Origin of the sequence: Marinobacter sp. (assembly GCF_965229985.1) — a bacterium.
In the GTDB taxonomy this organism is placed as follows: domain Bacteria; phylum Pseudomonadota; class Gammaproteobacteria; order Pseudomonadales; family Oleiphilaceae; genus Marinobacter.
In genome coordinates, this window is sequence record NZ_OZ245935.1 from 3,727,734 (window position 1) to 3,841,661 (window position 113,928).

Annotated in this window: 103 protein-coding genes and 1 tRNA gene (2 of these 104 running past the window's edge); 44 read left to right on the forward strand and 60 right to left on the reverse strand. The window is 58.6% G+C overall.

Translation table 11 applies throughout. The features are described from left to right. Positions 1–1,023, reverse strand: partial view of an exopolyphosphatase gene (gene ppx / locus ACO06L_RS17055; RefSeq protein ID WP_202347994.1) — the 5' portion only. It extends 504 nt beyond the left edge of the window; only the first 1,023 of its 1,527 coding nucleotides appear in the window; the start codon lies at positions 1,021–1,023; the stop codon falls past the left edge of the window. A gap of 303 nt (positions 1,024–1,326) precedes the next feature. Here ppx and trxA point away from each other — a divergent pair, with 303 nt between their 5' ends. Beyond that, positions 1,327–1,653 (forward strand): thioredoxin TrxA, encoded by a 327-nt coding sequence (trxA, locus tag ACO06L_RS17060; RefSeq protein WP_008169901.1) that lies wholly within the window; start codon positions 1,327–1,329, stop codon positions 1,651–1,653. A 64-nt stretch (positions 1,654–1,717) separates the two neighbouring features. Here trxA and ACO06L_RS17065 read toward each other — a convergent pair whose 3' ends face one another. Genes ACO06L_RS17065 through moaB form a run of 4 tightly spaced genes read right to left on the reverse strand, consistent with a single transcriptional unit; the run spans position 1,718 to position 4,250 of the window. Next, positions 1,718–2,164: a molybdenum cofactor biosynthesis protein MoaE gene (locus ACO06L_RS17065; RefSeq protein ID WP_202347993.1), complete on the reverse strand. Its 447-nt coding sequence runs from the start codon at positions 2,162–2,164 to the stop codon at positions 1,718–1,720. Between the two features lies 1 nt (position 2,165). Then, positions 2,166–2,426, reverse strand: coding sequence for a MoaD/ThiS family protein (locus tag ACO06L_RS17070; protein ID WP_202347992.1), 261 nt, complete (start codon positions 2,424–2,426; stop codon positions 2,166–2,168). Between the two features lie 2 nt (positions 2,427–2,428). Next, on the reverse strand, positions 2,429–3,643 hold the full coding sequence (gene glp, locus ACO06L_RS17075) for a gephyrin-like molybdotransferase Glp (RefSeq protein ID WP_202347991.1): 1,215 nt from the start codon (positions 3,641–3,643) through the stop codon (positions 2,429–2,431). A gap of 34 nt (positions 3,644–3,677) precedes the next feature. Next, on the reverse strand, positions 3,678–4,250 hold the full coding sequence (moaB, locus tag ACO06L_RS17080; RefSeq protein WP_202347990.1) for a molybdenum cofactor biosynthesis protein B: 573 nt from the start codon (positions 4,248–4,250) through the stop codon (positions 3,678–3,680). 365 nt (positions 4,251–4,615) lie between these two features. On the opposite strand from moaB, the gene rho reads away from it, so the two are divergent. The 3 genes from rho (at position 4,616) to ACO06L_RS17095 (ending at position 8,617) form a co-directional block, all read left to right on the forward strand. After that, the gene (gene rho / locus ACO06L_RS17085; protein WP_008169890.1) at positions 4,616–5,878 is read left to right on the forward strand and encodes a transcription termination factor Rho; all 1,263 of its coding nucleotides are present in this window, start codon (positions 4,616–4,618) and stop codon (positions 5,876–5,878) included. A 245-nt stretch (positions 5,879–6,123) separates the two neighbouring features. Beyond that, complete coding sequence (gene ubiD, locus ACO06L_RS17090) at positions 6,124–7,611, forward strand: 4-hydroxy-3-polyprenylbenzoate decarboxylase (RefSeq protein WP_202347989.1); 1,488 nt, start codon at positions 6,124–6,126, stop codon at positions 7,609–7,611. A 1-nt stretch (position 7,612) separates the two neighbouring features. Further along, a complete protein-coding gene (locus tag ACO06L_RS17095) occupies positions 7,613–8,617 on the forward strand; it encodes a 2Fe-2S iron-sulfur cluster-binding protein (protein WP_202347988.1) in 1,005 nt (334 codons plus the stop codon). A gap of 1 nt (position 8,618) precedes the next feature. On the opposite strand, the gene ACO06L_RS17100 is transcribed toward ACO06L_RS17095, so the two are convergent. From ACO06L_RS17100 to ACO06L_RS17125, 6 genes are all read right to left on the reverse strand, one after another. Further along, positions 8,619–9,860 (reverse strand): heme biosynthesis HemY N-terminal domain-containing protein, encoded by a 1,242-nt coding sequence (locus ACO06L_RS17100; RefSeq protein ID WP_202347987.1) that lies wholly within the window; start codon positions 9,858–9,860, stop codon positions 8,619–8,621. Then, the gene (locus ACO06L_RS17105; protein WP_202347986.1) at positions 9,857–10,981 is read right to left on the reverse strand and encodes a uroporphyrinogen-III C-methyltransferase; all 1,125 of its coding nucleotides are present in this window, start codon (positions 10,979–10,981) and stop codon (positions 9,857–9,859) included. Before ACO06L_RS17105 ends, ACO06L_RS17100 begins: the two co-directional genes overlap by 4 nt. Positions 10,982–10,989: 8 nt before the next feature. Continuing rightward, entirely contained in the window at positions 10,990–11,799 is an 810-nt protein-coding gene (locus ACO06L_RS17110; protein WP_202347985.1) for a uroporphyrinogen-III synthase, read from the reverse strand. Beyond that, on the reverse strand, positions 11,780–12,721 hold the full coding sequence (hemC, locus tag ACO06L_RS17115) for a hydroxymethylbilane synthase (RefSeq protein WP_064228444.1): 942 nt from the start codon (positions 12,719–12,721) through the stop codon (positions 11,780–11,782). The genes ACO06L_RS17110 and hemC overlap by 20 nt, the downstream gene beginning before the upstream one ends. 92 nt (positions 12,722–12,813) lie before the next feature. After that, positions 12,814–13,563: a LytR/AlgR family response regulator transcription factor gene (locus ACO06L_RS17120; RefSeq protein WP_202347984.1), complete on the reverse strand. Its 750-nt coding sequence runs from the start codon at positions 13,561–13,563 to the stop codon at positions 12,814–12,816. 28 nt (positions 13,564–13,591) lie between these two features. After that, positions 13,592–14,632, reverse strand: a complete 1,041-nt coding sequence (locus tag ACO06L_RS17125; protein ID WP_202347983.1) for a sensor histidine kinase — start codon at positions 14,630–14,632, stop codon at positions 13,592–13,594. Between the two features lie 119 nt (positions 14,633–14,751). On the opposite strand from ACO06L_RS17125, the gene argH reads away from it, so the two are divergent. Beyond that, complete coding sequence (gene argH, locus ACO06L_RS17130; RefSeq protein WP_202347982.1) at positions 14,752–16,161, forward strand: argininosuccinate lyase; 1,410 nt, start codon at positions 14,752–14,754, stop codon at positions 16,159–16,161. A 22-nt stretch (positions 16,162–16,183) separates the two neighbouring features. Here the strand turns inward: argH and ACO06L_RS17135 are convergent, their stop codons facing one another. After that, on the reverse strand, positions 16,184–18,628 hold the full coding sequence (locus ACO06L_RS17135) for an EAL domain-containing protein (RefSeq protein WP_202347981.1): 2,445 nt from the start codon (positions 18,626–18,628) through the stop codon (positions 16,184–16,186). 109 nt (positions 18,629–18,737) lie between these two features. On the opposite strand from ACO06L_RS17135, the gene ACO06L_RS17140 reads away from it, so the two are divergent. The 7 genes from ACO06L_RS17140 to ACO06L_RS17170 all read left to right on the forward strand — a co-directional run bounded on the left by ACO06L_RS17140 (position 18,738) and on the right by ACO06L_RS17170 (position 27,313). Further along, positions 18,738–21,596 (forward strand): class I adenylate cyclase, encoded by a 2,859-nt coding sequence (locus tag ACO06L_RS17140; RefSeq protein WP_202347980.1) that lies wholly within the window; start codon positions 18,738–18,740, stop codon positions 21,594–21,596. Between the two features lie 66 nt (positions 21,597–21,662). Next, on the forward strand, positions 21,663–21,824 hold the full coding sequence (gene lptM / locus ACO06L_RS17145; RefSeq protein WP_227512737.1) for an LPS translocon maturation chaperone LptM: 162 nt from the start codon (positions 21,663–21,665) through the stop codon (positions 21,822–21,824). 41 nt (positions 21,825–21,865) lie between these two features. Then, positions 21,866–23,116, forward strand: a complete 1,251-nt coding sequence (gene lysA / locus ACO06L_RS17150) for a diaminopimelate decarboxylase (RefSeq protein WP_202347979.1) — start codon at positions 21,866–21,868, stop codon at positions 23,114–23,116. A gap of 14 nt (positions 23,117–23,130) precedes the next feature. Further along, positions 23,131–24,045 carry a diaminopimelate epimerase gene (gene dapF, locus ACO06L_RS17155; protein WP_202347978.1) on the forward strand — a complete coding sequence of 305 codons (915 nt, stop codon included), beginning with the start codon at positions 23,131–23,133 and terminating at the stop codon, positions 24,043–24,045. A 16-nt stretch (positions 24,046–24,061) separates the two neighbouring features. Continuing rightward, positions 24,062–24,808: a DUF484 family protein gene (locus tag ACO06L_RS17160; protein WP_421846033.1), complete on the forward strand. Its 747-nt coding sequence runs from the start codon at positions 24,062–24,064 to the stop codon at positions 24,806–24,808. Positions 24,809–24,827: 19 nt separating this feature from the next. After that, positions 24,828–25,760: a tyrosine recombinase XerC gene (gene xerC / locus ACO06L_RS17165; RefSeq protein ID WP_202348041.1), complete on the forward strand. Its 933-nt coding sequence runs from the start codon at positions 24,828–24,830 to the stop codon at positions 25,758–25,760. 68 nt (positions 25,761–25,828) lie between these two features. Next, positions 25,829–27,313 carry a GGDEF domain-containing protein gene (locus ACO06L_RS17170; protein WP_202347976.1) on the forward strand — a complete coding sequence of 495 codons (1,485 nt, stop codon included), beginning with the start codon at positions 25,829–25,831 and terminating at the stop codon, positions 27,311–27,313. Here ACO06L_RS17170 and ACO06L_RS17175 read toward each other — a convergent pair. Further along, positions 27,307–27,540: a DUF2789 domain-containing protein gene (locus ACO06L_RS17175; RefSeq protein WP_064228490.1), complete on the reverse strand. Its 234-nt coding sequence runs from the start codon at positions 27,538–27,540 to the stop codon at positions 27,307–27,309. The two genes, ACO06L_RS17170 and ACO06L_RS17175, sit on opposite strands and share 7 nt — an antisense overlap. A 96-nt stretch (positions 27,541–27,636) precedes the next feature. On the opposite strand from ACO06L_RS17175, the gene ACO06L_RS17180 reads away from it, so the two are divergent. Further along, positions 27,637–30,438 carry an ATP-binding protein gene (locus ACO06L_RS17180; protein ID WP_202347975.1) on the forward strand — a complete coding sequence of 934 codons (2,802 nt, stop codon included), beginning with the start codon at positions 27,637–27,639 and terminating at the stop codon, positions 30,436–30,438. Positions 30,439–30,451: 13 nt separating this feature from the next. Here ACO06L_RS17180 and ACO06L_RS17185 read toward each other — a convergent pair whose 3' ends face one another. Continuing rightward, entirely contained in the window at positions 30,452–30,817 is a 366-nt protein-coding gene (locus tag ACO06L_RS17185; protein ID WP_202347974.1) for a hypothetical protein, read from the reverse strand. A gap of 218 nt (positions 30,818–31,035) precedes the next feature. Between ACO06L_RS17185 and ACO06L_RS17190 the strand changes: the two genes are divergently transcribed. After that, positions 31,036–31,641 carry a hypothetical protein gene (locus ACO06L_RS17190; RefSeq protein ID WP_202347973.1) on the forward strand — a complete coding sequence of 202 codons (606 nt, stop codon included), beginning with the start codon at positions 31,036–31,038 and terminating at the stop codon, positions 31,639–31,641. A gap of 142 nt (positions 31,642–31,783) precedes the next feature. Then, positions 31,784–33,865 (forward strand): patatin-like phospholipase family protein, encoded by a 2,082-nt coding sequence (locus ACO06L_RS17195; protein WP_413816179.1) that lies wholly within the window; start codon positions 31,784–31,786, stop codon positions 33,863–33,865. 6 nt (positions 33,866–33,871) lie between these two features. On the opposite strand, the gene ACO06L_RS17200 is transcribed toward ACO06L_RS17195, so the two are convergent. The 3 genes from ACO06L_RS17200 to ACO06L_RS17210 all read right to left on the reverse strand — a co-directional run bounded on the left by ACO06L_RS17200 (position 33,872) and on the right by ACO06L_RS17210 (position 37,145). Then, on the reverse strand, positions 33,872–34,549 hold the full coding sequence (locus tag ACO06L_RS17200; RefSeq protein ID WP_064228432.1) for a GntR family transcriptional regulator: 678 nt from the start codon (positions 34,547–34,549) through the stop codon (positions 33,872–33,874). An 83-nt stretch (positions 34,550–34,632) separates the two neighbouring features. Beyond that, the gene (gene cls / locus ACO06L_RS17205; RefSeq protein ID WP_202348040.1) at positions 34,633–36,063 is read right to left on the reverse strand and encodes a cardiolipin synthase; all 1,431 of its coding nucleotides are present in this window, start codon (positions 36,061–36,063) and stop codon (positions 34,633–34,635) included. Further along, positions 36,063–37,145, reverse strand: coding sequence for an AraC family transcriptional regulator (locus ACO06L_RS17210; RefSeq protein ID WP_202347971.1), 1,083 nt, complete (start codon positions 37,143–37,145; stop codon positions 36,063–36,065). The genes cls and ACO06L_RS17210 overlap by 1 nt, the downstream gene beginning before the upstream one ends. 388 nt (positions 37,146–37,533) lie before the next feature. Between ACO06L_RS17210 and ACO06L_RS17215 the strand changes: the two genes are divergently transcribed. The 4 genes from ACO06L_RS17215 to ACO06L_RS17230 all read left to right on the forward strand — a co-directional run bounded on the left by ACO06L_RS17215 (position 37,534) and on the right by ACO06L_RS17230 (position 41,041). Continuing rightward, entirely contained in the window at positions 37,534–38,331 is a 798-nt protein-coding gene (locus tag ACO06L_RS17215; RefSeq protein ID WP_202347970.1) for an alpha/beta fold hydrolase, read from the forward strand. A 101-nt stretch (positions 38,332–38,432) separates the two neighbouring features. Continuing rightward, a complete protein-coding gene (locus ACO06L_RS17220; RefSeq protein WP_202347969.1) occupies positions 38,433–39,515 on the forward strand; it encodes an SMP-30/gluconolactonase/LRE family protein in 1,083 nt (360 codons plus the stop codon). Continuing rightward, the gene (locus ACO06L_RS17225) at positions 39,515–39,976 is read left to right on the forward strand and encodes an acyl-CoA thioesterase (RefSeq protein WP_064228427.1); all 462 of its coding nucleotides are present in this window, start codon (positions 39,515–39,517) and stop codon (positions 39,974–39,976) included. The genes ACO06L_RS17220 and ACO06L_RS17225 overlap by 1 nt, the downstream gene beginning before the upstream one ends. An 81-nt stretch (positions 39,977–40,057) precedes the next feature. Further along, complete coding sequence (locus ACO06L_RS17230) at positions 40,058–41,041, forward strand: NADP-dependent oxidoreductase (RefSeq protein WP_202347968.1); 984 nt, start codon at positions 40,058–40,060, stop codon at positions 41,039–41,041. Here the strand turns inward: ACO06L_RS17230 and ACO06L_RS17235 are convergent. The 3 genes from ACO06L_RS17235 to ACO06L_RS17245 all read right to left on the reverse strand — a co-directional run bounded on the left by ACO06L_RS17235 (position 41,027) and on the right by ACO06L_RS17245 (position 45,788). After that, on the reverse strand, positions 41,027–42,925 hold the full coding sequence (locus ACO06L_RS17235) for a cation:proton antiporter (protein WP_202347967.1): 1,899 nt from the start codon (positions 42,923–42,925) through the stop codon (positions 41,027–41,029). The genes ACO06L_RS17230 and ACO06L_RS17235 overlap by 15 nt on opposite strands. Positions 42,926–42,946: 21 nt before the next feature. Continuing rightward, positions 42,947–43,738, reverse strand: a complete 792-nt coding sequence (gene tcdA / locus ACO06L_RS17240) for a tRNA cyclic N6-threonylcarbamoyladenosine(37) synthase TcdA (protein WP_202347966.1) — start codon at positions 43,736–43,738, stop codon at positions 42,947–42,949. A 274-nt stretch (positions 43,739–44,012) separates the two neighbouring features. Continuing rightward, positions 44,013–45,788, reverse strand: a complete 1,776-nt coding sequence (locus tag ACO06L_RS17245) for an acyl-CoA dehydrogenase C-terminal domain-containing protein (protein ID WP_202347965.1) — start codon at positions 45,786–45,788, stop codon at positions 44,013–44,015. 169 nt (positions 45,789–45,957) lie between these two features. Here ACO06L_RS17245 and ACO06L_RS17250 point away from each other — a divergent pair, with 169 nt between their 5' ends. After that, positions 45,958–46,701: an SDR family oxidoreductase gene (locus ACO06L_RS17250; protein WP_202347964.1), complete on the forward strand. Its 744-nt coding sequence runs from the start codon at positions 45,958–45,960 to the stop codon at positions 46,699–46,701. Positions 46,702–46,781: 80 nt separating this feature from the next. On the opposite strand, the gene ACO06L_RS17255 is transcribed toward ACO06L_RS17250, so the two are convergent. Then, a complete protein-coding gene (locus tag ACO06L_RS17255) occupies positions 46,782–47,420 on the reverse strand; it encodes a ChrR family anti-sigma-E factor (RefSeq protein WP_202347963.1) in 639 nt (212 codons plus the stop codon). Beyond that, a complete protein-coding gene (locus tag ACO06L_RS17260) occupies positions 47,417–48,016 on the reverse strand; it encodes a sigma-70 family RNA polymerase sigma factor (protein WP_064228420.1) in 600 nt (199 codons plus the stop codon). The genes ACO06L_RS17255 and ACO06L_RS17260 overlap by 4 nt, the downstream gene beginning before the upstream one ends. 239 nt (positions 48,017–48,255) lie before the next feature. On the opposite strand from ACO06L_RS17260, the gene ACO06L_RS17265 reads away from it, so the two are divergent. Beyond that, a complete protein-coding gene (locus ACO06L_RS17265) occupies positions 48,256–49,293 on the forward strand; it encodes an AraC family transcriptional regulator (RefSeq protein WP_202347962.1) in 1,038 nt (345 codons plus the stop codon). A 6-nt stretch (positions 49,294–49,299) separates the two neighbouring features. On the opposite strand, the gene speA is transcribed toward ACO06L_RS17265, so the two are convergent. After that, a complete protein-coding gene (gene speA, locus ACO06L_RS17270) occupies positions 49,300–51,210 on the reverse strand; it encodes a biosynthetic arginine decarboxylase (protein WP_202347961.1) in 1,911 nt (636 codons plus the stop codon). Between the two features lie 178 nt (positions 51,211–51,388). Here speA and speE point away from each other — a divergent pair, with 178 nt between their 5' ends. Next, positions 51,389–52,270 carry a polyamine aminopropyltransferase gene (gene speE / locus ACO06L_RS17275; RefSeq protein ID WP_202347960.1) on the forward strand — a complete coding sequence of 294 codons (882 nt, stop codon included), beginning with the start codon at positions 51,389–51,391 and terminating at the stop codon, positions 52,268–52,270. A 67-nt stretch (positions 52,271–52,337) separates the two neighbouring features. Here the strand turns inward: speE and ACO06L_RS17280 are convergent, their stop codons facing one another. Together ACO06L_RS17280 and glnK are read right to left on the reverse strand one after the other, a co-directional pair. Beyond that, positions 52,338–53,621: an ammonium transporter gene (locus tag ACO06L_RS17280; RefSeq protein ID WP_202347959.1), complete on the reverse strand. Its 1,284-nt coding sequence runs from the start codon at positions 53,619–53,621 to the stop codon at positions 52,338–52,340. Between the two features lie 73 nt (positions 53,622–53,694). Further along, a complete protein-coding gene (gene glnK / locus ACO06L_RS17285) occupies positions 53,695–54,033 on the reverse strand; it encodes a P-II family nitrogen regulator (RefSeq protein WP_008173268.1) in 339 nt (112 codons plus the stop codon). Between the two features lie 381 nt (positions 54,034–54,414). On the opposite strand from glnK, the gene ACO06L_RS17290 reads away from it, so the two are divergent. The 3 genes from ACO06L_RS17290 to trmB all read left to right on the forward strand — a co-directional run bounded on the left by ACO06L_RS17290 (position 54,415) and on the right by trmB (position 57,071). Then, entirely contained in the window at positions 54,415–54,669 is a 255-nt protein-coding gene (locus tag ACO06L_RS17290; protein ID WP_202347958.1) for an accessory factor UbiK family protein, read from the forward strand. 63 nt (positions 54,670–54,732) lie between these two features. Beyond that, positions 54,733–56,265 carry a YifB family Mg chelatase-like AAA ATPase gene (locus tag ACO06L_RS17295; protein WP_202347957.1) on the forward strand — a complete coding sequence of 511 codons (1,533 nt, stop codon included), beginning with the start codon at positions 54,733–54,735 and terminating at the stop codon, positions 56,263–56,265. A gap of 71 nt (positions 56,266–56,336) precedes the next feature. Further along, positions 56,337–57,071, forward strand: coding sequence for a tRNA (guanosine(46)-N7)-methyltransferase TrmB (gene trmB / locus ACO06L_RS17300; RefSeq protein WP_202347956.1), 735 nt, complete (start codon positions 56,337–56,339; stop codon positions 57,069–57,071). Positions 57,072–57,088: 17 nt separating this feature from the next. On the opposite strand, the gene ACO06L_RS17305 is transcribed toward trmB, so the two are convergent. From ACO06L_RS17305 to ACO06L_RS17350, 10 genes are all read right to left on the reverse strand, one after another. Further along, positions 57,089–57,622 carry a hypothetical protein gene (locus ACO06L_RS17305; RefSeq protein WP_202347955.1) on the reverse strand — a complete coding sequence of 178 codons (534 nt, stop codon included), beginning with the start codon at positions 57,620–57,622 and terminating at the stop codon, positions 57,089–57,091. Further along, entirely contained in the window at positions 57,622–58,788 is a 1,167-nt protein-coding gene (gene hemW, locus ACO06L_RS17310; RefSeq protein ID WP_227716041.1) for a radical SAM family heme chaperone HemW, read from the reverse strand. Before hemW ends, ACO06L_RS17305 begins: the two co-directional genes overlap by 1 nt. 5 nt (positions 58,789–58,793) lie before the next feature. After that, a complete protein-coding gene (gene rdgB, locus ACO06L_RS17315) occupies positions 58,794–59,393 on the reverse strand; it encodes an RdgB/HAM1 family non-canonical purine NTP pyrophosphatase (RefSeq protein ID WP_202347954.1) in 600 nt (199 codons plus the stop codon). Between the two features lie 6 nt (positions 59,394–59,399). Further along, the gene (locus ACO06L_RS17320; protein ID WP_202347953.1) at positions 59,400–59,855 is read right to left on the reverse strand and encodes a DUF4426 domain-containing protein; all 456 of its coding nucleotides are present in this window, start codon (positions 59,853–59,855) and stop codon (positions 59,400–59,402) included. Between the two features lie 2 nt (positions 59,856–59,857). Beyond that, positions 59,858–60,457, reverse strand: a complete 600-nt coding sequence (metW, locus tag ACO06L_RS17325) for a methionine biosynthesis protein MetW (RefSeq protein WP_064228408.1) — start codon at positions 60,455–60,457, stop codon at positions 59,858–59,860. Beyond that, positions 60,454–61,602 (reverse strand): homoserine O-succinyltransferase MetX, encoded by a 1,149-nt coding sequence (metX, locus tag ACO06L_RS17330; protein WP_064228407.1) that lies wholly within the window; start codon positions 61,600–61,602, stop codon positions 60,454–60,456. Before metX ends, metW begins: the two co-directional genes overlap by 4 nt. Positions 61,603–61,729: 127 nt before the next feature. Further along, positions 61,730–63,694, reverse strand: coding sequence for a dynamin family protein (locus ACO06L_RS17335; protein WP_202347952.1), 1,965 nt, complete (start codon positions 63,692–63,694; stop codon positions 61,730–61,732). A gap of 243 nt (positions 63,695–63,937) precedes the next feature. Continuing rightward, positions 63,938–64,522, reverse strand: coding sequence for a YggT family protein (locus tag ACO06L_RS17340; protein WP_202347951.1), 585 nt, complete (start codon positions 64,520–64,522; stop codon positions 63,938–63,940). A gap of 22 nt (positions 64,523–64,544) precedes the next feature. Next, on the reverse strand, positions 64,545–65,378 hold the full coding sequence (proC, locus tag ACO06L_RS17345; protein ID WP_064228404.1) for a pyrroline-5-carboxylate reductase: 834 nt from the start codon (positions 65,376–65,378) through the stop codon (positions 64,545–64,547). 61 nt (positions 65,379–65,439) lie between these two features. After that, the gene (locus ACO06L_RS17350) at positions 65,440–66,144 is read right to left on the reverse strand and encodes a YggS family pyridoxal phosphate-dependent enzyme (RefSeq protein WP_202347950.1); all 705 of its coding nucleotides are present in this window, start codon (positions 66,142–66,144) and stop codon (positions 65,440–65,442) included. 139 nt (positions 66,145–66,283) lie between these two features. Between ACO06L_RS17350 and ACO06L_RS17355 the strand changes: the two genes are divergently transcribed. The 3 genes from ACO06L_RS17355 to ACO06L_RS17365 all read left to right on the forward strand — a co-directional run bounded on the left by ACO06L_RS17355 (position 66,284) and on the right by ACO06L_RS17365 (position 70,244). Next, the gene (locus tag ACO06L_RS17355; RefSeq protein WP_008174189.1) at positions 66,284–67,318 is read left to right on the forward strand and encodes a type IV pilus twitching motility protein PilT; all 1,035 of its coding nucleotides are present in this window, start codon (positions 66,284–66,286) and stop codon (positions 67,316–67,318) included. Between the two features lie 218 nt (positions 67,319–67,536). Next, complete coding sequence (locus ACO06L_RS17360; RefSeq protein WP_064228402.1) at positions 67,537–68,658, forward strand: PilT/PilU family type 4a pilus ATPase; 1,122 nt, start codon at positions 67,537–67,539, stop codon at positions 68,656–68,658. A gap of 119 nt (positions 68,659–68,777) precedes the next feature. After that, a complete protein-coding gene (locus ACO06L_RS17365) occupies positions 68,778–70,244 on the forward strand; it encodes an OmpP1/FadL family transporter (RefSeq protein WP_202347949.1) in 1,467 nt (488 codons plus the stop codon). 36 nt (positions 70,245–70,280) lie between these two features. Here the strand turns inward: ACO06L_RS17365 and ACO06L_RS17370 are convergent, their stop codons facing one another. Beyond that, complete coding sequence (locus ACO06L_RS17370) at positions 70,281–70,655, reverse strand: hypothetical protein (RefSeq protein ID WP_064228487.1); 375 nt, start codon at positions 70,653–70,655, stop codon at positions 70,281–70,283. A gap of 232 nt (positions 70,656–70,887) precedes the next feature. Then, entirely contained in the window at positions 70,888–73,620 is a 2,733-nt protein-coding gene (polA, locus tag ACO06L_RS17375) for a DNA polymerase I (RefSeq protein WP_202347948.1), read from the reverse strand. An 87-nt stretch (positions 73,621–73,707) separates the two neighbouring features. On the opposite strand from polA, the gene ACO06L_RS17380 reads away from it, so the two are divergent. Further along, positions 73,708–74,046 (forward strand): DUF2782 domain-containing protein, encoded by a 339-nt coding sequence (locus ACO06L_RS17380; RefSeq protein ID WP_064228486.1) that lies wholly within the window; start codon positions 73,708–73,710, stop codon positions 74,044–74,046. Positions 74,047–74,053: 7 nt separating this feature from the next. Here ACO06L_RS17380 and ACO06L_RS17385 read toward each other — a convergent pair whose 3' ends face one another. Next, a complete protein-coding gene (locus ACO06L_RS17385) occupies positions 74,054–74,533 on the reverse strand; it encodes a fibronectin type III domain-containing protein (protein WP_227716040.1) in 480 nt (159 codons plus the stop codon). Between the two features lie 280 nt (positions 74,534–74,813). Between ACO06L_RS17385 and ACO06L_RS17390 the strand changes: the two genes are divergently transcribed. Beyond that, positions 74,814–75,236 carry a hypothetical protein gene (locus ACO06L_RS17390; RefSeq protein WP_064228399.1) on the forward strand — a complete coding sequence of 141 codons (423 nt, stop codon included), beginning with the start codon at positions 74,814–74,816 and terminating at the stop codon, positions 75,234–75,236. Between the two features lie 97 nt (positions 75,237–75,333). Here the strand turns inward: ACO06L_RS17390 and ACO06L_RS17395 are convergent, their stop codons facing one another. Further along, entirely contained in the window at positions 75,334–75,987 is a 654-nt protein-coding gene (locus tag ACO06L_RS17395; RefSeq protein WP_064228398.1) for a DUF4124 domain-containing protein, read from the reverse strand. Between the two features lie 3 nt (positions 75,988–75,990). Beyond that, on the reverse strand, positions 75,991–76,629 hold the full coding sequence (gene pyrE / locus ACO06L_RS17400; protein WP_008174208.1) for an orotate phosphoribosyltransferase: 639 nt from the start codon (positions 76,627–76,629) through the stop codon (positions 75,991–75,993). 81 nt (positions 76,630–76,710) lie between these two features. On the opposite strand from pyrE, the gene ACO06L_RS17405 reads away from it, so the two are divergent. Then, a complete protein-coding gene (locus ACO06L_RS17405; protein WP_064228397.1) occupies positions 76,711–77,517 on the forward strand; it encodes an exodeoxyribonuclease III in 807 nt (268 codons plus the stop codon). 237 nt (positions 77,518–77,754) lie between these two features. On the opposite strand, the gene rph is transcribed toward ACO06L_RS17405, so the two are convergent. Further along, positions 77,755–78,471, reverse strand: a complete 717-nt coding sequence (rph, locus tag ACO06L_RS17410) for a ribonuclease PH (RefSeq protein ID WP_064228396.1) — start codon at positions 78,469–78,471, stop codon at positions 77,755–77,757. A gap of 169 nt (positions 78,472–78,640) precedes the next feature. On the opposite strand from rph, the gene ACO06L_RS17415 reads away from it, so the two are divergent. Continuing rightward, the gene (locus tag ACO06L_RS17415; RefSeq protein ID WP_202347946.1) at positions 78,641–79,507 is read left to right on the forward strand and encodes a YicC/YloC family endoribonuclease; all 867 of its coding nucleotides are present in this window, start codon (positions 78,641–78,643) and stop codon (positions 79,505–79,507) included. A 21-nt stretch (positions 79,508–79,528) separates the two neighbouring features. Here ACO06L_RS17415 and ACO06L_RS17420 read toward each other — a convergent pair whose 3' ends face one another. Next, positions 79,529–80,350 (reverse strand): RluA family pseudouridine synthase, encoded by an 822-nt coding sequence (locus ACO06L_RS17420; protein WP_202347945.1) that lies wholly within the window; start codon positions 80,348–80,350, stop codon positions 79,529–79,531. A gap of 149 nt (positions 80,351–80,499) precedes the next feature. On the opposite strand from ACO06L_RS17420, the gene gmk reads away from it, so the two are divergent. The 4 genes from gmk to ACO06L_RS17440 all read left to right on the forward strand — a co-directional run bounded on the left by gmk (position 80,500) and on the right by ACO06L_RS17440 (position 84,212). Further along, positions 80,500–81,132: a guanylate kinase gene (gene gmk / locus ACO06L_RS17425; RefSeq protein WP_064228393.1), complete on the forward strand. Its 633-nt coding sequence runs from the start codon at positions 80,500–80,502 to the stop codon at positions 81,130–81,132. A gap of 86 nt (positions 81,133–81,218) precedes the next feature. Continuing rightward, complete coding sequence (gene rpoZ, locus ACO06L_RS17430; protein WP_008169593.1) at positions 81,219–81,431, forward strand: DNA-directed RNA polymerase subunit omega; 213 nt, start codon at positions 81,219–81,221, stop codon at positions 81,429–81,431. A 174-nt stretch (positions 81,432–81,605) separates the two neighbouring features. Then, positions 81,606–83,747: a RelA/SpoT family protein gene (locus ACO06L_RS17435; protein WP_064228392.1), complete on the forward strand. Its 2,142-nt coding sequence runs from the start codon at positions 81,606–81,608 to the stop codon at positions 83,745–83,747. Positions 83,748–83,825: 78 nt separating this feature from the next. Then, positions 83,826–84,212, forward strand: a complete 387-nt coding sequence (locus tag ACO06L_RS17440) for a RidA family protein (RefSeq protein WP_064228391.1) — start codon at positions 83,826–83,828, stop codon at positions 84,210–84,212. A 62-nt stretch (positions 84,213–84,274) separates the two neighbouring features. On the opposite strand, the gene ACO06L_RS17445 is transcribed toward ACO06L_RS17440, so the two are convergent. Further along, entirely contained in the window at positions 84,275–85,141 is an 867-nt protein-coding gene (locus ACO06L_RS17445; RefSeq protein ID WP_064228390.1) for an NAD-dependent epimerase/dehydratase family protein, read from the reverse strand. A gap of 76 nt (positions 85,142–85,217) precedes the next feature. Here ACO06L_RS17445 and ACO06L_RS17450 point away from each other — a divergent pair, with 76 nt between their 5' ends. The 3 genes from ACO06L_RS17450 to ACO06L_RS17460 all read left to right on the forward strand — a co-directional run bounded on the left by ACO06L_RS17450 (position 85,218) and on the right by ACO06L_RS17460 (position 89,777). Beyond that, complete coding sequence (locus tag ACO06L_RS17450; RefSeq protein WP_053114223.1) at positions 85,218–86,177, forward strand: hydrogen peroxide-inducible genes activator; 960 nt, start codon at positions 85,218–85,220, stop codon at positions 86,175–86,177. A gap of 8 nt (positions 86,178–86,185) precedes the next feature. Then, the gene (gene recG, locus ACO06L_RS17455; RefSeq protein ID WP_104323346.1) at positions 86,186–88,261 is read left to right on the forward strand and encodes an ATP-dependent DNA helicase RecG; all 2,076 of its coding nucleotides are present in this window, start codon (positions 86,186–86,188) and stop codon (positions 88,259–88,261) included. A gap of 151 nt (positions 88,262–88,412) precedes the next feature. Further along, positions 88,413–89,777 carry an aminoacyl-tRNA deacylase and HDOD domain-containing protein gene (locus ACO06L_RS17460; protein WP_202347944.1) on the forward strand — a complete coding sequence of 455 codons (1,365 nt, stop codon included), beginning with the start codon at positions 88,413–88,415 and terminating at the stop codon, positions 89,775–89,777. A gap of 344 nt (positions 89,778–90,121) precedes the next feature. Here ACO06L_RS17460 and ACO06L_RS17465 read toward each other — a convergent pair whose 3' ends face one another. The 4 genes from ACO06L_RS17465 to aupA all read right to left on the reverse strand — a co-directional run bounded on the left by ACO06L_RS17465 (position 90,122) and on the right by aupA (position 97,630). Then, complete coding sequence (locus ACO06L_RS17465; RefSeq protein ID WP_202347943.1) at positions 90,122–90,577, reverse strand: DUF2489 domain-containing protein; 456 nt, start codon at positions 90,575–90,577, stop codon at positions 90,122–90,124. Positions 90,578–90,597: 20 nt separating this feature from the next. Continuing rightward, on the reverse strand, positions 90,598–92,892 hold the full coding sequence (locus ACO06L_RS17470; RefSeq protein ID WP_202347942.1) for a molybdopterin-dependent oxidoreductase: 2,295 nt from the start codon (positions 92,890–92,892) through the stop codon (positions 90,598–90,600). A 157-nt stretch (positions 92,893–93,049) separates the two neighbouring features. After that, complete coding sequence (locus tag ACO06L_RS17475) at positions 93,050–96,277, reverse strand: Ig-like domain-containing protein (RefSeq protein ID WP_202347941.1); 3,228 nt, start codon at positions 96,275–96,277, stop codon at positions 93,050–93,052. A gap of 12 nt (positions 96,278–96,289) precedes the next feature. After that, positions 96,290–97,630, reverse strand: coding sequence for an alkane uptake protein AupA (gene aupA, locus ACO06L_RS17480; RefSeq protein ID WP_202347940.1), 1,341 nt, complete (start codon positions 97,628–97,630; stop codon positions 96,290–96,292). Between the two features lie 571 nt (positions 97,631–98,201). Between aupA and ACO06L_RS17485 the strand changes: the two genes are divergently transcribed. Next, positions 98,202–98,843: a PEP-CTERM sorting domain-containing protein gene (locus ACO06L_RS17485; RefSeq protein ID WP_138103111.1), complete on the forward strand. Its 642-nt coding sequence runs from the start codon at positions 98,202–98,204 to the stop codon at positions 98,841–98,843. Between the two features lie 208 nt (positions 98,844–99,051). Continuing rightward, entirely contained in the window at positions 99,052–99,441 is a 390-nt protein-coding gene (locus ACO06L_RS17490) for a phage integrase (RefSeq protein WP_064228382.1), read from the forward strand. A gap of 359 nt (positions 99,442–99,800) precedes the next feature. Here the strand turns inward: ACO06L_RS17490 and ACO06L_RS17495 are convergent, their stop codons facing one another. The 5 genes from ACO06L_RS17495 to rpsU all read right to left on the reverse strand — a co-directional run bounded on the left by ACO06L_RS17495 (position 99,801) and on the right by rpsU (position 105,085). Then, positions 99,801–100,448, reverse strand: a complete 648-nt coding sequence (locus ACO06L_RS17495; protein ID WP_421846202.1) for a DUF3800 domain-containing protein — start codon at positions 100,446–100,448, stop codon at positions 99,801–99,803. A gap of 407 nt (positions 100,449–100,855) precedes the next feature. Further along, positions 100,856–100,932: transfer RNA gene (locus tag ACO06L_RS17500), tRNA-Ile, on the reverse strand. Positions 100,933–101,028: 96 nt separating this feature from the next. After that, on the reverse strand, positions 101,029–102,873 hold the full coding sequence (rpoD, locus tag ACO06L_RS17505; protein WP_064228536.1) for an RNA polymerase sigma factor RpoD: 1,845 nt from the start codon (positions 102,871–102,873) through the stop codon (positions 101,029–101,031). A gap of 119 nt (positions 102,874–102,992) precedes the next feature. Further along, positions 102,993–104,720, reverse strand: coding sequence for a DNA primase (dnaG, locus tag ACO06L_RS17510; RefSeq protein ID WP_202347938.1), 1,728 nt, complete (start codon positions 104,718–104,720; stop codon positions 102,993–102,995). A 149-nt stretch (positions 104,721–104,869) separates the two neighbouring features. Beyond that, a complete protein-coding gene (gene rpsU, locus ACO06L_RS17515; protein ID WP_007153483.1) occupies positions 104,870–105,085 on the reverse strand; it encodes a 30S ribosomal protein S21 in 216 nt (71 codons plus the stop codon). 238 nt (positions 105,086–105,323) lie between these two features. Between rpsU and tsaD the strand changes: the two genes are divergently transcribed. Next, positions 105,324–106,379 (forward strand): tRNA (adenosine(37)-N6)-threonylcarbamoyltransferase complex transferase subunit TsaD, encoded by a 1,056-nt coding sequence (tsaD, locus tag ACO06L_RS17520; protein ID WP_202347937.1) that lies wholly within the window; start codon positions 105,324–105,326, stop codon positions 106,377–106,379. Between the two features lie 3 nt (positions 106,380–106,382). Here the strand turns inward: tsaD and plsY are convergent, their stop codons facing one another. Beyond that, the gene (plsY, locus tag ACO06L_RS17525; RefSeq protein WP_104323378.1) at positions 106,383–106,973 is read right to left on the reverse strand and encodes a glycerol-3-phosphate 1-O-acyltransferase PlsY; all 591 of its coding nucleotides are present in this window, start codon (positions 106,971–106,973) and stop codon (positions 106,383–106,385) included. A gap of 140 nt (positions 106,974–107,113) precedes the next feature. Between plsY and folB the strand changes: the two genes are divergently transcribed. Next, positions 107,114–107,488: a dihydroneopterin aldolase gene (folB, locus tag ACO06L_RS17530; protein ID WP_064228538.1), complete on the forward strand. Its 375-nt coding sequence runs from the start codon at positions 107,114–107,116 to the stop codon at positions 107,486–107,488. Continuing rightward, positions 107,488–108,012, forward strand: a complete 525-nt coding sequence (folK, locus tag ACO06L_RS17535) for a 2-amino-4-hydroxy-6-hydroxymethyldihydropteridine diphosphokinase (protein WP_064228539.1) — start codon at positions 107,488–107,490, stop codon at positions 108,010–108,012. The genes folB and folK (ACO06L_RS17535) overlap by 1 nt, the downstream gene beginning before the upstream one ends. Here folK (ACO06L_RS17535) and pgi read toward each other — a convergent pair. The 7 genes from pgi to ACO06L_RS17570 all read right to left on the reverse strand — a co-directional run. Beyond that, positions 107,995–109,656: a glucose-6-phosphate isomerase gene (pgi, locus tag ACO06L_RS17540; protein ID WP_064228540.1), complete on the reverse strand. Its 1,662-nt coding sequence runs from the start codon at positions 109,654–109,656 to the stop codon at positions 107,995–107,997. The genes folK (ACO06L_RS17535) and pgi overlap by 18 nt on opposite strands. Positions 109,657–109,678: 22 nt before the next feature. Further along, entirely contained in the window at positions 109,679–110,527 is an 849-nt protein-coding gene (panC, locus tag ACO06L_RS17545) for a pantoate--beta-alanine ligase (protein ID WP_064228541.1), read from the reverse strand. After that, positions 110,524–111,318: a 3-methyl-2-oxobutanoate hydroxymethyltransferase gene (panB, locus tag ACO06L_RS17550; protein ID WP_202347936.1), complete on the reverse strand. Its 795-nt coding sequence runs from the start codon at positions 111,316–111,318 to the stop codon at positions 110,524–110,526. The genes panC and panB overlap by 4 nt, the downstream gene beginning before the upstream one ends. 59 nt (positions 111,319–111,377) lie before the next feature. Further along, on the reverse strand, positions 111,378–111,875 hold the full coding sequence (folK, locus tag ACO06L_RS17555; protein WP_202347935.1) for a 2-amino-4-hydroxy-6-hydroxymethyldihydropteridine diphosphokinase: 498 nt from the start codon (positions 111,873–111,875) through the stop codon (positions 111,378–111,380). Further along, positions 111,875–113,239, reverse strand: coding sequence for a polynucleotide adenylyltransferase PcnB (gene pcnB / locus ACO06L_RS17560; RefSeq protein WP_202347934.1), 1,365 nt, complete (start codon positions 113,237–113,239; stop codon positions 111,875–111,877). The genes folK (ACO06L_RS17555) and pcnB overlap by 1 nt, the downstream gene beginning before the upstream one ends. Next, a complete protein-coding gene (locus ACO06L_RS17565; RefSeq protein WP_227512749.1) occupies positions 113,232–113,576 on the reverse strand; it encodes a hypothetical protein in 345 nt (114 codons plus the stop codon). Before ACO06L_RS17565 ends, pcnB begins: the two co-directional genes overlap by 8 nt. A gap of 333 nt (positions 113,577–113,909) precedes the next feature. Beyond that, positions 113,910–113,928 carry the 3' end of a sigma-54-dependent transcriptional regulator gene (locus ACO06L_RS17570; protein WP_064228546.1) on the reverse strand. 1,385 nt of this gene lie beyond the right edge of the window, so 19 of the gene's 1,404 nt are visible here — the last part of the coding sequence; its start codon lies off the right edge, out of view; it ends in the stop codon at positions 113,910–113,912.

The following is a 113,928-nucleotide window of genomic DNA, read 5'->3' on the forward strand; positions in this document are numbered from 1 at the left end:
TACCGCTGTGCCATGTTCCTGGTCAACATGGTAACGCTCCTGCAGCGCGGATATGGTCCGCTCCCGGACGTCCTCGTGCTGGATGCGCCCGACAATGTCGTAGAGCAGGCCCTCCCGCAATGCGCCGTCGGCGAAAGCCATGTCCCGGATGCCAAGAGACTGGAATGCCCCCATCAGAATGGCAAAGCCCGCCGGAAAGATGCTCTGGCGATCCGAACGTACGCCCAGGTCCCCCAGCTTTTCAGTTTTGCCCATATCCACCAGACGCTTGCGAAGCTCCTGCATGGCGGCAAGGGTAATGGTGCCGTCGGTGATTTTCAGGGTCGCCAGTATGCTGGCAATGGCCTTGATCGAGCCGGATGAGCCGACCGCGCTCTGCCAGCCCACGGAACGGTAGTGCTGACGAATATTGAGCAGTTCCTGCTCGGCATGGGTCACTGCCTTGTCCATCTGCCGCTTGGTGATCTTGCCGTCCGGGAAATACCGGTTCCGGAAGGAGACGCAGCCCATGTGCAGGCTTTCAAGCTCCTGGGGCTCGAACCGCTGGCCGATGATGAACTCGGTGCTGCCACCGCCGATATCGATCACCAGCCGGCGTCCGATGTCGTCAGACAGGGTGTGGGAGACGCCCAGGTAGATCAGGCGTGCTTCCTCGCGGCCGGCAATGATCTCCACCGGATAACCCAGCACCTCTTCCGCCCGGGTCATGAATTGATGGGCATTTCGGGCGACGCGCAGCGCGTTGGTGCCAACAATCTGCACCGCTTCCGGGGGCATCCCCTTGAGCCGCTGTGCGAACCGGCCCAGGCAGGCCAGGGCCCGCTCCTGGGCCTCTTCGGTCAGCCGGTTATACTGATCCAGCCCGGCGCCGAGCTGTACCTTTTCTCCCATCTTCTCGAGGGTCCGGATTTCCCCATGCACTAGTCGGGCAACCACCATGTGGAAGCTGTTCGAGCCCATGTCGATGGCTGCGAGAACCTCGGGTGAGGCGGCAGCGTTTTCGGCGGTGGATGCGGCCGTCACGTGGTCGGAATCCTTTTGATATGAACGTGCCGGGTACTATAAGCGAAATCCCTCAGGCCTGTCAGTAACCGGAAAACCCGGTGTTTGACCGGGGTCAGGCGTAGATCGATCCATGGTAGTGGATCTACCGCTTCACATCCGGCTGATCAATCGCGTAAAGTATGTCGTACCGTGATTTGGGTGAAAGGTTGTCTGCAAACCCGGGCAGCCTTCAGCGACAGTCAACAGCACCTGTGCCCGGTATGGTAATCCCACCAGGGACATGCCGATGTGCAGCAGTAGTGCATGAATCAGGAAAAGGTAATGAGCGGAAATATCGTAAATGTAACCGACGCTTCTTTTGAGCAGGATGTACTGCAGTCCGACGTCCCCGTATTGGTGGACTACTGGGCCGAGTGGTGCGGTCCCTGCAAGATGATTGCGCCGGTGCTTGAAGAGATTGCCGACGAATACGACGGCAAACTGAAAGTCTGCAAGCTCAACATTGACGAAAACGAGCAGACCCCGCCGAAGTTCAACATCCGTGGTATCCCCACCCTGATGCTGTTCAAGAACGGCAATGTGGACGCCACCAAGGTCGGCGCACTCTCCAAATCCCAGCTGGCGGCCTTCCTGGACAGCAATCTCTGATTGCAGTCGGGCCACCAGAAACCGCTCCTGAGTCGAGGCTCAGGGGCGGTTTTTTTATGGCCAGTTACTTCCAGTCCCCAGAGCGCGCCAGATCGGATTCTTTCTGTTCCACCCAGTGTTCTCCGTCTGAGGTGATTTCCTTCTTCCAGAACGGCGCCGATGTCTTCAGGGCGTCCATGATGAATTCGCAGGCCGCGAACGCGTCCCCTCGGTGCGCGCTGCATACTCCCACGAAGACAATCTGGTCGCACAACGCCAGGCGCCCGACCCGGTGAATGACTCGGGCCTTGCGCACATCCCAGCGTTTTGAGGCCTCATCAATAAGCCCCTGGATCACCTGTTCCGTCATCCCGGGGTAGTGCTCCAGGTAAAGTCCCGTGACGCCCTGCAGGTCGCCGCTGTCCCGCACCAGGCCGGTAAACGTTGCAATAGCACCGGTGCCGGCACCGCTGTCACGAAGCGCGGCGTACTCGGTGGCAACATCAAAATCTTCAGACTGGACCGAAATCATCTCAACCTCCGGTGACCGGCGGGAAAAAGGCCAGCTCATCGCCGGCTTTTACCTCGGAACCGGGTTTCGCCATGGTCTGGTTGATCGCAATCATCACTGGCTGGTCGCCCTGCAACTGGCTCCAGGGGCCGCCCTGGCTGGCCAGCTCTGCCAGCACATCGCCAGCGGTCAGGCCGGGCCTGGCGTCTACGGCCAGTTGGTCGGTTTTCAGCTCCTCGCGCAGGCGGGCAAAGAAACGTACCGTAATCGTGTTATCACTCATGGTCAGCTCAACAGTTCCGCAAACGAATAGTAGGTTAGCAGGTCACCGGGGCTTACTGTGGTGTTTTCGGGCACCACGGCCAGTCCATCCGCCCAGCAGGTGGAGCTCAGGATGCCGGAGCTCTGGTTCGGATAGGCAGCAACCACTGGCTCCGAGCCCCGGGTTTCCTTACGGGCCCTGACAAATTCCCGGCGTACTGATGCCGAGGAAATGGAAAAGTCGGCCGGTATCCGCTCTCCGGAGAGGGCTTTGGGATTCCGCCCCTGGCGTTTCCGGATGTAGGGCATGCCCACCATCAGGAAAGTGACCAGCACGGATCCGGGATTGCCGGGCAGTCCCAGCACCGGTGTTCCGCCGATGGCGCCAAAAGCCACGGGTTTTCCGGGTTTGATCGCCATTTTCCAGAGCGACAGGCTGCCGGACTCCTCCAGTACCGCGCGCACGTGGTCTTCCTCACCCACGGATACGCCCCCGCTGGTGATAATCAGATCGGCAGACTCCGCCGCACGCAACAGCGTTTCCCGGGTGGCCTCGCGTTTGTCCTTCAGTGTCTCGCACAGCACGACGTTGCAACCGGCTTCGGTGAGCAGCCCCATTAGGGTGAAGCGGTTACTGTTGTAGATCTGTCCCGGCCCGAGGGGCGTGCCAGGGTCCACCAGCTCATCTCCGGTGGAGAGAATGGCGACTTTCAGCCGCGCCAGAACGGCAACCCGGGCAACGCCCATGGACGCCAGCAGCCCCATCTCGTTCGGGCGCACCTGTGTGCCTTTTGCCAGCGCAAGGTCGCCCCGGGTCAGATCCTGGCCCCGTCGGCGAATATTCTGGCCTCGGTCTACCTCTGCCTGGACAAGAATTCCGCCGTCCGTCACCTCAATCCGCTCTTGCATCACCACCGAGTCGGCACCCTCGGGAATCTCTGAGCCGGTAAAAATGCGCGCGGCAGTGCCGGGCTCCAGGGGCTTCGGCGCTTCACCGGCCGGAATCCGCGCCGAGACCGGTATGGGCTGATCGCCATGAAGATCCTGTTTGCGCAGGGCGTATCCATCCACCGCACTGTTATCGGCCGGCGGCACGTCAGCCGGTACGTAATGGTTTTCGGCTAGTACCCGGCCCAGGGAGTCGGCCAGGGCGACGGTTTCAATCTGCGTAACCACCGGTGCCTCCAACAACAGGTGGTCCAGGGCATCTTCCAGGGGCGTGAGGTTTGGGTTGGCCATCAAATCTGAACTCCGATCAGGATATCTTCTCGCCTCAGCGCTGGGCGCGCTGTCCAATCACTTCATTGAGCCGCTGCATGGGCTTCTCGGGTTTGCGCAGGACCAGGCCCGAGAAATTGCACGGGGTATGACGGCTGTCCAGCTGACTGAGGAGAATGCCTTCCCAGCCGGTGCGGCAGGCACCGGTTGAGCCGGGCAGGCAGAAGATCACCGTATGGTTCGCCATCCCCGCCATCGCCCGTGACTGCACGGTCGAAGATCCGATTTCGGCGGCGGACAGGCGACGGAATTCCTCGCCAAAGCCTTCTACGGTTTTGTCCAGCAGAGGCCTGACTGCCTCCGGCGTGCTGTCCCGCTCAAGCAGACCGGTGCCACCGGTAATAATCACGACATGCACCTGTGAATCGGCGATCCAGTTGGACATCAATGCCCGCACCAGATAGACGTCGTCAGGCAGGATCCGGCGGGCCACCAGGTTGTGGCCGGCCTCGACCACGCTGTCCTCCAGGAACTGCCCGGAGGTGTCCTGTTCAGGCCCCCGTGTATCGGACACGGTCAGCAGGGCAACATTCAGGGGTTTCAGTTCGGTGCTGGGTACACTGCTCATGGATGGTGCTCCAGAATCATTGAAAAGTGGTTATACGCCAGTATCGCCATCACGGGCTTCCAATGGAAGGGAGTAACCCATCAGGGGGAGGCGCCACAGGCCTGTTGTGGCCGGTTTGGCGTGAAATTGCCGTTAATTTGTGCAGTGCACTTGACATTCGCCAGTCAGGTGGCCGATGATCGCTCTTGCCCGGCGAACGGTTGTTCCCACTCTCTGGCTTCAGTACCTTAATTCCGGACTCCATCTACACCGGTTGCTCCAACTGGCCAGCATCAAGTTCAGCGTTTTTTTACGATCAATACGTTCAGGGGCACCCCTGTCATTCCAATACTCGTTTACTTCCATTCCTGAAAATCCAACAAACTATGAATCTTACTGAACTCAAGCAGAAATCCGTGCCCGAATTGCTCGATATTGCGCAAGAGATGGGCCTCGATAACCTGGCTCGTTCGCGCAAACAGGATGTGATCTTCACCATTCTGAAGAAGCACGCAAAAAGCGGCGAAGACATCTACGGCGACGGCGTACTGGAAATTCTGCAGGACGGCTTCGGCTTCCTCCGTTCCGCCGATGCCTCCTACCTGGCGGGACCGGACGACATATACGTCTCTCCCAGTCAGATCCGTCGGTTTAACCTGCGCACGGGTGATACCGTTGCCGGCAAGATCCGCCCTCCCAAAGACGGCGAACGCTACTTTGCCTTGTTGAAGGTCAGCGAGATCAATTTCGACAAGCCGGATAACGCCCGAAACAAGATTCTCTTTGAGAACCTCACGCCCCTGTTCCCGGACGAGCGCCTGATGCTCGAGGCCGGTAACGGCAGCACCGAGGATCTCTCCTCGCGAGTGCTGGATCTGGTGGCGCCTATCGGCAAGGGCCAGCGTGGCCTGATCGTGTCTCCGCCCAAGGCCGGTAAAACACTGCTGATGCAGAGCATTGCCCAGTCCATCACCCGTAACAATCCCGAGTGCCATGTGATGGTACTGCTGATTGACGAGCGGCCAGAGGAAGTGACCGAGATGCAGCGCACCGTGCGCGGCGAAGTCATCGCCTCCACCTTCGACGAGCCGCCGGCCCGTCACGTTCAGGTGGCCGAGATGGTGATTGAAAAGGCCAAGCGTCTGGTCGAGCACAAGAAGGACGTGGTTATCCTGCTGGATTCCATCACCCGTCTGGCTCGCGCCTACAACACGGTTATTCCGTCCTCAGGCAAGGTCCTGACCGGTGGTGTTGACGCCCACGCCCTGGAAAAACCCAAGCGCTTCTTCGGTGCCGCCCGTAACGTGGAAGAAGGCGGAAGCCTGACCATCCTTGCCACGGCGCTGGTCAACACCGGCTCCAAGATGGACGAGGTGATCTACGAGGAGTTCAAGGGCACCGGCAACATGGAGATCCATCTGGATCGCAAGATTGCCGAGAAGCGGACCTATCCGGCCATCAACATCCGCAGCTCGGGCACGCGTCGTGAGGATCTGCTGATGAGCGAGGCGGATATCCAGCGGGTCTGGATCCTGCGCAAGCTCCTGCACTCCATGGACGACGACACCGCCGCCATCGAGTTCCTGCTGGACAAGCTCAAGGACACCAAGACCAACGACGAGTTCTTCCAGTCCATGAAGCGCCGTTGATTTCTCCCTAGCTAGGACTAGCGCCTCTGGTTTTGGGGCGGGCAGAGCCGGGGAGAACCTCCCCGGACACGCCGTGAACCCATCCCTGGGGGCTCGGCATTGCCATCCCTGGCAATGCACGGTCCGGGGAGGTTCTCCCCGGCTCCGCCGTTCATACCAAGTGCGCGCATCTTGTTCCAACTGCCTCAAAGCAGTCCAGCGACCAACGATCTCCGTAGTACTGGCATATCTGAACGGAGTAACCGATGAAATACAACGACCTGCGAGACTTCATCGACCAGCTGGAAAAGCTGGGTGAGCTGAAACGAATCAGCGTTGAAGTCGATCCCCATCTCGAAATGACCGAAATCTGCGACCGCACCCTGCGGGCAGGTGGTCCTGCGTTGTTGTTTGAAAACCCCAGGGGCTATGACATGCCGGTGCTGGCCAACCTGTTCGGGACACCGAAGCGGGTGGCGCTGGGTATGGGTCAGGATAACGTTACGGCGCTTCGGGATATCGGTAAGCTGCTGGCGTTTCTCAAGGAACCGGATCCCCCCAAGGGCTTCCGGGACGCCATCGAGAAACTGCCGCTGTTCAGGCAGGTGATGCGCATGAGTCCCAAGGTACTTCGTTCTGCGCCCTGCCAGGATGTGGTGATCGAGAAGGATCAGGTGGACCTGTACCAGATACCGGTTCAGCACTGCTGGCCCGGCGATGCCGGACCGCTGGTGACCTGGCCCCTGGTGATTACCCGTGGGCCCCATAAAGAACGCCAGAACCTGGGCATCTACCGGCAGCAGGTCATCGGTCGCAACCGTCTGATCATGCGTTGGCTCAGTCACCGCGGTGGCGCCCTGGACTTTCAGGAATTCCAGAAGGCCAATCCGGGCCAACCCTATCCGGTTGCCGTGGCTCTCGGTGCCGATCCGGCGACTATTCTGGGGGCGGTGACGCCGGTGCCGGATACGCTGTCGGAATACGCCTTTGCCGGGTTGCTTCGCGGCAGCCGGACCGAGCTGGTCAAGGCGGGGCTGAGCGATCTGCAGGTGCCGGCGAGCGCCGAAATCGTGCTGGAAGGTTTCATCTACCCGGATGATATGGCGCCGGAAGGACCGTTCGGTGATCACACCGGTTACTACAACGAAGTGGACCACTTCCCGGTATTCACCGTAGAACGGGTCACTCATCGTCGGGATCCGATCTATCACAGTACCTATACCGGTCGACCGCCTGATGAGCCGGCGATTCTCGGGGTGGCCCTGAACGAGGTCTTTATTCCGATTCTGCAGAAGCAGTTCCCGGAGATCGTGGATTTCTACCTGCCGCCGGAGGGCTGTTCCTATCGGCTTGCAGTGGTGACCATGAAGAAACAGTACCCCGGCCATGCCAAACGGGTGATGATGGGGGTATGGTCGTTTCTTCGGCAGTTCATGTACACCAAGTTTGTGATTGTCACGGATGACGACGTGAATGCCCGTAACTGGGAAGACGTGATCTGGGCGATCACTACCCGAATGGATCCAACCAGGGATACCACGCTGGTGGAGAATACGCCCATCGATTACCTGGACTTCGCCTCACCGGTCTCCGGCCTGGGTTCCAAAATGGGGATGGATGCCACCAACAAGTGGCCGGGTGAGACCACCCGGGAGTGGGGTGAGCCGATCGCCATGACCGAAGAGGTGAAAAAGCGCGTCGATGAGTTGTGGGATACCCTGGGCATTGAAAGTCCGGCATCGCGCCCCGACTGATATGGGCAGTGAACACAAGGCGGTGCGGCTTTTGCCCTCTGGTATCGCCTTCACTGTGGCGCCGGGCGCAGATTTGCTTGGCGCTGCCGCGCAGGCTGGCATTGATGTGCCGGCGGCCTGTCGTAATGGGGTATGTGAAATCTGCGAGGCCCAACTGCTGGCCGGCAGCGCGCTGAATACCCGAAACCAAAAGACTATAGAGGTCGGCGAGCGTTTGATGATGTGCCGAAGCATCCCGCTCACGGACCTGGAACTGGAGATATCCGCCGTTATGGCAGCTGGAAACAATCAGCCTGGCAAGTTTCAGGCAAAGGTCGTGGACGTACGTTCCATCAGTCACGATGTCTATCGCGTTGAGCTGCAGCTTCCGCGGCGTCGGGAACTGTCGTTTCACGCCGGGCAGTACCTGTCGGTTAATCTGCCTGACGCAGACCCCTGTTACTTCTCCATCGCCAGCAGCCCATCGGCCCAGAACATCGAGCTGCATATCCAGGCGACCCCGGAATGGGTGTCCGCGCAGAAGGTTATTGATGCCCTGACGTCTGGTGGCGAAGTGACCGTGGAGTTGCCCCATGGCAAGGCATGCCTGGCATCCGCACCAACGAAACCCTTGTTGCTGGTGGCCGCTGGCACCGGTTTTGCCCAGATGAAAAGCCTCGTGGATTACCTCCGGGAAACGTCCTACGACCAGCCGCTGAAACTGTATTGGGGAGTGCGTCGGCATGAAGACATGTACCTTCGCGCCCTGGCACAGCAGTGGCAGGACGAGTGGCCGTGTTTCACGTTCCTGCCGGTGGTGGGGGATGATGAGGATAATGACTGGGCCGGCCATCACGACCAGCTGGTTCGCGCGGTGCTTGCTTCCGGAATGGACTGGAACAACGTGGAAGTCCATGCCAGCGGTTCGCCCACCATGGTGTACACCCTGATGGATGCCCTGGTAGATGCGGGCCTGCCCGAAGAGGCGTTCTTCTCTGACGTGCTGGAGTACGCACCAAGGACCTGAATCAGGCCCTTGGCATTGGCAGTTCCGGCAGCCCGTTATCCTTGGCCAGTCCCTGCATAAGCAGTTTCACGCTGGCTTCTTCCTCGCCCATGTGGGCATTCAGGCGACTCAGCTCCGCCAGTGCCTCCCGGCTGCGCTTCAGCCGGAGGCTGGTTTCGAAATATTCCCGGGCCTTGCCCCAGAGTTCGTTGCGCAGGCTCAGCCGCCCGAGGGCCAGCAAGAGCTCGGGGTTATTCGGCCGGTCCTTCAGCCATTGTTCGGCCAGTAACAGCTGCTCATCCGGTTTCTGACCCTTCACCCGCCCGTAGAGGTTGATCAGCTCATCGCTCCAGTGGTTGCGCAGCACCTTGCGTAACAGGGTTTCGGTCTGGACCTCGTCGCCAAGGCTGGCAAGCAGGCGGGCGTAATCCCGGATGGTGTATTCGTCGCGGCGCAGAAAGCCGGGGAGTTCGTCCCAGAGCCTGGTCAGCGGTTCCAGCGATGCGTCAGGATCCTGTTTCTGCTGGCGCCGGCAATCCTCCGCGGCACGCTCCAGCAGGTTGTGCCAGACCTGACGTTCAAGATCATTGAGTTCGTCTTCCGAAAGCACGCTGCGTTTGCGAAGTTCCGGCAATAATCTGGACAGTTCGCGCCAGTCTTCCAGGCGCAGGTAGGTGTTTTTCAGCAGCTTCAGTACAAAGGGATGATGGGGCGACTGCTTGCGCAGGCGAATCAGGGTCGCCAGGGCCTGCTCCAGCCGGTTTCCCGCCAGTTGCAGTTGGGCCTGGGTGATACCCACTGCCATGTCTGAGCCCGGCGTACTGTCGAAGGCCTTGCGTAGCAGTTCATCCACCGCCTCGTGATCGCCTGATTCGAACGATGCCTGGGCAGCCGCCAGGTAATTGATCAGGGGTGTGTCGGCATGGCTGGCGGAGGATGTCAGCAGTTTCCGGGCTCTGGGCCAGTTGCCCTCGGCCAGCGCCAGAAGACCCTGAGTGGTCCGCCGCCGGGCCCGGCGCTCATTGCCCCGGGCAATCCAGCCAGCCACCAGGCCGGTGCTGGTTCTGAGCCTGCGTATTACGTTGATGGTCAGGACTGTCAGGACGATCAGGGCAATGATCACGCCCAATCCCACCCAGAAGTTGGTCTCGATCAGGTAATGCCCCAGACTGATCCGGATGTAGCCCAGATCATATTGCAAACCGAGGGACAGGCCGGTGCCTATCAGCAGCGCCAGCAGAATAATCAGTAACAGGCGAATCATGAATCGTCGCCTCCATTACCGCCACCGGCGTTACCCTCGCCATTGCCGTTGTTGGCATTAAGGCGCCCTGCCAGACGTTCCTTGAGCAGGTCCAGGGACTGACTGATATCCGGCAGTTCCGGGTCCACGTTCTTACCAGCCAGCTCAGCCAGGGTGTCGCTCAGGGCGGCGACCCGGGGGTTGCTGGCGTTGTACCAGTCCTCAATGGTGGTCCTGGCTTTGGTCAGCGCCCGCTCATACAGCGGCTGATTGCCCCGCAGTACTGCCATTTCGGCCTCTTCCAGCATGAGCTGGAGATTGAGTCGGGCATAGGCGCTCTGGTCCGGGGACAGCAGGGGCTTTACCGGCTCGTCCATGCGGCGCACAACGACCACCTGCATCAGGGTTGATTTCACCTTGTTCCAGGCCCGTGCAACGGCGCCGGGTTCCCCGCCGGTTTCAGCGCTTTCTTCCGTACCGGCGTTGACGACAAAGCCGGGGGCATTCTCGCTGATCAGGGCCTGGTCGGTGAGTTGGTGAATGCTGTCGATGGCGGCTTCCAGTTTCAGGTAGAGACCGGTCCGGTCCACGCCGGTAAGACCCTTGAGCGCCAGGATTTCCCGGGCCAGCTGCTGGCGAACCGGGTAAACACCGATGTCGTCGGATTCGGCCAGCACTTCATCGGCCGCTTCCAGGGCCGACATGGCACCGCGAATGTCTTTTTCGATCATCAACCGCTGATTGGCAATACGCAGCAGGTATTCCGCCTCTGCCAGCAGCCAGTCGGTGCGTGTGCGATTTCCGGCTTCCAGCAGTTCACGGGCATTGTGGTCGATCTGGCGCTGCTGGGTGGCGATCAGTTCCCGCTGGTTTGCCAGTTTCTCTTCCAGGGACTGCAGGCGCTGGCTTTGCTGGCTGCCTCGGTCGCCGTAAAGATCCTCAAGCTGGGCGGTATCCTGTTGCAGGCTCTGGAGTGTCTGCATCACGGCCTGATGGTTGTTCCACTGTTGCCAGCTCCAGAGGGCCAGGGCGACAGCGATGATCAGCGCAATGATGGCAACTAGCCATACTGGCCAGAGCTTCTGGCGGGCTGGTGGTTCCTTGGAAACGGTTGCGGGCAGTTGATTCGTTGTCTCTGTCACGGGCGTCCTTACTTGGCTTTTCCGGAGCCACCGTCTCGGCCGGCAAGTTGCGCTGCAACCGTGGCCACGATGTCGTTATCGGCAAGGCTTCCTGGTATACACGGATTTCGGAATCCCGCTGCCCGGGCCTGTTCGGCAACCCGATCTGCGGGAACAATCAATAACCTATCGTATAGATTATGGCCGCTATTCGCACATAGTGCGATGAGATTGTTCAAGGTTTCTCCGGACAGGGCAACGATGGCCTCCGGAGCAAAGGTGTCAAGGGTGGCCCGGATCTGCTCCGGAGAGTGGTCCGGGCGGAAGCGGCGATACAGGGGCAGGAGGGTGACCCGGGCGCCACGGGATTCGAGGGTTTCCCGGATCAGTTCGCGCCCGGTTTCACCACGGGCGAGCAGAACCCTTTCTCCTTGCAGGTTTTGCAATGACGGCAGCGCCAGGAGCGCCTCGCTGGTCCAGCCTTCGGGCGGCCTGCGTGGGCTCAGGCCGTGTTCGGCAAGCACTGCCGCCGTGCCGGCGCCAACCCCATACCAGCGGATACCCATGGGAATCTGGGGCCACCAGGTGTCCACCTCTTCCAGCAAAAGGCGGGCGGCAAACGGGCTGACCGCGATCACATGGGAAAATTCATCCAGGCTCAGGATAAGAGTCCGCCGCTCGGGTGTTTCCGGCAGAGGTTCCCGGTCAATCAGTGACAGGATACGTACATCGGCGCCGGCTGAGCGAAACCGGCTGGCGAGCCGGGAGGCCTCGGGTTCGGGCCGGCAGATCAGAATCCGCCGGCCGTTCAGATCGGGCTCAGGTGGGTGTGTGGCCATAGATTTCAGCCAGCACCTTGTCGGCTCCGAGAGCCAGCAGATCCTCGGCCAGTTCCCGGCCCAGGCGTTCGCCTTCGGCCCTTGGCGCACGGCCTTCCACCCGGAAGATCTGGGTGCCATCCACGGCGCCCACAAGGCCCCGAAGCCAGATTGTATCGTCGTCCTCAAGAAGCGCGTACGCCGCGATTGGCACCTGACAACCGCCCTCCAGGCGACGGTTTAGAGCCCGTTCGGCGGTGACGCGATCCCAGGTGTCTTTGTGCTTCAGGGGTTCAAGCATGGCTAGCAGATCCTGGTCATCGACCCGGCATTCAATGCCCAGGGCGCCCTGGCCGACAGCCGGCAGCGAGACGGTGTCTGGCAGGCAGTAGCGGATGCGCTCGTGAAAGCCCAGACGCTTCAGGCCCGAACTGGCCAGTACGATGGCGTCATATTCGCCGGCATCAAGCTTGGCCAGCCGGGTGTTGACGTTGCCACGTAGCACGCGAATCTCCAGGTCCGGGCGATAGGCCCGAAGCTGGGCCTCCCGGCGCAGGCTGGCAGTGCCGACTACGGCACCGTGGGGCAGGGCGTCAACGTTGTCGTAGTGATTGCTGACGAAGGCGTCGGTCGGGTCTTCCCGCTCGCAGATAGCCACCAGCCCCAACCCTTCCGGAAACTCCATGGGCACGTCTTTCATGGAGTGCACTGCCAGGTCGGCCCGGCCGTCCAGCATGGCTTCTTCCAGTTCCTTGACGAACAGGCCCTTGCCGCCGATTTTGGCCAGGGGCACGTCCAGGATCTTGTCACCCTGGGTCTTGATCTTGACCAGTTCCACGGTGATGTTGTCGTGCAGCCTTTCCAGTTCGGCCTTGATGAATTCCGCCTGCCACAGCGCCAGTGCGCTGCTGCGGGTTGCAATGCGAAGGGTACGTTTGGACATGACACTCACTGTCGGTTCGAAAAATGTCCGCCAAGGTTACCTTGTAGCGGCAGAAAAGTCCCGCGGCTACCACCTTTGGGAGCGCTATGGATTCAGCCTGGCTGATGCTCCTGAAGCCACTGCCGCACGTTGCTGGCATGGCGGCGGCTGACCGGGAGCTCGCCCTGACCATCCCGTAGCAATACCAGATTGTGACCATCCGGCGTCCGTTTCAGTGCCTGGATAAAGCGTACACCTACCAGCGTGTTTCGATGGATTCGCAGCAGGATGCTCGGGTAACTGTTTTCCAGCTCCTTGAGGGTATAGTCACACACGGTCTCACCCCGGGCATGGTGGATGGTGACGTATTTCTGATCCGCCTCGCAGTAGAGGATTTCCGACAGATCGATCAGCTCGGTGCCCCGGTGGGTGCGCACCGCCAGCTGCTCCTGGCTCTGGCCGGCCTGGCCATTCAGCGCCTGCAACTGCACCCGGTTGACCCTGCCGGCCCGGGCCAGGGCATCTGCCAATGCCTCTTTGCGAACCGGTTTGAGCAGATAGGCGATGGCCTGAACGTCGAACGCCTGGATGGCGTAATGGTCGTAGGCGGTGCAGAAAATCAGGGCGGGCGGATTGGCCAGCTGGCTCAGGCGGCTGGCAGCCTCCATCCCGTCCATGCCCGGCATCCGTATGTCCAGCAGCAGAATGTCCGGCTCAAGGTTCGCCACCTGTTTCAGCGTGCTGTCGCCGTCCACGGCCTCACCACAGGCCTGGTACCCCGGTAACGCCTCCACCAGTCGACGGATACGTTCCCGGGCAAGGGGTTCGTCATCGGCGATCAGGACGCTGCGGGTATCAGTCATGGTTTGTCTCGATTCTCTTTTTCGGGATTCACTTCTTACGGGGTTTCTGTTCGCCAGCCTTTTGCCGCGGCAACCTCAGGGTAACGGTATACACATCGTTCTGATGGCTGTGTTTCAACACCGCCGGTTCGCCGAACAGCGCCCGAAGCCGGGACTGTATGTTGGCCAGCGCCATACGGTTGCCCTCGTGTTGCTGGTTATTCTGGTCCGGCTTCGGGTTCTGTACCAGCAGGTAGACAAACTCGCCTTTGGCCTGGGCCTCGATCCGCACGGTGCCGCCGTCCGGGCGGGGCTGAATGCCGTGGTAGATGGCATTCTCCACCAGGGGCTGCAACGTGAGCGGTGGGATAGCCTGTTGCTCAAGGCCCTCCTCAATCTGCCACTCCAGCTTCAGACGGTCGCCCAGACGCAGTGCCTCGATGGCAAGGTAGCGTTGGCAAAGTGCCAGTTCCCTGGACAGCGGGATCAGCTGATCGCCGGTGCGAAGGCTGGCGCGAAACAGTTCCGACAGATCCAGCACGGCCTCTTCCGCCCGTTCCGGGTTGACCGCAATCAGGCTGGCGATGGTGTTCATGCTGTTGAACAGGAAGTGGGGCTGTATGCGAGCCTGAAGCGATGCCAGGTGCGCCTGCATTTCCGCCTCCCGCTGCTGTTGCCACTGGTGTTGCAGGTAAAAATAGCGCAGCACCATGAGCACGATCAGTAACGCCAGCAGCATTTTCTTGGCCACGCCCTGCCAGACGGCCACGCCGTCCTGGGGGTGCAGTACGCTGTCGGCAAACAGGCTGAACGCCAGCACATCCAGCAGCACAATGGCGACAATGGTGGTCGTTGCACCGGAGACGGACATCCGTGCAAGCCTGGCTCGCAAAAGGCAGATCAGGGCGGCACTGGTCAGGGTGGTCCACTGCACGAACAGCGACAGCAGTCCGAAGTAATTCCAGTCGATCCAGCCCCGGTCCGCCTGCACGATGGCGAGCACCAGAACCAGCAGTTCACTGGTGACCAGCAACAGGAACACGGCCCTCACCCGGCACAGGTCCGGAATGAAGAACTCGCTCTCTGTCACACCTTTGTCCCCGTTACGGGGTGTCTCCTTTACCCGGGTCAGAATGGTATACTCCCGCCACGTTCAATGTACCCAGTTCCCGCCAGATGATGCCGGGCTGTCAGCAGGAAAGATAGACCATGACGGATCAGAAAAAGTCTGACCAGACCACAAGCTCTGAAAAACCCTGGGGCGGACGCTTCAGCGAACCTACCGATGCCTTTGTTGAAAAATTTACCGCATCCGTGGGATTTGACCAGCGCCTGTACCATCACGACATCACCGGCTCCATCGCCCATGCCACCATGCTGGCCGAGGTTGGCGTGCTCACCACCGAGGAGCGGGACCAGATCATCGAAGGCCTGAAAGGGGTTAAGGCGGACATCGAGGCCGGCAATTTCCAGTGGTCTGTCAGCCTTGAAGACGTGCACATGAACATTGAGGCGCGCCTGACCGACCGTATCGGGATCACCGGCAAGAAACTGCACACCGGCCGTAGCCGCAATGACCAGGTGGCCACGGATATCCGTCTGTACCTGCGGGACGAAATCGATGTCATTGCCGAGGAACTGAAGCGCCTGCAAGCGGGCCTGCTGGATCTGGCCGAGCGCGAGGCGGATACCATCATGCCCGGCTTCACCCATCTGCAGACCGCCCAGCCGGTCACCTTCGGGCACCACCTGCTGGCCTGGTACGAAATGCTGGTACGGGATGCCGAGCGCCTGCAGGATTGCCGCAAGCGGGTCAACGTGATGCCCCTGGGCGCAGCGGCCCTGGCTGGCACCACCTATCCCATCGATCGGGCGATGACCGCCAGGCTGCTGGGCTTCGACCGGGCCAGCGAGAACAGCCTGGACTCAGTCAGCGACCGGGACTTTGCCATTGAGTTCTGCAGCTTTGGGGCGCTGCTGATGACGCATCTGTCACGGTTCAGCGAGGAACTGGTGCTCTGGACCTCTGCCCAGTTCGATTTCATTGATCTGCCGGATCGCTTCTGCACGGGCTCGTCCATCATGCCGCAGAAAAAGAATCCGGATGTGCCGGAGTTGGTGCGGGGCAAGACCGGTCGCGTCAACGGCCACCTGATTAGCCTGCTGACCCTGATGAAAAGCCAGCCGCTGGCCTACAACAAGGACAACCAGGAAGACAAGGAACCACTGTTCGACACGGTCGATACCATCAAGGGCTGTCTGAAGGCCTATGCCGATATGATTCCGGCCATTCGCTCCAAGGCCGACAACATGCGGGTGGCGGCCAAACGCGGTTTCTCCACCGCCACCGATCTGGCGGATTACCTGGTTAAGAAAGGCGTGCCTTTCCGGGATGCCCATGAAATCGTTGGCAAGTCAGTGGCGTTTGGTGTGGCTGAAGGGCGTGACCTGTCTGATATGACCCTGGAAGAGCTTCAGCAGTTCTCCGATCACATTGGCGCTGATGTCTTTGACGTGTTGACTCTGGAAGGCTCGGTGCAGGCGCGGGACCACCTCGGTGGCACAGCGCCGGACCAGGTGCGAGCGGCGGTCGGCCGGGCGCGCGCTCAACTGGGCTGAACCCGGTCCCGGGACGGATGGCTTAGCCGCCGATCCGTCCCGTGGTCAGATCCACCGCCGCAGGAGTCAGTTCGTCCAGCGGTTGCGGACGGAATAGCCGGTAACCCTGGCCGTAATGAATACCCAGAGTCCGGACCTTGCGCAGGGCGTCGTCGCTCTCGATAAACGTGGCCACGGTGATCTTGCCGGCGGCCTCGGCAATCCGGTGCAGGGCTTCAAGCATCACCTGCTGCACCGGGTCCTCCTCCAGTTGCTGAACCATTCTCCGATCCAGTTTGATGATATCCACTGGTAACCTCGCTGCCAGGCTGTAGCTTTCCACCGACGCACCGGCGCCGTCCAGGGCGACGCGGAAGCCCGCCCGATGCAGCGCATCGCACAGCACGGCCACGTCATCGGGATACTGGGTGGCATGGGCTTCGCGAATTTCCAGGCAGAAACAGCCAGGGTCGAAAGCTGATTTACTCAGCACCTCGGCCATAAAATCAGCGAAGGTATCATCCAGAACGCTGGCCAGAGACAGGTTGAAACCGCAGTACTTCAATCGTGGTTCCAGCAACGGCTGGTTGCCGAGCCAGTCCAGGGTTTGTCGGATCACCTGGCGATCCAGCCGTTTGGCCAGATCGAATCGCTCCGCGATGGGCAGGAAGTCGTCGGGCTTCAGTGCCGCTTCATTATCTGCAGTCGTCGGAATTCGGCAGAGGATTTCAATGTGGTCGCCCCATGTAGGGCTGGCCACCGGTCGCATCGCCTGATATTCGAGAATCAGGTTGTGATTGTCCAGCGCTTCGCGGATTTGCTCGACCCGTTTGCTGACGGTTGATTCGTCGGTCTGGTGGGCAATGGCCCTGGCGGCGTGGACCCGGTTTCGGCCAGACGTCTTGGCGGTATGGCACAGGTCGGCCGCCTGGCTCAGAAGCTGTTCCGGATCTCCGGGAGTGTCGCTGTCCAGGATCAGAAGGCCTCCGGAAGCGGTGGTCTGGAGCCTGTGTCCCTGCCAGTCGAAGACAAAGTCGCCGATCAGATTGAGGGTTTCCTGGGCAATCTTGCGGGCCCGAGCTTCCGGGCAGTTCTCTACCAGCAGTGCAAAGGTGTCGCCGGCAAGTCGGGCCAGGGCATCGCGCTGGCGAACCCGCACGCCCAGGTTGCCGGCCAGTTCCCGCAGATAGCGGTCGCAGGTGCCGCTGCCAGCAAGGTCGTTAAAGCGCTCGAATTCATCAAGATCCAGATAGAGCAGGCTGTCACAGGATTCCCGATGGGTTTTCTGTTCCAGGGTTCTGAGTACGCGGGCGATGAATGCCTTGCGGTTCATCAGGCCGGTAACCGGATCGTGACGTATCCGGTATTCCTCGCTTGAGGCGTGGTTCAGCCTTGGTTCAATGCGACGGGCAACGTGCACGGCGCCGGTGACTTCGCCCTGCTCGTTGGACAGGCGCTGGTAGTGGAATTCATGCACGGGAAGTTCCCTGGACTGCTGGGCCATGGGCATTTCAACCACGAAACTGTCTCGTTCAAAGGCCCGGTGCCAGAGACGCTCCATCAATCTGCGTTCGTTCGGGAACTCCTGTAGAAGGTCGCTCAGGTTGTCGCCTGCTTCGGGCTGCCGGCCGAAGGTTTCGGAAAACTGCCTGGCCCAGGCGGCATTGAAATGGAGCAGGTTAAACGAAGCATCGACGGCGACAACCAGGTCAGAAGTGGCGCTGGTGGTGGCTGCGAGCATGGCAAAGGCATGCTGGCGAGCCCTTTCGAGTTGCATGTCGGCAGTCCGGTCTACCAGGGTGCCTCCGAGCCGGGGAATTCTGCCCGCCTGCTTCAGCGCCCGACAACTGAGAGTCACCCGCCGCTGGTTCTGCCGTGAGGTGACGATATCAAGATCGAGGGAAAACGCCTCCCCCGTGCGGAGGCAGCGCCGGAACATGGCACGAACCCTCGCCTGACCAGTCTGGCAGTAGAAAAGCGCTTGCTCGGGGGTGATGTCGGCTCCGGGCCTCAGCTCAAGAAGCTGGAACATTCCTTCGGTCCAGGTCATTTCATTGGTTCGGGTATCCAGTTCCCAGATCCCGAAACCGGCACTGCTCTCGGCTCCCCGCAAAAGCCGCGAATCTCTGGTGGAACTGTCGCAAAGGGTTATCGTGGCGCTGGCGGCCTTGTCGGAATCCCGCATGTCGAGCCTCAGGCTCAGGCAGGCGGTGTAAAAAAAACCCTCCTTGTGCCGGAAGGTCACCAGAACATTCTGGCCCCGTTCAATCCGGTGGCGGTTTGCGGGTGCGAAGGGGTCATCCTGGCGGGATGCCAGGATCCGGTGTACCGGCTGTCCCTCCAGTTCGCTGGCATCGTAGCCGAGCACTGCCTCGGCCTGGTGGTCGGCGAACAGTACCTTGCCTTCATCGTCGATGCGTAAAACGGTCTGGCGCTCGGATGCGGGCGACTGTTCCGAACGGTAGCGGCGGATGATGAATTCTTTCACAGCGGGTGAGCCTCGCGTGTTCTCCAGCTTTTATTTTTCTAAAGGTTTTGCCACGATGCCGACATCATACTCATACTGATGCTGAAAAGAACCTCTCTGCGGAGCTGCCTTGACCGCCCACGTTGCCCCGATTTCCCTCGACTTTGAGGAGGGAATTGATCGTAAGACCCTCCGTCGTCTGAGGGACCGGTTTCTACTGGTCAATCAGCAGCGCTGGGACCGCGCTCATTCGGCGTTGTCCTATCGCCAGCAGATGGTGCTGGAAGTTCTGCCCCTGGTGTTTCATCTCAACCATCCGGCATTGCCCGGTTACCTGGACAGCGATTGCCCCTATGGCCTGAGTAATTACAAGCCGTCACCCGCCACGATCAATGCGGCGCGGCGGCTGGCCCGCACCTTTTCACTGAAGGATGAGGGCAAGCGCAAGCCGGATCTGGACGCCATGTTCCTGATGGGCAGTCCCGGAACTCTCGGTCACTCCGTGGCCAGTGATCTTGATGTCTGGCTTTGCCACCGGCGCGATTTGCCGGAGCGGGGAATCCGCTGTCTCGAGCGCAAGGCTGCCAAGCTGACTCGCTGGGCGGAATCCTTTGGTGTGGAACTTCACGTTTTCGTCTTCTGCGCCTCGGACTGGCGGGCCGGCCGGCAGCGTGCCGAGGTAACAGGCGAGAACTGTGGCAGTGCCCAGCACTTCCTGTTGCTGGATGAGTTCTACCGGACCAGCATCCATCTGGCCGGCGCCTGGCCCATGTGGTGGCTGATTCCCCCAGAGCAGGAGGCAAACTACGACGACTGCATGCGCAAGTTGGTGGATTTCCGGTTTGTGCGTGCCGACGATTACATCGATTTTGGCCCGGTTCCGACGATCCCCGAGGAAGAGTTTCTCGGTGCCGGTGTCTGGCAGTTGTACAAGGGCATTGATGCGCCCTGGAAGTCCATTCTTAAACTGCTTCTGATTGAATGTTATGCGCGGACCACCGGTGAGCCCTTGTTGTCCAGCGAGTTCAAACGGGCCGTGTTCCGGGGAGAGACCGATGCCGACAGCCTCGACCCTTACGTCATGCTTTATGGTCGTCTCGAAGGTTGGCTTGCCGGTCCGGAAGTGGCTTCGAGACTGGATCTGATCCGCCGGAGCCTGTATCTGAAAGCCGGTTTGCCACTCACCCGGTCCGAGGCCTCAGGGGAGCAGTGGCGCGCTCGTCTTCTGCGCCAGATGGTGACGCGCTGGGGCTGGTCCGAGAGCATTCTGGCCGAGCTGGACGAGCGCCAGCGGTGGCGGGCAGAGGATGTCGTCACCCTGCGCCGAACCATTGTCAACGAACTGACACATGGTTACCGGTTGCTGTCAAAAATGGCCAGGGAACATGGCCAGCGGGCGGCCATCAGCGCCAACGATATCAACCTGCTGGGCCGCAAGCTCTATGCGGCTTTTCAACGCAAGGCCGGCAAGATTGAGCAGATCAATCCGGGACTGGCGCCGTCGCTGGCTGAGGAAAATCTGGCATTTCATCATCAGTCAGAGCAGGGCGGCGACTCCGACGGCTGGCTGCTTTACCGGGACCTCGAAGACCCGGCGGACGCTTTCTGGCAGCCGGTTATCCGTCGCTCCGGCAATCTGGCGGAACTGATGGTCTGGTGCTACTGCAATGGCCTGCTGACCCGCTCGACAAGACTGAACGTGCGTTCCGGCACCAGTATTGCCTCGGTCAGCGAATTGCGGGAAATGCTGGACGCCCTGTCCGCGTTCCTGCCATTTCCGGTTCCACCTGCGGAACGGGAAGCGTTGTCCCGGGGTGTCCGGCCACTGAGAAATCTGCTTCTGGTCAACGTGGGCGTCGATCCCCAGGCGCATCTGACGGAAAAGGGGCTTCACAAGCTCAGTTCCCGACACGATTCCCTGGGATTCAGTGGTGGCCGGGAGAACCTGGTGATCAGCATCGACCAGATTACCTTCAACAGCTGGCACGAGGTGAGCCTGCAGCACTACGCCGCCGGCGACACCCTGATCCAATGCCTGAAGAATGTCCTCGCCTCGGTGGCAGCAAACCCTGCTGAACTTCCCGGCGTTCAGGTGCATTGCCACAACCGCGGCCATGGCTCGGCCATTGCCCGCCGGGTTCAGGAGCTGTTTGCCGATGTGCTTCGACCCTTTTTTGCCGGCGGTACTGGCCCGCATCCGCTGCGCTATGTAATCGAGATGGATCGCCGCTACTTCCTGCTCCAGTTCAACGGCCTTGAGCCTGGGTTTGTTGCCCTGGAGAGCTTCGAGGCGCTGATGGAATATCTGGCAATGCCCCAGGAGCGTTACCTGCCGGTGGTATTCGATCGCTACGCGCTGCAGGAGGAGCCGGCCTTGCGGGCGGTTTGCCTGGCCAGCGAGCCGGATAACATCCAGGTTTTCTACCGTATTCTCGGCGACCAGGCCCGGCTCTGGGTGGTTGACGAGCTGGGCTCGGTGTTCAGTTGGGAGCAGGCGGTGACCAGCCGTCGGCACTTGCTGGTGCCGGTACTGCGGTTTCTCGATAACCTGATTGAACGGCGGTTGCTGCGCCATACCGATTCGGCTGGCGTTGTGGCGGGCGTTCAGTGTTACGAGATTGTCCGGCGCGACGGCACCTGGCGCGCCGAATACCGGCCGGAATCGGATTCGGGTGTACCCCTACCCGGGTTTGAGGTGCAGGCCGTGGGCATCCATGAGGGCGACAGCCGTCTGCGCTTCGATATCTTCTGCGGTGACCAGGAATTCAGCGTCCAGGAGTATGGTGACCAGCTGATTCCGGCGGTGGCCCATTACATCCGGTCACTGCGCCAGAGTGACGAGGTTTACCCGGTGTATCTGACCGACGTCCATCTGCCCCACGACCTCGATCCCCGCGTGTATCAGCAGGATATCCAGACCAGTCAATACCTGTATTACCGGTCTGTGCTGGAGGATTCCCTTAACCGGCACCTTGCAAGGACGCGCTGACCTCGCGGCCCGGGGCGGGTGTCAGGTATACTGCGCCCATAGTGAACTCAGGGGTAGGTAGCCAATATGCGAGCGTGGACTCTGTCGATCGTGACGTTGATGCTGGCTCTGGTTGTGAGCGGTTGCGGTCAGAAAGGTCCGTTGTACCGTGACAGTCAGGCCGCTTCGATAACGTCCGGGCCGGATTCGGCCCAGGAACAGCCCGATCGCGAAGAAACCCGCGACTAGCGCCATGGCCTCCCGGCCCCGTTAAACGAATCAGGAAACTCATGGATCATTTCAACTACCGCGACGGTGAGCTGTACGCCGAGGATGTCCCTGTCTCTGCCATCGCTGATCGCTTTGGCACACCGGCCTACGTGTATTCGCGCGCCACGCTTGAGCGGCATTACCGGGCCTACGATGACGCCCTTCGGGATCACCCGCATCTGGTGTGCTACGCCGTAAAAGCCAACAGCAATCTTGCGGTGCTGAACGTTCTTGCGCGGCTTGGTGCCGGCTTTGATATTGTGTCAGCCGGTGAGCTGGAGCGGGTGTTGCGAGCAGGTGGCGATCCGTCGCGGGTGGTCTTCTCCGGCGTTGGCAAGCAGGAGTGGGAAATGAAGCGGGCCCTCGAAGTGGGCGTTCGCTGCTTTAATGTCGAATCCGACACCGAACTGGACAGGCTCAATGCTGTGGCGGGAGCACTCGGCGTAAAGGCGCCGATCTCTCTGCGGGTGAACCCGGATGTTGATGCCGGTACCCATCCCTATATTTCCACGGGTCTGAAAGAGAACAAGTTCGGGATTGATATTGCCGAAGCGCCGCAGGTCTATGCCCGTGCGGCAGGTATGCCGAATCTCGACGTAAAGGGTGTGGATTGTCACATCGGCTCACAGCTGACGAGTGTGGCCCCGTTCCTTGACGCACTGGATCGGGTGCTGGCCCTGATTGATTCCCTGGCGGACCAGGGCATACACATCCATCACCTGGATATGGGCGGTGGCCTGGGTGTCACCTACAACCAGGAACAGCCACCGCAGCCGTCGGATTATGTCAAGGCGCTGGCCGAAAGGCTCGGTGACCGGAAGCTGGAATTGATTCTTGAGCCAGGCCGCTCCATCGCCGCTAATGCCGGCATTCTGCTGACCAGGGTCGAGTTCCTGAAGTGCACCGAACACCGGAATTTTGCCATCATTGATGCCGCGATGAATGATTTGATCCGGCCGGCCCTGTACAGCGCCTGGCAGGCGATTATCCCGGTCAAGCCGCATCAGGATGGTGAGGAAAAGGCCTGGGACCTGGTGGGCCCGGTCTGTGAAACCGGTGACTTCCTGGGCAAGGACCGGCACCTGCGTCTTAAGGCCGGGGATCTGCTGGCGGTTCGCTCCGCCGGTGCCTACGGCTTTGTTATGAGCTCCAATTACAACACGCGGAACCGGCCGCCGGAACTGATGGTCGATGGTGACCAGGTGCATGTGGTTCGCCGCCGTGAAACTCTCGAAGACCAGCTCGCACCCGAGAGCTGCCTTCCGGAATGAGCGGGGGCGAGGAGATGACACAGCAACGCCGGAGTCAGGGCCCCATGCTTCGATTTACCAAGATGCACGGGCTGGGTAACGATTTCATGGTGGTGGATGCCATCAGTCAGCCGTTCCGTCTGCGACCGGAGATGATTCGGGAACTGGCTAATCGGAATTTCGGGATTGGCTTCGACCAGCTGCTGGTGGTGGAGCCGCCCGGGCTGCCGGATGTGGATTTCCGTTACCGCATTTTTAACGCGGATGGCTCCGAGGTGGAGCAGTGCGGCAATGGTGCCCGTTGCTTTGCCCGATTCGTCCGTGACCAGCGTCTGACCAACAAGAAAGTGATCCGGGTTCAGACCGCGAAGGGTGTGATTGAGCTTCGTGTGGCGCGCGAAGGGATGGTCATGGTCAACATGGGCGTGCCCGAGTTCAATCCGCCGGCAATTCCTTTTGCAGCTGACCGGCGCAAGGATGTCTACACCGTGGATGTGGACGGCCAGACAGTGGAACTGAGCGCCCTGTCCATGGGTAACCCCCACGGCGTGTTGCTGGTTGAGGACGTGGACCAGGCGCCGGTGGAAACGCTGGGGCCCAAGCTTGAGCGACACCCGCGATTCCCGTCCCGGGCCAATATCGGGTTTTTGCAGATCCTTGATCGTACCCATGCCCGCCTCCGGGTGTTTGAGCGGGGCTCCGGTGAGACTCTGGCCTGCGGTAGCGGCGCCTGTGCTGCCGTTGTAGTTGGCTGCTTGCGGGGCTTGCTGGATTCCCGCGTGGAGGTCGAGCTGCGAGGTGGCAAGCTGGTCATCGAATGGCAGGGTGAAGGGACCCCTGTTATGATGGAAGGGCCTGCAACCAGCGTATTTGAGGGGCAGTTAAGGCTGCCAGGTGAAGCTGGTGGTCGCCGCCGCAGAAGCGGTCGCCCCCATAAACAAAGATCCTGACAGCCAGGAGTACTCCATGACAGAACAAACGGCCCGCCAGAAGGCCGGTGAGCTCACCCGGGAAGAGGTGGCAGACTACCTGCGAGCCAACCCCGATTTCTTTGTCGACCAGGATGAGCTGCTACGCAGTCTGACCCTGCCCCATGACAGTGGCCGGGCTATTTCCCTTGTGGAGCGCCAGGTACATCTTTTCCGGGAGCAACGTGACACCCTGCGCCGGGAATTGGTAGAGCTGGTGTCCATCGCCCGCCACAACGACCGGTTGTTCGAGAAGAGCAAGCGGCTGTTGATGCAGGTGATTGAAGCCCGGACCCTCAACGACATGGCCGCAGCCATTGATGACAGCATCCGTGGTGATTTCGGGCTCGACGCCGCCTCCGTGCTGTTGTTCACCGATGTCGAGCTGCCCGAAGCCTCCCAGGGCGCGCTGCATGTGGTGAGCCCATCCGTGGCCCGGGATCGGCTCGGTAGTCTGCTGGAAGGCGAGAGGGCTGTGTGTGGCCAGTTCCGTGAAAGCGAGCGTGAGTTCCTGTTCCCGGACCGAGAAGAACCGATTGCCTCCGTGGCGCTGGTGCCGCTGAGGCATGATGAGCTGGTGGGCGTGTTTGCGGTCGGCAGCTGCCAGCCGGGCTATTTTGACCAGAGCATGGGGTCGCTTTTTCTGAGCTACATCAGCGATACCCTCAGCCGCCTGCTGCCCCCGATGGTGCAGCGCCACACCACGGCTGCCCCGGTCACCGATATGGCGACGGAGTCCCGCTAGAGTGTCGGAGGTTCCGGCGGTGCCCCATGAGCTTTCCGGGCCGCTGACGGATTTTATCCGGCACCTGGCCTCCGAAAAACGCCATTCCCCCAGAACCTGCGACAGCTACCAGCGCGACCTGCTGCGTCTGGCGAGCTGGCTTACCCTGTCTGGCTTTACCGCCTGGCAGCGGGTGACCAATCATGATTTGCGCCGCTATGTGGCGACTCTCAGTCGGGAGGGCCTGTCAGGGCGAAGCATTGCCCGGCATCTCTCCGCGACCCGTCGGTTCTACCAGTTCCTGCTCAGGGAGAAGCTGGCCTCGGATAATCCGGCGTTGGATATCCGTGCCCCGAAGAGTGGTCGTCGTTTACCTCGAGTGGCGGACGTGGACCAACTGAATCAACTGCTTGATGGCCAGCCGGATGATCCCCTGGAAGTCCGCGATCTATGCATGTTCGAGCTGATGTACTCCTCGGGGTTGCGCCTGGCGGAGCTGGCGAGTCTGGATCTGGATACCGTCGATCTGCGCGGCGGTGAAGTCCGTGTGGTGGGTAAAGGCGGTAAGGAACGGCTGCTGCCGGTAGGGCGCAAGGCGATTGCGGCCATTGAGGAGTGGCTGCGACACAGGGTCGCGCTGGCCAATGAGGGTGAAACCGCACTGTTTGTCAGCCAGAGGGGCGAGAGGCTCAGCCACCGCAGTATCCAGGCCCGCCTAAGCCGCTGGGGCATCAGCCGCGGTGCCGACCAGAAACTCCATCCACACCTGCTGCGACACTCCTTTGCCAGCCACATGCTTGAATCCAGTGGCGACCTGCGGGCCGTACAAGAGTTATTAGGGCACGCCGACATTGCCACAACCCAGGTCTATACTCATCTTGATTTTCAACATTTAGCTCGTGTTTATGACCAGAGTCACCCCAGGGCGCGTCGCGATAAGTATCATGGTAAGACCGGCGACAAGAACGCCTGATGCCGTCAACGGGCGGGCAAGACATTTGCGATCTTCAACATTACAGCAAGGGTAAGCGGGAGCATTCCATGGCATCGGATCAGTCCTGGAAGGAAAAGTACCTTCAGGAGCTCGAGTCTGCAGATAACAGGGAGAAGCAGTGGAAGGCGGAACGGAACACCCTTGAACGCATGCTGGTGCGCACCAGCCTTGCATCCGAAGGCCAGACCCCGGAACTGGACCGTCTGTTGGCGCGAATCCGCAAGGATCTGAGAAAGAACAGGGTGGATGTAGACGCCTGGAAGGAATTGCAGGACCAGATTGATCGCCAGGTGGCCCTTCTCGACGAACGCCAGTCCTCCAATGACAGGAAACCTTCCTTTTTCTCCCGAAAATCGCGGGAGCCAGAACAGCAGCAACAGCAGCAGACTATTACAGAAGCTCTGCCCGAGCGTACCGAGCAGCCAGAGGCTGTCCCGGGCAATGATCAGGATATCGAGGACAATGCCCAACGGCTGCGTATTGCCCGCCGGGTAGGCCAGCTATTGGGGCAAATGCTTGCCCAGGTTTCCCTGGAGCCCGCAGCCGAGGCCCGTGCACGGTCGCTTCAGCAATCCCTGCTGGCCAGTAATGACTGGGACGAATTGCGGGAAGGGCTGAACCATGTGGCCGAACTGGTTATAGCCGCGGTAACCCGCAGCAAGCGTGAATTCGAAGACTTTCTGAAGCGACTGGATGAACGGCTGGAGCTGTTGCGAGAGCATTTCTCGGCCCAGTCGTCGGCCCAGTCCGGGCGGCTCCACGCATCTGAGGATCTCGACCGGGAAATACGTGAGGAAATTGAACGTGTCGGGCAGCGGCTGCAGGAGAGCGACAATCTGCAGGACCTCAAACAGTCGGTCAGTCGTCACCTTGAATCCATCGGTCAGGCGGTCGGCCGCTTCCGGACCCAGGAATCGGAACGTGAACGTGCGCTCTCCGAGCAGCTTGAGGCGATGCAGGAGAAAGTGGCGGCCATGGAGGCTCATTCCGAACAGATGCAGGAACAGGTCCGCAAGGAACGATTGCGCGCCATGACCGATCTGCTTACCGAGTTGCCCAATCGCGAAGCCTGGCAGGAGCGCCTTTCATTCGAGTACAACCGCTGGCAACGCTACAGCCATCCTCTGACCGTGGGCGTGCTGGATATCGATCTGTTCAAACGGATCAACGACTGCTACGGCCACAAGGCCGGCGACAGGGTACTGCAACTGGTTGCGAAAGAATTCAGGGAACGCTTGCGCACCACCGATTTTGTGGCCCGGTTTGGCGGTGAGGAATTCGTGGTGCTGTTCCCGGAAACCGAGCCTGAAGACGCCCGCACGGTGGTGGATAAATTGCGTGAGCACGTCGGCAAACTGCCCTTCCACTTTCGCGGAGAGCCGGTCACCGTGACCTTTTCTGCCGGGCTGGCAGGCTTTGTTGTCGGCGACACTGAAGAGTCGGTGTTTGATCGGGCAGACCGGGCCCTTTATCAGGCAAAGGACGCGGGCCGCGATCAGGTTGTTATCAGCGACAATGCCACCGCTCAGTGACGCATCATCGCATCCAGCTCATCAATGATTTCCGCCCAGTCGCTGTCTTCCTCCAGGCCTTCTTCCAGGAAGTGAGACTGGCTTTCGGACCAGATGGGAGCATCTTGGATGGCAACCTCGCTTGGCAGGGGCGAGTACCTGGCGACAAAATCCTCAATGCTCTTGGCGTCGGACGCCAGGCCTAGTTGCTCGAACAGAGTACTGAGGGTGTGTTTGCTGGTGTCCATGGACATTCGTCTCCCGTTGGCCGTTTGCCTGAATGAAATCAATGGCGTTTGCAGGTATTGTTCCCTGAAATGTAGCGGAACCCTTAAGGATATCCAGTGAAGGTTACCCTTGCCTTTGTACTATGCTGCCTGTTGGCGCTGTTTCAATCCCCCCTGCGGGCGGAACCGCCGCAAGCATCGCCGGCACCGGTGCTTGGCAAGCAGGAACTGAGCTGGTTGGAAGACCAGGACCGCTTTCGCATCGGACTTCGCAGTGATCAGGTGCCGCTGGTTTTTGATACCGGTAATGGCGTTCTTGCCGGGACTTACATTGACTATCTCGCACGTCTCTCAGACAAGCTGGGAGTGACCATGGAGCCCGTTGTCCTGGAAACAGGACGCGAAAGTGGTCCGGTTCAGAGCGAGCTGGCGACCGATGCAGTTCTCACCACGCGGATGCCCGGCATGCCGGTAGTTCCCGGTAAACGCTTTACTGACCCCCTGATGTCCCTCACCTACGGTCTGTTCGTGAGTGCCGGCGATGCTGCCATTCGTACTCTGGCCGATCTGGAAGGCAACCGGATTGCCGTGATCGCCGGTGATCCCAATCAATACCCCATGCTCGACCCCGTGGAGGAGTTCACGCCGGTGCCGGTGAGCAACGTCAGCGAAGCCGTCGGACAGATACTCTCGGGGCAGGCCGATGCATTTCTGGCGCCGGTTCCGGTTGTTTCCGATTATCTGCAGTCGGCCATGGTGAACGGCATCGGGCTGTCGGTCCTGCTGGACAGCAACCCGGTGGATGTCGTGTTACAGGTGGACTCTGACAACGATCGACTGTTCCAGGTGCTGAACAAGTCCATTGCCGCGATCAGTCACAACGAACATCGCACTATCCGCCAGTCCTGGCTGCAGGCAGACCAGCCAGCCATGGAGCGAAGCGGGCTGGAGCTGTCGGCATCGGACATCGAGTGGCTCAAGCAACACCCGAACCCCAAGGTTGCCTTCCGCTCGGATTGGCCGCCGTTTGAATACACCCAGGATGGTCGGCCTACGGGCCTTATTCCGGACCTGCTTACCCGGCTCGAGGCCCAGTTGAATGTCCGGTTTACCCGGACGGTGGCAGGGAGTCGGATGGATGCTGAAGAGCAGCTCCGATCCGGTGAGGTTGATATATTGCCGGGATTGTCACGGACACCTCGCACGGAAGAGGCCTTTCTGTTCACGCGGGCCTATCTGACCGTTCCCATTGCTCTTGCCATACGGGATGACGGGCGTTTTATTGGCGACCTCCGCGAGCTCCGCAGTGAGCGGGTGGGAGTGGTGAACCGGCACGCTGCACATGATTACCTGCTGATTAATCATCCGAATCTGGACCTGTACCCCATGGAGACCGTGGAGGAGGGGCTCCTGGCGCTATCCAATGGCGATCTGGATGTCATGGTTACCCACATCCCGGCGGTCAGTTACACCGTGGCCCGGCTGGGTCTTTCCAACCTCCGTATTACCAGTATCACCCCGTACCAATACGATCTGCGGCTTGCGGTACGCAAGGACAGTCCGGAGCTGCATCGGGTATTGAACAAGGCATTGGGCAGCCTCGAGGCCAGCGAGACAGAGTCGATCTACAACCGCTGGATCCATCTGGATATCGAGCAGGAAACCGATTACACGGTGGTGCGTAGAGTGGTGTTGATTGCCATTCTGGTGGTGCTGATCTTTCTGTACTGGAACCGGAAACTGTCCCGGGAGGTGGATGAGCGCATTCGTTCCGAGAATGCCCTGCGCCGGAGCGAGGACGAATTGCGCGCCGCCAAACTGGAGGCCGAACGTCTTGCCCGCGAAGCCGAGGCGGCCAGCCTGGCCAAGAGTGAGTTCCTGGCCAACATGTCCCATGAAATCCGGACCCCGATGAATGCGGTGATCGGCTACAGTGATCTGCTCAGCAACAGCGTTACCGATCCACAGCAGCGGAACTATCTGGATGCAATCCGGGCTGGAAGCCGAAGCCTGCTGATGCTGATCAATGACATTCTGGACCTGTCCCGCATCGAAGCCGGAAAGATGAGGCTCGACTATTCTGCAGTGTCTGTACGTCGCCTCCTGGACGATGTTCGCCACATCTTTGACCTGCGGGCCCGTGAGCAGGGCATCACTCTGGAAGTGAGTGTCGACTCACGTATGCCCGCCGCCATGATGCTGGATGAGACCCGGCTTCGGCAGGTCCTGTTCAACCTGGTGGGCAATGCCATCAAATTCACCCATGACGGTGGTGTGACGGTTCGGGCCACCGCTAAGCCGCTCAAGAAACGATTCGATAACGCGGAACAGAGCACAGAGGCGCCGGAGCGCCAGTATTACAAATTGGTTGTCACGGTCAGAGATAGTGGCATCGGAATCCCGCAGGATCAGGTGGAGCGGATCTTTGATGCCTTCGAGCAGCAGGAGGGCCAGAACACCCGCCGTTATGGCGGTACCGGGCTCGGATTGGCCATCAGCCGGAAACTGGCCCGGATGATGGGCGGCGAACTGGAAGTGGAGAGTGAGCCGGGTACAGGTTCGGTGTTTACGGTGACGCTGCCTCGGGTAGAGGCCACGGTGGAGCAGGCGGAAGACGAGGGGGCGCCGAAGGAATCGGAACGTCTGCTGGCCCAGACTCTCAGCATGCAGGAACGGGGCTGGCTGAGGGAGCAGCTGGCGGCGGACTTCGGTGATGAGTGGGAGACCGTAAGAGAGAGCGGCGATCCGGAACAGATGAAAGACTTTGCGCGCCGGGTGCTGGCCTGGGGCCAGCGATTCCGCTCCCGGTCCGTGACACGCTACGGCGAAAAGCTGCTTGCTGATGTCGAGGCGTTCAACCTGGATGCTGTCAACAGCACCCTTGAGGCGTTCCCGAAACTGCTCGGCCGTGAAGAGTGAGGAATCGGGTGCCTCAGAGGCAATCGAACTGCGAGCGGCGGTCGAAAGCGACCGAGACCATGTCGTAGCCGGAATCAGACAGCTGCCGGATCAGTTCGCGGTCTTTCAGCAGGGTCATGCAGACCTTGTGCACGCTTGCCTGAAGCTGTTCCGATTCCATCTGATTCGAGGCCAGGCGGAAATCCACAATCAGGTACTTGCGGTCGACCGCGGCGCTGGCAGGAATATCCTGCCGTTCAACGCTCTCGTAACCGATATAGGTCGCCTGGGCCGCCGGAAACACCTGGCTCATGAGTACGTCGATGTTTTCACCATGGGCAAAAGGCGCCGACAGCAACAGGGCCGCGACCGCGATGTGAAGCGAAGGTTTGATAATCATTGGAGGCCACTCCCTGGTGACAATCCGGTTAATCTGTAACCAAGTGTAAAGTTTGGTTACCGTTGATTATTGCAGAGTCTGTCGCATTTTGCGTGATATGTGACATTAATTTTTCAATTGTTTGCACTCTCGATACAGTGGCGGGTGGGGTTTCGGGCTCCCGGTGCGCGACTCGATCAACTATGATGTAAGAAAGACGGACGTTAAGAGGAAAACGCATGTTTCAGCTTGTCTTTAAAGGGGAATGCGTTCCCGGAACGGATCTGGAAACCGCGCGCAATAACGCCCGCACCCTGTTCAAGGCCTCTCTCGACCAGGTAGACCGTATGTTCAGTGGTCAGCCGGTGGTTATTCGTAACAAGCTGGAAGAGGTTCAGGCCGAAAAATACCGGGCGGTACTGAAAAAGCATGGCATGGTTGCATATGTTCAGCCGATGGCCGATGCCCGGCCTGCTGCCGATGCTGCAGCTCAGCCCAGGCCTTCGGCCCCGGCAAACCAGCCGCGTCAGCAGCCGGAGCCCGCTAGCCGCCCCGCGGAGGAGAAACGGAGTGAGGTTCCCGAGACCGAGCCCGGCGATCGTCTTCCGGTGGCAGGCGACAAGGTGGACACCATTCTCTCAGGTTCTGGTCTTAGTCTGGATCCGGTCGGAGTCACTCTGGCAGAGAAGACCGAAGTGGAACCCCCAATGTTCCAGCATCTGGAGGAGTGGAGCCTGGCTCCGCCCGGCAGTGATCTGGGTGTGGAGCGTGACCTGCCGCCGCCGGTGATACCCGATGTGTCCCACCTCTCGCTGGCGGACGACGACTCCTCCGAGCGGAAATGAGCCAGTTGTGAATCAGCGCAACCGTTGGGCCTGGATTGCGCCCTGGCTGCTGACCCCAATCCTGTTTCTTCTGGCGCCTTTGGCTCCGGCTGAGGAGCGCCCCCGGGTGGGGCTGGTTCTCAGTGGTGGTGGCGCCAAGGGTATGGCCCATGTTGGCGTGCTGAGGGTCCTGGAGGAAATGCGGATTCCCGTAGATCTGGTGGTCGGCACCAGCGCGGGTTCTGCGGTTGGCGCCCTGTACGCCAGCGGTATGCCGGTCAGTGATATCGAGCAGCGTTTTATTGAAATGGACTGGCTTTCCAGCTTTCGCGATGACCCCGGCCGGGTCTACAAGCCGGTTCGGCGAAAGCAGGAAGACTGGCGGTTTCCGGTGGTTCCGGGAATCGGTGTTCGCGCCGATGGCCTGCATGTCGGCGGCGGGCTGATTGCCGGCCAGAATCTTGGTTTCATCCTCAATGAACTGACCCGTAACGCCGCTCTGGTTGAAGACTTCGACCGGCTTCCCATTCCCTTCCGGGCCGTTGCCACGGATCTTGAGACTGGTGAGCAGGTGGTGATCGGTGACGGTAACCTGTCCGAGGCCATTCGGGCCAGCATGAGCATTCCCGGCGTGTATGCGCCGGCAGAACGCGATGGCCAGTTACTGGTGGATGGTGGCGTCGCCAATAACCTGCCAATCAGCGTTGCCCGGGAATTGGGCGCGGAGGTTATTATCGCCATAGATATTACCGACAGCCTGATGCAGACCGACGAACTGCGAGGTGCGTTTTCCGTGGTCGGTCAGCTCACAACCATCATGACCAGAAGAAACACCGATCAACAGCTGGATCTGCTCGCAGAGCGCGATGTCCTGATACGCCCGGATCTGGAAGGCTACACTTCCGCCGATTTCTACGATGCTCCGGTACTGTTTGAGCTGGGCGCCAGTTCCGCCAGGGAACACGGTGTCGAGCTGCGTCCACTCTCGGTGTCCAGAAAGGCGTGGGCGGCCTGGCGGGACCGTGTGGCAACACGGGACGCGGGCGCAGACATCATTTCACGCATCGAGATCGAAGACAGTCGTCGGCTGGCCCGCGACTTCCTCAAAGAGCGAATCCGACAGAGAACTGGCGAGCCTCTGAATACCGAGCAGCTGGAGGCCGATCTTAAACGAATCTATGGCCTCGGCTACTACGAAATCGTGTCGTATTCGACGGCGTCGTCGCCTGAAGGTACGGTCCTCATCATTCGCGTCCAGGAGAAAAGCTGGGGGCCGAACTACCTGTCTTTCGGACTCAATTATGAGGACAACTTCGACGGGGAAACCCGTTTTAATCTGGCGTCAGCTCTTCGCATGACCGAGTTGAACGAGCTGGGTGGGGAGTGGCAGACCGGTGTTCAGCTTGGCACCGAACCCTGGCTGCGGAGCCAGTGGTACCAGCCTCTGGATTACGGGTACGAGCGCTTCCTGGTGCTGGGTGGCGAATATTCCAGGGATACCTTCAGCCAGTTTGATGCCTCGGGCACGCGCATTGCGGAGGTGGACGTGACCTTCCGAAAAGCGGATCTGGCACTGGGTATGGAAATTGGCGGCAATGCGGAGATTCGCCTGGTCTATGCCCGGGGCTATGCCACGGTGGATGAGCAGATCGGCCAGCCAATGGCCCCTGAAGGTTCCGTGCATCAGGGTGGCATAGCCCTGCAACTGGTTCATGACTCGCTGGATGATACGTTTTTCCCTCGCGCGGGTGGTTTTGCCGGTCTCCGGGGGCGCTTCGAGCGTGAGGGGTTGGGGTCAGACCGGGAGTTTGATTCGGTCACCGGCCTGGCGCTGGGTACTGAGAGCTGGAAGGGCCTGACGTTGACCGGGCTGGTGTATGCCCATGCCGTAACGAAGGGCACGCCAGGTATTGAAAATGCGGTCCGCCTGGGCGGTTTTCGCCGGTTGTCGGCTTACGCCCCGGGTGAAATTACCGGAGACAACGCCTTGATGGTCTCAGCCTACGCCAGCCAGAGCTTCGGTGGACCACTGCTGCCCTGGTTTGTGGGCGCCGGGTTCGAGGCGGGTAATGCCTGGCCTTCGCTGGATGCGGCCAGTTGGGACAGCTCGGTGAAATCCTCCAGTGTGTTCGCGGGCGTGGATACCTTCCTGGGCCCGGTTCAACTGGCCGCAGCCTACAACAACGAGGATAACTGGACGGCCTACCTAAATATCGGTTTTTCGTTCACTCAGCTCTTCTACTGAGGGCCCTCAAGCCGTCTTGTTGCCGGTCTTTTCAATGGCTGCAAGAACCTGCTGACATTGTTGCAGGGCATAGCGGTGCAGTATCTCTGCCAGCCGGTCTTCATCCCGATCCTTGATGGCGCTGATGGATTGCTCCATGTGCGACAGGTTGTCTTCGAGCACCTGGTTGCCTCCCTGTTGGAAAGCGACAAACGCACAGCGCTTCGCCGACGGCCAGAGATCATCAATGGCCGAGACAATGAAATAGTTATCGGCATAGGCCAGCGACGCCTTGGTGTACTCGATCCCCAGTTCCAGAAAGGCCATCAGATCGTTCTTCTGGTAGCAGGCCTGCATCTGGTCATAGAGGTTTTCCAGCCTGGCCATATCATCAGGCTGCCAGTTACGCACCAGCTTGCGCCCGGTATGGGTGAGGTAAAGTTCCAGGGTTTCGTAAAGGCTGCGGACGAAGTAGTCATCCAGCGGGGTCACGAACGCACCTTTACGGGGAACGTTACGAACCAGATGCCGCTTCTCCAACAGCAGCAGCCCTTCCCGGATGGATCCGTGGCTGACGTCCATCTGCTTGGCCATGGCCCCCTCATAGATCCGTTCTCCGGACCGGAGCTGGCCAAAGGCAATCAGGTTCTCGATGTGGCGGGCGACCTGTTCGGTCAGTGTTTCTCTGGGTTTGAAGGCATTCATGGTGATCTGTCGCTACTGCATACTGGCTGAATCGTGTAGGCATAGTCGCACATCGGGTATTTCTCGGCCAGTGGCCTTGCATTCTACAGCAACGGTGCCAGCAGCCGGACCGCACGGCAAGCCAGGCGGAACAGGATCGAGCGGTCCTTGTAGTCGCTTTCGGTCATCAGGCGGGAGCCGTCCAGATCCTGTTCCAGCATGGATTCCACACTGCGGATGAAATGCGGTGCTGTAGTAATGGCGGTGATCTCGAAATTCAGTCGCATCGAGCGGTTGTCCATATTGGCCGTTCCTACTGCTGCATACCGATCATCCACCAGGATCACTTTCTGGTGCATGAAGCCTGGCTGGTAGCGATAGATACCAATCCCGGTCTTGCAGGCCTGGACCAGGTAGGAGTAAGCCGCCAGGCCGATCAGGCGGCTGTCTGATTTCTCCGGAATCAGGATCCTCACGTCGATCCCCCGAAGGGCCGCCAGCTGCAGCGCATTCATGATCTGGAAGTCAGGCACGAAGTAGGGCGAGGCGATCCAGAGCCGGGATCGGGCGTTGTTGATGCAGTTCAGGAAGAACAGGGTGCAGGTTTCCCAGGTGTCGGCCGGCCCCGTCGGCAGCATCAGCACCTCGTCGTCCCCGGGCTGGTTGTCGGATGGCTTCCAGTCGAGGCTGGGAAAATCGTTACTGGCCCAGTTCCAGTCCTCCAGCCAGGCCAGCTGCAAGCCGGTTACTGCCGGGCCTTCAATCCGGCAATGGGTGTCGCGCCAGGGTTCCTGGTCCATGGCGGTGCCCAGGTATTCGTCCCCCAGATTGATACCGCCCACAAAGCCGACTTTACCGTCGCAGACCAGCAGCTTGCGGTGGTTCCGGAAATTGATCTGGAACCGCCGCCTGCGGATGTTGCCGTCGCCAAACGAGGCCACGCGGGCGCCGGCGGCGGCTAGCTGCTTCAGGTAGTTCCGCGGCAGCCAGACGCTGCCGATGTCGTCGTACAGGAACCAGACTTCCACACCCTGGGCCAGCTTGCGTTCGAGAATAGACTTTATCCGGCGGCCAACCCGATCGGAACGCACGATGTAGAATTCCAGCAGGATGTAGTGCTCGGCATCTTCCATGGCCTCGAACAAGGCCTCGAACGTGGCCTCACCATCCCTGAGCAAGGTACATCGGTTGCCATCGGTAAACGGCTGGCGTCCCAGCCGGCACAGCACCTGTAGCTCGTCCGTAAAGCGGTCGCTGGTCGGGATCGGTATGGAGGTAGTCTGCTGTTCGAACCGGTTCAGCAGATTGGTCAGGGATTCGTCTCCAAGGCGCCGGGCTTTTACGTAGCCGCCGAAACGATAACGCCCGAACAGGACGAACATGGGCACTGCAATATAGGGCAGCGCGATCAGGCCTATAATCCAGGCGATGGCGCCCTGGGTGGTGCGGTAGGTAAGCAAAATGCGGTAGACGCAGGCGAATGCGCCGAGATAAATAGCGCCAACCGCAATCGCAACCAGAGACAGGTCGTCCATCATTGCTCTCCGTCGCCGGCGCCCGGCCTCTGGTGATCTGCGTCTGAGGTTGCCAGATGCCGCGCGCGGTACTCGGCCGGCGAGGTGCCGGTCCAGCGCTTGAACGCCCGGCTGAAGGCACTCAGCTCTGAAAAGCCAAGCAGGAAGGCTATCTCGCCGAGGGCGTACTGGTCTGCGGCGACATACCTGAGTGCCTTGTCCTGGCGTACCTGCTCCACCAGGCCATGAAAGCTGAGGCCCTCCTTTTTGAGCTTTCGGTAAAGCGTCTGGCGGCTCATGTGGCATTGGCGGGCCAGGGTGTCAGCATCAATTTTCTCGGTTGCCATCTGCTTTGAAATCAATCGGCGAATCTTGCGACCGAAAGAGCGCCGGGTCTGCAGCCTTGCCAGGAGCGAGTTGACCTGCTTCAGCACTGCTGAATAGACATAGGGGTTGCGGCGGGGAATCGGATGTCCCAGATGCCGGCTGCTGAATGCCAGGCGGGTAATGCCACAGTCGAATCGGACCGGGCCACCGAGGAGTTTTTCATACTCGTCCGCATACACGGGGGCGGGGTGCGCAATCTCCACCCATTCCGCCCGGATCCCCGGGTGGATGAAGTGCCGGGTGCGGGTGATGGACGCAGCGAGGGTCCGGTCCATATCCTGCCGGCAGTAGTGTTCGGCCCGGTCCGGCTGCCAGCAAAGGATGGCCTGGTCGGCGGTCTGCTCGAAGCTCAGGAATACCGACTCGTTGATCAGCCGGTGCAGGCGCACATACTGGGTAACCGCCTCGCCCAGCGTATCGCAGTTGAAGAACACGTGCCCGACCAGCCCCATTCGCTCCGGGTCCACGACCTGACCGGCATGCAGCCCGACACCCGGGTCGCCGGTAACAAGCTCGGCGTGCTCCCAGAGCCGGTAATGGGCATCCGCGGGTACGCGACGGTCCGGGTCGGTGAGTTCCGACATTGCCAGCCCGGTCAGCTGCTCAACGCGTGGTGCATTGAGCACGCCCTGGCGCTCAAGGTAGTGGACCAGTGCCAGCGTGCTGGAGGCAGCGACCAGGGGAGCGCTGGTGGATTCTGGTTGGGCAGATGTCACGTTGATAGTTAACGACCTGTCATGATGACTGATACAAAATGTCAAGTGTATGCAACCGCCTGTCAACGGTCACCCGTGGCTTTAACGATAGCATCAGGTTATCAGGTTGAAGCAATGGAAAAGCAATCAGGAGGTGTTTTATGGAACAGGAAATTTTCGTACCCCATACCGAGCTTGAGCGTCAAAACGTTATTGAGCTCGCTGAGTACCTGAACAGCATCTTCTATTGCTGATTTCTCAGGCGTAACGTCTATGACCTTCTGCCGGGCTCTGCCCGGCTTTTTTTCGTCCTCTGAAAATGACCGCCAAAACCGGCACTTGCTCGCAAGACTGGCAGTGGTAATGTATCCGGTTTGAGAACGCAGACCAATCCGGAGACTGACTGCCCATGACTGTTGCGCTGAATCACCGCATTACCGGCGAAGGCCCGCCCCTGATCCTGTTGCACGGGCTGTTCGGATCCCTCGACAACCTCGGTGGCATCGCCCGCCGTCTGGAAGACCAATGGCAGATCCATGCGCTCGACGAGCGTAACCACGGTAGCTCACCGCACATCGACACCATGGATTATCCGGCAATGGCCCGGGATGTGCTCGCCTACATGGATGCACAGGGCCTGGACAAGGTCAGTCTGCTGGGCCACTCCATGGGCGGCAAGGTGGCGATGCAGGTCGCCCTGCAGGCCCCGGAGCGCGTAGATAAACTGATCGTGGCCGATATCGCGCCGGTTTCCTACAAGCCCCGGCACGATGCCATTCTGGAAGGATTGACCAGCATGGATCTGACCGGTGTGCGCTCCCGCCAGGACGCGGACAGACTCATGGCCGATTTTGTCGAAGAGCCGGGTGTGCGCCAGTTTCTTCTGAAGAACCTGGAGCGCATTCCCCGGGAAGAGCAGCAGGAGGGCGGCCCCATGTTTCGCTGGCGGCTCAATCTGCTGGTTATCGATGCCTGCTATGAAAATCTGGCCAAAGCGCCTGAGGGCGATGGCCCGTTTGATGGACCCGTGCTGTTTCTCAAGGGCGCGGATTCGGCCTACATCCAGGAGAAACACCGGGATGATATTCAGCGACTGTTTCCCCGGGCGCAGTTGCGTATCATCCAGGGTACCGGCCACTGGCTGCACGCCGAAAAGGCCGATTCCTTTGCCGCCCTTTGCCGCCGTTTCCTCGGTGCCGGTGACTGACCTGGTTGTGTGTCGGGTATTTTCCTGCCCACCGGCCGGTCTGCTAAGGTAACCCAATCGCTGACACACGGAATTGACATAACAACAGGCGGGCAGAGTGTATGAAATGGATGGTGGGGTTGCTGGTTGTTTTCCTGCTACTTGGCAGCTTCCTGCTGACACCGTCGCCTGTTGACAGCAAAGCCTGGAATCCGCCCTCGCCGCCGCCCCTTACCGGGCCTATTGCGCCGAACGAACGACTGAGACTCGCGGACCTTCTGGCCAGGGGCCAGGTGTATGGTCCCGAGGATACGGCCATCAGCGAGGACGGCGTGCTCTATACCGGCACCCAGGATGGCTACATTGTGCGGGTGTTCCCGGATGGTCGGGTTGAGAACTGGTTGTCTACCGACGGCCGGCCCCTGGGGATGGTTTTTGACAGACAGGGGAACCTGATCGTCGCCGATGCCTGGCGAGGCCTGCTGTCCATAAGCCCCGATGGCAAGATTACCGTGCTGGCCCGGGAAGCTGAGGGTACCCTGTTCCGGTTCACCGATGATGTCGATATTGCCGATGACGGGCGAATTTACTTCACCGATGCCAGCTCGAAATTCCGTCAGCCGGAGTACCTGCTGGATCTTCTGGAAATGCGCCCCCACGGTCGGTTGCTGCGCTACTCCCCGAAAACCGGCAAGGCCGAAGTCCTCCTGGGCAACCTGCATTTTGCCAATGGCGTTGCGGTATCTCCGGAGGGTGACTACGTGCTGGTTAACGAAACCTGGAAATACCGCATCCTCAGATACTGGATTCACGGGCCCAGAGCCGGGCAGGCAGAAGTGTTTGCCGACAACCTTCCCGGTTTTCCAGACAACCTGGCGGTGGATGAGCAGGGCCGCTACTGGGTAGCGTTTCCAACCTTGCGGAACCAGAAAGTTGACGCCATGCACCCGAGGCCCTGGCTCAAGGATCTGGTGGCCAAGCTCCCGGACAGCCTGAAGCCCGCGCCACAGGAATATGGTCTGGTGATCGCCTTCGATCGGGATGGCGACGTTATTACCAGTCTCCACGACACCCGGGGAACCCATCTTCAGGAAATTACCTCGGTCAATCCCCACGGTGGCAACCTGTACTTTGGTTCACTTCACAATGATCGTATTGGTCGGCTACCGTTGCAGGCCATTCCCGGTCTCGGAGAGAGCAACTGATGCAGCACCAAGACATTGCCTGGGATCTTCCGGCGCCCTTCACCATTGATATAACGGTTCAGGCCGAGGATACCGACCGGCTCGGACATGCCAATAATGTTGTCTATGTGCGCTGGCTGGAGGATGTCAGCTGGGCTCACATTGAAAGTCTGGGTATGAGCTGGTCGCTGCACGAGAAAACCGGAAAGGCGATGGCCATTACCCGCACGGAAATTGACTACCTGGCCTCGGCGAACACGGGGGATCAGCTGGTGTTAGGAACCTGGCTGACCGACTACGACGGTCGTTTCCGGTCTGCCCGGCAGTTCCAGCTGGTGCGTCCGTCTGATGGCAAAACCCTGGTCAGGGCGGTCTCCACTCACGCCTGTGTTGATATGAAAAGCCAGCGGCCCGCCCGTGCTCCGAAAGAATTTGCCGAGATTCTCGGTTCTGCTGTTGTGGCCGGAGGTAAGGGGCTCTAGGTCCCCCGAGCTCTTTTGTGCTTTACTTCAGCTAGTCTTGTTCAAAGCCAATCCCGTTTAACCTGTTGTCCGGAGATCCCCATGGAAAAAACTGCTGATCAGAATGCTGAAGCCACGATGCACCATGTGATCTACGATCGATTTGGTGAGCGTGGTGTGCTGCAGGTGGTCGAGGCTGATGTGCCGGTTCCCGGCGATGATCAGGTGCTGGTCAGGGTGCACGGGGCAGGGCTTAACCCCATCGACTGGAAAACCCGCAAGGGGTTGGGGTTCGCGGCCCGGCAGATCGAGAATTCCTTGCCCTGGACGCCAGGTTACGATGTGGCCGGCGAGGTCGTTGGAGTTGGTGCCAACGTTACCGACCTGGCGCCCGGCGACCGGGTTATGGGGATGGTCGGATTTCCGGCCGGCGGGGGCGGTTATGCCCAGTATGCCCTGGCTGCGGCTGATGAGCTGGCCATTGTGCCGGAAGAGCTGGACCTGGTGTCTGCGGGTGCTTTGCCCCTGGCGGCGCTGACCGCCTGGCAGGCACTGTTTGAAATGGCGAAGCTGGAGTCCGGGCAGAAAATCCTGATTCATGCCGGCGCCGGTGGTGTCGGGCATTTCGCGGTTCAATTTGCACTGGAGCGCGGTGCCCATGTCATTGCCACGGCTTCGGCCGGGAACCGGGATTTTCTGGCGGAACTCGGGGTGCACGAAGTGATTGACTACCGCACTACCGATATCGGCGAAGAATGCTATGGCCTGGACGTGGTGCTGGATCTGGTCGGCGGCGATACTGGCAAGCGCTCGCTGCACACCCTTGGCGAGCAGGGTGTCCTTGTCACCATCCCCACCGTTACTGCCGATGAAATCATCAGCGCGGCCGAGGAAATGGGATTACGCGCTCACGGCATGACCGTCCGCCCCGACGTCTTTCACCTGGATGAGATTGCCGAGCTGATTGAGGACGGCGACGTCAAGGTGCACATTGAGAAGGCCTTTCCGCTGGCGGATGTAGCGCAGGCCCACGAACTCCTTGAGGGTGGGCATGTGCGCGGCAAGCTGGTTCTAGATTGTCGATGAAGGGTTTTCGTCGGCTGCCGTATCCTGACCGGCCGAGGGCTCTTCCCCACGGGCTGACGGCTCTTCCCCCTCTTTCTCCTTACGTTCCTTTCTGGCCTGGGGTGGCACCAGGCTGATCAGGATCCAGTCGTCTTCCGGTTTCAGGTCTTTCATGCTGCAAACCGGAGCGACATGCTCTTTGCTGTCGAACGTGAACAGCACCAGAGCCTGGTTCTGGTATTTGTTCAGGAACTCCTCGTAACCAAATTCCTCGCTCAACTGAGTGGTCTTCACCGTATAGCCCTGGCTGACCAGGCTGGCCAGTTTGGCGTAGCTGACGCCGTCGAACAGGCCCCGGGTCATCTGGATTTTTTCGGCCGTCTGGTGCCGGGCCTTCTGGTCCTGGTCACCCTCTGCCAGGCTGAACACGCACTTGTTTCCAAACCAGTCCAGGAAGTGGTACGTGGCGAGGGAATTCATGTGCTTGTATGGAGATATGACCAGCAGCTTGCCGATGCCCGTGAGGTCGAGATGGGTGGACGCATGTTCTGATACGGGGTTGCCAAAGTAGACCTGCAGGTTTTCCATGCGCGCCTGGCGCACGTTTTCCCAGTTGGTATCGGCCAGGGTCACCGGTACCTCATACTTCCTCAGGGCTTTACCGATCATCCGGGCCACCGGGTTGGCGCCCAGGATCAGGAAGCCGTATTCCGCCGGTTCCGCGACCTTCAACAGGCGGGCGACCGGCCGGGCGGTCAGGCTTTGCAGGGTAACGGTGGCGATAATCAGCATGAATACCAGGGGCACCAGGGCGCCGGCACTTTCATAGCCAAGCTTTTGCAACTGGAAGGCGAACAGCGCTGACACTGCCGCAGCAACGATGCCCCGGGGGGCAATCCAGCTCAGGAAGAGCTTTTCCCGCCAGTTCAGGCTTGTACCGATGGCGGACAGGAAAATACTCAGCGGCCGGGCTACCAGCATCAACAGGGCCAACACAGCCACCAGGCCCCAGCCCAGTTCGGCGATCGCCGCAAACTCAACCCGTGCTGCCAGGATGATGAACAGGGCGGAAATCAGCAGAACGCTCAGGGATTCCTTGAACTCCAGAATGCTCTCGATGGGTACCTGCTTCATGTTGGCCATCCAGATACCCATGACGGTCACGGTCAGCAGGCCTGACTCATGGGCCAGTTCGTTGGAGATGGCGTACACGCCAAGCATAAAGGTCAGTGTGCCGGCATTATGCAGGTACTGGGGAATCCAGTGCTTGCGCAATACGATGCCATTGAGATAGCCGGCAACGGCACCGATCACGAAACCCACCGCCAGGGTCTTGCCGAAGATGTAGAGCGAGTGGCCAAACACGTTGCCCTGCCCCCAGGAGACAATCCCCTCGAACACCAGAACCGCCAGCAAGGCTCCGACAGGGTCAATGATGATGCCTTCCCAGCGCAGGATGTTGGCCAGCTTGGAGTCCGGTCGCACGGAGCGCAGCAGCGGTGCAATTACTGTCGGGCCGGTGACGATGGAAATGGCGCCGAACAGCAGGGCGACAGCCCAGGAGACATCCAGAAGCCATCGCGCTGCCAGAGTGCCAATGATGCAGGTGACAATGGAACCGACAGGAATCAGGTTGCGGACCATCTTGCCGTGGCCGCGGATTTCCGCGTAACGCAGGGTCAGGCTGCCTTCAAACAGGATGATGGCGACGGCCAGGGAGATAACCGGGAACAACAGGTCGCCAAATACCACTTCCGGAGCCAAAAAGCCCAGGACAGGTCCGGCAGCAATGCCACCTGCCAGCAGGAACAGGATCGCGGGCATGCGCACACGCCAGGCAAGCCATTGGCAGAACAGCGAGAGGACGCCAATGCTGGCAAGAAGCAGGACAGTACTGACAGGCATAATGGTTTCAGGTCCGTTGATCTATTGGTTGGCGCGCCGGGCAATCCGGTTCAGAAGTCGGGAGGCCGCAAAAAAACCGAAGCTGGCGGTTACCGGGCTGGCGGCGCCAAAGCCGGAGGCGCAATCCAGTCGCACCGGGCCGTCGGTAGCCGGTTTCTGAAGGCAGACTTCGCCGTCTCCGGCAGGATACGTCAGCTGCTCAAGGGAGTATACGGCTTCAATGCCAAAGCGCCGCTTAGGATTCCGGGAAAAGCCGTATTCCCGGCGCAGCAGATTACGTACCTTCGCCAGAAGCGGGTCCTGGGTGGTTTTGCTGAGGTCGGCCACCTGAATCTGGGTGGGATCGATCTGCCCGCCGGCGCCGCCGGCACACACCAACGGAATTTTCCGGCGCTGGCAATGGGCAATCAGGGCGGCCTTGGCCTTGACGTTGTCGATGGCGTCGATCACCCCGGTCATTTCCCCGGTAATCAGCTCGCTGACATTCTTGGTGGTCAGGAAGCCGAAATGCACCCGGATGTCTGCTTCCGGGTTGATCGCCCGCAACCGGTCTGCCATGGCATCGGTTTTGGTGCGTCCGTACTGGCCTTCCAGAGCGTGGAGCTGACGGTTGGTGTTGGACACACAGACATCGTCCATGTCGATCAGGACAATGCTGCCAACGCCGCTTCTGGCCAGTGCTTCAGCGGCCCAGGATCCGACGCCGCCAAGGCCGACAACGGCAATAGTGGCGTGGCGAAAGGCTTCCAGGGCCCGACGCCCGTAGAGTCGTTCGATGCCGCCAAAGCGGAAAGCGTAATCGTCGGCGTTCATGGTATCCCCGTGCTGGTCCGGCCAAAGGCCGGACAGAATCAAAGGTGGCAATTGTAACCCAGTGACCGCACAGACAAAAAAATGGCCATAAAAAAAGCCACGCAGAGCGTGGCTTTAAAAAGTACCCAGTCCGACGGGGAGCTGGGCAGGACTAGTTCAGAGACACTAATCAACGTGATCATTATCAATTTCCAGACCGTCACCCTGAAGGTCACAAGCTGTCATTGTTCGGTCATTTCCGGCCAGAACCAAGAGGCTCCGGCCGGAGTCCGGATCACGCGGCCCAGTGGTCGTCTGAGAACGCCATCAGGCTATCCTTGCCGCTCTGAATGTCGCCCAGCAGCCAGTCGACTTCCGGCAGCAGCTTTTCAAAGAAAAAGCGTGCAGAGACAACCTTGCTCTCCAGCAAGGGCTTGTTGCCTTCGCCGGCGGCAAGCTGCTCGTTGGCAACATTGGCCATGCGGGACCAGAGATAGCCGATCACGGTCAGCGCCATCAGTCGCAGATACGGCGTCGCGGCAGCGCCGGCCTGCTCCGGATCTTTCGGTGCATTGGTGGCCAGCCACATGGTGGCGGTTTCCAGCGCCTTCATGGCGTTCTTGAGTTCCTCCCGGTGCGGCGCCTCCGGATTGTCCTTGAGGTATCCACTCAGGGTGCCGAACAGGGTACGTACCAGCTGGCCGCCTTTCAGGCTCAGCTTGCGGCCCACGAGGTCCATGGCCTGAATGCCGTTGGTGCCCTCGTAGATCCGGGCAATCCGTCCGTCCCGCACCAGCTGCTCCAGCGGCCAGTCGGTGGTGAAGCCGGAACCACCCAGTACCTGCAGCCCGGTGTTGGCGTTGTTGAAGCCCTCGTCGGTCAGGAAGGATTTCACGACGGGCGTGAGCAGTTGAACCAAATCATCGGCGGATTCCCGTACGGTTTCGTCCGGATGGGCAACCGAGAGATCCAGCTGGTGTCCGGCAAACAGGGCCAGGGCACGCATGCCTTCGTTAAGGACTTTCTGGCGCATCAGCATCCGGCGCACATCCGGGTGCACGATGATCGGATCAGCGGGACCATCTGGGTTCTTCGGGCCGCTCAGTGAACGGCTCTGCAGACGCTCACGGGCAAAGCCGAGACTTTCCTGGTAAGCCATTTCCGCCAGGCCGAGGCCTTGCATGCCCACCATCAGGCGGGCCTCGTTCATCATGGTGAACATTGCCCGCATACCGTCGTTTGGCTCGCCGACAAGCCAGCCCTTGGCACCCTCGAAGTTCATGACGCAGGTGGCAGAGCCCTTGATACCCATCTTGTGCTCAAGACCGCCACAGAAGGCAGGATTGCGTTCTCCGGAATCCGGCAGGAACTTGGGAACCACGAACAGCGAAATGCCTTTGGTGGTATCTGGCGCACCCGGCAGCTTGGCGAGGACCAGGTGCACGATGTTATCCACCAGATCGTGCTCGCCACCGGTAATCCAGATTTTGGTGCCCTCGATGGCGTAGCTGCCATCTTCATTCGGAGTGGCGCGGGTGCGAATCAGGCCGAGATCCGTGCCGCACTGGGGTTCGGTCAGGCACATGGTGCCTGTCCACTCGCCGGAGATCAGCTTTTCCAGGTAGATCTTTTTCAGTTCGTCCGACCCGTGGGCATGCAGGGCGCTGATGGCGCCGTGGGTAAGCCCGGGGTACATGCCCAGGGAGAGGTTGGTGGAGCAGACCATTTCATCCACCACGAATTTCAGGGTGTGGGGCAGGCCCTGACCGCCGTATTCCAGTGGCGCGTCCAGTGCGGTCCAGCCGCCTTCGACAAACTTCTTGTAGGCCTCCTTGAAACAGTCCGGTGTTTTCACCGAGCGAGATTCAGGGTCGTAGGTGCAGCCTTCCCGGTCGCCTGCTTGGTTGGTCGGCTGGATGACTTCCGCAGCCAGCTTGCCGGCCTCATCAATGACCGCAGAAATCAGATCCGGGGTGGCATCGGCGTATTTTTCCAGCTCATGCAGCCGGTCTGCGCCCAATACATCAAACAACAGAAAGCGAAGGTCGTTCGCCGGAGCCTGGTATTGCATGGATACTCTCCTAGGTGCGCTTTTTTACTGGAGTGCTGCCCGGAACGGCAGAACACCGAAGGTGATTTGAACATTGGTTTCATACGCCCGTTTTAATGTGCTGGTTCACCGTTTTGGCAGTCCGGACGATAGAATTTTCGTATGTTCTCCGGAACAAAGGAGGCTTCTCATGAAACAGGTGGTGATTGCCGGGGTTTCCGGCGCAATTGGCGGCGCTTTGGCGGCCCGTTTTATTGAACGGGATGCGCCGACCCGAGTGATCGGGTTGTGTCGTGACCCGGAGAAGGCGCCGGAAGTCTTGCGGGCCCATGAGGGAAGTACGGTGCTGGCATGGGATGCCGAGGACAGTGCGTCACCAGCGGCCGTTGCAGAGGCGCTTGGATCGTTGCTGGCCAGAGAGGAAGGCATCGACGGCTTCATTTTTGCCGCCGGCTTGCTCCATGGGCCGGATATGTTTCCGGAGAAGCGGCTTGAAGATCTGGATTCGCAGAGTATGGCGCGAGCGTTCGCAGTCAATGCAACCGGTTTCGGGTTGCTGACCCAGGCGTTATTGCCATGGCTGCGGCATAGGGAATTCAAAAGGGTGGTGGCTATTTCTGCCAAAGTCGGATCGATAACCGACAACGGGTTTGGCGGCTGGTATGCCTATCGCAGCTCAAAGGCGGCACTGAATATGCTAGTTCGGAACCTGTCCATTGAGTTGCCACGCCGATGCAAACCAATTGCCTGCGTATCCCTGCATCCGGGCACAACCGAATCGGCGTTGAGCGAACCATTCAGCCAGTCTCTCGCCAAGCTTAAGGTGCATACTCCGGAGGAAACTGCCTCCAACCTCTTGGACGTGATCGATGGGCTGGGGGAGGATGACAATGGACGGTTCCTGAGCTGGAATGGCTCGGAACTGCCTTGGTAGTTCTGACAATTCCAGAATTGGGTATAAAAAAAGGGCGACCTTTGTCGCCCCTTCCTTTACCCGTTAATCCGGTGAATTGATTACCGAATAAAGGGATTGAGCATCCGCGTAAATGTGCCTGTCAGCTTGACCGGGGCGCTAAGCACAGACAGAGTGATGCAGTCTTCACAGCCAACCGCTACCGGCTTGTGCTCATCTTCGTCGGTCAGCACTACGAAATCCCACTGATTGAACACCCCTTTCTGATCGGCAAAGGCTCCCTGCAGCACGATGGTTGTTTCCTCACCCCGGTGGGTGTGGGCCGGCGCTTTTCCGCCCGCGGCCAGTTTCTGTAAAACTACCTGTTCTTTCTGGCCGGGAAACCGGTCAGTAATGTCCAGGACACTCACGTCACCGAGCTGGCGCTTCCACGGCAGGCTGTTGAGGTCTTCGCCCAGCAGTTTCTGCAGAGCACTGACCCGCGGGATCGCTGGAGAAGCAGGCTCACCAGCAGGTTCACTGTCAATCCGTGAAAGAATGCTGTCAAACATGCTTTCGGAAACAGTCACCTTTGGCTGCTGCTCCATCATCACAGCGCCCAGACTGTCCAGTGTGTCCACACGGCTGCGGCAGTGGGAACACTTGTCCAGGTGGAGCTTGATGCACAGAGCATGAGGCTCGCTCAGATTACCTGCGCTGTACTCCATCAGGCTCAGGCTGTCGGGATGGTGCCGTGTCATACGTTCTGGTCCTGCAAAATCACTTTCAGTTTGTTCAATGCCAGGCGAACCCGGCTTTTAACGGTGCCAAGCGGGATGTCCAACTCGTCTGCGACCATCTGGTGCGACTTGTTTTCCATGTAAACCTTGGCAATAACCGTGATCTGTTCTTCCGGCAGGTGGCTCAGGGACTCCCTGATCCGCCGCTCGGACATGAGGCGGTGCAAAGACGTGACCGGCTCGTTCTCGTTTTCACCCGGAATCTGCCAGAGGTCTTCTGTCTCCACCGGCATTTCAGCACTGGTACGCTGCATTTTCCGGAGCATATCAATGCGCTGGTTACGGGCGATGGTAAAAATCCAGGTAGAAGCGGCAGCCTTGCGCCAGTCGTACAGGCAGGACCGCCTCCAGATAGACACAAAGACTTCCTGCACGAGCTCTTCCGCGTGGCTCGCCAGGCCGTTGGCCATGGCGTAGTACTTGATTTGAGGGCCAAAATGCTCGAACAGCGCGTGATATGCTTCGCGGTCCTGGTTCTTACCCACTTTCTGCAGCATCTGGCTCCAGGGATCCTTCCGGCCCTCGGAACTGGCTGGCTTCTGATCCAGTGTGGTCACCGGACGCTCCTTGACAGTCGCATGATTTGAGCTTGTTCTGGTCATCATTCTATGCACTCGTCCCGGGTTTGTCAGTGTCTAGTTTTACGGGTCGGTCTATCCGGTGGATCAGCCCGTTCGGAAAAAAATGCAGAATTCTGGCATCAGCGACGGTTGCCGGTCGTCTCGCCGGTGATTGCCGGAACCTGCATAGCGGTCTAGTCTGAGCAATACACCGATACCGGAAGACAACCATCCCCATGAATGCACCCGGCATTACCGGAAACCTGCCCGTTATCCGGGCGCACTATGCGGATATTCTCTGCCAGTTGGCGGAGGATCGTGGCCTGCAACGGTCCCGGTTACTGTCGGCCTCCGGGATTCGGCCTTCCATGCTTGGTCACCCGGAGAACTTCATCACGGTTGATCAGTTCAGCGCTCTCTGCCGCGAAAGCCTGTTGCAAAGCGGTGATCCGGCCCTCGGGCTTGAATACGGCAAGCGACTGAAATTTACCACCCACGGTTCCCTGGCCCAGGCCGCCATCAGTTGCGACACCCTCGAGCAGGCGCTCACGGTGTTGATTAAGTATTTCCAGATCCGTTTCGTCTATATGAAGCTGTCTTTTTTCGTGGACGGCCGTGAGGCAGTGATCCAGCTGGATCTGGCTCACAGTATCGAGGACCTGTACCGGTTCAACGTGGATGTGGTGATGGCGTCGTTGATGGATGTGAATCTTTTGCTGTTCGGTCAAAGGCTCCTGGACGGCGGCCGCTGCCTTCTGGATTTTCCGGAGCCTGAGGATGCAACGGCCTATCGCCAGCTGTTTGGCAGCCAGATCACATTTGGCAGCGGTGTGAACCAGCTGCGGTTCAAGCGGGTTTTTCTGGATTCGCCCATGTCCCTGTCGAACCCGGTGACCCGTCGGATTGCCGAAGCACAGTGCCAGGAGGAAATGCGATTTATCGAGGGCGCTACGTCGGTCTCGGACCGGGTGATGCGCCTGCTTGAAACCGGGCGAAGCCAGCGGTTACCTGCGCTCGAGGAGGTGGCTGAACACCTGCAGATATCCGCAAGGACACTACGCAGGCAACTGGCAGCAGAGGGCGTCCGGTTCCAGCAGTTGCAGGATTCCCTGCGTCACCGCAGAGCGTTGGAACTGCTGCGGCGCAATGAGCTGACCATCGACGAGATTGCCGATGCCCTCGGTTACAGTGATCCTTCAAACTTTGGCCGAGCCTTCCGCAAGTGGGAGGGCATTGCCCCCAGCGCCTGGCGTCGGGAGCGCCGGAAACCCTGAGCCTGGCTATTCTTCCAGGTAGGTATAGCCATCCAGACCAGCGGCCAGCTCCGCCAGCAGCGATGACTGGCTCTCCGGTGCCAGGGAGGAGGCGGCGAACTTGCGTCGATAGGCATCCATCAAGGCATCCGGTTCAAAGTTCACATAGCGCAACACCTTGGCCACCGTATCGCCGGTGATGGGGTCGCCGATCTCATAGCCACCTTCTGTGGTCAGGCGGACGTCCACAGAATGGGTGTCGCCGAACAGGTTGTGCATGTCCCCCAGGATCTCCTGATAGGCACCGGTCATGAAAAAGCCCATCAACAACGGTTCGCCGGGTTTCTCTTCGGGCAGGGGCAAGGTGGTCTCGGTGCCCTGGCCATCCACGTAAAGGTCGATGCGCCCGTCAGAATCGCAGGTGATGTCCTGGATGACTGCGCGTCGGTTCAGCGGCCGGTCCAGGCCATTTATCGGCATCACCGGGAAGATCTGGTCGATGCCCCAGACATCGGGCAGTGACTGGAACAGGGAGAAATTCACGAACAGCTTTTCTGCCAGTTTCTCGTTGAGCTCGTCGATGATTTCCCGGTGGGCCCGGTTACTGCTGTCCAGTTGATCCCGGAGCAGTCGGCAACAGCGGGTGTACAGGGTTTCGGCGTCTGCCCGTTCCTGAAGGGAGAGTACGCCGTGGGCGAACTGGGCGTGAACATCGGCCATGGCGTGCAGCACGTCATGGTAGATCTCCGCCAGTGAGCGCGGCGTGTTGGCGTCCTGCAGGCTCTCCAGGTCGCGCCACAGATCGTGCAACGGGGCTGAGGCTGTCTCGTCTGGTTGTTGCGGTGTCCGGTTTTCCGGTGCTTCGTGGTCGATCACGTTGGTTACTAGCACAGAGTGGTGCGCGGTCAGGGCTCGGCCGGATTCGCTGATCAGATCCGGATGGGGAATACCGTGGCGATCGCACTCTGCCTGGAGTACGTGTACGACATTGTAGGCATACTCGTAAACGCTGTAATTCATGGAGCAGCTGCTGCGGGAACGAGTGCCCTCGTAGTCCACACCCAGGCCTCCGCCAATATCTACCGTTCCGATCGGTGCGCCCATCTGGCGCAGTTCGCTGTAAAAGCGGGCACATTCCCTGAGGCCAGTCTGGATGTCGCGGATATTTGCAATCTGGGAGCCAAGGTGGAAATGCAGCAGTTGCAAGGTGTTGAGGGCACCTGCCTGGCGCAGCGTGTTCACCACATCAAGCACCTGGCTGGCGGATAGACCGAATTTGGATTTTTCACCGCCGGTGTTCTGCCAGTTACCCTTGCCGATGGTTGCCAGCCGGGCCCGAACCCCGATCAGGGGCGAAACACCCAGGCTTTTTGCCTCATCCAGAATAAGTGGCAGTTCCGACTTTTTCTCCACCACGATGAATACCCGGTGACCCAGGGTCTGGCCGATCAGGGCCAGGCGGATGTACTCCCGGTCTTTGTAGCCGTTGCAGACGATTACCGATCCCGGCTGCTGCGACATCGCCAGCACTGCCATCAGTTCAGGCTTGCTGCCCGCTTCAAGCCCGATCTGCCCTTTCGAGGCGGCCGGCTCGGCGGCCAGCAGTTCCTCGACCACACGGCGCTGTTGATTGACTTTGATCGGGTAGACCGCTGTGTAACGTCCCTGGTAAGCGTGTTCTTCTGCGACCTTGTTAAAGGCGCTGCATAGCTTGTTGACCCGGTCGTGCAGGATATCAACGAAGCGCACCAGTACCGGCAGTTGAACCCCGGAATCGGTCAGCGTTCTGGTCAGTTCCGGCAAGTTGATTCGGGCCGGGCTGTGGCCACGATCCGGACGGATCAGTACCTGGCCCTGATCATTGACACCGATGTAGCCATCGCTCCAGTGGGCAATGTTGTATACCTTGTGGGCCGGGGTGGCGCTGGCTTCGCTCATGCTTGCTATCCTGTCAGGAAACACTGGCCGCCATTGTATGGATTCCCACTCCGGGCTAAAAGCATTGGGTGCGGAAAATACGTGGCCATTCACCGCGATTATCGCTTTAGCTCACGATGGGGCGCCCCTACAATACGCCCTTTCCATTCAGCCCATGACCCACAGCGGGAGGCAAGACATGACAGCACTCAATGACGGCTGGTTTACCGAGGTATTCCAGGACCAGGGGACGGCGTTCTCCCTGCAGGTGAAAAAGAAGCTCCACGAGGAGCAGACACCGTTCCAGAAACTGGAAATCTATGAGACCGAGACCTTCGGTAACCTGATGGTCCTGGATGGCTGTGTGATGCTGACCACCCGAGATAACTTCCTGTACCACGAGATGATGACCCATCCGGCCCTGTTTACTCACCGGGATCCCAAAAAGGTGGTGATTGTTGGCGGTGGTGACTGCGGTACCTTGAAAGAGGTGCTCAAACACCCGGGCGTTGAGGAAGCCTGGCAGGTGGAAATCGACGAGCGCGTCACCCGCATGTCGGAAAAGTACTTCCCGGAGCTTTGCGAAGCGAACAGTGATCCGCGCGCCAACTTCTTCTTCGGGGATGGCATTCAGTGGATGCGGGACATTGAGCCGAGCAGTGTCGACCTCATTATCATCGACAGCACCGATCCGGTTGGCCCGGCCGAAGGCCTGTTTGCCCTGGACTTCTATCGGGATGCCATGCTGGCACTGCGTGAGGGTGGCATTATTGTCCAGCAGAGTGAGTCGCCGCTGCTGCACACCGACAGCATCATCAAGGGTATTCACGAGGACATGCGCAAGGCGGGGTTCGAGCACGTGCAGACCCTGCCATTTCCTCAGCCGGTCTATCCGACGGGCTGGTGGAGCTGCACCATGGCCAGCAAGGAAAACCCGATCAAGTACTTCCGCGAGGAAGACGCCAACAACCGTCCGTTCGTGACCCGGTACTACAATTCCGGAGTTCATCACGGTGCCCTGGCGATGCCCCAGTTCATGGTGGATGCGCTGGAAGACGAGGTCCGTCCGGAAGAAGGTTAAGGTGGCAATAGGCAGACAAAAAAAGGGGCGCCGGATGGCGCCCCTTTTTCGTTACCCGTATCAGCGATTACTGCTTGCCGCTGACAAACTCCGGATAGGCTTCCATGCCGCACTCGGATAGATCCACACCTTCGTACTCGTCTTCCTCGGAAACCCTGATGCCCATGACGGCCTTCAGGATGCTCCAGACGATCAGGCTGGTAACAAATACCCAGACGAAGATGGTGAGCATGCCGACCAGCTGACCCATGAAGGTTGCGTCTGCGTCGGACAGGAGGACCGCGAAGATACCCCAGATACCCACAACACCGTGTACAGAGATGGCACCGACCGGATCGTCAATGCGCAGCTTGTCCATGGTCACGATGGAGAATACAACCAGGGTGCCGCCGATGGCGCCGATGATGGTGGCCAGCAGGGGAGAAGGGTCCGCCGGCTCGGCAGTGATGGCAACCAGGCCAGCCAAGGCACCGTTCAGGGCCATGGTCAGGTCGGCTTTGCCGAACATCAGACGTGCCACGATCAGGGCAGCAATCAGGCCACCGGCGGCAGCTGCGTTGGTGTTCAGGAACACGTTGGCAACTTCGTTGGCGACACCGATGCCGCCCAGCTTCAGGGTAGAGCCGCCGTTGAAGCCGAACCAGCCCATCCACAGGATGAAGGTACCAAGCGTTGCCAGGGGCAAGTTGGCACCTGGGAAGGCGCGGATCTCGCCTTTGGCGCCGTACTTGCCTTTACGGGCACCGAGGAGGATCACGCCAGCGAGGGCAGCTGCTGCACCGGCCATGTGAACGATACCGGAACCGGCGTAGTCGCTGTAGCTCAGCTCGTACATGCCAAATACCGCGTCACCGTTCCAGGTCCAGGAACCCTGCATCGGGTAGATGAAACCACACATAACAACGGCGAAGCCCAGGAAGGCCCAGAGTTTCATACGCTCAGCCACAGCACCGGAGACGATGGACATGGCGGTTGCAACGAAGACAACCTGGAAGAAGAAGTCAGAAGCGCCGCTGTATTCGCCCATGTCGCCGAAGCCGGCTTCAGTGGAGGCTGCAATAACGCCCGCAATCGCTGCGTCGTCCATCTCGGCAACAGTTGTTACACCGCTCAGGAAGATACCGCCGTCGTACATGATGTCGTAGCCGACAATCAGGTACATGGTACAGGCGACCGCAAACAGGGCCACGTTCTTGGTCAGGATTTCGGTGGTGTTCTTGGCACGCACCAGGCCGGCTTCCAGCATGGCAAAGCCAGCGGCCATCCACATGACCAGGGCACCGCAAATCAGGAAGTAAAAGGTATCCAGCGCATACTGGAGTTCAAAGATGTGATTAAGATTGCTTTCCATATGAAGCCCTCCGCACGAGGCTTTTCAGGTTATAAATTTTTTTGCGTTGGCTGATCGAAAAATCAGAGCTGGTTCAGACCGCTTCTTCGCCGGTTTCGCCAGTCCGGATCCGGATGGCTTGAGCCAGTTCAGTCACGAAGATCTTGCCGTCACCGATCTTGCCGGTGTTCGCCGCCTTGGTGATGGACTCGATAACCTGGTCCAGAAGGTTGTCGCCGATCGCAACTTCCACCTTCACCTTGGGCAGGAAATCCACCACGTATTCCGCGCCACGATAGAGTTCTGTGTGGCCTTTTTGCCGACCGAAGCCTTTGACTTCAGTGACGGTTACGCCTTGTACGCCAATCTCGGATAGTGCCTCACGGACATCATCCAACTTGAAAGGCTTGATGATCGCTGTCACAAGTTTCATTGCTTTCTCCTTGGTAAAGCCGTCTCAACAGTGAGGGCCCGTCGGCCGGTTGTTGAGCTCGGGATGCTGCCACCTCGCACACCAATTGTGCGGATTGCGTACGAGAGCTTTAGCATCGTGTATGCCAACGCAAAAAAATATTTTAAAAACAATAGGCTACAATATCCGCGTACCAGAATGGCGCAAACTTGTGCACCAAAATAGAGCGGGTAGCCGGCCAGTGAGCCAATTTGGAGCGAGCTCCCTGGCCCTTCGCCACTTATTATAGGGTCGACCACCTACAGTATGGCAGGGGCTGCGGTGTGATACACTCCCGCTAACCGGCAACCGGCCCTGTCTTTTAGTCGAAGCCGGATATTTCAGGAATTTGTGAGGTGACGTGTGAAAGGTCCACAGGATATTTTTTCCCAGCTGCAGGGCCAGTTCGGCCAGATTGTTCCCGACATGGCCCGCGCTGCACGGGAAGATTTTGAAACCCAGGCCCGGGCCACCGTGATGGCCGTTCTGTCTCGCCTGGAGTTGGTAACCCGGGAGGAGTTTGACGCCCAGCAGGCAGTCCTGCTGAAGACCCGTGAAAAGGTCGACGCGCTCGAGAAGCGGGTGGCCGAGCTGGAAAATTCCCTGCAGAAACAATAAATCCCGGACACGCCCGGCAGGATGCCGGGCAAGCATTTCCGGTCACCACCATGGAAGGTTGTCATGCTCGCTATCGTTCACTCTCGCGCCACCATTGGCGTGTCCGCCCCCGCCGTTACTGTTGAAGTTCATCTCTCAGGCGGGCTGCCTGCGCTCTCGATCGTAGGGCTGCCAGAAACCGGTGTCAGAGAAAGCAAGGAGCGTGTTCGAAGCGCCCTTCTCAACGCAGGCTTCGAATTTCCCGCTCGCAGAATTACCATCAATCTCGCGCCTGCTGATCTGCCCAAAGAGGGCGGCCGGTTTGATTTGCCCATTGCCCTGGGCATCCTGGCGGCTTCGGGCCAGATTCCGGTGGACAGTCTTTCCGATTGCGAATTTCTTGGCGAATTGTCCCTTGATGGTGCATTGAGGCCGCTCAAGGGTGTATTGCCGGCTGTGCTTGCCGCCCGGGAGGATCAGCGGAGTTTGCTGGTTCCGCACGGGAATGCCGAGGAAGCGGCCCTGGCCAGCCAGGGTGACGTATTGGCCGCCGGTCACCTGTTGGCGGTGTGTGAGCACCTGAGTGGCCGCGCCCGTCTGGTGCCAGTGCCCAAATCTTCGCTGCAAGAGCCGCCGGGCAACAAGGGGGAGGTGCCGGATCTGTCCGATGTCCGCGGCCAGCGGGTTCCCCGCAGGGCATTGGAGGTGGCAGCGGCAGGTAGTCACAATCTGCTGTTCTTCGGCCCACCGGGAACCGGCAAGAGTATGCTCGCCAGTCGGTTACCCGGTATTCTTCCGGGGCTGGATGATGCTGCTGCCATGGAAGTCGCCAGCGTGCATTCGGTGGCCGGGCTTCCTATTCGTCCCGGGGGCTGGCGGGAACCGCCCTTCCGATCGCCTCATCATACCGCATCGGCTGTTGCCCTGGTGGGCGGGGGCAGCAGCCCGAGGCCCGGGGAAATCTCCCTGGCTCATCGGGGCGTACTTTTCCTGGATGAATTGCCAGAGTTCGAACGTCGGGTTCTGGAGGTGTTGCGGGAGCCGATGGAAACCGGTGAGATCTCGATCAGCCGCGCGGCGCGGCAGGTGAATTTTCCAGCGCGATTTCAGGTGGTGGGCGCAATGAACCCTTGCCCCTGTGGTTATAGTGGTCATCCCACCATCGAGTGTCAGTGCACGCCGCAACAGGTTGCCCGTTACCGATCGAAAATTTCCGGCCCGCTTCTGGACAGGTTTGACCTGCACGTTGAAGTGCCTGTGCAGGGCGGCGACGTACTGATGCAGCAGGGCGGGGATGGTGAAACCAGTGCCGCGGTCCGGGAACGTGTCCTGATTGCCAGAGCCCGGCAATCAGAGCGGGGTTGTCTGAATGCCGCCTTATCCGGGCGTGAACTGCAGGCCGCTTGCAGGCTGGATCGCGAGGGAGAGCAGTTGCTCACCGGTGCCATGGAAAAGCTGGGACTTTCGGCCCGTGCATTACACCGCATATTGCGAGTTGCCCGAACACTTGCAGATCTGGAAGGCTGCGAAGAGCTTCGCCAGAGCCATTTGGTTGAAGCACTGGGCTACCGGCAGCTGGATCGACAACAGGGTCGTAACTCGGTGGTCTCCGCCTGAGCGAGGACACTCTGGTAAACTGTTGGCAAATACCGTTAAACAGACCCGCTGCCTGCGGTTAAGGATTGCAGATGACAGACCATAAAGAACCGCAAAACTCCCAGGATATCGCCGCCGAATCGCCGGTAACCACCCGCCGTGGCGTTCGCAGCTTCGTTTTGCGCCAGGGCCGAATGACAGAGGGCCAGAAGAAGGCGTTTGAGCGTAGCTGGCCGAAATACGGCCTGACCCGTGAGGATGGAATGATTGATCCACGCGAGGTCTTTGGCCGGGACAACATGCTCAACCTGGAAATCGGTTTTGGTATGGGCCGGTCCCTGGCTGAAATGGCCGAAGCGGCTCCCGAGCAGGATTTTATTGGTGTTGAGGTTCATCAGCCCGGTGTTGGCGCATTGCTCAAGGAGATTGAGGATCGGGGCCTGGAGAACGTCCGCATCTACAGCATAGACGCCAACGATGTCATTGATCTTTGCCTCCCGGACGCCTGTCTGGACCGGGTGATGGTGTTCTTCCCCGATCCCTGGCACAAGAAAAAGCATCACAAGCGCCGCCTGATTCAACACGAGTTTGTCCAGCGGGTTCGTCACAAGCTGAGAGTGGGTGGCATCCTGCACTTGGCGACCGACTGGGAGAATTACGCCGAGCACATGCTCGAGGTGATGAGCGAGTCTGAAGGCTTTGCTAACACCCAGGAGTCCGGGGGGTATTCACCGCGCCCTGACGACCGTCCGATTACCAAGTTTGAAAAGCGCGGTGAAACCCTGGGGCATGGCGTCTGGGACCTGTTGTTTTACCGGACCAACTGATAACCGGTGAGAGGGTCCTAGTGATGGGCCAGAGGGTGGCGCCGGGACGCGCGGATAATCACCAATCCTGCAATTCCGAGCGTGAGCGCCGTGAACTTGATCAGCGCGCACAGGGTTGCGGAGAGGCTCACTTCATCGGTGGGTGGATTGAAATTATTCAGCAACAGGATGTTCTCTGCGCCATCACTGAGGCCGGCGGTCGCGAACAGGGCCCGTACCCATCGGGCTCCCATTCGCTCACGAATACCGGGCCGGTCACGGGTGAAATGCCGTGTGAGATTTATGAGGGCGAGCATGTAAGCCGGGATGAACAGGAAGTCCAGCCACAGTGAAACCTTCGCCCAGGCAACCCCTTCGCTTCCCCAGCTGCGAAAAATGGCGTGGGCCTGATCCGCGGTGCCGGCCAGTTGATAGCTGACGATACCCTGGGGCGCGGAGGCGGTCTGTAGTGGCTGGTTGACCATAAGCAAGGCGAACAGCAGCACGGCAGCCACCACCAGGCTGGCTTTCAGGCTTTTCGGAAAGGCCGCCACTCCGTGTGCAGGGTCCATTACAGAAAACGCTCCAACAGGCTGTTCAGGTATCTCTGGCCCAAGTCAGTGGCCTGGAGCCGATCGATCACCATCAGCTTTTCATTTCGCAGTTGTTCAAGTTTTACCCCAACTGTTGTCAGGGGTAAACCCGTTCGTTCAGAAAAAAGGCTTTCATCCACTCCTTCTTTGAGCCTGAGGGCGTTCATCAGGAACTCCAGGGGTAAATCTTCCGCGGCTATGGCGTCTGTGCCAGCGGTACGGCTCCCGATCCTTTGCAGGTAGGCTTCGGGTTGGCGGGTTTTCCAGTAGCGCCTGATGCTGCCGTCGGCCAGACTGATCTTGCCGTGGGCGCCGGCCCCGAGGGCCAGATAGTCCCCGAAAGTCCAGTAGTTCAGATTATGGCGAGAGGCCTTTCCGCGGAGGCTCCAGGCCGAAACTTCGTAATCCTGGTATCCCTGATTGTGCAGCAAGTCTGAGCCGCGTCGATAGATGTCCCAGAGATGATCGTCGTCCGGCAGGTCTGGAGGCCGACTGTAAAATTCAGTATTGGGCTCGAGGGTCAACTGATACCAGGACAGGTGAGGCGGCTCGTAGTCCAGGGCGGTCTGGATGTCCTCAAGGGCCTGCTCTGGAGTCTGGCCCGGTAGGCCGTGCATCAGGTCGACGTTGAAATTGTCGAAGCCGGCTCGGCGAGCGGTGCGTATCGCGCGGTGAGCGGCATCGGCGTCATGAATTCGGCCCAGGGCTTTCAGGTGATCGGCGTTAAAGCTCTGCACGCCGATGGACAGGCGGTTGATGCCCGCCTTCCGGAAGGCTTCGAAGCGGCCGGTTTCAAGCGTTCCCGGGTTGGCTTCCAGAGTGATCTCGGCATCTGCCTCAAAGTTGAGTCTTGCCTGTAATTCCCGGAACAGCCGATCATAGAATTCTCCGCTCATCAGGGAGGGAGTGCCGCCGCCAATGAACACGGTTTCTATCGGCCGGTCGGTGGCAAAGGCCAGGTCCTGGTCGAGGTCTTCGAGTAGTGCCTCCAGATAGGCGGACTCGGGGATGGCCCCGGTAAAGGCGTGGGAGTTGAAATCACAGTAGGGGCACTTCCGCACGCACCATGGCACGTGAATATAGAGACTCAGTGGCGGCCGAACCGCCGCTGGCTGTCGATCTTTCGCGGTCTCAGCGTCGTTCAACGGGGTCAGGCCTCGGCCTTCAGCTGTTCCATTAGAATTTTCAGGGCTCGTCCGCGGTGGCTGATGCTGCTTTTCTCGGAGCGGGACAGTTTGGCCGCGCTGCAGCCATGCTCAGGAACAAGGAATACCGGGTCATAACCAAAACCGCCATCGCCCTGGGGTGATCTGAGGATCGAGCCCGGCCAGCGGCCATGGCAGATAATGGGGGTTGGGTCGTCTGGGTGACGGAGGTATACCAGCACGCAGTGAAACTGGGCGCCCCGGTGCCCATCTGGAACGCCGGCCATGGCGTCCAGCAGGGCGTTCACGTTGTCCTGGTCGGTCGCCGCCTCGCCGGCAAAGCGGGCGGAACGGACGCCGGGGCGGCCTTCGAGTGCATCCACCGCCAGACCGCTGTCGTCTGCCAGGGCCGGGAGCCCGGTTTCCCAGGCGGCATGGCGGGCCTTGAGGATCGCATTTTCGACAAAGGTCACCGCCGGCTCCTCGGCTTCACCGACGCCCAGTTCACCCTGGGCAACCGGCGTCATGCCCAGAGGTGACAGCAGCTCGGTCAGCTCGGCGATTTTCCCTTTATTATTGCTGGCGATGACAAGTCGGTTGGTCATATAGGCTTAATCGCTGAACAGTGTGTGAGCAAACCGCACCGCCAGGTCTTGCCGGTGTCCGGTAGGGCGGGCGGTGATATTGAAGGTCATCAGCTCGCCGGAAGAATACTGGTACTCGGCAATAAAATACACGGAGTCACCTTCCTGAATCCGGCGAAATGCCAGAAAGCGTACCTGTTGGACATCGTTGGAAACCTTGCCTTCTACCTGGCCGCTGACCGGCGACATGGAGCCGTCTTCGTTTTCCTTCATGATGGAAATATTGACGATACCGATGCCCTTGCTGCGTTGAAGATTGTTCGCCTTGGCGACTTCCGGGTCCAGGAATGTACTGGGCAGCACGCTCCAGAGCACTTTGTACTCGCCGAAATCTTTGGAGCCAGCCTGTGCTTGAAGGCTACACAGGCCGATGAGAGCAATTGCCAGCAGGTTGCGGAATGCGGAAAAGGTTTTTGCGATCATTGCTAGGTCTCCCGTGTGATTCGGTAAATGGCAATTTCACCCAACAAATTCGGCCACAGGCGCGCCAACCAGCTGTTCTGATGCTGGCCGTCTACCACCCGACGGCTTTTGATCCTGATGCCTTTCTGCCGGCACAGAGCCTCAAAATCCTTGAAGGTGCACAGCCTTATGTTAGGTGTGTTATACCATTTATACGGCAGCGCCTCGGATTCGGGCATACGCCCGCTCAAAGTCAGTCCCCAGCGCAGTCGCCAGTGGGCAAAGTTCGGGAAAGTTACGATGCCTTCGCTGCCAACCCGGAGCATTTCGTCCAGCACCTTGTCGGGGCGCCGGACCGCTTGAAGCGCCTGGGTCATCAGAACGATATCGAAGCTGCCGTCATCAAAGTTACCCAACCCCTGGGTATCCAGGTTCTGCTCGATAACCGCCACCCCGCGGCCCATGCAGGTGGTGATATGGTCCGGGTTGATTTCCAGACCGAAGCCACTGGCGCCCCGCTCCCTCTGGAGGAAGTCGAGCAGGGTGCCGTCGCCGCAGCCCAGGTCCAGGACGTGATGACCGGGCTGAACCCACTGCTGGATGATTTCGAGATCCGGTCTCATGCGCCGACCTCCCGGGCCACTCGGTCCATGTAGGCGTTGAAAATGTCGGTGTATCTCGGGGTCGGAATCAGGAACGCGTCGTGCCCCCAGGGAGCATCCACCTCGGCATAGCTGACCTTTCGGCGGGCGGCAATCATGGCGTTGACCATTTCTTCCGAGCGGGCGGGTGTGAAACGCCAGTCGGTGCTGAACGACAACACCAGGTATTCGCAACTGGCGGCCGCCAGTGCCTTGGAAAGGTCCCCGCCAAACTCATAGGCCGGATCGAAGTAGTCCAGCGCTCGGGTCATCAGCAGATAGGTATTGGCGTCGAAAGACTCTGAAAATCGCTCGCCCTGATAGCGAAGGTAGCTCTCAACCTGGAATTCCGCGTCATAACCAAACTTGTAGGCCTGATCGCGAAGTTCGCGGCCGAATTTTTCGCCCATGGATGCATCGGATAGATACGTGATGTGGCCGACCATCCGTGCCAGCATAAGGCCACGCCGTGGAACGGTATCGAAGTCGTAATAGCGACCGTCGTGAAACTCCCGGTCGGAGGTGATGGCCTGCCGTGCTACCTCATTGAAGGCAATATTCTGGGCAGTGAGCCGGGGGGTGGAGGCAATCACCACGGCATGCTTCAGGCGGTCGGGATAGTCCAGGCTCCACTGCAGGGCCTGCATGCCGCCGAGGGATCCGCCAACAACGGCCGCCCAGCACTGGATGCCGAGCCGGTCTGCCAGCAGCGCCTGGCTCTTCACCCAGTCTCCCACAGTGATTACCGGGAACTCCGGGCCGAAGGGTTTTCCGGTTTCGGGGTTGAGGCTGTTGGGGCCGGTGCTGCCATGACAGCCGCCCAGATTGTTAAGGCTGACAACAAAAAAACGATCGGTATCGATGGGTTTGCCGGGGCCAATGCAGCTGTCCCACCAGCCAGGCTTGCGGTCTTCGGCGGAATGGTAGCCGGCGGCGTGGTGGTGCCCGCTCAGGGCGTGGCAGATAAGAACCGCGTTACTGGCCTCGGCATTCAGGGTGCCGTAGGTTTCCACCACCAGGTCATAGTTTTCCAGGGTCTGGCCGCAGGCCAGATCGATGGGAGCGTCGAAATGATAGGTCTGCGGGGAGACAATCCCGACAGAATCCGCAGGCAGGGTATCAGGCATCGGCGCGAATGGTTCCTGGTTCGATCCGTAAGTGTCTGGAAAAGCAATGACAAAGCCATCACCAGCCCAGCAGTTTAAAGCCGGGGCGTGATGGCTGCAACCGCCTGAATGGTCGCTCTCGCGGCGCTTACACAGCGCCGGAGATATTTACCACTTTTTGTTGGATCAGGGTGGGGGCCGGCTTGCGGATCTGGCGCTGCATGGCGTCGGCCAGTTCCAGCTGTTTGCGTAGATCGGAAATGGTGTTGGTAAGGCGCAGGCGCTCGGTTCGGCTGTCCTTGTCATTGCGGACCATGTCGCGAAGGCGACGGATCTGGTGTTCCAGCAGCTGCTTCTGCTCCATGGAATATTGCATGATCGGCAGCAGGGCCTCGGATGGCCAGCGTTCAACGTCGTGGCGCACACGGGCGTGCAGGGTGCGTGCTTCGCCCACCATGACGTTGAAAAAACGGCGAACCAGAACCGACTGCTCTGTCAGCAGGTTTTTCGGGCTGATACGGAAGCGTCGGGCTTTTTTGCGCAACTCACGGATGGCGATCACATGGCGACCGGCCCGGAGCGGGATGGGCTCGAGATGACGGGCACGGTTGTCCTCGTTATAGCGACGGTAAATAGCGCCTACCATTTTCTCGGCCAGGTGCCCTTCGCTCAGCAGGTTGGTCAGGTCGCTTTCAAGCAGTTCGAAGAATTGGTCCATGGCGCGGTTCATACCGGCGGTCGTCCAGCTTTTCGACATGCTGTTACGGACACGTTCAGCGTGGGCTTCGAAGCGGTCTTCACTCACCAGTTTTTTCAGTAATTCGCCCTGGGAGTCCATCAGGCGCCGGCTCGAACGCAGAGTAATCAGCTTTTTGTAGTAGAAGTCGTAGTCTTTCTGGGCGCGTTCTGCCAGGCGGCCAAGGGCTGCCTTGTCCATGGTGACGCCGGCGCAGGCCTGGAGTTCCTCTTCCAGGGATTCCAGGCGATATTGCATCGCCGCCTGGCTGTTCTGGAGCATGCCCAGAAGGTCGTTGATCAGGCTCTGGGTGATCAGCTGCTCCTTGTGCATCAGGATGCGCTGGATAATCAGCTGCTCGAGCTGGCCGATATTGGAGCGGTCAAACAGGTCACTATCTTTCCTGACCCTTGCAACCAGTCCCTGTTTGGCGGAAACCGGGATCACATCATGCTGGCGCATGCCAAGGTGATCGGCGGTATAGCCGCGCACCCGCTCAATGGCTTCGATGGTGTGGCGTTCCCCCTGCAGGTCGTCCCAGAGCACATCGATCTTGTTCAGCACGGCAAAGCGGCCAGCCCGATGATCTGCGTGCTGGGTGTCGATATGTTCCTTCCAGATGGTCATGTCGCTGGCGGTCACACCGGTGTCGGCGCTGAGCACAAAAATTACGGCATGGGCGCGGGGCAGCATGCTGATGGTCAGTTCCGGTTCTGAACCCAGGGCATTCAGGCCCGGAGTGTCGAGGATGCGCAAACCACGCTCGAAAAGAGGGTGACGAATGCTGATCTGGGCATTACGCCAGGCTGGCACCAGAACGTTGCCGGGATTATTGCGGTCATGCTCCAGCATATCCTCGTCGAAGCCGAGCTTTCGTGCCTCCTCCGGCGGTACGCTCTTCACCCGTGCGACCTCGGCCAGCACCTCCCGCATGATTTCCGGGTCGCGCTCATCCAGTTCATGCTTCACCCATCGTTCCGGCTGTTTGCGCAATTGCTGCAGGGACAGATCGCCGTTACGGGTTTCAATGGGCAACAGGAGCAGGTAGTTCTGGTTGGCGCTGCGATCGAAGAACAGCTCCGTGGGGCACATGGTGGTGCGCCCTGCCTGCGAAGGCAGCATGCGCTGGCCGTACTCGGAGAAGAACAGGGCGTTTATCAGCTCGGTTTTTCCGCGGGAGTATTCGCCGACAAACGCAATGGTGAGCTCATCTTCGATCAGCAGCTCCAGTCCATGGCGAATGCGGGTGCTGACATCGTCGGAAAACAGATTGTTATCCTGCAGCCACAGCCGGTATCGGCCGATCTGTCGGATCAGCTCTTTTTTCCAGTTGTGATAAGCCTCTACCTGCTGCGACAGAGTTCCCTGTTGGTTCATCGGATTTTCCTTCTGCGCGACTTCCGGGTATCCCGGTCAAAACGGGGTGCTCACGGGTGACGGATTAATTACCGTTAATACTATCCTGTTCTATCTATGTTTGCGGCAGAGCTACGGTGAAGAGATCGGGCGAAACCGAGGGGTTACAATAAAAAAGGCTGCAAAATCAGTGGTCTGAGTTTGCAGCCCGGGAATTATGGATTTCGTGGCTAAGTGTTACAAAGTGTATATTTGAGACGGGGTTTACATACCCAGCCCGATGGAGCCAAGGCCGGCAGCCATTTTCATGTGCTCAATCACCACCGAGATAACGTTCAGAATCAGGAACACAATGATGGGTGACAGATCCAGGCCGCCCATGGAGGGCATGATATTGCGCACTGGGCGCATCACCGGCTCAGTGATCTGGGCGACCAACTGAATCGCTGGGTGGCCGCTGCCGGGGGCGATCCAGCTGACGACCACCACCGCAATAACTGACCAGAAGTAGATTTTTACGATCAGGTCCAGCACGTTCAGAACGGCCCAGACCAGTAAGGTGATCGGATTCACGGCGGGGATGCCACCGTTCAGGGCAACCAGTATCAGGAAGAAGGTGATACCCTGGATGATCACCGCAAGCACCAGCGAAGCGCCATCCACGCCGCCCCAGCCGGGGATGAAGCGACGCAATGGACGCAGCGGCGAATTGGTGGCCTTGACCACGAACTGGGAGATCGGGTTGTAGAAATCTGCCCGGGCCAGTTGAAGCAGGAACCGGAGCAGTACAATGGTCATGTAGAAGGTGGATGCGATCAGCAGGATGGTAATCAGAATGTCTGCCAGCATGAAGCCGTGTCTCCGTTATCGGTTACTGTTTGCCTGCCAGTTCTTTGGCCATTTCTTCCGAGCGCTTGAATGCTGCCTTGTAGGCTTTGGACACCAGATCGCGCATGCCACCTTCCTCAAAGGTATTGATGGCCTGTTCGGTAGTTCCGCCGGGAGACATCACGTTACGCTTGAGCTGGCCGGGGTCGTGCTCGCTTCGGGCGGCCATTTCGGCGGCTCCTGCCATGGTCTGGATAGCCAGCTCTCTTGCGGTTCCAGCGGCAATGCCGGCTTCGGTCGCGGCCTCTTCCAGCGCTTCGAGCATCAGGAAGAAATAGGCCGGGCCACTGCCGGAGAGCGCTGTCACACCGTGCAGAAGGTTTTCGTCCTCAACCCAAAGCGCTGAACCGATGCTTTCGAACACCGATTCCACCATTTTCTTTTGTTTGTCTTTCACCTCTTTGTTGGCGAAAAGGCCTGCAGCCCCCTTGCCGACCAGAGACGGCGTGTTGGGCATCACCCGAACCATGGGCAAGCCGCCGCCAAGCCAGCCATCGAGGGTATCGGCTGTCAGACCGGCGGCGATGGATACCATAAGAGGGCGGGTGTTCTGAACCACTGGTGCAATGTCGCGACAGACATCCGCCATCACCTGGGGTTTCACCGCAAGAACCACCATGTCGGCCTGCTCGGCGCAGTAGCGGTTGTCTGTGGTTACGCTCACGCCGAAACGCTTGCGGATCGTTTGCAGGTGCGCGTCATCCGGCGCGCTGACCCAGATATTGCCGGCCTGATAGCCGTTATCCAGCATACCGCCAATGATGGCGCTGGCCATGTTGCCGGCGCCAATAAAAGAAATGGTTGGTGATGTGCTCAAGGTTAACTCCCCGGTTGATCGTTTAAACGTCCGGCCCTGATCATAGCAGGAACCGGCCGGTTCAGCTCTTTACTGGGCGTTTGCCGAATAGGGCGGTGCCGACCCGTACCCAGGTGGCGCCTTCCGCAATCGCGACTTCCAGATCGCCGGACATGCCTATCGACAGTGTGTCGAGTGGGCCGGCGTCGGGATGGTCTGACCGCAGCTGTTTCAGAGTATTGGCAAGTTTCCGGAAACTGGCTCTCAATCCTGCTTCGGGCTGATCCGGATCCGGAATGGCCATCAGGCCTCGCAAGCTGAGGTTCGGCAATTCGCCGATTTCTGCCACCAGATCTGGCAATTCATCCAGAGTGCAGCCGGATTTGCTCTCTTCCTCATTAATATTGACCTGAAGACAGATATTCAATGGCGGCAGCGCAGGATCACGCTGTTCGCTCAGGCGACGGGCAATCTTGAGGCGGTCGACGCTGTGCACCCAGGAAAAGGCGGAGGCCATCTGTCGCGTCTTGTTCGACTGGATCGGCCCGATGAAATGCCATTCCAGTCCGTCAAGATCAGACAGCGCCTCGATCTTTTCCAGCGCTTCTTGAAGGTAGTTCTCACCGAAGGCACGCTGCCCGGCGGCGAAGGCTTCCCGGAGATCTTCGGGTGGGCGGGTTTTACTCACGGCGAGCAGATGCACAGCTCCCGGCTCCCGCCCGGCCTGCAATGTTGCTTTTTGTATGCGTCGGGTTACGCTCCCGATGTTGTCTGCTATGCTGCTCATAGTGTGAGATTGCCACGCTCGGTCTGTCACTTGTACGGTGACACGTTACCCGCAGGTCACTGAAATGCCAAGTGAACCGCGCCGGGACCCCGCCGGGCGGAAGCTACCGGGATAAAAGAAAAGCCTTCCGAGGATTCCTATGGATATTACTGAACTGCTTGCCTTTTCGGCGAAACAGGGTGCGTCTGACTTGCACCTCTCTGCCGGTCTGCCCCCGATGATTCGTGTTGATGGTGATGTGCGCCGCATCAACCTGCCGCCCATGGAGCACAAAGAAGTCCACGGGCTGATCTACGACATCATGAACGACAAGCAGCGCAAGGACTACGAAGAATTCCTGGAAACCGACTTCTCTTTTGAAGTTCCGGGTGTCGCCCGTTTCCGTGTCAACGCCTTTAACCAGAACCGTGGCGCCGGTGCGGTGTTCCGGACAATCCCCTCCAAGGTTCTGACCATGGAAGACCTGGGTATGGGCCAGGTGTTCAAGGATGTGTCTTCAGTGCCCCGAGGACTGGTACTGGTGACCGGCCCGACCGGCTCCGGTAAGTCCACCACGCTGGCGGCGATGATCGATTACATCAACGACACCCGCTATGAACACGTTCTTACCATTGAAGACCCCATCGAATTCGTCCACGACTCCAAAAAATGCCTGGTGAACCAGCGGGAAGTTCATCGCGATACCCTGGGCTTCAACGAAGCGTTGCGTTCGGCCCTGCGGGAAGACCCCGACATCATCCTGGTTGGTGAGCTCCGGGATCTCGAGACCATCCGCCTCGCGCTGACGGCAGCCGAAACGGGCCACCTTGTGTTCGGCACCCTGCACACCACCTCCGCTGCCAAGACCATTGACCGGGTTGTTGATGTTTTCCCGGCAGAGGAAAAGTCCATGGTGCGGTCGATGCTGTCGGAATCCCTGCAGGCCGTTATTTCCCAGACCCTGATGAAGAAAATGGGCGGCGGCCGGATTGCGGCGCACGAGATCATGATTGGCACGTCTGCGATCCGGAACCTGATCCGGGAAGACAAGATCGCCCAGATGTACTCGTCGATCCAGACTGGCGGCTCCCTGGGCATGCAGACATTGGATCAGTGCCTTGAGCGGCTGCTGCAGAAAGGGCTCATTTCCCGCGAAGCGGCGCGGGCCAAGGCCAAGATGCCTGACAACTTTTAATCTAGTTTGCTCCTGAAGCTGAATTATCGGTGCCGGGAGCAAAGGGGAATCAGTCAGACTCCCCGAATATGGTTTGACGGGTGGGGCGGGTACAGCTTCCCGGGACTGTCTGCAGCATGGATGCTGCAGTCAAGCGTACATGGACGTATTCACAGCGTGTCCCGGGAAGCTGTACCCGCCCCGCCCAGGCACCAAACGATGAAGGCTGGGTACAAAAAATGGAATTCGAAAAACTGTTACGGCTGATGGTGGAAAAAGGCGGTTCAGACCTGTTTATTACAGCGGGTGTGCCACCGAGCATGAAGGTGAACGGGAAAGTGCTCCCGGTTACCAAGAACGCGTTGACGCCGGAGCAGACCAGGGAGTTTGTTTACGGCTCGATGAATGACAAGCAGCGCGCCGAGTTTGAGGAGACCCACGAGTGTAACTTTGCGATCAGTGCCCGGGGCATTGGCCGGTTCCGGGTGTCCGCATTCTTCCAGCGTAACCTGTGTGGCATGGTGCTGCGCCGGATCGAGGTAAAGATCCCGCAAATCGACGATCTGTCGTTGCCGGAGGTGATCAAGGAACTGGCCATGACCAAGCGTGGCCTGATCATGTTCGTGGGCGCTACCGGTACCGGTAAGTCTACGTCCCTGGCGGCCATGCTCGGGCATCGTAACCGCAACAGCCGTGGCCACATCATTTCCATCGAAGACCCGATCGAATTCGTGCACCAGCATCAGGGTTGTATCGTCACCCAGCGCGAGGTGGGCATCGATACCGAGAGCTTCGAAGTAGCGCTGAAGAACACCCTGCGCCAGGCACCAGACGTTATTCTGATCGGTGAGGTTCGTACCCGGCAGACCATGGAATATTCCGTGCAATTCGCCGAGACCGGTCACCTGTGTCTGGCGACCCTGCACGCCAACAACGCCAACCAGGCGTTGGACCGGATCATCCAGTTCTTCCCGCCGGAACAGCACAACCAGATCTGGATGGACCTGTCCCTGAACCTCAAGGCGATCGTGGCTCAGCAGCTGGTGCCAACGCCAGATGGCAAGGGCCGTAAGGCGGTTATCGAGGTGCTAATCAATACCCCGCTGGTATCGGACCTGATCCGGAAGGGCGAGGTGCATCGGCTGAAAGAGCTGATGTCCAAATCCAACGAATCCGGTATGCAGACCTTTGACCAGGCGCTTTATCACCTGTATGCGGAGGGTTCGATTACCTACGAGGATGCCCTGGCTCACGCAGATTCCGCCAACGATCTGCGCCTGATGATCAAGCTGGGTGCTGACGCCCAGGGAGCCGACAAGCTCTCGTCTTCCGTCGACAAGCTTTCCATTCAGGATGACTGAGTACCGGATCAGCATAAGACGTTGGTCGTAGAAAGTTAGGGCCCCGAACCGTTAGGGATGGCATTTGAGGCCAGTAAGGGGTGGTGCGTATACTCCGCGCGATTCAATAAGGAGATACCATGCACCACCGTTCCTCAACGCTTGCACGAGCTGTACGTCTTACCACCCTCGCGGCGCTCGCCGCACCTGCCTCTAGCCTGGCAGGCGGCTTCTCCCTCAATGAGCAGAGCGCCAGTGCGATGGGCACCGCTAACGCCGGTGCCGCCGCCAACCCCGAAAGCGCGACCACGGTTCTTTTTAACCCCGCCGGCATGAGCCAGTTGTCGGGCACAAATATTTCGTTTGGTGCTGCGGTTCTGGATATTGATGCCGAGGCCAAGGAAGCTGAAGCGCGTCGCAATCTGCCGGGTCAAAATGCGGTTATGGCCGATGGCTCGCTGGGCGGCGATATTGCGGGTCCAGCTGTTTTGCCGAATTTTTACATGACTCACGAAGTCAATGAATCCATAGACGTGGGGTTTGGAATCCATGCACCCTATGGCCTGGCTGCGGACTACAACGATGACTTCGTTGGGCGTTTTTTTGCTGACGAAACCGAATTGACAGCCATTGCCTTCACTCCCTCGATCTCAGTAACTAATGGGAATGGCCTTTCCATGGGTGTGGGTATCAACCTGATATATGCAGAGGGTCGCCTTACCCGGTATCAGGACTTGGCAGCCCAGGTTTATCCAAGTGCATTTGCTGCAGCCATTGGTCAGGGTGCAAGTCCCGCACAGGCAGACCAGGCAGCACGGCAGGCAGTGAGTGGTTATCAGGATCCTTACGCCGACATTGAGGGTGATGATATCGGAGCGACGTTCAGAGTTGGTTTCCTGTACGAGCTCTCTGATAAAACCCAAATTGGGTTGAGTGCCCAGACTGGAACCGAACTTGATTTGAAAGGCAATGCGACGATTTCCAATTTCCCGGTTCCCGGAGTGCCCGGTCAGACCACTACGCTGTCGGAAAAAGTCAGAGTGCCACTGGCTATTCCAGAGAGCGCAACCTTTGGCATTCGGCATAATCTTTCTGATCAAGTAACGCTTCTTGCAGGTGCGACTTACGCTAAATGGAGTCGTTTCGAGGAGTTGGACATTGTCAGTAGAGAAGCGAATGGTCAGATTACGGCGGCTCCACAGGAGGGTGCCATTCTTAGTCATGTGACTGAAAAGTGGCAAAATACCTGGCAATTCAATCTTGGCGGGATTTGGCAGGCAACGCCGGAATGGGCTCTGAAAGCAGGCTATGCTTGGGACGAGTCGCCTGTCGACGAGTATCTTACCGCACGTATCCCGTCCAGCGACCGGCATTGGCTGACATTAGGTGCCCAGTGGAAGGATGCGCAGAGTGGGTGGACGCTTGACGCGGCAGTAGGAACACTGCTGTTTACGGATGATCCAGCGTTCACAGAGCGCAACTACCAGCACAGCAACCCGGACGAAGTAGCCAATCTGGCCCCGGGCGTCGAAGACCCAAGCTACTTCAAGGGCAAATACGAGCTCAGCGCCTGGAGTGCGTCCATCGAGGTTAGCAAGTCCTTCTAATCTCTAGCCAATCTGGTTGGCCAGGCGTAAGGCTGGTCAGCCAACCACCTGGCCACGGTAGATGACCTTCTTCTTCCGTGGCGGGTCTATCTCTCCCGCCTCGTGGTCCTCTGCTGATGCCGTTGGAGCATCCGCAATCACCTGGCCTCGATAGTTACGCTTGAAACCGTCGTCTTCTTCCTCGGGTTCGATATTCAGCTGTGGAACCTGGTCCTTCAGGGTTTCCCAGGTGCGGGTCAACTGGCTGGAGCGGGTTTTTCGCGCGTAATCGGCCAGTTGCTGTTCGAGATGCTCTTCCGTTAGGTGCAGTTTGACGCCGAATTCCGTGTGAATCAGGCGGCGGCACTGGTGAACCAGTTTCAGCACGCTGGGGTCCAGCAGCCAGCTACGTTCAGATGCCAGAGAAGTCATGGTATGAGCCTCGGAGATGGATGTCACAACATGGCGCTGCCCGGAGTGCATGGTGGGGCAGGGCGCCGACTCCGATTACGTAGCGAATATCGTGCCGTGACGTTGGTGTCTCGCAGAGAGGGAGTGCCCGGGGCCTGCCGTTGGACTACGGGGCGTGAAGGCAGGCTCGGCGGCAGATGTTGCGGTCAATTACGGTGCGTTTTCGGGCTTCCATGCCCTTTTCTGGGTCGAATCAGTGCGCCTCGTCCCAGTTGTCCCCGGCGCCGGCTTCCACAAGCAGGGGAACATCCAGGTCCGCTGCTGCCGACATTCGCTTTTCCAGCCCTGACCGTATCTTGTCGAGGGCCGACTCCTTAACTTCCAGGATCAGTTCATCGTGAACCTGCATGGTCATGCGGGCTTCATCGGCGTGTTCTTTCAGCAGCCAGTTCTCCACATCCACCATGGCCCGTTTGATGATGTCGGCGGCAGTACCCTGCATGGGGGCGTTGATCGCGGTGCGCTCGGCAGCCTGCTGCAGTTGTTTGTTGCGGGCGTTGATTTCCGGCAGGTACAGGCGACGGCCGAACAGGGTTTCGACGAAACCATCGTCGTGGGCCTGTTTGCGGATGTTGTCCATGTACTTCAGAACGCCGGGGTACCGTTCGAAATAACGGTCGATGTATTGCTGGGCGAGCTTGCGCTCAACATCCAGTTGCCGGGACAGGCCAAAGGCAGACATGCCGTAGATCAGGCCGAAGTTGATGGCCTTGGCGCTGCGTCGCTGGTCTGAGGATACTTCCTCCAGGCTGACGCCGAAGACTTCCGATGCCGTTGCCTTGTGGATGTCTTCACCCTTTTCAAAGGCTTTCAGCAATCCCCTGTCCCCGGACAGGTGGGCCATGATCCGCAGCTCGATCTGGGAATAGTCGGCAGCCACCAGCTTGTAACCCTCGGGTGCGATAAACGCCTGCCGTATACGGCGGCCCTGCTCGCTGCGAATGGGGATATTCTGGAGGTTGGGCTCGGAGGACGAGAGTCGACCGGTGGCGGTGACAGCCTGATGATAGGAAGTGTGTACCCGGCCGGTGCGATGGTGAATCAGCTCTGGCAGGGTGTCGGTGTATGTAGACTTCAGCTTGCTCAGGCTGCGGTGCTCAAGGATCAGGCGCGGCAGCTCGTGTTCATGGGCGAGTTCCTGCAGTACCGGTTCCGCCGTTGATGGCGCGCCCTTGGGGGTTTTCTTCACCACCGGCAGGCCCATCTTGTCGTAGAAGATCGCCTGCAGCTGCTTGGTGGAGCCCAGGTTGAAGGTCTCGCCGGCTACTTCGTGGGCTTCTTTTTCCAGTTCTGCCATGCGCTCTGCCAGTTCCTGGCTGTGCTGTCGCAGGGTGCTGGCGCTGATCAGGGTGCCGCGTTGCTCCATGCGCGATAGTACCGGCACCAGAGGCAAATCAATGTCTTCGTAGACAGAGGCCAGCTTCCCGGTTTCCTTCAGTTTTGGTCTCAGGGTCTGGTGCAGGCGCAGGGTAATGTCCGCATCCTCGGCGGCGTAGGGCCCAGCTTTTTCAAGGTCAATCTGGTTGAAAGTGAGCTGTTTCGCACCTTTACCCGCAACGGACTCAAAGCTGATGGTCTTCTCGCCCAGGTAATACATGGCGAGGCTGTCCATATCGTGCCGGGTAGCGACAGAGTTCAGAACGTAGGATTCCAGCATGGTGTCCTCGGCAATGCCCTCCAGGGTAATGCCGTGATTGGCCAGTACATTCTTGTCGTATTTCAGGTTCTGGCCGACCTTTGCCAGGCCGGGATCTTCCAGAAGCGGCTTGAGCTGATTCAGGACTTCGTCACGATCCAGCTGGTCGGGAGCGCCCATATAGTCGTGCCCCAGGGGGACATAGGCGGCCTCGCCGGGTTCGATGGCGAAAGATACACCGACGATCTCGGCATCCATGTACCGGAGGCTGGTGGTTTCGGTATCGAAGGCAAACAGCTCGGCCGATTTCAGGCGTTCCAGCCATTGATCCAGTTCTTGCTGGTCGGTGATAACGCTGTAGTTTTTCTTGCCGGTCTCCGGCCCCGGTTTTTCATCGCTGGACCGGGCGGTGCTGGAGGGTGGGGTTTCGCTCTCTTCCAATTCGGCAATCCAGGTGCGGAACTCGTATTCCTTGAACAGCTCAAGCAGCTGCCCGTCATCCTGTTCCCGAAGCTTCAGGTCTTCCAGGCCAAAATCCAGTTCGACGTCGGTGCGGATGGTGGCGAGTTCGCGACTCAGGGGCAGGGTTTCGGTGGCCTCGCGCAGGTATTCACCGATCTTGCCTTTGATTTCATCGGCATGCTCAATGACATTGTCCAGGTTTTCGTAGCTTTGCAGCCACTTTACCGCAGTTTTCGGGCCGCACTTGTTCACGCCGGGGATGTTGTCCACCTTGTCGCCTACCAGGGCGAGGTAATCCACGATTTGTTCCGGGGTAACGCCGAACTTTTCCACCACACCGTCCCGATCCATCCGGGTCTCGGTCATGGTGTTGATCAGGGTGACGTGATCGCTGACCAGCTGCGCCATGTCCTTGTCCCCGGTGGAAACCACCACATCGATGCCCTTGCTGGTGGCTTCGTTGGCCAGGGTGCCAATCACATCGTCGGCTTCGACGCCCGTCACTGTCAGTAGCGGCAGGCCCATGGCCTTGACGATTTCATGAATGGGCTCGATCTGGCAGGCCAGATCTTCCGGCATTGGCGGCCGGTTGGCCTTGTACTCTTCATAGAGGTCATGCCGGAACGTTTTGCCCTTGGCATCGAAGACCACCACCATTTTGGATCCGGGAAAATCCTGTTCCAGGCGCCGGATCATACTGATCACACCTTTGATCGCTCCAGTGGGGTGGTCCTTGCTGGTGGTCAGGGGCGGAAGTGCATGATATGCACGGAAAAGATAGGACGATCCGTCCACAAGAACCACGGGTGGTGTGTTTTTGCTGGTCATGTCAAAACAGGTCCGGAATCTGATTGAAGCGTGGGTTGGCTTATGCAACTCTGTACTGAAATCGATGGACGAAAGGGTATCACGAAAATGAAACGAATCGCCTGTCCGGCTTTGTTGCTCGCCTGTTTGCCCCTGGCTGCGTTGGCCCAGGAAGACGGCGCCCTGGATGAGACGCCGGTGGCAACGCCCGAGGAGCCTGTGGTGATCTCTGATTACCAGCCCGCGAGCGAGGGGCCGGAGATTGTGATCCGCCCCGGTGAAAAGGAAGTGTTCTATGAATACCGGGTCAATGGGCAGCTCATGGAAATCAAGGTCGTGCCGGAGGTCGGGCCGGAGTATTACCTGGTGCCGGCAGATGGTGGCGGCTGGATCCGGGAAACCGACTCCGACATGTTGGTGCCCAGTTGGGTGATTTTCCGCTGGTAAGCCGCAATCAGATCAGATCGACGGTGACCGGCGTCGAGCGCCGGCTCTCCAGCCCTTCGGTATCCACAGTGGTAATCGCGAACTCATAAGCGCCGGGCGCCATCTCTGCCAGGGAAAGTCTTGTGGTCGAAGGGCTCTCAATACGGATAACCCTGTAGTCTTCCTGGTGTCTCAGGCGATAGTAAATCCTGAATTCTGCAATCTCTCCAGGCGCCAGTGACGAGCCGTCTTCACGGGTCAGTGGTGCTGTCCAGCTCAATTCTCTGGGAGTCTTGGCGGCGTAACCGGACTCGCGGGCTTGCCCGAGAGTATTCAGCAGGCTGTCTGTGGCCATATCAAGCCGGGAGTTCGCGAGTTCGCTGGCCCGATCGGAGCTTGTTTTGGTGGCTCTGGAATCCTCCTGGCAGCCAGCAAGGAGCAGTGACGCTGCAATCAACGGAAGAATAAACCAGGAGATGCGTGGGTGTCTGGGTCCGGAAGTGATCATGGTTACTCGCATACGTGCCTGGATGCGGCCTCTTTTGGTTAAAGCGTATGGAGCCAGAATAAAGCGGGGAGACAGGCTTCTTTAACAGCCCGGCATTATGCCAGTCGGATTTTCAGGATCAAGTGAATAATCCGTAAAACCCCTTATCGCTCTACTTCCTGCTTTTAGTATGAACATTCTAATTTTAGGGCGTAACTTGAATCCTGAGATTAAAGAAAGGCCCTCGTTGCACTGGTTTCGGCAGGGTCTTGGAACTTTCAGGAAACCAAGGAGATTCATTATGGGTAAACTCAAGTCTTATCAAGAACAGCTTCAGGAAATCGTGGACAAGGGTATCAACGCCGCTGAAGAACAGCAGAAGAAGCTGGCTTCCAAGCCGTTCGATTACGCCGAGAAGCTCGAGTCCGAAGCACGTGAGTACAGCGTGAAGACCCTGCGCAAGCGTTACAACGGCTACAGCGATAGCCTGTTCGAGCAGCTGCGCAACCTGAACAGCCGTTTTGGCAGCTTCGCTGGTGATCTGGTCGCCAAGCTGGAAAAAGAAGCAGCAGAAGGCGCTGATGCAGTAGCAGAAGCCGCGGAAGACGTTTCTGACGCTGCGCAGGATGCGAAGAAATCTGTTGAGCCGAAGAAGCCGGCTGCACGCAAGACCACTGCGCGCAAGACCACTTCTACTGCCAAGAAGAGCACTGCTTCCGCCTGAATCGCGGATAGCGTCTCACCGATAGGTGAGTGAAACGAAAAGGCCGCCGGGTAAAACCGGCGGCCTTTTTAGTATGCAGGGACGCTCCAGCGAAAGATCAGTTTTCTGTTTCGGTGTGATCAAGCGGTACGGTCCGCGCCTCGCCGGTGACCTCTTCCAGGCGCTCTATGTCGGCCTCGAAGGCCTTGCGCAGTTCTTCGATTTCCTGGGTCTGTGAGGTGATTTCCCGCTCAATGTCCCGGATCTGGGATTCCAGTCGCCGGATTTTTTCCAGCGTGGCCTCGGGAATCTCTCGACCGGCCCGCTCCATGTTAGCGGCACGGCTCTGTTCGTTATCCAGTTGGCTGGATATAACCGAGATGTTGCCTCGCTTGAGCTGTATCAGGCCCTCAAGCTCCCGGATTTTCCGGTGCATGGCTTTCACGGCCTGATCCGGGTGGCTGAAGCGCTTCAGCAGAGCGCGGTCTTTCTCGCGCTGTTCAGCGAGTTCCTTCTGCCGCTGTTTTTCCGCTTCCCGGGCGGCAATCTCTTCTTCGGTTGGCGCCGGAGGGATAGTCTCTATCACGCGGCCATTGTTGCTCAGGATGTCATAGCCACGTTTGGTGGCTTCCTGGGGAATGGTACTGCTGATTACGATCTGGCCGTTCTCATCCGTGTAACGGTACATATTCGCTGCCACCTGGGCAGAGAAGCCCAGGGCAAGCGCCAATGCCGTAGCTTTGACAGAAAGTGCGGTCAGACGATTGACCATCAATCAGACTCCGTAACGATCCCGATAACTGGCTACCTTTTCGGCATGCCCGGCAAACTCCGGGTTGGCTTTGAGGTAGTCCAACACCTGCTCAAGACGAATGATGCTCACCACAGGGATGCCGAATTCCTTCTCCACTTCCTGGATAGCGGATAGTTCGCCGTTGCCTTTTTCCTGACGATCCAGCGCAATAAGCACGCCTGCCGGTTCGGCCCCGGCGGCCCGGATGATATCGATGGATTCCCGGATCGCGGTACCGGCGGTGATTACATCATCCACAATGAGTACTTTGCCCTGCAACGGTGCGCCAACAATGTTGCCGCCCTCACCATGATCTTTCTTTTCCTTACGATTAAACGCAAAGGGTTTGCTGTTACCGTCTGTAGCCAACGCCATTGCTGTGACAGTAGCCAACGGAATGCCCTTATAGGCAGGCCCGAAAATAATGTCATAATCCAGCCCGCTGCGCGCGATCGCGGCGGCATAGGCCTTGCTTAACTGAAGCAGGTCGTCCCCGGTATTAAACAGGCCAGCGTTAAAGAAGTAGGGGCTGGTTCGGCCCGACTTGAGCGTGAACTCACCAAAGCGTAGTACATTTCGGCGGATGGCAAATTCGATAAATTTTTGCTGATAGTCGTGCATGACAAGGCTTCTGGCGGGTGTTGATCTTTAATTAGCGCGTAAAAACGGTATCATACACACAAACCGAATCAGGGAACACGTATGCGGGTAGTATCAATCAGCGTCAATGGCCTCGCTCAGGCCGTTGAAAAAGGCTTTTTCGACTGGCTGGCGGAGCAGGACGCTGACGTGGTCTGTGTCCAGGATCATCGCATGCGGGCCTACGAGATTGAGGACTACAACCTGATTCCGGAGGGTTACGAAGCCTACTTTATTGATGGCGAGAAAAACGAGGATGGCGGCGTTGGCATCTACACCCGTCATTTCCCGAAGGCCATCATGTACGGGTTTGCCAATGAGCAGGCGGACCGGGAAGGCCGTTTCATTCAGGCCGATTTTGACAAGGTTTCCGTGGCCTGCGTTCTGGCCCCCTGCGCCCTTGGTCGTGAAGAAGAGCTGGTTGGCGACGACGATCTGACAGTGCTGGACCACAAGGACGAGTTCATGGAGTCCTTCGGCCTGCATATGCAGAAGACGCTGCGCAAACGCCGGCAATTCATTTTCTGCGCGAACCTCCAGACGGCCCATCACGTAACCGACGCCAGCCCTCTGTACCACAAGCTGGATTTCTCAGGTTTCCTGCCGCACGAGCGTGCCTGGCTGGATCGCCTGTTCGATGAAATGGGCTGTATCGACGGTTTCCGCGAAATTAACAAGCAGAGCAACCAGTTCACCTGGTGGCCTGAGCAAGCTGAAGGCTCCCGCAAGAATGCCGGCATCCGGGTGGATTACCAGCTGCTGACACCGGGAATCCGGAAGACCATCGAAGATGGCTGGATTGACGATTCAACACGTTTCTCCGATCACGCCCCTGTGATCATGGATTACGACATCGAAATCGGCTTTTAAGTCTTGGGGAAGACGCCTGTGTGGCGATGCTTCCCCAGACACGCTACGAGCACATCCATGTGCGCTTGTTTCGGGCCGTCCCTGGCCCTCAACAGTCTGGGGAAGCATCGCCACACAGGCGCCCCGGACTTTGGGGTGGGCTGAACAAGCCGTAGGTCGGATTAGGCGTAAGCCGTAATCCGACACTGTGCACCGGAAAGGCCTCCCCCTCCGGGCACGCGGGCGCCAGACTAAAATTCAGCCTTCCAGTGCCGCCTTCTGAATCTCAAACAACTGCTCAATACCCTGTTTGGCCAGAGTCAGCATGCTGTCCAGTTCTGACTGGTCAAACGGTGCGCCTTCTGCCGTTCCCTGAATTTCAATGAAGCCGCCCTGGTCGGTCATGATTACGTTCATGTCGGTTTCGGCTTCGGAATCCTCCGGGTAGTCCAGGTCGACCACCGGCGTGCCCTTGTAAACACCTACCGACAGAGCGGCGACCATCTGCTTGAGCGGGGATTTCTTCAGGCGCTTGTCGGCAACCAGGTGGTTCAGGGCATCCACCAGTGCCACGCAGCCGCCGGTAATGGCCGCTGTGCGGGTGCCGCCATCGGCCTGGATGACGTCGCAATCGATCGTGATGGAGTGTTCACCGAGGGCGGTCAGATCAACAGCTGCACGGAGGGAGCGGCCGATCAGGCGCTGGATTTCGACGGTGCGGCCGCCCTGTTTGCCGCGGGCAGCTTCCCGGCCCATTCGGCTGCCGGTAGAGCGTGGCAGCATTCCGTACTCGGCGGTGATCCAGCCCTTGCCTTCACCCCTCAGAAACGGAGGGACCTTGTTTTCGACGGAGGCAGTGCAGATGACTTTTGTGTCCCCGAATTCCACCAGCACAGAGCCTTCGGCGTGACGGGTGTAGTTGCGGGTGATTCGAACATCTCTGGGTTGCTCGGGCGTTCTGCCGCTTGGACGCATAGTGTTTCCTGAAGTCAGTATTGAATGTCCGGGCACGTGTCCCGGTCGAACGTTTATCGAAAAGGTCGGTCAGTGTAACACGATGGGGTTGGGCTTTTGTCCGGTTCGCCGTAGCTGTTAAGAGCCTGTTAAACTCGATTGCTGATCATCAACCATGAGCGGAGCCGACATGATCCGAAGTATGACCGCATTTGCCCGCAAGGACGTCCAGGGAGACTGGGGTACGCTGACCTGTGAAATCCGGACTGTGAATCACCGGTACCTGGAGCCTTCGTTCCGGCTGCCGGATGCGTTCCGGGAGCTGGAGAACCGGTTTCGGGAAGAGCTGAGAAAGCAGCTGAAACGGGGCAAGGTGGATGTTTCCATGCGCCTGCAGTCGGCAGAGAAGGGATCTCAGAGCTTCGAAATCAGCGAGGATATGGCCCAGGCGGTGAACGAGGCAGCCAATCATATTAACCGGATGCTGGATAATCCGGCCCACATCAATGCCTTGGATATTCTCCGCTGGCCTGGAGTGTTGTCAGTGCCCGAACAGGACTACGGCCCTGCCAGAGACGCCGCGGTCGGTCTGTTCGAGCAGACTGTGGGCGAACTCGCATCGGTACGTGAGCGAGAAGGTGAGCGTTTGCGGCCACTGTTTGAGGATCGCCTCAACACAATGGGCAATCTCGTCGCCGACGTGCGTAAACGTATGCCGGAATTGCTTGAGGCCCAGGAGAAAACGCTTCGGGAGCGATTCGAAAAAGCGAAAGTGGAGCTGGATGCCGAGCGGGTGGCCCAGGAGATGGTCATGCTGGCCCAGAAGTGCGATGTTGCCGAAGAATTGGATCGACTGGACGCCCATATTGGCGAGGTGACCGACACTCTCAAAAGTAACGATGCCATTGGCCGGCGGCTCGACTTCCTGATGCAGGAGTTGAACCGGGAGGCCAATACCTTGAGCAGCAAAAGTATTGATGCTGGCGTCACCCGCATTGCGGTTGATCTGAAGGTTCTGATCGAGCAGATGCGGGAGCAGGTGCAGAACCTGGAATAATCCAGGCTTCTGCCGTGTTGGTCAGTTCTGTTTCAGGGTGTCCAGTTCTGCTGGAAGCTTGAACACCATTTTGCGTTTGTTCAGGGGGCAGTCGAATTCGAGATGAAAGGCTAAAAGCTGCAAGGGTGATCCTGCGGCTCGGCCATACAGGCGATCACCGATGATCGGGTGCCCCAGGCCAGCCAGGTGGCGGCGGATCTGGTGTTTCCGGCCGGTTTCGATGCTGACCTGGACCAGTGAGGTCTGCTCGGCCTCATTTTTTTCCAGTGTCGAGACGTGGCTGACCGCCGTTTTTTCCTCAACAGGCGCATCAACGACCTGCTCCTGCGCGTCCATCAAGCCGGTCACTCGAGCCTTGTAGTGTTTGGTCATCGTTCGGCCCGAGAAGCGCTGGGAAAGGGCGCCGGCCGCTTTCGGGTCGTGGGCGATCAGCATCAGTCCGGCGGCATCGGCGTCGAGCCGGTGGACCAGATGGCAAGGCCGCTGGAGCTGGACCTCCGCCAGGCGGAGCAGGCTGCAATGGTCCCCCCACTGTGAGCCCTGTGCCAGCAGGCCGTGGGGTTTGAACCAGACCGTGTAGCGCTCAAGATCCTCCAGCAGAACCGGATCCTCCGGTTTTTTCGTCAATACCTTCTCATCGTAGTAAAGCTGCAGCCGGATGCCCGGTTTGAGTTCCTTGGTGGCACGGCGCAGTCGAAGGCGCTTGCCCTTGTGAGTCCACCAGCAGGCGCCCTTTACCATGGCATCCTTGATTTTCTGGCGGGAGAGCCCTGGCGATGCCTCGCTCAGGGCGTCTATGGCTTTGCTGGCTTGCTTCAGGGTGATATCAATGGTGGTTCGCATGGAATCTTGCAGTCAGTGAACGAAAGAATAGGCAAATGGTATCAGCTGCCGCCCTCGTGGGGTGCGGTGTTTTGCCAAAGTCCGTATAATTCCGTGCTTTACCGGCCGGAATACGCGGCCGTCGCGTCCAGGTTTGGAGTTCTCGGAATATGAGTCAGGCAGTTGAGCAGGGTACTCTGTACGTTATCTCCGCGCCATCCGGTGCCGGCAAGACCAGCCTGGTGGCAGAAATGCTCCGCAATGACGAGAAGCTCGGTGTGTCCGTTTCCCATACCACCCGCGCCATGCGAGAGGGTGAGCAGGACGGGGTAAACTACCATTTTGTCGGTCGGCCCGAGTTCGAGGCGATGATCGCCCGGGGCGATTTCCTGGAGCACGCCGATGTCTTCGGCAACTATTATGGCACCTCCCAGGTCTGGGTGCGGGAAACTCTGGCAACGGGCCAGGATGTGATCCTCGAGATCGACTGGCAGGGTGCCGCGCAGGTGCGCCGACTGGTTCCCGAGTGTGTCAGTATTTTCATCGTGCCTCCTTCGCCCGAAGTGTTGCGAGAGCGTTTGATAGGGCGAGGCACCGATGCGCCGGAGGTGGTAGAGCGCCGCCTGGCAGAGGCCGAGGAGGAGTGCCGTCACGCTGTGGAGTTCGATTTCCTGGTGGTTAATGATGACTTCAGTGCTGCCCTCGGGGATCTGCTTGCCATTGTGCGCGCCCAGCGCTTGCGTATGGAAGTGCAGCAATCAAGGCACCGGTTATTACTCGCGGGATTGTCCGGCCCGGGCTGATACGGGGTTTTCCTGTATACAAATTGAACCGGCCACAGTAAACTGTGCGGTCTGCTGAAACAGTCATTTTATTAGTCGGGGAAGTTATGGCACGAGTTACCGTTGAAGATTGTCTGGAAAACGTTGATAACCGCTTCCAGCTGGTAATGCTGGCTACCAAGCGTGCCCGTCAGCTCGCTACCAAGGGTGCCGAGCCGATGGTAGCTGAAGAGAATGATAAGCCCACGGTAATTGCCCTGCGCGAAATTGCCGAAGGCAAGATTACTCGTGATCTGCTCAAGGAAGAAGACGACGAGTAAGCGATCTGCGGATGTTCGGTATATAAGTACCTATCCGCAAGTGAGAAGCATTGAAATCTGTCCCCGCGGTTTTATAGTGTAACTATAGAGCGTTGCTGGAAGGACTCTGGAAGGACCCGGATGCGTGCATTCGGGTTTTTTTGTCCCTGAATTTCATGAAGTCGTGGAGGCGCGGTGTCGGCAGAGGCTACGGTTGAAGGACTGGCTCGAGAGCTCAGCTCCTACCTTGATACCAATCGCATCAACCAGGTGCGACGGGCCTATTATTATGCCGAGCAGGCCCATGAGGGCCAGATGCGCAAGAGCGGCGACCGTTACATCACCCACCCCCTGGCCGTTGCCCATATCCTTGCCGATCTCCGGCTGGACCATCAGAGCCTGATGGCAGCCATGCTCCATGATGTGATCGAAGACACGGGTATTCCCAAGGATGCGCTGGCGGAACAGTTTGGCGAGGATGTGGCGGAGCTGGTGGACGGGGTCAGCAAACTGACCCAGATAGAATTTCGTTCCCGGGCGGAAGCCCAAGCCGAAAACTTCCAGAAAATGACCCTGGCCATGGCACGCGACATCCGAGTGATTCTTGTGAAGCTGGCGGACCGCCTGCACAACATGCGCACCCTCGGCCCCATGCCCTATGAAAAACGCCAGCGCATTGCCACCGAAACCCTCGATATCTACGCCCCCATCGCGAATCGCCTGGGTATGCACTCGATCTGCACCGAGCTTGAGGATCTGGGCTTTTCCTCCCTGTATCCGATGCGCTCCAAGTACATCTCCAAGGCGGTGGACAAGCTCCGTGGTAGCCACCGGGAGATCATCGAGGACATTCGCGGCAAACTGCAGGAGAAGCTGGAAGAGCGCGGCCTGCCGGGCCGGATCCTGGGCCGGGAGAAACACCTGAACAGCATCTACAACAAGATGAAGTTCAAGCAGAAGTCCTTCCATGAAATCATGGATGTGTATGCCTTCCGGATCATCACCGACACCGAAGACGACTGCTACCGCATCCTGGGCGCCGTGCACAGCCTCTACAAGCCCCTGCCGGGCCGCTTCAAGGACTACATTGCCATGCCCAAGGCCAATGGCTACCAGTCGATTCACACCACCTTGTTCGGTATGCATGTGAATATCGAGATCCAGATCCGTACCGAGGAGATGGAGCATATCGCCAACAACGGTATCGCGGCCCACTGGATGTACAAGAATGAGCCCAGCAGCGTCACCAGCGTGAATCAGGCACGGGTGGACCGCTGGGTGAAAGGGTTGATGGAGATGCGGGAACGGGCCGATGACTCCATGGAGTTTATCGAGCACGTTAAAGTCGACCTGTTCCCGGATGAGATATACGTGTTCACTCCCAAGGGCCGCATCATGGAGTTGCCCAGCGGGGCAACGCCGGTGGACTTTGCCTATGCCATCCATACGGATATTGGCAACGCTACCGTCGCCTGTCGCATCAACCGCAATCTGGGTTCATTGAGTCAGCCCTTGCAGAGTGGTCAGACCGTCGAGATCATTACCGCGCCCGGTGCCCGGCCCAATCCCGCGTGGCTCAGCTTTGTGGTAACCGGCAAGGCGCGCAGCAGTATCCGCCATGTGCTCAAGAGCCAGAAGCGAGCGGAATCGCTGGAGCTTGGCCGCACACTGCTGAAAAAGTCCCTCAAGGGCTTTGGTGCCAAACTGTCTGAGATCAGCGACGCCCAGAAGCAGGCGGTGGTCAATCATAATCAGGTCAACAGTTTTGATGATCTGATCAGTGACATTGGCCTCGGCAACCGCATGGCCTATCTGGTTGCCCGTCAGCTTGCCAGCGGCTCCGAGGATGCTGAAGCCAGTGAAGTGCCTCGCGATATTGAGGGCGGCAATCACAGCCCCGTGACCATTCGTGGCACCGAAGGCCTTCTGGTCCGGTTCGCCAGCTGTTGCAAGCCGATTCCGGGGGACCCGGTTGTCGGGGTGATGGATTCCGGCAAAGGCATGGTGATTCATTCCGATACCTGCTCTCGCTTGCCGGAGGATGATGAGGGCCGGGCCCGCCTGACCCATCTGAAGTGGGCCAAGGACATTACCGATGAGTTTTCCGTGGAGCTGCGAGTAGAGCTGGAGCGCCAGCGAGGTGTGATCGCCGAGATGGCCAACGCCGTTGCCATGGCTGACGGCAACATCGAGCGCATCAACGTGGAAGAGCAGAATGCCCGCTTTGGCGTGGTCAGTTTGGTGGTGCATGTGAATGGTCGCCGTCACCTGGCCCGGGTGATGCGGCGAATCCGCAACATTCGTGCGATTACCCACATCAGCCGCGTGCGGCACTGAACCCTACCAAAGCCCGGTTGACAGGCGCGCTCCGCAAAAGCGACGATTGGCGTTTTGGAAGAGAGGAAACCAAGGGTCATGACCAACAAATCCGTAATTCAGACCGAGAATGCACCCCAGGCGATCGGTACCTATTCCCAGGCGGTAAAGGCGGGAGATACTGTATACCTGTCTGGCCAGATTCCGCTGGTACCGGAAACCATGGAAGTCGTCGCCGGCGATTTCGCTGCCAAGACCCGGCAGGTATTCGATAACCTCAAGGCTGTCTGCGAAGCCGCCGGTGGTGAGCTGAAGGATATTGTGAAGCTGAACATCTACATGACTGACCTGGCCAATTTCGCCACGGTCAATGAGATCATGGCCACTTATTTCCAGGAACCGTATCCGGCCCGAGCGGCGGTAGGCGTCGCGGCGCTGCCCAAGGGTGTGCCCATTGAAATGGAAGCGGTTATGGTGCTCAGCTAAGACCTGATGACACCAGGATTCAGAAGAGGCGGCCTTGGGCCGCCTTTTTTAATGCCGTAGGCTCAGCCCTGGTCGATCATGGCGCGGTAGCCGGCCCGGAAATCCGGATAGCGGAACTGGAAGCCGGTGCTCAGCAGTCTCTTGTTGTTGCAGCGTTTACTGCCGGCCCGTCCGCCTTTACGGGCATCCGGCTGTGGCTCGGCACAGGGTGTTTGCTGCCGGACCCAGTCTACTACCTCATCAAGCCTCACCGGCTCGCAATCGCTGGCCAGGTAGCAGGTTTCCAGTGTCGCTCCCGAAAGTGCCAGTTTCACCAGGTGGGCTGCCGCGTCTGCTGCATCCTCTTCATGAATCCGGTTGCTGAACGGTGCTGGCTTCGTCGGATTCATGCGTCCCTCCTGGACCTCCTCAAGAAAACGCCGCCGTGACGGCCCGTAAATGCCACTGTAGCGGATGATGGTCGCCGGGTGGCCGCTTTCGAGCGCGGTCTGCTCGCCAGCCAGGACCTGCTCGCCGCTGAACCGGGCCGGTTTCGTGGGGCTGGATTCATCCACCCAGCTGTCGTCATCCTGTGAGTAGACACTGCTGCTGCTCACAAAGAACAGGTGTTTAAGGGATTGACCACCCAGGGCCTCCAATAAATTTGCCAGGCCCGTCACGTAGGCATCCCGATAACCCTGCTGATCGTAGCTGGAGGGCGTCAGGCAATAGATAACGATGTCGAGTCCCTCCGGTAACTTACCGGTGAGTGTTTCCGGCCGGGTCAGGTCGGCGCCGATACCTTCAACGCCGTCGGGAACACGGTCCGGGTTCCGGCGCAGGCCGTACACCGTGGCTGAGGCTGTCAGTAGGGTGGCAATGGTGCCCCCGAGTTTGCCGCAACCGGCCACCAGAATTCGGTGCGCCTTACTACCTTCAGTGATTGCCATAGACAATTTCAATCCTTATGCTTTACCTCATAAATTCGTGAAACTTCGACCCGCATCTTTCTGACCGGAGCTCACCATGACTCTCACCGAGTTACGATACGTCGTTACGCTGGCCCGCGAAAGGCATTTTGGCAGGGCTGCAGAGCGTTGCCATGTCAGTCAGCCAACGCTCAGCGTTGCTGTTAAAAAGTTGGAAGACGAGCTCGGTATACCGCTTTTTGAGCGAAGCAAAAGCAGCATCCGTGTCACCGAAACCGGGCTGCGCATTATCGAACAGGCCCAGCGTGTCCTCGACCAGGTCGGCCTGATCAAGGACATGGCCCAGGATGGCAAGAACCAGCTCAACTCACCTCTGAAAGTGGGCGCCATCTACACCATTGGCCCCTACCTGTTCCCGCACCTGCTGCCGGAACTCAGGCGTGCCGCCCCGGAGATGCCACTCTACATTGAAGAGAACTACACCGCGAACCTGAGGCAGAAACTCCGGCAGTCTGAGCTGGACGCCATTATTATTGCTCTGCCGTTCGAGGAGCCGGAAGTGGTTACCCTGCCGCTTTACGATGAACCGTTTGTTGTTCTGCTTCCGGCCGGGCATCCGCTGGCCAGTAAGGAACAGTTGACTGCGGACGAACTGGCCAAGGAGCAATTGCTTCTGCTCGGGCCGGGCCACTGTTTCCGGGACCAGGTTCTGGAATCCTGTCCACCACTGGTGGAGGCCGTGACGCATCGGGCCAATAATGGTTCACCGGCTCTGGTCACCGAAGGCAGTTCCCTCGAAACCATTCGCCATATGGTGGCTTCCGGCCTGGGCATTACCGTACTGCCGCTCTCGGCCGCCACGGCCATGCAGTACCATGAAGACATCCTGGCAGTCCGGCCGTTTGCGCCTCCGGTGCCGTTCCGCACGGTGGCCCTGGCCTGGCGGGTTACTTTCCCGCGGCCCAAGGCTATTGATGTGCTGTCCCTGGCTGCCAGCCAGTGCCGGGTAATAGAAAAGGCGAAAACGGATACACCGGTTGTGGCTGAAAGCGCCTGAGCCTGCCTATGACGTCACTGGATGACATTCCGGTCACCCAGCTCAAGGGCGTAGGAAGCGCCCTGGCAGAGAAGCTCGCCAAGCTGGGCATTGTCTCCCTGCAGGACCTGCTCTTTCACCTGCCACATCGGTATGAGGACAGAACCCGCGTTATACCCATGGGAAGTCTTCGCATTGGCGACGTCGCTGTGGTGGAAGGGGAGGTGATGAAAGCCGATCTCGTGATGGGACGCAGGCGCAGCCTGCAGGTGACCCTTCGGGATAGCAGCGGCTTTCTGGTCATGCGCTTCTTTCACTTTAACGCCGCCCAGAAAAACCAGCTGAGCGAAGGCGCCAGGGTTCGCTGCTTTGGCGAGGTTCGTCCTGGCCGCGCAGGGTATGAGTTTTACCACCCCGAGTACCAGGTGAACCCGCCGCCCATGCCGTCGGAAGGTGAGGCAACCCTGACGCCGGTTTATCCTCTTACCGAGGGGATTCAGCAACCCCGGGTGCGCTCTCTGTGTCAGCAGGCCCTGGGCTATCTCCAGCGATTCCCGATCAAGGACTGGTTACCGCAGGGATTGTTGGCCGAATACCAGTTGCCCGGAATCACCGAAGCTGTCCAACTGGTGCATTCTCCACCTGCCAACGCGCCAGTAAACCAGTTGATGGAAGGACGCCACCCCGCGCAACAGCGATTGGTGATGGAAGAGCTGTTGGCGCATCAATTGAGCCTGCTGCAGGTGCGTGAGCAGATCCAGGCCCGCGAAGCGCTACCACTCCTGCCCACGGGTGACCTACCCGAGCGTTTCCTGGATTCCCTGCCGTTCGCACTCACCGGTGCCCAGCGTCATGTGCTGGCTGACATTCGTCAGGATCTGAGCCAGCCGCTGCCGATGCTCCGGCTTGTCCAGGGCGATGTCGGCTCCGGAAAAACAGTGGTGGCGGCGCTGGCGGCATTGCAGGCCATTGGCGCTGGTGCCCAGGTGGCGTTGATGGCACCTACGGAAATCCTTGCCGAGCAGCACTTCCAGAATTTCCGGGCATGGCTGGAACCCCTTGGCATTCGCCTGGCCTGGCTATCCGGAAAGGTTAAGGGCAAAGCCCGGGCTGAAACGCTGGAAGCGGTCCAGTCGGGCGATGCCGGAGTGGTGATAGGCACCCATGCCCTGTTTCAGGAGGATGTAGAGTTCCACCGCCTTGCCCTGGTGATTGTGGATGAGCAGCACCGTTTTGGTGTTCACCAGCGACTCGCCCTGCGGGAAAAGGGCGTGGGAGGCTCCCTGGCACCTCACCAACTGATCATGACGGCAACACCGATTCCCCGTACCCTGGCCATGAGCGCCTATGCCGACCTGGATACCTCGGTGATTGACGAACTTCCGCCAGGGCGGAAGCCGATCGAAACCATCGTGATTCCAGACAGCCGCAGGGAAGATGTGATCGAACGGGTCCGCGGCGCCTGTCGGGAAGGCCGGCAGGCCTACTGGGTCTGTACCCTGATCGAGGAATCCGAAGCCCTGCAGTGCCAGGCAGCAGAAGTCACTGCCCAGGAGTTGGCCGAGCGATTACCGGATCTGAAAGTGGGGCTTGTGCACGGGCGTTTAAAGGCTCAGGAAAAGGCGGCGGTAATGGAGCAGTTCAAAGTCGGCGAGCTGGATCTGCTGGTTGCTACCACTGTCATTGAGGTTGGGGTGGACGTGCCCAACGCATCGCTGATCATCATTGAAAACCCGGAGCGCCTTGGGCTGGCGCAGTTGCATCAGCTTCGTGGTCGTGTTGGCCGGGGCGAGCAGGCCAGTTTCTGTGTGCTGATGTATCACCCACCTCTGTCTGCCAATGGCAAGGCCCGGTTGCAGGCGCTCAGGGACAGTCAGGACGGCTTCTTTATCGCCGAGAAAGATCTGGAAATAAGAGGGCCGGGCGAGGTGTTGGGCACCCGGCAAACCGGTATGATGCAGTTTCGGCTGGCAGACTTTGAGCGCGACAAGGGCTGGATCGAGCCAGTTCGGGAAATGGCGCCAGGCCTGATGGCTCACCCGGAGGTTGTCCGCGCTCTCGTTAGGCGATGGCTTGGTGACAGAACGCGTTACGGCGATGTCTAGAGACGTCCATTTGGTCACTGAGTGCGTATGAAAGCGGTTTGGAAATAGAGTTCAGTCAACGTCAGGGTCATTTCTTTGCCCTATACTGAACTCAGTGTGATTTTCAGGTTCGGGTTATCCGACGGAAAACAGCAATATTCGGGAGAAATATATGGAATTACCTGTCGCAGTTCAGCAGGCTCTGGGTGATACCGCAGCCGGCGTATCCCTGAGGGATGCAGGCCAGGCGAGCCAGAAAGAACTGTTGCGAATGGTTCTGCTCAGTGATGAGCAAGGGAACCTCCAGGTAATCTGCCGCCGCGACGATCTGATTGACCTGGAACAACTGAACAAACAACTGGGCCGTGATCTGCGCCTAATGAAGCGCCGCGAACAGTTGCGCGTTCGGGAAAGGGCGGGCCTCAAGGCGCTCCCGGCATTGCCATCACTGACAGGCTGGCCAACCGTGGTCGATGAGCGCGTGGATGACCTGCCCGCCGTGGCGCTCGAATTAGGCGAGCAGAACCTTGCGATGGTCATGCCAGCAGAGGATTTCCGGGCCCTGACAGCCAAGGCTGATCGACGCTCCTTCGCCGTTGCGCCGGAATCCATCAACGTTAACCTTGACGACCACGGCAGGGATCGGGACCAGTTCCATTCCGCCATCAAGAAATTCACCGGCCTGAGAATACAGCAACGACTGGAAGATACCCTGGAGCTGCCGCCGCTGCCGGAAACCGCCCAGCGAATTATCCACCTTCGGGTCAATCCCAACGCTGTCATGGGTGACCTTGTAGATATTGTCGAGAGCGACCCGAGCCTCGCGGCGCAGGTTGTAAGCTGGGCCTCGTCCTCATTCTATGCGGCAGCAGGTCAGGTAAAGTCGGTGCACGACGCGGTTTCCCGGGTGCTCGGATTCGATCTGGTCATGAACCTGGCCATGGGGCTTTCTCTCGGGCGGGCGCTCAAGCAGCCCCAGGATCACCCGGAGGGCTACGTGGATTACTGGCAACAGGCAATCTGGCAGGCCCAGTCAGCGGGTATCCTGGCTAGCATGATGCCCCGTGGCGAGCGGCCAGTGTTCGGTCTTGCCTACCTTGGTGGACTGCTCCATAACTTTGGTCATCTGGTCCTTGCGCAGGTGTTCCCACCTCATTTCAAGCTGGTTTGCCGTTCTTTGGAAGTGAATCCTGATATCGATTCCTCTGTGACCGAGCACTATCTGCTTGGGATCACCCGGGAACAGATCGCAGCCCAGTTGATGGAGAATTGGGGTATGCCGGATGAGGTCACCCTCGCGATCCGTTATCAGAAGAACCCCTCATACGATGGCAGCCACAGCGTCTATGCCCGGTTGTTATGGCTCGGACGTCAGCTGTTAACCGCCCGGGGTGTGGCTCTGGGCGCGGGGAAGGAAGTCAGTCAGGAGTTTTATGACGCGCTGGGGCTCGACCGGGAGCAAGTTGAGGAACAGTTTGATGAGCTGATTAACAGCAAGGATAGTGTCATGGCCATGGCGGGTATGATGAGCCAGTAGCGGGTGCCCCTTCCGAAAATCCCCCCAAAAAAAGCCGGCCCCAAGGCCGGCAAGCTCACCCGCTTTATTGCAGTGTCGTCCAAACTTATCAGGAGAAAACAACGTTAGGTGGCACCTTCCGCAGATGATAGGTGCCTCCCTGTTTTCAATTTAGACCCTGATGGAAAAAAGAAAAGTCAATAGTTGTAACCGGGAAGGAATGAGCAGAGTGTCAGTTTTTCAGGTCGACAGAACCTTTTGATTTGTTGAGCTAAAATATCTGTTTTACTGCTATTTCAGTTACAAACTGTTACAAAAATGAGGTCTGACCAGTTGCACTGTGTACTTGGTCGCCAGCGCAAAGCCTAAAAGGAATGGTGTCGGATGGCGGTTGCCGCTCGGCGAATCGCGTCGGCGTGCTTTTGCTCAACCTCAAACCGTTCCTTGTCCATTTTATCCACGAACTTCGTTTCTGTTGCCTGCCGAGCCCTGTGGGTGGGCATATGCTGCAGTTGGTCATGAACCTCCTGGAAAACCCTGAAAGGCGCCTGCTCCAGCAACTCCGGGGCAATGTGGTCCAGCAGGCCCTTGAGTCTCAGGCAGGCTTCCGAGTACTCGATCTGGTCCTCCTCGACCGCCATAGCGATGACACGAACACTGCGGATCATGTCTTTTCTGCGGTTCGTCTGGAACTCCTCAGCCTTGGCCTGCCGCTTGCGGTTTTCCGACAGCAATTGCACTTGACGGCGGATAAACACTGCCAAAAGTATGATGGCAACCAGGCCGGCAATAATCAGACTCCACTGCAGCCACTGGGGCATTGTCCGCTCCTTTTTTCGAATCAGGCCCGTTTACGTTGGCGCTCCGGGCGCCAGACTTTGACAGCAACAGGCTGTCCATTCAATACGGAAGTACCCGAGAGCGGATCAGTGGGGCCGTCGCTGAGAACGTCATTGATGCTGGCGCCAGCGTGTGCAGCCGCCACCGACTGGCCGGTTCCCTCCCGGTCGTGGCCCCAGCCGTGGGGAATCGACACCACGCCGGGCATAATATCTTCAGAAATCTCGACTGGTAGCACAATCTGTCGGGAGTCAGATGCGATTTCCGCCGAGTCAGCGGCCTGCAAACCGAGACGACTGGCATCTCTGGGGTGAATTATCAGGGTGCAACGATCCTTGCCCTTTACCAGTCGCTGACTGTTATGCATCCAGGAATTATTGCTGCGGACATGGCGTCTGCCGATCAGTTGCAGGGAGTCTCCGGTCGGCGCAGCCAGTGCATCGTGCAGCCGGCCGAGATCGTCAAGATAGCGCCTGGGCGCAAGGTTGATCTTGCCATCGCGTGTAAACAGGCGCTCCGGCAGGGATGGTTTCAGCGGCCCAAGATCGACACCGTTCGGGTTTTCCTTCAGGGCGCTCAGGGAAAGCCCTTTTGGTAGTTCCTGCCAGCTTCGGTTAAGAGGGCTGAGTTTGGCCAGTCCACGAAGCAGGTGTCGTTTCGGCAGAATGTCCATCACCAGATCGACGGCTGGCTGCAGCAATCCGCGCGCGCGCCCGGCATCGGCGCCGTAGGGGCCGGAGCGCAACAACAGATCGAGAATGGGATCCGGACCAATCTGCTTGAATGCGCGCCAGCCCAGCTCCGTGCGCAGGGGCAGGCGCCCGCCTTTCCGGATCTTTTCCAGCCGGTGGGCCAGTTCCAGTAAAATCTGCCAGTCATGACGGGTATCCGGGCCGGCATCGAACAATGCTTCGCTGTACTTGGCGACATTGCGCACCGCAAACATGCTGAAGATCAGATCGTAGTGGCTGCGTTCCAGCGCAGCTGTCGGCGGAAGAATGATATCGGCATGCCGGGTGGTTTCGTTCAGGTAATAGTCCACCGAGACCATGAAATCGAGGCCGCCCAGAGCCTCTTCCAGACGCCGCCCGTTGGGGCTGGAGAGCACCGGGTTGCCGGCAACGGTGACAAAGGCCCGGATCTGCCCTTCGCCGGGGGTCAGCATCTCATCGGCCATGGTACTGGCCGGGTATTCCCCGCCGAATTCAGGCAGTCCCTTTACACGGCTGTGGCGCTTGCCGAAGTGCCCTTTCTGCCCGGCCATGGCGCCCAGTTCCACCAGATCAATGGCCGGTTGAGAAAACAGCATGCCGCCCGGAAGATCCAGTTTGCCGGTCAGGATATTGAGGCAGTAGGCCAGCCATGTGGCAACACCGCCAAATGTCTGGGTGCTGGTGCCCATGCGAGTGTAAAGTGCCGCCTTCCGGGTTGTGGCTAGCTCACGGGCCAGTGCCCGGATATCCTTTGCGGAGATGCCGGTGTGCTCGCTGACAGATTCAGGGGTGAAGGAAATGGCCGCCAGACGCAGAAGGTCGACGTCTTTCACCAGCCTCTCGGCCGGACCCGGATCCACCAAGCCTTCTTCAAACAATGTATGCACCATGGCCATGAGCAGCAGGGCATCGCTTCCGGGCCGGATAAAGTGGAACTCGTCGGCCAGCTTGGCGGTTTCAGTCCGGCGTGGATCAACCACGATCATCCTGCCGCCGCGTTGCTTCAGGGCTTTGAGTCGCCCGCGGAAGTCCGGAACCGTCATCAGGCTGCCATTGGACGCCATGGGGTTGGCGCCGATGCAGATAAACAGATCCGTGTGATCGATATCCGGAATCGGAAACAGAACCTGATGCCCGAACATCTCCAGGCTGGCCAGCATGTGGGGCAGCTGATCGTTAGAAGTTGCTGAAAACCGGTTCTGGGTCCCGATGGCCCGCAGCAGCGGCATGGTGGCAACCAGAGAACCATGGTTATGGACGTTCGGATTGCCCAGGTACACGCCGATGCTGTTGCGACCGTGGTCCTGACGGGTCTGATGGAGTTTCTCCGCGACCAGATCAAAGGCCTCGTCCCACTCCATTTCCTGCCAGCCGGTCCCGGTTTTCCGAACAGGCTTCTTCAGGCGGTCCGGATCCTCGTGCAGGTCTTGCAGAGCAACCGCCTTCGGGCAAATGTGCCCCCGGCTCAATGGATCATTTTCGTCACCCTTGATGGAGGCAATCTGTCCGTCCTTCATTTCGATCGCGACACCGCACATGGCCTCGCAAAGGTGACAGGTACGATAGTGGGTGCCATTTTCCATGAAGGGCCTCTCCTGAAAATTGTTGTTTTGCTATAGCGGTTTCAATCTGCAACCAGATTAGCAGTAAATGACTTGGAGGGGGAAATAACCCTCGGTTGTACCCGGTGCAAAAAGGGCCAACCCGGAGGCTGGCCCTTTTCAGAGGTTTCAGAGCCTTTTACTGCTCTGCCGGGATTTCTTTGACCGGGTTTGAGATGAAGTTGAGGTAGACGCCTTGCTCGGGGATCTGCAGGGGCAGATCGATCGTCACAATTTCACCACCGGGAACCCCCAGGGCTCGCGCCCGAACGTTAATGTCGACCAGGTTGGAGTTGCGTTGCTCAATCTGCATCCTGCCGTCATCGAAGAAGGTGATATTGCCTTCAAGTTCAAGCACAAATTCCCGGCCATAAAGGTCGTGGCGGCCACCCAACGGAATTTCCATGTCGGGTGCATCAAGCATCAGTTCGGCGCGGGTCTTGAATACCGGTTGGCCATTCTCACCTTCGGTTATCACCCCGGGTATCAGGCCAGAGCGGCTGCAGCCCGGGCCGGAACACGCCGGATCGTCCTTGGCATAGCGCATGCGGAGAACCTGGGTATTGGTAATGGACTCCTCTTGAAGTGGGATAAATCCAAAAACCCGAAGCTCTGTAAACACACTGATCGATGTGGTCGCCAATTGCGTCGGATACAGGTTCACCAGAATCCCCTCATCACCGGTTGGTTCATACACGCCAGGGCCGACAACTTCTGTGTTGAGGGCGTAGGTCTGGTAAATGAACTTGTCCTTGGGGCACTGCTCACCGGTCTCGCAACCAACCCTCGCGTCGGCCGTGCTGGCGACGATGACAGGTGGAGAGGCCGAGGCCTGGTTATTACGGACCCTCAGTTTGGTTGAATTGGCTGAAGCGGCCCATCCGTCATCGTCGCTGCCCTCGTGGGCAAAAGGCTCAAGACAGTCCGGATTGGTATTGGAGTTGCAGTCCACCAGGAAGTTGGCGTTGGTATCGCGTACTGGCAGGTTCCGCAGCGGCGTGAACACGCTGTCCAGTGGCTCGGTTCCGGTGAAATAGATCACCATGTCATCTGGGCCGTTGTTGCCACCGCCGTCATCCAACCCTTCAAGCAGATCGGTTTTCAGGGCCAGGCCATCGGAATCGCAAATCGAGGTATAGGCTCCAGCCGTGCAGGTTCCCGCACCTTCAGAAGACTTGAGGGTATACCGGTAGTGCGCGCCGGCTTCCCAGGGCTGGTCCGGGTAGAAGCGTATCCGTTGGAGATTCTTTTCGAGCCGGCCAGGCACCTCGTTTTCAAGAACCGTGACGGAGCCATTTGGTTCCTGGCTCACTTTTTCAACGATAAACGTGTCGCCCGGAATGATGGAGTTCAGGTCCATGGACTTTGAAAAGACCACGGTAATGGGGCGATCTGACGGCATGGTGCTGACTGGCAGAGTGTCGCCGATACCCCCATCCGAATAACACTGGCCAAGTATGCCGGCGGAGAGGTCCAGTAGGCTGTGGTCGGTCTCGCAGGGATAACCGGGATAGGTTGTCAGGGCAAGGGCAGGGCGCCTGGTCACAGAGGAGTCGCCAATATCGGCCAGTGAAAACTGCAAGGGAGCCGTGGTAGCTGGATTTCCGGCCAGATCGGTTAAACCATCAATGACGACTTCGTAGTCAACGCCATGGCGCAGACCATCGCCAGGGTTAAGGGTTACGGCAGTTCCGTCCAGTCTTGTCTCAAGTGTCTCGACAGGAACACCATCGGCTATCAGTGAGACTCCCTGATTAATCGAGTCCGGGGCAAGGGGCTCATCAAAGAACAGAATGACCGGATCCCCGGGGCGCTGCATCGACTGGCGCGTATCCGGAATGGCGTTGTCCGGGCCGGGCATCCAGCTGACCAGGCTTGGTGGTGTGCTGTCCAGTTCACGGAGCATCTCGGCATCAAGCACTGAGTCGGCATCGGTGGCTGCCTGCAGATGGAACGCGATGGTCGAGTCGGTGTACTCCTGCCCAAGAAGGTTGGGTTCCACCATGCCAATGGCGTCGATGGTCAGCACCCCATCCTGCACCAGGGCGATACCGCGCAGTTCCACCCCCATCAGGTCCTGCGACAGAGCCGCGTTGGGCTGGGCATTTTCAGTGTTCATGGAAACATCCATAAACAACGTGATGTGCCGTGGTGCGCTCAGGTCGTCGGTATAGGGATTGGGGCTGAGATAGCCGGAGGCATCCGACAACATGGTGACTTTGATGTTACCGGTGGTCTGGAGTTGGCCGGTGGCGGCATCCAGAACCGGAACTTCGCCACCCACCAGAACGTCAAGGCTGGTGCTGTTCAGCACGCTGCCGCGGGCTATGCGCAACGGAAGTGCCTCATTAGCCTCGAACGCCGGTGCAAAGGCCAGCTCTGCAAACAGATCACCAGTCTGTTGGGAAGGGCCAGCTTCGCCCTGCAGAACTGAATTGAGAGTCACACCGTTGATGATCTGCCCATTCAGAACCGATCGGGTTGCATCCTCTTCCGCAGCGCCTGCCGCCAGGCCCGAATCAACAGCAGATTGCTGCAGTACGACTGTAGGGCCAGTCTCGCGGGGAGTAAATGCGATCTCCTCACTGAACCGTTCCGCGTCCGGCGCTGTCAGGCTGGCCAGGTTCTCGAAATGCAGCGTGTAGGTCTGGTTGGTATCCAGAACGTCGGCTTTGCTGCCACATTCCCTTGGGTCCTCGACCACACAGGGGTCAACGGTTATCCGGTTGCCTTTGACCAGAACCGTCACCGGTACTTCATCGCCGTTGCCATCAAGAAGCTGGATCGAACCGCCCAGGGCCTCCCACTCGGGGTGGACAGGGTGGGTCATTGCCAGACGGAAAGTAGAGAAGTTCATCGCCTCGAAGGGACTATTGTTTGCCGGCACCTGCCAGGCAATACCAAAACCCTCGGCCGAGTTGGTTGTGCTCGCTGGCCCGGAGAAACTGCCCCGGGTCTGGAACTGAATGCCGGCGTCACCTACCGCGTTGGGGGTTTCTATCTGCCGACCGCCTTCGGCAATCAGTGGCTCGCTAAAGGTCACCGTGTAGGCGCCGAGGTGATCGAGCTCTGAGGCAGGGGACAGCTTCAGACTCTTGCCCCCGTCCACCCGGCTGATCGAGAAAGGCACGGGCTGGCCCTGGGATTCAACCAGAATCTTGTTTTGCAGGTCCGCATCCTCGTCGGTCACGGCATGGCTGAAGCGCAGAACGACGTCGGCCTTCGGGCTGACATCCGCCTGCCCGTCGGCCGGATAGGAATAAATCACCGAGCCGGGAGAGACTGTCTCGTTCATGGTCTGTTCGTCGCCGCCACAAGCGGCCAGTAACAGGGCGGGAACCAGTGCCAGTGTTTTGTTGTATTTCATGGCGTGCCCTCCTTAAAACTTCAGGGTGATGGAGCCGCTGACAACGTGAACGTCGCCGTCTGCCGTAACCGGTGTTTCATTGCCGTCAAAATCCACCAGCGTGAAATCCCGTTCCTGCAGCTGCTGGTACTGGTAACCAATGTCCAGACGGACGGGGTAGGCCAGCAGACGGGTACGGTCGTAGGTGGCGCTCAGGCCCAGGCCGACGACAATCTTGTCGGTATCGAGATAATTGATCTCCGGATTACGGGTCGACTTGAGTGGTGATTCCTCATAGGCAATTCCGCCGCGCACGGAGAAGTTCTTGTTCAGGGCGTACTCGGCGCCGATCCGTGGAATCAGCACGTCGTCGAACTGAATCCGGCTGCCTGCTGGCACAGACTGCTGGTCCTTGATCGTGTCGGAAGAAAATTCGTTCTCCAGCTCTGACCAGTTCTGCTGCTCCACGCTGCCACCAATCCGCCAGTTTTCGCCCTTGTATTGAGCGCCAAAGCCGAAGGTTTCCGGCTGGAAGGAATCAATGGTAGAGACTGCCAGACTCAGGCCGGGATCCGGAATGGTCTGGGTGACAATGATGTTGGAGTCCACCGATGTGGAGGCTGCTGATTTCGTTCGATAGGTGAATGCGGTTTCCCAGCCGTTCAGGAAGCACTCGCTGTCTGGGCAAAACGTGCTGCCCAGATCAATGGTGGTGCCCAGAATGGTTTTCAGTGACGGCTCGGCATTGACGGCAAGACGTTCCCGGCTGGTCTCGCCACCAAGAGTAGATACCGCATCGAGGTTTGCCTGGGCGTCCAGGGTGACACGCACAGACGCACCAGCGGAGATGCCTCGCCAGATTGGCGTGGCGCCACCGATGTTCAGGAACAAAGGCTCCTTACCGTACTGCAGGAACTGGCCGTTCTCCGTGGTCTGCGAATCGAACGCCAGCATTTCCTTACCGTATTTCTCGACGCCGGCAATAAAGCCCAGATAGATCGGGTGCTTGAAGCGAGTCAAGGAACCCAGATTGGTTTTCATGCCAATCAGCACGTGCTGGCTCGGCGAATTGGCCAGGATGTCGCCATTGGTGGCATTCGGGTTGGCAGAGCGCAGCTCCTGCTCGGCGTGCAGAATGCCAGAGGTCAGCTCGCCACGCTCATCTTTGGTCAGATAGGCTGGGTTGTAATAGGTGGCTGACACCTGGTCATTGAACATGGATAAGGATTGGGCCGTAGCGACATCCACCGGCATAACGCCATAGGTGGTGCCAAGGTTGCCCATGCTGGCGTTAACTGGAACAGAGAAGCCGACAGTGGCGGCGGCGATCGCAAGAGACAGTGCCCTTGACCGGGAAAGGGAGGAAAAAGCCATTGATACACTCCATTACGTCGTTGTTTTTGTACTCGCGCCGCGCGGGTGGTGAGCACGGCTGGTATTTTTGTTCAGGAGGTAGTGTATTCGGCTTGTCTTTTCGGGACGTTGGCTTTTTTGACAAAAATGAGTGTCGGCAAAACCATGTATAAATACGCGATTGTCACATGGAAAGAATTCGCTCAGTTTCATAGCGACTAAAGGAAGTAGTGGTGCTAGCATCCACCGAAGTTCGCCTTTAAATACCGCAAAAGCCTAGAGTGGATGCCATTGTGTTTCAGCGCTGTTCTATTGGGCACAGGTGCCGACCCTAAAAAGCTTGTTACTTGTCCGCTAGACTTATTGCAACATCGTTGTCTACTAGGAAGCCATGCTGGACGCGGTCCCCTTGCGAATTTTGACGCCACTTGGCATGACTATCTATAGAATGCTTTGGGTTATTGGTGTCGGGAAATTTTACAGTCCTATGTTTGGCCTAAAGCGACGAAAAAAAGAAAACGTTTGAATACATAAACATGAAGTTTCTGGCCGTTTTTTTGCTTTTTGTTAGATATGGAGTCGTTGTGGATTAGTGGTTGCAACAACGATTTATCAACCGGATTTAGTTTTTGGGGAAAAAATCATGACTTCGATGCTTCGCAGTAAGTTGGCCAGTATCGTTCTAACATTTGTTGGGCTGGCACCTCTGACCGCATCCGCTGGGTTGCTGACATTTCAGGGGGCGACGTTTTCCTCATCGTGGGCCGGAAACACGATGAATCTTCAGATTGATGCTGATCCTGCCGACCTCACAGGTGATTGGGCCAGTGCGCTCACGATTGATTCTATCGCTATCAACGATGTGGGAGCAGTCTCCAGTCCAAGTGATATCTTTCTGGCTGGTCCTGGTACATTTGGAGGTAACATTAATGGCTGGGGTTTAAATGCCAATGGATGCCAGGCGCTGACCGGTGGAATCAATCACCCATGTTGGACTGGTTCAGCGAACTTGGCCGACGGTATGCTGTTTTCCTTTACCTTTGACTCGGGCGTTGCCAACTACACTGACACACCGCACCTGAAGGTTCGCTTTCTGGATGAAAGCGGAAAAAAAGCAGGCAGTCTGCTTTCCATGGATCTCGGGCCCAGCGTACAAGTGCCGGAGCCGGGTTCGCTGGCACTTCTAGGATTTGGTCTGTTATCGCTAGTCGGCCTTCGCAGAAGGCGTGTCTGATACCACCTCAACACCTGTAGTGCGCCCCCCTTATTATGCTCTGCCCTTGGAAATCGGACATCGATCTGACTTCCAGGGGCAGCAGTAAAATTCATTAAGCGTTAGATTATTTCTGCAATTACCGACTTAGCTGGTTGCACTCTCAGCTTTTTGAGTCATGTCATCGTCAGATTCAAGCCTGTCGACTTTGCACTTATTGCAGCCCCGGTTGGATTCCGGTATTTCAGAGAACACCCAGAACCATGAGCAGGCCTATCTCACAGCAGTATTTAACGAGCTGATCCGGCAAGGCCATTGGAAAGGGAAAAACCCGTTGGAAAAGTTACGTCGACTGAAAATCGACGAGCCCGAACTGCCGTTCCAGTCCTGCTTCAGCGCCTTCAGATCCGCCCTTGAGAGAGGCGGCATCAAATTAACAAAAGGGCAACTGACTCATATTTGCAGGCACACGCTCGCCAGTCACTTCGTGATGAATGGAGGTCATATACTGACACTGCAGAAAGGCCTGGGACATTCAGATCTGAAGCTGACAATGCGGTATGCGCATCTGGCCCCGGATTACTTGAATGAAGTCGCCGAGAAAGGATCTCTGGCCTGAGCAATGAATTCAAGCTGCAGTTTTATCAAGTCCGCGCTTATAGTGCCGGGTTTGGAAGGGAAGTAGGGCTTTCATAAACGGCCTGAGATCGTGATCGAGACTCTAGGATTGTGCCAGCCCGTCGATACGCTCCCGGGACAAACGCTCAGGAAGGTTCGCCTTCGCATCAGAGGCGACGGGACACAGACCTGATGCCAGACTTCAAGGGCTGCTTTTACAACCTCTTGGTCTGTCACACGGTCGAGTCCTTTGTGTGCGACGTTAAGTAAGGAATTCGTGAAATATCCGCGTTGATTTCGTTGTCGAGGTTTTTATAGTTTTGGGCATTTTTTCTTGCCAATCAAAACCATTTGCCGGATTCAACGAAACATGTACACCGACGATTTTTGAGATATTCCGTCATTGACAGTTATGCCGCCGGAGTACCTGAAAACTCCGTTGTTTTTCTCAACCTGGTATCTGTACTGGAGATTTCTTAGCCGATCTGAATATCGAGATTTGATCAGAGCATCCTTTTGATGCAGATGTATCGACTGAATATAACCGTCACAGTAGGTTTTGGTGGCTATGGGAAATAGCAAACTCGATGAAATCCAGTCTACCATTTGCAGTCCTGCGTGGTTCTCGCTGTGGCCGAATAAGGGCATCTCCAGAACTCTGTCATACCGGTCTCCATTCACCTTGAACTTCTGGGTGAAGACGGATTGGGATACATTTTGATTCTGTGCAGGAGTGCGTGAGTCCGCAATTACAATTCCATTTCCTTCTCGCTCCTCAAGGAAAGACTGGAATGCTTCACAAATCTTTTGTATCGACGCGGAGTAAACTTTCTTTCCGTCGAAAGCCCCACCCGGCGGCTTTACATATATTCTAGACACTATTCGACAGTTCAGTCTTTCCAGTAGGTCCAGAGTTTTGTCCAGCCACCCAAATGCCCTGCGTCGAGTGTTTCGGCCTTTCTTACGAATATCCGTACGCAGATCAGACCCTTTTATCTCGTATAAAATGAGTTAAAGGTCGTGCTGAAGAGACCCAGCGTGCCTCGGATTGAATGTGCGCTTTAGGTGTAGGTACTCCCGCGTTAACTCGGCAATATTTTCTTGAGGTACGAATAATCCAGTAATTACGATGCATGGCTGGACGTTGCTTGTTCTTGAAGGGAGTTGGCCTGGGCAACCGGCTTCGTAGACGTAGCAGATGTAGTGCATAATTTTCTTGGTCTAGAAACAACTAAGGCCGCAAAAAGCGGCCTTAGGACTTGTCGCCCAAGTATTACTTGGCATCGACGGATACTTATGTATCTGGGAGCAAAACCTGCACCTTGTAAGGTGTTCCTGTCAACTAATGGTTGTTGACAGTTGGTTGACACCATTCGGATGAAATCTAAGGCGTTGGCTGGTAAGTCATTGAAATATGGTGGGCCCAGCTGGACTCGAACCAGCGACCAAGGGATTATGAGTCCCCTGCTCTAACCAACTGAGCTATAGGCCCGTTCAGCGAATGCTGTTTTGAAAGGTGTTTCCTGGGGGGAAACAAAGCGGGCGCCATTATACCGGTGAGGTGTGGCGCCCGCTACTGTTGTGGTGCTTATCCGTTGCCCTGATCGTCGATAAAGCCGCGCAGGTGATCGGAGCGTGACGGGTGACGCAGTTTGCGCAGGGCCTTGGCTTCGATCTGACGGATCCGCTCCCGGGTGACGTCGAACTGCTTGCCGACTTCTTCCAGGGTGTGGTCGGTGTTCATCTCGATACCGAAGCGCATCCGCAGAACCTTGGACTCGCGGGCGGTGAGGCCGGCCAGTACCGAGCGGGTGGCTTCGCGCAGGCCTTCGGCAGTGGCGGAATCCACCGGGGATAGGGCCTGGATATCTTCGATGAAGTCACCCAGATGGCTGTCTTCGTCGTCGCCAATCGGAGTCTCCATGGAGATCGGCTCTTTGGCGATCTTCAATACCTTGCGGATTTTGTCCTCAGGCATTTCCATGCGCTCGCCCAGTTCTTCCGGCGTGGGTTCGCGACCCATCTCCTGCAGCATCTGCCGCGAGATCCGATTGAGCTTGTTGATGGTCTCGATCATGTGCACCGGAATACGGATGGTGCGGGCCTGATCCGCGATAGAGCGGGTGATGGCCTGACGAATCCACCAGGTGGCGTAGGTCGAGAACTTGTAGCCCCGGCGGTACTCGAATTTGTCCACCGCCTTCATCAGGCCGATGTTGCCCTCCTGGATCAGGTCCAGGAACTGCAGGCCGCGGTTGGTGTACTTCTTGGCGATGGAAATAACCAGACGCAGGTTGGCCTCAACCATCTCTTTCTTGGCACGGCGTGCCTTGGCCTCGCCGATGGAGACGCGACGGTTGATTTCCTTGATGTCGGCAACGTCCAGATCCACTTCGGTCTGCACGTTCTGGATGCGCTTCTGCAGGCGAACAATCTCGTCAATACGCTCGGCCATGGGCGCTGCGTAAGGCTTCTTGCTCTTGGCGATCTTCTCGGCCCAATCCAGGTTGGTCTCGTTGCCCGGGAACGACTTGATGAAGTCCTTGCGGGGCATTTTGCACTCGCGAACACAGATTTGCATGATCGCGCGTTCGTTCTCACGAACCAGGTCGTTGGTGGAACGAACCACGTTGACCAGCTCGTCAAACGCCTTGTTGGCAAGCTTGAACGGTGCGAATACCTGGCCCAGCTCGTTCAGGGCTTCCTGGGTTTTCTTGTCGGAACGGCCGTGCTTGGCCAGGGCCTTGTTGGCGGCATCCAGCTTTTCGTTGAGCAGTTCGAACCGGAGGCGGGTCTCTTCCGGATCCGGGCCGTTATCGGTTTCTTCTTCCGAGGAATCGTCGTCATCGTCGGACGAGGAATCGGAATCGTCGGAACTCTCGGTGGTGGTTTCCTCACCCATGAACGGCTCGGCGTCGTCCGGATCGAGGAAGCCCGTTACGATGTCGCTGATGCGGCCTTCGTTTTCGAGAATACGGTCGTAGGCCTGAATGACTGTGCCGGCAGTACCCGGGAAGTGGGCAACGGCGGCCATCACATCGCGGATGCCTTCTTCGATGCGCTTGGCGATAACGATTTCGCCTTCGCGGGTCAGCAGCTCGACGGTACCCATTTCGCGCATGTACATGCGCACCGGATCCGTGGTGCGGCCAGCATCGGTTTCAACGGCGGCCAGAGCGGCGGCGGCTTCAGCGGCGGCGGCTTCGTCAGCGGTGGAGTCGCCCTCGGTCATCAGCAGGGTATCGGCGTCTGGTGTTTCTTCGCACACCTGGATACCCATGTCGTTGATCATGCGAATGATGTCTTCGACCTGATCCGGGTCGGCGATGTCTTCCGGGAGGTGGTCGTTTACCTCGGCGTAAGTCAGGTAACCTTGTTCCTTGCCTCGTGCAATGAGGTCTTTCAAACGTGATTTTTGCGAATTGCCTGACATAGACACCCTGTGAACTCGCTTTTAGAAGGAAAAAAGTTAAACAGCCATTATAGCTGTCGCTCGGTTGCTCTGCCACCGAATGGTTAGATGGTGATCAGTGCGTCAAGTTTCAAGTGCTGCTAGTCCCCGGTGCCACTGCTCAGGGCTCTCAGCTCCTGTCGTTCCTCGCTTGTGAGGCTCGAAAGGTTTCTCAATAGTGTGGCAAGCCGCTGCTGGCGGGATGCCTCTTCGTTTGGGCTCAGAAGCTCCCGGGCTGCGGCCAGTGTGCTCTCCCGCGCCGGAATATGTTCAATCCCGTCAAACAGATGGTAAAACCGCTCGCGAGCGGTCGTATCCAGTGCCAGCGCGCGCACCAGTGTTTTCCGGTCCCGGATGTCGTTTGCCAGAATCCATTCGGCAAAATTCCGGGCCTGGTTGAACTGCCGGGAGCTGCTGGCCAGTTCGGTCACCTCGGTGGCCAGGTCCGGTGCTTCCAGCAGGGCAAGGCACAGAATGCTGTCCTTGCTGAGCTTTACATCAATGCGATCTTCGGAAACCCGATCCCGTCGCTCGCCGTTCCGCCATCCTTTCTGGCCCTGCTGGCGGTTCTGCCACTGGTTACGGCCACCGCAAAGGCGGAGCATTTCGTGCCACATGGCATCCCGGAGTGTGCTTCTGGGCATCTTGTTGAGCAGAGGTTCAACCCTGGCCCGTAGTTCGCCCCGGTGCTCCGGCAGTTGCAGGTCCAAGCCTTCGCTCTGCCGGTCAAACAGGTACCGTGACAGAGGCGTTGCCCCTTCAATGCGTTTCTGGAACGCTTCCGGCCCCTCCTTGCGCACAAGGGTGTCCGGGTCCTCGCCCTGGGGCAGCATCAGAAACTGAAGGTGCAGGCCGTCGGCCATCAGTTCCAGCGCGTTTTCCATCGCCCTGTCGGCGGCCCGGAAGCCGGCCTGGTCGCCATCAAAGCAGAACACAATGTGCCTTACCTGCTTCAACAGGGCTGTCAGGCTGTCCTGGTTCGTCGCCGTGCCCAGTGTCGCAACCGCATAGTGGATGCCGTGCTGGGCGAGGGCGATCACATCCATGTAGCCCTCAACCACCAGCAGCTTGTCCAGCTGTCGGATGGCCTGTTTGGCTTCGAACAGGCCGTAGATCTCGCGGCTTTTGTGGAATACATCCGACTCCGGAGAGTTGATGTATTTCGCCTTGTCGTCCCCCAGGGTGCGGCCGCCAAACGCAACGGTTCTGCCCCGGGTGTTGCGAATCGGGAACATTACCCGGTTGCGGAACAGGTCCCTGGGCCTGCCGTACTTGTCGGAAACCGTCCCGGTTTCAATCAGCGGGCCCTGCAGATCCTTGCTGGCGGCATCAAACAGCGCGGTACCGGTTGAAGGGGCGTAGCCCACCTGGTACTGCTCGATGATGCTGTTGTCCAGGCCCCGTTGCTGCAGGTAGTCCCGCGCATAGGCGCCTTGCTGACCCCTGAGCGATGACTGGTAGAAACGGCTGGCAAAGTCCAGGGCGTCGGTTAATGTTCGCGCCTGCTGGATTTCCTGCTTGGCCGCCCGGTCGTAAGGCACTTCCAGCCCCACCCGTTTGGCCAGCTCCTCAACCGCCTCGGTAAAGCCCAGGCCTTCAAACTCCCTGACAAAGCTGATGGCATCGCCATGGGCGCCGCAACCGAAACAGTGGTAAAAGCCCTTGTCCGGCCGGACGTTGAACGAGGGTGTTTTCTCGTCGTGGAACGGGCAGCAGGCCTTGTAGTTGGCTCCGGCTTTCTTGAGCGTAATGCGTGAACCGATCAGTTCTGCCAGGTCGATACGATCCAGCAGGTTTTCAACAAACTGTTGAGGGATCAGTCCGCTCATGGGGGCTCCACATCAGGCCGTCATCGGAGTTGGCCAATAGCCAAAAATGCCGCCGAAGCCAGGCCTCGGCGGCATTTTTGAGTCGCTCTGTGCAGCCTGCGGCTGTACAGGCAATCAGTGCTTTGCAGTCAAGCGGCGTCAGATAAAACTTAGTACAGACGCTCGAACTTGCGCTGTTCCCGCTGAAGCTTCTTGAGATGACGCTTAACGGCAGCGGCTGCTTTGCGCTTACGAACAGCGGTCGGCTTCTCGTAGTGCTCACGACGACGTACTTCAGAAAGTACACCCGCTTTTTCGCAGGAACGCTTGAAGCGACGCAGTGCTACGTCAAACGGTTCATTCTCTTTCACTTTAACAGCTGGCATTCGAAAATCACCTACCTGATAGATTCGGTTTCAATTTTGTCCGTCTGGCAAGGCCAGACCGGTTCTCGATCCCTGGTCAGATTGGCTAAAACTCGACCAGTGCATATTTTAGGGCGGCAATGATAGCGCCTGCGTTATAGCAAGGTCAATGTTTGTTCGATGAATCTGCCAGTGGGTTTCGGGTTTCTGCTAAAATGCGCGTCGTTTTCATTTCTGCCAACCAATGTGGCCCGACATTATGCTGATTCTAGGTATCGAAACCTCCTGCGATGAAACCGGCGTAGCGCTGTATGACACCGAAACAGGGCTGCTGGGGCACGCCCTGTTCAGTCAGATTGACATGCACGCGGATTACGGCGGTGTCGTGCCTGAGCTGGCATCGCGGGATCATGTCCGCAAGCTGCTGCCCCTGTGCGATCAGGTGCTGTCAGACGCGGGCAAATGTCGGGCAGACATAGAGGGCATTGCCTACACTGCAGGCCCGGGGTTGGTGGGCGCCCTGATGGTGGGCGGCTCGGTGGCCCATGCCCTGGGCTTCGCCCTGGGCATTCCTGTGTTGGGCGTGCACCACATGGAAGGGCATTTGCTGGCGCCCATGCTGGAAGACAATCCACCTGCGTTTCCGTTCGTCGCACTGCTGGTCTCGGGTGGTCATACCCAACTGGTCAGGGTTGATGGCATTGGCGAGTACGAAATGCTGGGCGAATCGGTAGACGATGCCGCCGGTGAGGCCTTTGACAAGACGGCCAAGATGCTCGGTCTGGACTATCCGGGTGGCCCCCGCGTGGCGGCACTCGCGGAAAAGGGTGCCGAAGGCCGTTACCGGTTCCCGAGGCCGATGACCGACCGGCCCGGGCTGGATTTCAGTTTCAGCGGTCTGAAAACCTTCACGCTCAATACCGTGAATGCGGCACGCGAGTCGGGTGGACTGGATGACCAGACCCGGGCGGATATCGCCCTGGCGTTTGAAGCCGCTGTGGTCGACACACTGACCATCAAATGCCGTCGTGCTCTGGAGCAGACAGGCTGCAAGCGACTGGTTATTGCCGGGGGGGTCAGCGCCAATAAACGGCTGCGGGCAGGCCTGGAGAAAATGACCGGCAAGCTCAAAGCCCACGTGTTTTACGCCCGTCCTGAATTCTGTACGGATAACGGTGCGATGATCGCCTACGCCGGCGCCCAGCGCCTGAAGGCAGGCCAGCAGGATGGTGAGCGTATTGTGGCAGTGCCCCGATGGCCCATGAACACGCTGCCACCGATCAACGAACCTCGATCCACCGGATTGGTGGACTGATGATTAAAGCCCGGCTTCGCGGCCCTGGGCCAGCCGGATCAGGTTGTTGCGGTGGCGAACGACGATCAGCAGGGCCAGCAGGCCGAACAGGGGCAGGGTTTCCGGTTCAATGAAGGCGCTGATCAGTGGGCCGCTGACAATCGCCACCAGGGAGGCCAGGGCTGAAATGCGCCACCGCCAGATCACCAGCATCCAGATAGCGGCCATCATCAGCGTTGTGATCGGTGCCAGGGCGAGGCCGGCGCCGAGCGCCGTAGCCACACCTTTCCCACCCTTGAATCGATAGAAAATCGGGATCATGTGGCCGGTGACAGCGCACAGGGCAACGACGGCCTGAACCATCACGGAAAGGCCGGCGGCATGGGCCAGCCATACGGGCAACCAGCCTTTGGCCGCATCCAGCGCAAGAGTCACCAGGGCCGGCGGCCAACCGCCGGTGCGGTAGACGTTCGTGGCACCCGGGTTGCCAGAGCCCTGGGCCCGGGGATCGGGTAGCTTCCAGAGCTGGCAGACCGGCAGGGCAAACAGCACCGAGCCTGCCACATAAGCGGCGGCGCAGAGCAAAACCGTTAACACCGGATCACTGGGAAGCATGCTATGGGCCCGGAAGCAAAGACGTATCTGGTGAATGTGTGCGAAAATGCCCGCCCTGAAAGCACAGGCCAGTCTGTTCACAGTATCCCCTGGTTGTGCGTTATTCAATCACCAAAGAGTTGAAGAATCCGGGAGCACCCTTGGCAGACACCGTATTGATCGAAGGCCTGGTTGTGGAAACCGTGGTCGGAGTTTACGACTGGGAACGGGAAGTCACCCAGAGCCTGGTGATTGATCTGGAAATGGCCTGGGACAACAGCGTGCCGGGCAAGACAGACGATGTGGCCGATGCCCTGGATTACGCTGCCGTCAGTACCCGGGTCGAGTCCTGCCTGCAGGCGCTCAGGCCGAAATTGCTTGAACACGGGGCGGAGGTCCTGGCGAAAACTCTGCAGGATGAACTCGGCATCAAGTGGTTGCGGCTGGCGATACGCAAGCCGGGTGCCGTTCCCGCCGCACAGGCGGTGGGCGTGCGGATCGAGCGGGGAGAGAAAACTGAGACAGGAGTGCGGTAATGGCAGCGGAGGTCCGGGTTTACATCAGCATTGGCAGCAACGTGGACAGGGAGCGTTATGTCACTGCCGCGCTTGATGCCCTGTCTGCATGGTTTGGTGAACTGATCATCTCCCCAGTCTATGACAGCGAGGCAGTCGGATTTGACGGGTCTCCGTTTCTGAACCTGGTGGTGGGTGTGGATACGACCCTGCCGGTTGCTGAGTTGTCACAGCGTTTCAAGCAACTGGAAGCCGAGAACGGCCGCCGTCGGGATGTGCCGAAATTCAGCGCGCGAACCCTTGATCTGGATATTCTCACCTACGGCGATGCGGTCGGCCGGATAGAGGGCGTCGAGCTGCCCCGGGGGGAGATTCTGAAAAACGCCTTCGTGCTGCGCCCGCTGGCTTATATCGCGCCGGAGGAAACGCATCCGGTGTGCGGTAAATCCTACGGCCAGTTGTGGCGGGAATACAGCACCGGCCAGAGGCTCTGGCCGGTGGATTTCAACTGGCAGGGCCGGCAGATTTCAATCGCCGCCGGTTGAGCGGAACCGTTCAATAAGGTGGTCGGTCGAGCTGTCGCTGGCCTGGTTGCCGCCTTTCTCGCCGAGCAGGCGCGGCAGGATGCACTTGCCCAACTGTTTCCCGAGCTCCACGCCCCACTGATCAAACGAATCCACATCCCAGATCACCCCCTGTACGAAGGTGCGATGCTCGTAGAGGGCAATGAGTGCGCCCACGGTCTCCGGTGTAACCTTTTTCATGGTCAGGGTGTTGCTGGGTTTGTTGCCCGGGATGACCTTGTGAGGGGCAAGCTGTTCAATCTCGGCTTCGGTCCGACCCTCCGCGGCCAGTTCTGCCCTGGCTTCGTCCAGCGATTTTCCGGCCATCATGGCCCGGGACTGGCTCAGGCAGTTGGCGAACAGATCTGCGTGATGGGTGGCCACCGGGTTGTGGGTTTTCAGGGGGATGATGAAATCCGCCGGAATCAGACGGGTGCCCTGGTGGATCAGCTGGTGATAGGCGTGCTGGCCATTGGCGCCAACCCCACCCCAGATGACCGGGCCAGATTGCCAGGCAAGGGCGTCGCCACCCTGGGTCACGCTCTTGCCGTTGCTTTCCATGTCCAGCTGTTGGAGGTGGTCCGGCAGGCTGCGCAGGTAGTGATCGTAGGGCAGGATCGCGTGGGTCTCGGCACCCCAGAAATTGTTGTACCAGATTCCCAGCATGGCCATGATCACCGGCAGATTTTCTGTCAGTGGCGCCTCACGGAAGTGCTGGTCCATGGCATGGGCACCGGCAAGCAATGCCCGGAAGTTGGCCATGCCAACGCTGAAGGCAATGGGAAGCCCGATGGCGGACCAGAGCGAGTAACGACCGCCTACCCAGTCCCACATCGGGAAGACGTTGTCCGGATCAATGCCGAAGTCCTGCGCCGCCGGTACGTTGGCGGTCACCGCCATGAAATGCTGCGATACCGCCTGTTCATCACCGCAGCGATCGAGAAACCACTGCCGCGCCACCTTGCTGTTTTCCAGGGTTTCCTGGGTACGGAACGACTTCGACTGGATCAGGAACAGGGTGGTTTCCGGATGTACCTGGCGAAGTGTCTCGCAGATTTCTGTGCCATCAATGTTGGCCACGTAATGGCAGCGAATGCCGGCCTGGGCGTAAGGTTGAAGGGCTTCGCCTACCAATTTGGGGCCCAGGTAGGAGCCGCCGATTCCGATGCTTACCACGTCGGTGAAAGGTTTGCCGGTGTATCCGGTGCGACGCTGATCCAGAACATCGTTCACCAGGGTTTCCATGCGAGTGAGGGTGCTCTGAACCTCAGCGACCACGTCCTCGCCGTCTACCGTGATTGTCTCAGTTCCAGGATTGCGCAGTGCGGTGTGCAGGGCCGGGCGGTCCTCGGTAACGTTAACCCGCTCGCCCCGGAGCAATGCGTCCCGTCGGGCTTCCAGGTTGCAGCTCCTGGCCAGCGCCAGCAATGCCTCCAGCACCTCATCAGTAATCCGGTTCTTGGAAAAGTCCAGTGATAGACCTGCGCCTTCAATAAAGTAGCGCTTTGCCCGCCCGGGATCCTGCTCGAACAGATCCTTCATGAGAAGGCCGTCGAGGCGTTCTCGCTGTTCCTTCAGTGTCTGCCATTCGGGTTTCGAGGTCAGTACTGCAGGATGTGCGGGCATCAGAGCGTCCTTTTCTGTTGGCTTATCGGGTCAGGGACAGGTTGTCGATCAAACGGGTCGTGCCCAGGAAGGCTGCCGCCAGGATGGTAATGTCCCGATCCTCGGCTGTGGCCGGCTTGAGCGTCTGGCTGTTGACGATGTTGAAGTAATCCGGCCTGAGGCCGGCGTCCCCGAGACTCTTCTCAGCTTCGCTTTCCAGCGCCTGAAAGTCTGTACGACCATCGTTGATCTTGCCCGCCGTGGCCTGCAGGGTCTGGTGGACCGCCGGCGCAATCTGCCGCTCCTGAGGTGTCAGGTAGCCATTGCGTGAGCTTTTTGCCAGGCCATCGTCCTCTCTCACGGTGGGGGCTCCCACCACATCCACGGGGATCATCAGGTCGCGGACCAGTTTCCGGATTACGGCGAGTTGCTGGAAATCTTTCTCGCCAAATACGGCAAAGTCGGGTTGCACCATGTTGAACAACATCGTGACCACCGTGGCAACACCCTCGAAATGGCCAGGCCTGCTGGCGCCGCAGTGGCCATCGCTGACATCCGGCACAACCACCTGGGTCTGTTTCGCCAGCCCCTCCGGGTAGATTTCCTCGGCGCTGGGGGCAAATACCAGCGTGTTTCCGGCCGAAGCAAGCTTGTCCTGGTCTTCGGCCAGGGTTCTGGGATAGGTTTCGAGGTCTTCACCGGCTCCGAACTGCATCGGATTCACGAAGATGCTGGTCACCACAACATCCGCCATTTCGGCCGCTTTGCGCACCAGCGAAATGTGGCCTTCGTGCAGGTTGCCCATGGTGGGAACCAGGCCGATGGTTTTTCCCTGCTGGCGGTAGCCGCGGAGGATGGTTCTCAATTCTTTCAGGGAATGTACGGTTCTCATGCCTTGAACGTATGCTCCTCAGCGGGGAATGTGCGCTCGCCTACGGCTTTCACGTAGGCCTGCAGAGCGTCCTGTATCGAATCTGTCTCGGCCAGGAAGTTCTTGACGAATCGAGGCTTGCGACCGCTGGTAATGCCGAGCATGTCGTGCAAAACCAGAATCTGGCCGTCTGTATCCGGACCCGCACCTATGCCGATAACAGGTGCTCTAACGGCCTGGGCGATGCGCGCCGCCAGGGGCGCAGGGACGCATTCCAGAAGGATGACATCGGCGCCGGCCGCTTCCAGTTCGCAGGCGTGCTCGATCATCATTTCGGCTGCCTTTTCATCACGGCCCTGGACCTTATAGCCGCCAAATTTATTGACGAACTGTGGAGTCAGGCCAAGGTGCGCGCATACGGGCACGGCCCGATCGGTCAGAGCCGTGATGGTCTCTTTCATCCAGTCAGTACCCTCAAGTTTTACCATGTGGGCGCCGGCGCGCATCAGTTCAGCCGCATTTTCCAGGGCGGACTCAACGGTGCCGTAACTCATGAAGGGCATGTCAGCCATGATCAGAGACCCGCGGTTACCTTTGGCCACGCAGCTGACGTGATACACCATCTGATCCATGGTCACCGGCAGGGTGCTGTCATGCCCCTGCAGCACCATGCCGAGGGAATCGCCAATGAGGATTACGTGAACGCCCGCTTCGCTGACCACCTGGGAAAAGGTGGCGTCATAGGAGGTAAGGGCAGCGAAGGCTTCGCCCTTCTGCTTGAACTCGCGCAGGGTATTGATGGTAACAGCCATAGAATCCTTGCCTTTTGGGTGGATGGGCCTGGGCGTGCCGGGGTGTCGGCATTGAAGTGTTAAGGGTAATCCGCCGGTGGAAGCTTGCGCAAGCCGTTGTCGGGGCATTGGCTGCGCAGTTCGGCAATGGCAGTGCCATCAGGCAGAGCCAGGTCGGCCTTCAGATCCAGCAGGGGCTGGAGTGCAAAGTCCCGGTTCCGTAATTCTTTATGGGGGACAGTGAGGCGCTCATCGTCCAGCACCTGGTCGCCGAAGAGCAATATGTCCAGATCAAGCGTGCGGGGGCCCCAGTGCCGAAGCCGCTCCCGGCCGTGCTTCTGTTCGATGCTCTGCAATTCGTCAAGCAGTTGGTGTGGCAGCAGCGATGTGCTCAGCCAGACGGCACCGTTCACGAAGTCCGGCTGGTCTTGGGGGCCGACCGGGCGGCTGGCATAGAACGGCGATTGGGCCACCAGAAAGGTTTCCGGCAGGGTGGCCAGGGCGGAGACTGCCCGGGCCAGTTGGGCCGCCGGTTCTTTCAGATTGCTGCCAAGACCGATAAAAGCGTCTGTCATCATTACTGGGCGGGGCGTTTGACCGGTTTGCGACGGCGACGACGCTTTTTGGGCGCATCCGTGCTCAGCTGCGACAGCATCCGCTCCTGGCCCCGTTCGTCCTCTTGCTGGAATTCGGTCCACCATTGGCCAAGCCCCGGCTCAATCTCGCCAGACGCCTCACGAACCAGCAGGAAATCGTAAGCGGCCCGGAAACGGGGGTGAGTCATGGTGGCGAAGGCCCGTTTGCCCTGTCGCCTGGGCAGGCGCATCTGGAGTTCCCAGATTTCCTTCATGGGGCCGGAGAAACGTTTCGGAATCGAGGTCGCCTGCACCTGGCGACCAATAACTTTTCCGATTGCGCCGTGCAGTGCCGGCTGGACCGGGTCACCATTGTCCTGCCTGCGATGCCACTCGGCCTGGAGTGCCGGCCAGAGCATGGCGGCAAACAGGAAGTAAGGCGTAACCGACTTGCCTTGGGCAATTCGGGCGTCGGTGTTTCTCAGGGCCTGGCGAATCAGCTCGTCCGGCTCACCGGCCTCAATGGCCCTGACCGTCTCGGGGAAAAGGGGCTCCAGCAGATTGTAACGGGTTAGCAGGTCATAAGTGGCTTCACCGTGGCCTGCGGAAAACAGTTTCAGGACTTCATCAAACAGACGGGCCGGAGGGATATGGGTTAACAAGGGGGCCAGTTCCCCAATGGGGGCTTCGGTTTCGGGTTCAATGTCGAAGCCGAGTTTGGCGGCAAACCGGATAGCCCGAAGCATGCGCACCGGATCTTCCCGATAGCGGGTCTCCGGGTCGCCAATGAGACGAAGTTGCCGGTTACGAAGATCCTCGATGCCATTGGCAAAATCGATAACAGTAAAGTCGCGGATGCAGTAGTACAGCGCATTGACGGTGAAGTCGCGACGCAGGGCATCCTCTTCCTGGTTGCCGTACACGTTGTCGCGCAGCAGCAGGCCGTGTTCACTGGTCCTGCGATCATCATCATCGGCGTCGGTTTCGGCTTCCGCGGCGTTGCCCCGGAAAGTCGTCACCTCAATCACTTCGCGGCCAAACACCACGTGGACAATCCGGAACCGCCGTCCGATCAACCGGGAGTTGCGGAACAGGTCGTGAACTTCCTCCGGTGTGGCGTTGGTCGCAATGTCAAAATCTTTGGGTTTTCCGCCCAGCAGGATATCCCTGACGCCGCCTCCCACAAGGTAGGCTTCGTAGCCTGACTTGTTCAGACGATGCAAAACCTTCTTTGCAGGTTCGCTGATCACCGAGCGTGAGACGTTATGCTGGTCCCGGGGGATTTCCCGTCGCTGGTAGGTGCGGGCTTTCTTTTTACCGTTGCCGGGCATAAAGGAACGGAGTTTATCGACGAGTCGTTTAGGCATTGAAATCCGTGGTTGCGATGAGCAAAAACCGAGAGTTTAACGGTTTGAGCAGGATTTGCACACGTTTGCCGTGGATTACCGTTCCGGGGCCCAGAAAATCAAAAGGCGGATCCGTTCTCACGAATCCGCCCTCAAAGCGTTGACGATCTGCATTGTTTTTGTTTTTGCCGGGATTTTTCTTGGTTTTTGTACCCCACTGCATATCCCCATAAAGGGGCATCTCAGCAGTGCAAACGGAAAGCTTTGAATACACAGAGCGGTCAGAGACATCGGGCGGGTTTGGAGTAGCTGCAGTGTCACCTCCAAGGTGATTCTTCTCTACATCTACAACTCGCACGTGCCGTGGGACCACTAAAAAGCAAAGTACCCAAAACACTCAGTTCGCTCACGTTCTGTTGTTGTTTTTGTTACCGAACGTTCTCTGCAGCTTTTTGTTCTTGTTGTTGGCGCTGCTTTGTCACTCTTGTTTTTGTTGTTGTGCGCCATATAGGTTGCAGTCCGTGTGCCAGTTTTTAAATTTTCTTGGTTAACAATGCCTTACGATTTTGTAGGCCATAAGTGTTACCCCGTATTCAACCTAAGTGTTACTGAGATCACGTTACTTTCAAGAGGAGTGTTACCGACAGGAACATGGGGTAACAACTGAGTCCGGGTTCACACCATGCTCGGCTCAGTTGCCCGAGGATTTT

Coding starts and splice junctions, on each gene's coding strand:
- trxA (WP_008169901.1), top strand. CDS start 1,327: ATGAGCGGAAATATCGTAAATGTAACCGACGCTTCTTTTGAGCAGGAT.
- ACO06L_RS17065 (WP_202347993.1), bottom strand. CDS start 2,164: ATGATTTCGGTCCAGTCTGAAGATTTTGATGTTGCCACCGAGTACGCC.
- ACO06L_RS17070 (WP_202347992.1), bottom strand. CDS start 2,426: ATGAGTGATAACACGATTACGGTACGTTTCTTTGCCCGCCTGCGCGAG.
- glp (WP_202347991.1), bottom strand. CDS start 3,643: ATGGCCAACCCAAACCTCACGCCCCTGGAAGATGCCCTGGACCACCTG.
- moaB (WP_202347990.1), bottom strand. CDS start 4,250: ATGAGCAGTGTACCCAGCACCGAACTGAAACCCCTGAATGTTGCCCTG.
- rho (WP_008169890.1), top strand. CDS start 4,616: ATGAATCTTACTGAACTCAAGCAGAAATCCGTGCCCGAATTGCTCGAT.
- ubiD (WP_202347989.1), top strand. CDS start 6,124: ATGAAATACAACGACCTGCGAGACTTCATCGACCAGCTGGAAAAGCTG.
- ACO06L_RS17095 (WP_202347988.1), top strand. CDS start 7,613: ATGGGCAGTGAACACAAGGCGGTGCGGCTTTTGCCCTCTGGTATCGCC.
- ACO06L_RS17100 (WP_202347987.1), bottom strand. CDS start 9,860: ATGATTCGCCTGTTACTGATTATTCTGCTGGCGCTGCTGATAGGCACC.
- ACO06L_RS17110 (WP_202347985.1), bottom strand. CDS start 11,799: ATGGCCACACACCCACCTGAGCCCGATCTGAACGGCCGGCGGATTCTG.
- hemC (WP_064228444.1), bottom strand. CDS start 12,721: ATGTCCAAACGTACCCTTCGCATTGCAACCCGCAGCAGCGCACTGGCG.
- ACO06L_RS17120 (WP_202347984.1), bottom strand. CDS start 13,563: ATGACTGATACCCGCAGCGTCCTGATCGCCGATGACGAACCCCTTGCC.
- argH (WP_202347982.1), top strand. CDS start 14,752: ATGACGGATCAGAAAAAGTCTGACCAGACCACAAGCTCTGAAAAACCC.
- lptM (WP_227512737.1), top strand. CDS start 21,663: ATGCGAGCGTGGACTCTGTCGATCGTGACGTTGATGCTGGCTCTGGTT.
- lysA (WP_202347979.1), top strand. CDS start 21,866: ATGGATCATTTCAACTACCGCGACGGTGAGCTGTACGCCGAGGATGTC.
- dapF (WP_202347978.1), top strand. CDS start 23,131: ATGACACAGCAACGCCGGAGTCAGGGCCCCATGCTTCGATTTACCAAG.
- ACO06L_RS17160 (WP_421846033.1), top strand. CDS start 24,062: ATGACAGAACAAACGGCCCGCCAGAAGGCCGGTGAGCTCACCCGGGAA.
- ACO06L_RS17170 (WP_202347976.1), top strand. CDS start 25,829: ATGGCATCGGATCAGTCCTGGAAGGAAAAGTACCTTCAGGAGCTCGAG.
- ACO06L_RS17175 (WP_064228490.1), bottom strand. CDS start 27,540: ATGGACACCAGCAAACACACCCTCAGTACTCTGTTCGAGCAACTAGGC.
- ACO06L_RS17185 (WP_202347974.1), bottom strand. CDS start 30,817: ATGATTATCAAACCTTCGCTTCACATCGCGGTCGCGGCCCTGTTGCTG.
- ACO06L_RS17190 (WP_202347973.1), top strand. CDS start 31,036: ATGTTTCAGCTTGTCTTTAAAGGGGAATGCGTTCCCGGAACGGATCTG.
- ACO06L_RS17195 (WP_413816179.1), top strand. CDS start 31,784: ATGGCCCATGTTGGCGTGCTGAGGGTCCTGGAGGAAATGCGGATTCCC.
- ACO06L_RS17200 (WP_064228432.1), bottom strand. CDS start 34,549: ATGAATGCCTTCAAACCCAGAGAAACACTGACCGAACAGGTCGCCCGC.
- cls (WP_202348040.1), bottom strand. CDS start 36,063: ATGGACGACCTGTCTCTGGTTGCGATTGCGGTTGGCGCTATTTATCTC.
- ACO06L_RS17215 (WP_202347970.1), top strand. CDS start 37,534: ATGACTGTTGCGCTGAATCACCGCATTACCGGCGAAGGCCCGCCCCTG.
- ACO06L_RS17220 (WP_202347969.1), top strand. CDS start 38,433: ATGAAATGGATGGTGGGGTTGCTGGTTGTTTTCCTGCTACTTGGCAGC.
- ACO06L_RS17225 (WP_064228427.1), top strand. CDS start 39,515: ATGCAGCACCAAGACATTGCCTGGGATCTTCCGGCGCCCTTCACCATT.
- ACO06L_RS17230 (WP_202347968.1), top strand. CDS start 40,058: ATGGAAAAAACTGCTGATCAGAATGCTGAAGCCACGATGCACCATGTG.
- ACO06L_RS17235 (WP_202347967.1), bottom strand. CDS start 42,925: ATGCCTGTCAGTACTGTCCTGCTTCTTGCCAGCATTGGCGTCCTCTCG.
- tcdA (WP_202347966.1), bottom strand. CDS start 43,738: ATGAACGCCGACGATTACGCTTTCCGCTTTGGCGGCATCGAACGACTC.
- ACO06L_RS17245 (WP_202347965.1), bottom strand. CDS start 45,788: ATGCAATACCAGGCTCCGGCGAACGACCTTCGCTTTCTGTTGTTTGAT.
- ACO06L_RS17250 (WP_202347964.1), top strand. CDS start 45,958: ATGAAACAGGTGGTGATTGCCGGGGTTTCCGGCGCAATTGGCGGCGCT.
- ACO06L_RS17255 (WP_202347963.1), bottom strand. CDS start 47,420: ATGACACGGCACCATCCCGACAGCCTGAGCCTGATGGAGTACAGCGCA.
- ACO06L_RS17265 (WP_202347962.1), top strand. CDS start 48,256: ATGAATGCACCCGGCATTACCGGAAACCTGCCCGTTATCCGGGCGCAC.
- speA (WP_202347961.1), bottom strand. CDS start 51,210: ATGAGCGAAGCCAGCGCCACCCCGGCCCACAAGGTATACAACATTGCC.
- speE (WP_202347960.1), top strand. CDS start 51,389: ATGACAGCACTCAATGACGGCTGGTTTACCGAGGTATTCCAGGACCAG.
- ACO06L_RS17280 (WP_202347959.1), bottom strand. CDS start 53,621: ATGGAAAGCAATCTTAATCACATCTTTGAACTCCAGTATGCGCTGGAT.
- glnK (WP_008173268.1), bottom strand. CDS start 54,033: ATGAAACTTGTGACAGCGATCATCAAGCCTTTCAAGTTGGATGATGTC.
- ACO06L_RS17295 (WP_202347957.1), top strand. CDS start 54,733: ATGCTCGCTATCGTTCACTCTCGCGCCACCATTGGCGTGTCCGCCCCC.
- trmB (WP_202347956.1), top strand. CDS start 56,337: ATGACAGACCATAAAGAACCGCAAAACTCCCAGGATATCGCCGCCGAA.
- ACO06L_RS17305 (WP_202347955.1), bottom strand. CDS start 57,622: ATGGACCCTGCACACGGAGTGGCGGCCTTTCCGAAAAGCCTGAAAGCC.
- rdgB (WP_202347954.1), bottom strand. CDS start 59,393: ATGACCAACCGACTTGTCATCGCCAGCAATAATAAAGGGAAAATCGCC.
- ACO06L_RS17320 (WP_202347953.1), bottom strand. CDS start 59,855: ATGATCGCAAAAACCTTTTCCGCATTCCGCAACCTGCTGGCAATTGCT.
- metW (WP_064228408.1), bottom strand. CDS start 60,457: ATGAGACCGGATCTCGAAATCATCCAGCAGTGGGTTCAGCCCGGTCAT.
- metX (WP_064228407.1), bottom strand. CDS start 61,602: ATGCCTGATACCCTGCCTGCGGATTCTGTCGGGATTGTCTCCCCGCAG.
- ACO06L_RS17335 (WP_202347952.1), bottom strand. CDS start 63,694: ATGAACCAACAGGGAACTCTGTCGCAGCAGGTAGAGGCTTATCACAAC.
- ACO06L_RS17340 (WP_202347951.1), bottom strand. CDS start 64,522: ATGCTGGCAGACATTCTGATTACCATCCTGCTGATCGCATCCACCTTC.
- ACO06L_RS17350 (WP_202347950.1), bottom strand. CDS start 66,144: ATGAGCAGCATAGCAGACAACATCGGGAGCGTAACCCGACGCATACAA.
- ACO06L_RS17355 (WP_008174189.1), top strand. CDS start 66,284: ATGGATATTACTGAACTGCTTGCCTTTTCGGCGAAACAGGGTGCGTCT.
- ACO06L_RS17360 (WP_064228402.1), top strand. CDS start 67,537: ATGGAATTCGAAAAACTGTTACGGCTGATGGTGGAAAAAGGCGGTTCA.
- ACO06L_RS17365 (WP_202347949.1), top strand. CDS start 68,778: ATGCACCACCGTTCCTCAACGCTTGCACGAGCTGTACGTCTTACCACC.
- ACO06L_RS17370 (WP_064228487.1), bottom strand. CDS start 70,655: ATGACTTCTCTGGCATCTGAACGTAGCTGGCTGCTGGACCCCAGCGTG.
- polA (WP_202347948.1), bottom strand. CDS start 73,620: ATGACCAGCAAAAACACACCACCCGTGGTTCTTGTGGACGGATCGTCC.
- ACO06L_RS17380 (WP_064228486.1), top strand. CDS start 73,708: ATGAAACGAATCGCCTGTCCGGCTTTGTTGCTCGCCTGTTTGCCCCTG.
- ACO06L_RS17385 (WP_227716040.1), bottom strand. CDS start 74,533: ATGATCACTTCCGGACCCAGACACCCACGCATCTCCTGGTTTATTCTT.
- ACO06L_RS17390 (WP_064228399.1), top strand. CDS start 74,814: ATGGGTAAACTCAAGTCTTATCAAGAACAGCTTCAGGAAATCGTGGAC.
- ACO06L_RS17395 (WP_064228398.1), bottom strand. CDS start 75,987: ATGGTCAATCGTCTGACCGCACTTTCTGTCAAAGCTACGGCATTGGCG.
- pyrE (WP_008174208.1), bottom strand. CDS start 76,629: ATGCACGACTATCAGCAAAAATTTATCGAATTTGCCATCCGCCGAAAT.
- ACO06L_RS17405 (WP_064228397.1), top strand. CDS start 76,711: ATGCGGGTAGTATCAATCAGCGTCAATGGCCTCGCTCAGGCCGTTGAA.
- rph (WP_064228396.1), bottom strand. CDS start 78,471: ATGCGTCCAAGCGGCAGAACGCCCGAGCAACCCAGAGATGTTCGAATC.
- ACO06L_RS17415 (WP_202347946.1), top strand. CDS start 78,641: ATGATCCGAAGTATGACCGCATTTGCCCGCAAGGACGTCCAGGGAGAC.
- ACO06L_RS17420 (WP_202347945.1), bottom strand. CDS start 80,350: ATGCGAACCACCATTGATATCACCCTGAAGCAAGCCAGCAAAGCCATA.
- gmk (WP_064228393.1), top strand. CDS start 80,500: ATGAGTCAGGCAGTTGAGCAGGGTACTCTGTACGTTATCTCCGCGCCA.
- rpoZ (WP_008169593.1), top strand. CDS start 81,219: ATGGCACGAGTTACCGTTGAAGATTGTCTGGAAAACGTTGATAACCGC.
- ACO06L_RS17440 (WP_064228391.1), top strand. CDS start 83,826: ATGACCAACAAATCCGTAATTCAGACCGAGAATGCACCCCAGGCGATC.
- ACO06L_RS17445 (WP_064228390.1), bottom strand. CDS start 85,141: ATGGCAATCACTGAAGGTAGTAAGGCGCACCGAATTCTGGTGGCCGGT.
- ACO06L_RS17450 (WP_053114223.1), top strand. CDS start 85,218: ATGACTCTCACCGAGTTACGATACGTCGTTACGCTGGCCCGCGAAAGG.
- recG (WP_104323346.1), top strand. CDS start 86,186: ATGACGTCACTGGATGACATTCCGGTCACCCAGCTCAAGGGCGTAGGA.
- ACO06L_RS17460 (WP_202347944.1), top strand. CDS start 88,413: ATGGAATTACCTGTCGCAGTTCAGCAGGCTCTGGGTGATACCGCAGCC.
- ACO06L_RS17465 (WP_202347943.1), bottom strand. CDS start 90,577: ATGCCCCAGTGGCTGCAGTGGAGTCTGATTATTGCCGGCCTGGTTGCC.
- ACO06L_RS17470 (WP_202347942.1), bottom strand. CDS start 92,892: ATGGAAAATGGCACCCACTATCGTACCTGTCACCTTTGCGAGGCCATG.
- ACO06L_RS17475 (WP_202347941.1), bottom strand. CDS start 96,277: ATGAAATACAACAAAACACTGGCACTGGTTCCCGCCCTGTTACTGGCC.
- aupA (WP_202347940.1), bottom strand. CDS start 97,630: ATGGCTTTTTCCTCCCTTTCCCGGTCAAGGGCACTGTCTCTTGCGATC.
- rpoD (WP_064228536.1), bottom strand. CDS start 102,873: ATGTCAGGCAATTCGCAAAAATCACGTTTGAAAGACCTCATTGCACGA.
- dnaG (WP_202347938.1), bottom strand. CDS start 104,720: ATGAGCGGACTGATCCCTCAACAGTTTGTTGAAAACCTGCTGGATCGT.
- rpsU (WP_007153483.1), bottom strand. CDS start 105,085: ATGCCAGCTGTTAAAGTGAAAGAGAATGAACCGTTTGACGTAGCACTG.
- tsaD (WP_202347937.1), top strand. CDS start 105,324: ATGCTGATTCTAGGTATCGAAACCTCCTGCGATGAAACCGGCGTAGCG.
- plsY (WP_104323378.1), bottom strand. CDS start 106,973: ATGCTTCCCAGTGATCCGGTGTTAACGGTTTTGCTCTGCGCCGCCGCT.
- folK (WP_064228539.1), top strand. CDS start 107,488: ATGGCAGCGGAGGTCCGGGTTTACATCAGCATTGGCAGCAACGTGGAC.
- pgi (WP_064228540.1), bottom strand. CDS start 109,656: ATGCCCGCACATCCTGCAGTACTGACCTCGAAACCCGAATGGCAGACA.
- panC (WP_064228541.1), bottom strand. CDS start 110,527: ATGAGAACCGTACATTCCCTGAAAGAATTGAGAACCATCCTCCGCGGC.
- panB (WP_202347936.1), bottom strand. CDS start 111,318: ATGGCTGTTACCATCAATACCCTGCGCGAGTTCAAGCAGAAGGGCGAA.
- folK (WP_202347935.1), bottom strand. CDS start 111,875: ATGATGACAGACGCTTTTATCGGTCTTGGCAGCAATCTGAAAGAACCG.
- pcnB (WP_202347934.1), bottom strand. CDS start 113,239: ATGCCTAAACGACTCGTCGATAAACTCCGTTCCTTTATGCCCGGCAAC.